The organism is Trebonia kvetii (assembly GCF_007827045.1).
GTDB classification, from domain to species: domain Bacteria; phylum Actinomycetota; class Actinomycetes; order Streptosporangiales; family Streptosporangiaceae; genus Trebonia; species Trebonia kvetii.
Window position 1 is genome coordinate 798,721 of record NZ_RPFW01000003.1, and the last position, 113,346, is coordinate 912,066.

The 113,346-nt window shown below is 69.9% G+C and carries 100 protein-coding genes (2 of these 100 cut by a window edge); 56 read left to right on the top strand and 44 right to left on the bottom strand.

Annotated elements, in window-relative coordinates; genetic code table 11:
* The 4 genes from EAS64_RS18525 to EAS64_RS18540 all read left to right on the top strand — a co-directional run.
* On the top strand, window positions 1-605 hold the 3' portion of the coding sequence (locus tag EAS64_RS18525) for a siderophore-interacting protein (RefSeq protein WP_222849401.1). The gene continues 214 nt to the left of window position 1, outside the view; the window shows 605 of its 819 coding nt (coding positions 215-819); its start codon lies off the left edge, out of view; it ends in the stop codon at window positions 603-605.
* A gap of 201 nt (window positions 606-806) precedes the next feature.
* Window positions 807-2,156, top strand: a complete 1,350-nt coding sequence (locus EAS64_RS18530; RefSeq protein ID WP_145854250.1) for an aminomethyltransferase family protein — start codon at window positions 807-809, stop codon at window positions 2,154-2,156.
* 118 nt (window positions 2,157-2,274) lie between these two features.
* On the top strand, window positions 2,275-3,102 hold the full coding sequence (locus EAS64_RS18535) for a methylenetetrahydrofolate reductase (RefSeq protein ID WP_222849402.1): 828 nt from the start codon (window positions 2,275-2,277) through the stop codon (window positions 3,100-3,102).
* Between the two features lie 228 nt (window positions 3,103-3,330).
* Window positions 3,331-3,774 carry a universal stress protein gene (locus EAS64_RS18540; RefSeq protein WP_145854254.1) on the top strand — a complete coding sequence of 148 codons (444 nt, stop codon included), beginning with the start codon at window positions 3,331-3,333 and terminating at the stop codon, window positions 3,772-3,774.
* Between the two features lie 6 nt (window positions 3,775-3,780).
* Here the strand turns inward: EAS64_RS18540 and EAS64_RS18545 are convergent, their stop codons facing one another.
* Window positions 3,781-4,896 carry a thaumatin family protein gene (locus EAS64_RS18545; protein WP_187365996.1) on the bottom strand — a complete coding sequence of 372 codons (1,116 nt, stop codon included), beginning with the start codon at window positions 4,894-4,896 and terminating at the stop codon, window positions 3,781-3,783.
* Between the two features lie 143 nt (window positions 4,897-5,039).
* Between EAS64_RS18545 and EAS64_RS18550 the strand changes: the two genes are divergently transcribed.
* Window positions 5,040-7,094 carry a sigma-70 family RNA polymerase sigma factor gene (locus EAS64_RS18550; RefSeq protein WP_145854258.1) on the top strand — a complete coding sequence of 685 codons (2,055 nt, stop codon included), beginning with the start codon at window positions 5,040-5,042 and terminating at the stop codon, window positions 7,092-7,094.
* A gap of 93 nt (window positions 7,095-7,187) precedes the next feature.
* Here EAS64_RS18550 and EAS64_RS18555 read toward each other — a convergent pair whose 3' ends face one another.
* Window positions 7,188-7,673 (bottom strand): SRPBCC family protein, encoded by a 486-nt coding sequence (locus EAS64_RS18555; protein ID WP_187365997.1) that lies wholly within the window; start codon window positions 7,671-7,673, stop codon window positions 7,188-7,190.
* 243 nt (window positions 7,674-7,916) lie between these two features.
* Between EAS64_RS18555 and EAS64_RS18560 the strand changes: the two genes are divergently transcribed.
* Window positions 7,917-8,363, top strand: a complete 447-nt coding sequence (locus EAS64_RS18560; protein WP_145854262.1) for a universal stress protein — start codon at window positions 7,917-7,919, stop codon at window positions 8,361-8,363.
* Window positions 8,364-8,403: 40 nt separating this feature from the next.
* On the opposite strand, the gene EAS64_RS18565 is transcribed toward EAS64_RS18560, so the two are convergent.
* A complete protein-coding gene (locus EAS64_RS18565; RefSeq protein ID WP_145854264.1) occupies window positions 8,404-9,633 on the bottom strand; it encodes a serine hydrolase domain-containing protein in 1,230 nt (409 codons plus the stop codon).
* A 101-nt stretch (window positions 9,634-9,734) separates the two neighbouring features.
* Between EAS64_RS18565 and EAS64_RS18570 the strand changes: the two genes are divergently transcribed.
* Complete coding sequence (locus EAS64_RS18570; RefSeq protein WP_145854266.1) at window positions 9,735-10,223, top strand: beta-class carbonic anhydrase; 489 nt, start codon at window positions 9,735-9,737, stop codon at window positions 10,221-10,223.
* 10 nt (window positions 10,224-10,233) lie between these two features.
* Window positions 10,234-10,704, top strand: a complete 471-nt coding sequence (locus tag EAS64_RS18575; protein ID WP_145854268.1) for a group II truncated hemoglobin — start codon at window positions 10,234-10,236, stop codon at window positions 10,702-10,704.
* Window positions 10,705-10,715: 11 nt separating this feature from the next.
* On the opposite strand, the gene EAS64_RS18580 is transcribed toward EAS64_RS18575, so the two are convergent.
* A complete protein-coding gene (locus EAS64_RS18580; protein WP_222849403.1) occupies window positions 10,716-11,543 on the bottom strand; it encodes an SAM-dependent methyltransferase in 828 nt (275 codons plus the stop codon).
* A gap of 130 nt (window positions 11,544-11,673) precedes the next feature.
* Here EAS64_RS18580 and EAS64_RS18585 point away from each other — a divergent pair, with 130 nt between their 5' ends.
* Complete coding sequence (locus EAS64_RS18585; protein WP_145854270.1) at window positions 11,674-12,294, top strand: DinB family protein; 621 nt, start codon at window positions 11,674-11,676, stop codon at window positions 12,292-12,294.
* Between the two features lie 26 nt (window positions 12,295-12,320).
* Here the strand turns inward: EAS64_RS18585 and EAS64_RS18590 are convergent, their stop codons facing one another.
* Both EAS64_RS18590 and EAS64_RS18595 read right to left on the bottom strand, forming a co-directional pair.
* Entirely contained in the window at window positions 12,321-13,247 is a 927-nt protein-coding gene (locus EAS64_RS18590; protein ID WP_145854272.1) for an NYN domain-containing protein, read from the bottom strand.
* Between the two features lie 10 nt (window positions 13,248-13,257).
* Complete coding sequence (locus EAS64_RS18595; RefSeq protein ID WP_145854274.1) at window positions 13,258-14,073, bottom strand: TetR/AcrR family transcriptional regulator; 816 nt, start codon at window positions 14,071-14,073, stop codon at window positions 13,258-13,260.
* A 137-nt stretch (window positions 14,074-14,210) separates the two neighbouring features.
* On the opposite strand from EAS64_RS18595, the gene EAS64_RS18600 reads away from it, so the two are divergent.
* The 8 genes from EAS64_RS18600 to EAS64_RS18635 all read left to right on the top strand — a co-directional run bounded on the left by EAS64_RS18600 (window position 14,211) and on the right by EAS64_RS18635 (window position 22,347).
* Window positions 14,211-15,023 (top strand): ABC transporter ATP-binding protein, encoded by an 813-nt coding sequence (locus tag EAS64_RS18600; protein WP_145854276.1) that lies wholly within the window; start codon window positions 14,211-14,213, stop codon window positions 15,021-15,023.
* Window positions 15,020-15,838, top strand: coding sequence for an ABC transporter permease (locus EAS64_RS18605; protein WP_145854278.1), 819 nt, complete (start codon window positions 15,020-15,022; stop codon window positions 15,836-15,838). The genes EAS64_RS18600 and EAS64_RS18605 overlap by 4 nt, the downstream gene beginning before the upstream one ends.
* Window positions 15,839-16,005: 167 nt before the next feature.
* Complete coding sequence (locus EAS64_RS18610) at window positions 16,006-16,791, top strand: ABC transporter ATP-binding protein (protein WP_222849404.1); 786 nt, start codon at window positions 16,006-16,008, stop codon at window positions 16,789-16,791.
* A 134-nt stretch (window positions 16,792-16,925) separates the two neighbouring features.
* A complete protein-coding gene (thrS, locus tag EAS64_RS18615) occupies window positions 16,926-18,905 on the top strand; it encodes a threonine--tRNA ligase (RefSeq protein ID WP_145854280.1) in 1,980 nt (659 codons plus the stop codon).
* Between the two features lie 82 nt (window positions 18,906-18,987).
* Window positions 18,988-19,665: a ribonuclease HII gene (gene rnhB, locus EAS64_RS18620; RefSeq protein WP_145854282.1), complete on the top strand. Its 678-nt coding sequence runs from the start codon at window positions 18,988-18,990 to the stop codon at window positions 19,663-19,665.
* A gap of 122 nt (window positions 19,666-19,787) precedes the next feature.
* Window positions 19,788-20,138, top strand: coding sequence for a PadR family transcriptional regulator (locus EAS64_RS18625; protein WP_145854284.1), 351 nt, complete (start codon window positions 19,788-19,790; stop codon window positions 20,136-20,138).
* Window positions 20,135-21,247 (top strand): hypothetical protein, encoded by a 1,113-nt coding sequence (locus tag EAS64_RS18630; protein ID WP_145854286.1) that lies wholly within the window; start codon window positions 20,135-20,137, stop codon window positions 21,245-21,247. Before EAS64_RS18625 ends, EAS64_RS18630 begins: the two co-directional genes overlap by 4 nt.
* A gap of 101 nt (window positions 21,248-21,348) precedes the next feature.
* The gene (locus tag EAS64_RS18635; RefSeq protein ID WP_145854288.1) at window positions 21,349-22,347 is read left to right on the top strand and encodes an alpha/beta hydrolase; all 999 of its coding nucleotides are present in this window, start codon (window positions 21,349-21,351) and stop codon (window positions 22,345-22,347) included.
* A gap of 239 nt (window positions 22,348-22,586) precedes the next feature.
* Here the strand turns inward: EAS64_RS18635 and EAS64_RS18640 are convergent, their stop codons facing one another.
* The 4 genes from EAS64_RS18640 to EAS64_RS18655 form a co-directional block, all read right to left on the bottom strand.
* Window positions 22,587-23,879, bottom strand: a complete 1,293-nt coding sequence (locus EAS64_RS18640) for an MFS transporter (RefSeq protein WP_145854289.1) — start codon at window positions 23,877-23,879, stop codon at window positions 22,587-22,589.
* A 47-nt stretch (window positions 23,880-23,926) separates the two neighbouring features.
* The gene (locus tag EAS64_RS18645) at window positions 23,927-24,445 is read right to left on the bottom strand and encodes a MarR family winged helix-turn-helix transcriptional regulator (RefSeq protein ID WP_145854291.1); all 519 of its coding nucleotides are present in this window, start codon (window positions 24,443-24,445) and stop codon (window positions 23,927-23,929) included.
* Between the two features lie 91 nt (window positions 24,446-24,536).
* Window positions 24,537-25,253 carry a class F sortase gene (locus tag EAS64_RS18650; protein WP_145854293.1) on the bottom strand — a complete coding sequence of 239 codons (717 nt, stop codon included), beginning with the start codon at window positions 25,251-25,253 and terminating at the stop codon, window positions 24,537-24,539.
* Window positions 25,254-25,645: 392 nt separating this feature from the next.
* Window positions 25,646-25,876 (bottom strand): hypothetical protein, encoded by a 231-nt coding sequence (locus tag EAS64_RS18655; protein ID WP_145854295.1) that lies wholly within the window; start codon window positions 25,874-25,876, stop codon window positions 25,646-25,648.
* Window positions 25,877-25,907: 31 nt separating this feature from the next.
* Here EAS64_RS18655 and EAS64_RS18660 point away from each other — a divergent pair, with 31 nt between their 5' ends.
* From EAS64_RS18660 to EAS64_RS18680, 5 genes are all read left to right on the top strand, one after another.
* Entirely contained in the window at window positions 25,908-26,123 is a 216-nt protein-coding gene (locus tag EAS64_RS18660) for a hypothetical protein (protein WP_145854297.1), read from the top strand.
* 325 nt (window positions 26,124-26,448) lie between these two features.
* Entirely contained in the window at window positions 26,449-26,730 is a 282-nt protein-coding gene (locus EAS64_RS18665; protein ID WP_145854299.1) for a metal-sensitive transcriptional regulator, read from the top strand.
* A gap of 16 nt (window positions 26,731-26,746) precedes the next feature.
* A complete protein-coding gene (locus EAS64_RS18670) occupies window positions 26,747-26,974 on the top strand; it encodes a heavy-metal-associated domain-containing protein (protein ID WP_145854302.1) in 228 nt (75 codons plus the stop codon).
* Window positions 26,971-29,313, top strand: coding sequence for a heavy metal translocating P-type ATPase (locus EAS64_RS18675; RefSeq protein ID WP_187365998.1), 2,343 nt, complete (start codon window positions 26,971-26,973; stop codon window positions 29,311-29,313). The genes EAS64_RS18670 and EAS64_RS18675 overlap by 4 nt, the downstream gene beginning before the upstream one ends.
* 137 nt (window positions 29,314-29,450) lie before the next feature.
* Window positions 29,451-30,026 carry a peptidoglycan-binding domain-containing protein gene (locus EAS64_RS18680; RefSeq protein WP_145854303.1) on the top strand — a complete coding sequence of 192 codons (576 nt, stop codon included), beginning with the start codon at window positions 29,451-29,453 and terminating at the stop codon, window positions 30,024-30,026.
* 98 nt (window positions 30,027-30,124) lie between these two features.
* Here the strand turns inward: EAS64_RS18680 and EAS64_RS18685 are convergent, their stop codons facing one another.
* The gene (locus tag EAS64_RS18685) at window positions 30,125-30,841 is read right to left on the bottom strand and encodes a phosphodiester glycosidase family protein (protein WP_145854305.1); all 717 of its coding nucleotides are present in this window, start codon (window positions 30,839-30,841) and stop codon (window positions 30,125-30,127) included.
* On the opposite strand from EAS64_RS18685, the gene EAS64_RS18690 reads away from it, so the two are divergent.
* Complete coding sequence (locus EAS64_RS18690) at window positions 30,825-31,118, top strand: hypothetical protein (protein ID WP_145854307.1); 294 nt, start codon at window positions 30,825-30,827, stop codon at window positions 31,116-31,118. The two genes, EAS64_RS18685 and EAS64_RS18690, sit on opposite strands and share 17 nt — an antisense overlap.
* Before the next feature lie 197 nt (window positions 31,119-31,315).
* A complete protein-coding gene (gene dprE1 / locus EAS64_RS18695) occupies window positions 31,316-32,749 on the top strand; it encodes an FAD-binding oxidoreductase (protein ID WP_145854309.1) in 1,434 nt (477 codons plus the stop codon).
* Between the two features lie 158 nt (window positions 32,750-32,907).
* Here dprE1 and EAS64_RS18700 read toward each other — a convergent pair whose 3' ends face one another.
* Together EAS64_RS18700 and EAS64_RS18705 are read right to left on the bottom strand one after the other, a co-directional pair.
* Window positions 32,908-34,959, bottom strand: a complete 2,052-nt coding sequence (locus EAS64_RS18700; protein ID WP_145854311.1) for a purple acid phosphatase family protein — start codon at window positions 34,957-34,959, stop codon at window positions 32,908-32,910.
* A gap of 208 nt (window positions 34,960-35,167) precedes the next feature.
* Window positions 35,168-35,371 (bottom strand): hypothetical protein, encoded by a 204-nt coding sequence (locus EAS64_RS18705; RefSeq protein ID WP_145854313.1) that lies wholly within the window; start codon window positions 35,369-35,371, stop codon window positions 35,168-35,170.
* A 525-nt stretch (window positions 35,372-35,896) separates the two neighbouring features.
* On the opposite strand from EAS64_RS18705, the gene EAS64_RS18710 reads away from it, so the two are divergent.
* Together EAS64_RS18710 and EAS64_RS18715 are read left to right on the top strand one after the other, a co-directional pair.
* Window positions 35,897-36,775 (top strand): helix-turn-helix domain-containing protein, encoded by an 879-nt coding sequence (locus tag EAS64_RS18710; RefSeq protein WP_145854315.1) that lies wholly within the window; start codon window positions 35,897-35,899, stop codon window positions 36,773-36,775.
* 183 nt (window positions 36,776-36,958) lie between these two features.
* Window positions 36,959-37,192 carry a DUF397 domain-containing protein gene (locus EAS64_RS18715; protein WP_145854892.1) on the top strand — a complete coding sequence of 78 codons (234 nt, stop codon included), beginning with the start codon at window positions 36,959-36,961 and terminating at the stop codon, window positions 37,190-37,192.
* Between the two features lie 56 nt (window positions 37,193-37,248).
* Here EAS64_RS18715 and EAS64_RS18720 read toward each other — a convergent pair whose 3' ends face one another.
* The 3 genes from EAS64_RS18720 to EAS64_RS18730 form a co-directional block, all read right to left on the bottom strand.
* Window positions 37,249-38,826: a long-chain-fatty-acid--CoA ligase gene (locus tag EAS64_RS18720; RefSeq protein WP_145854317.1), complete on the bottom strand. Its 1,578-nt coding sequence runs from the start codon at window positions 38,824-38,826 to the stop codon at window positions 37,249-37,251.
* Window positions 38,827-38,907: 81 nt separating this feature from the next.
* A complete protein-coding gene (locus EAS64_RS18725) occupies window positions 38,908-39,345 on the bottom strand; it encodes a MarR family winged helix-turn-helix transcriptional regulator (protein ID WP_145854319.1) in 438 nt (145 codons plus the stop codon).
* Window positions 39,346-39,389: 44 nt separating this feature from the next.
* The gene (locus EAS64_RS18730) at window positions 39,390-40,790 is read right to left on the bottom strand and encodes a hypothetical protein (RefSeq protein ID WP_222849405.1); all 1,401 of its coding nucleotides are present in this window, start codon (window positions 40,788-40,790) and stop codon (window positions 39,390-39,392) included.
* Between the two features lie 171 nt (window positions 40,791-40,961).
* Between EAS64_RS18730 and tyrS the strand changes: the two genes are divergently transcribed.
* Together tyrS and EAS64_RS18740 are read left to right on the top strand one after the other, a co-directional pair.
* Complete coding sequence (gene tyrS / locus EAS64_RS18735; RefSeq protein ID WP_145854321.1) at window positions 40,962-42,203, top strand: tyrosine--tRNA ligase; 1,242 nt, start codon at window positions 40,962-40,964, stop codon at window positions 42,201-42,203.
* A gap of 153 nt (window positions 42,204-42,356) precedes the next feature.
* Window positions 42,357-42,836, top strand: a complete 480-nt coding sequence (locus EAS64_RS18740; RefSeq protein WP_145854323.1) for a carboxymuconolactone decarboxylase family protein — start codon at window positions 42,357-42,359, stop codon at window positions 42,834-42,836.
* A gap of 92 nt (window positions 42,837-42,928) precedes the next feature.
* Here EAS64_RS18740 and EAS64_RS18745 read toward each other — a convergent pair whose 3' ends face one another.
* Window positions 42,929-43,588 carry a hypothetical protein gene (locus tag EAS64_RS18745; RefSeq protein ID WP_145854325.1) on the bottom strand — a complete coding sequence of 220 codons (660 nt, stop codon included), beginning with the start codon at window positions 43,586-43,588 and terminating at the stop codon, window positions 42,929-42,931.
* A gap of 16 nt (window positions 43,589-43,604) precedes the next feature.
* Here EAS64_RS18745 and EAS64_RS18750 point away from each other — a divergent pair, with 16 nt between their 5' ends.
* Entirely contained in the window at window positions 43,605-43,886 is a 282-nt protein-coding gene (locus tag EAS64_RS18750) for a hypothetical protein (protein ID WP_145854328.1), read from the top strand.
* Between the two features lie 37 nt (window positions 43,887-43,923).
* Here EAS64_RS18750 and EAS64_RS18755 read toward each other — a convergent pair whose 3' ends face one another.
* From EAS64_RS18755 to EAS64_RS18765, 3 genes are all read right to left on the bottom strand, one after another.
* A complete protein-coding gene (locus EAS64_RS18755; protein ID WP_145854330.1) occupies window positions 43,924-44,145 on the bottom strand; it encodes a protein kinase family protein in 222 nt (73 codons plus the stop codon).
* A gap of 189 nt (window positions 44,146-44,334) precedes the next feature.
* Window positions 44,335-45,141 carry a phosphotransferase gene (locus tag EAS64_RS18760; RefSeq protein WP_187365999.1) on the bottom strand — a complete coding sequence of 269 codons (807 nt, stop codon included), beginning with the start codon at window positions 45,139-45,141 and terminating at the stop codon, window positions 44,335-44,337.
* Window positions 45,134-46,093, bottom strand: coding sequence for a sugar-binding transcriptional regulator (locus EAS64_RS18765; protein ID WP_145854333.1), 960 nt, complete (start codon window positions 46,091-46,093; stop codon window positions 45,134-45,136). Before EAS64_RS18765 ends, EAS64_RS18760 begins: the two co-directional genes overlap by 8 nt.
* A 218-nt stretch (window positions 46,094-46,311) precedes the next feature.
* On the opposite strand from EAS64_RS18765, the gene EAS64_RS18770 reads away from it, so the two are divergent.
* The 6 genes from EAS64_RS18770 (at window position 46,312) to EAS64_RS18795 (ending at window position 53,002) form a co-directional block, all read left to right on the top strand.
* Window positions 46,312-47,736 (top strand): ABC transporter substrate-binding protein, encoded by a 1,425-nt coding sequence (locus EAS64_RS18770; RefSeq protein ID WP_145854336.1) that lies wholly within the window; start codon window positions 46,312-46,314, stop codon window positions 47,734-47,736.
* A 19-nt stretch (window positions 47,737-47,755) separates the two neighbouring features.
* The gene (locus tag EAS64_RS18775; protein WP_145854338.1) at window positions 47,756-48,694 is read left to right on the top strand and encodes a carbohydrate ABC transporter permease; all 939 of its coding nucleotides are present in this window, start codon (window positions 47,756-47,758) and stop codon (window positions 48,692-48,694) included.
* Window positions 48,691-49,566, top strand: a complete 876-nt coding sequence (locus EAS64_RS18780; RefSeq protein ID WP_145854340.1) for a carbohydrate ABC transporter permease — start codon at window positions 48,691-48,693, stop codon at window positions 49,564-49,566. The genes EAS64_RS18775 and EAS64_RS18780 overlap by 4 nt, the downstream gene beginning before the upstream one ends.
* 60 nt (window positions 49,567-49,626) lie before the next feature.
* Window positions 49,627-50,766 carry an ABC transporter ATP-binding protein gene (locus EAS64_RS18785; RefSeq protein ID WP_145854342.1) on the top strand — a complete coding sequence of 380 codons (1,140 nt, stop codon included), beginning with the start codon at window positions 49,627-49,629 and terminating at the stop codon, window positions 50,764-50,766.
* Window positions 50,767-50,970: 204 nt separating this feature from the next.
* On the top strand, window positions 50,971-51,963 hold the full coding sequence (locus tag EAS64_RS18790) for a zinc-dependent alcohol dehydrogenase family protein (RefSeq protein WP_145854344.1): 993 nt from the start codon (window positions 50,971-50,973) through the stop codon (window positions 51,961-51,963).
* Between the two features lie 34 nt (window positions 51,964-51,997).
* Complete coding sequence (locus EAS64_RS18795; protein ID WP_187366000.1) at window positions 51,998-53,002, top strand: carbohydrate kinase family protein; 1,005 nt, start codon at window positions 51,998-52,000, stop codon at window positions 53,000-53,002.
* Here the strand turns inward: EAS64_RS18795 and EAS64_RS18800 are convergent.
* Window positions 52,988-53,767 (bottom strand): M50 family metallopeptidase, encoded by a 780-nt coding sequence (locus tag EAS64_RS18800; protein WP_145854349.1) that lies wholly within the window; start codon window positions 53,765-53,767, stop codon window positions 52,988-52,990. The genes EAS64_RS18795 and EAS64_RS18800 overlap by 15 nt on opposite strands.
* A 300-nt stretch (window positions 53,768-54,067) precedes the next feature.
* Here EAS64_RS18800 and EAS64_RS18805 point away from each other — a divergent pair, with 300 nt between their 5' ends.
* On the top strand, window positions 54,068-54,712 hold the full coding sequence (locus EAS64_RS18805; RefSeq protein ID WP_187366001.1) for a L,D-transpeptidase: 645 nt from the start codon (window positions 54,068-54,070) through the stop codon (window positions 54,710-54,712).
* A 27-nt stretch (window positions 54,713-54,739) separates the two neighbouring features.
* On the opposite strand, the gene EAS64_RS18810 is transcribed toward EAS64_RS18805, so the two are convergent.
* Window positions 54,740-55,036, bottom strand: a complete 297-nt coding sequence (locus tag EAS64_RS18810) for a zinc ribbon domain-containing protein (RefSeq protein ID WP_145854353.1) — start codon at window positions 55,034-55,036, stop codon at window positions 54,740-54,742.
* 95 nt (window positions 55,037-55,131) lie between these two features.
* Window positions 55,132-57,366: a penicillin acylase family protein gene (locus EAS64_RS18815; RefSeq protein ID WP_145854356.1), complete on the bottom strand. Its 2,235-nt coding sequence runs from the start codon at window positions 57,364-57,366 to the stop codon at window positions 55,132-55,134.
* A 71-nt stretch (window positions 57,367-57,437) separates the two neighbouring features.
* Between EAS64_RS18815 and EAS64_RS18820 the strand changes: the two genes are divergently transcribed.
* The gene (locus EAS64_RS18820; RefSeq protein ID WP_145854358.1) at window positions 57,438-57,860 is read left to right on the top strand and encodes a TIGR03618 family F420-dependent PPOX class oxidoreductase; all 423 of its coding nucleotides are present in this window, start codon (window positions 57,438-57,440) and stop codon (window positions 57,858-57,860) included.
* A 45-nt stretch (window positions 57,861-57,905) separates the two neighbouring features.
* On the opposite strand, the gene cobS is transcribed toward EAS64_RS18820, so the two are convergent.
* From cobS to cobT, 3 genes are read right to left on the bottom strand one after another with little or no spacing between them, the layout of a single operon-like run.
* Window positions 57,906-58,691, bottom strand: coding sequence for an adenosylcobinamide-GDP ribazoletransferase (cobS, locus tag EAS64_RS18825; protein WP_145854360.1), 786 nt, complete (start codon window positions 58,689-58,691; stop codon window positions 57,906-57,908).
* Between the two features lie 7 nt (window positions 58,692-58,698).
* On the bottom strand, window positions 58,699-59,334 hold the full coding sequence (locus tag EAS64_RS18830; RefSeq protein ID WP_145854361.1) for a bifunctional adenosylcobinamide kinase/adenosylcobinamide-phosphate guanylyltransferase: 636 nt from the start codon (window positions 59,332-59,334) through the stop codon (window positions 58,699-58,701).
* Between the two features lie 7 nt (window positions 59,335-59,341).
* The gene (gene cobT / locus EAS64_RS18835) at window positions 59,342-60,406 is read right to left on the bottom strand and encodes a nicotinate-nucleotide--dimethylbenzimidazole phosphoribosyltransferase (RefSeq protein ID WP_145854363.1); all 1,065 of its coding nucleotides are present in this window, start codon (window positions 60,404-60,406) and stop codon (window positions 59,342-59,344) included.
* Window positions 60,407-60,591: 185 nt separating this feature from the next.
* Here cobT and EAS64_RS18840 point away from each other — a divergent pair, with 185 nt between their 5' ends.
* Complete coding sequence (locus EAS64_RS18840) at window positions 60,592-61,527, top strand: fructosamine kinase family protein (RefSeq protein ID WP_145854365.1); 936 nt, start codon at window positions 60,592-60,594, stop codon at window positions 61,525-61,527.
* A gap of 122 nt (window positions 61,528-61,649) precedes the next feature.
* Window positions 61,650-64,247: an ATP-dependent Clp protease ATP-binding subunit gene (locus EAS64_RS18845; RefSeq protein ID WP_145854367.1), complete on the top strand. Its 2,598-nt coding sequence runs from the start codon at window positions 61,650-61,652 to the stop codon at window positions 64,245-64,247.
* Window positions 64,248-64,337: 90 nt separating this feature from the next.
* On the opposite strand, the gene EAS64_RS18850 is transcribed toward EAS64_RS18845, so the two are convergent.
* The 4 genes from EAS64_RS18850 to EAS64_RS18865 all read right to left on the bottom strand — a co-directional run bounded on the left by EAS64_RS18850 (window position 64,338) and on the right by EAS64_RS18865 (window position 69,626).
* Window positions 64,338-66,044 carry a glycoside hydrolase family 13 protein gene (locus EAS64_RS18850; protein WP_145854369.1) on the bottom strand — a complete coding sequence of 569 codons (1,707 nt, stop codon included), beginning with the start codon at window positions 66,042-66,044 and terminating at the stop codon, window positions 64,338-64,340.
* 71 nt (window positions 66,045-66,115) lie between these two features.
* Window positions 66,116-67,075, bottom strand: a complete 960-nt coding sequence (locus EAS64_RS18855; RefSeq protein WP_145854371.1) for a carbohydrate ABC transporter permease — start codon at window positions 67,073-67,075, stop codon at window positions 66,116-66,118.
* Window positions 67,076-67,089: 14 nt separating this feature from the next.
* Entirely contained in the window at window positions 67,090-68,061 is a 972-nt protein-coding gene (locus EAS64_RS18860; protein WP_246115741.1) for a carbohydrate ABC transporter permease, read from the bottom strand.
* A gap of 152 nt (window positions 68,062-68,213) precedes the next feature.
* Window positions 68,214-69,626: an ABC transporter substrate-binding protein gene (locus EAS64_RS18865; protein ID WP_145854375.1), complete on the bottom strand. Its 1,413-nt coding sequence runs from the start codon at window positions 69,624-69,626 to the stop codon at window positions 68,214-68,216.
* Between the two features lie 333 nt (window positions 69,627-69,959).
* On the opposite strand from EAS64_RS18865, the gene EAS64_RS18870 reads away from it, so the two are divergent.
* Complete coding sequence (locus EAS64_RS18870) at window positions 69,960-70,973, top strand: LacI family DNA-binding transcriptional regulator (RefSeq protein ID WP_145854377.1); 1,014 nt, start codon at window positions 69,960-69,962, stop codon at window positions 70,971-70,973.
* A gap of 131 nt (window positions 70,974-71,104) precedes the next feature.
* Here EAS64_RS18870 and EAS64_RS18875 read toward each other — a convergent pair whose 3' ends face one another.
* Window positions 71,105-71,728 carry a class I SAM-dependent methyltransferase gene (locus tag EAS64_RS18875; RefSeq protein ID WP_145854380.1) on the bottom strand — a complete coding sequence of 208 codons (624 nt, stop codon included), beginning with the start codon at window positions 71,726-71,728 and terminating at the stop codon, window positions 71,105-71,107.
* Window positions 71,729-71,878: 150 nt separating this feature from the next.
* Here EAS64_RS18875 and EAS64_RS18880 point away from each other — a divergent pair, with 150 nt between their 5' ends.
* A complete protein-coding gene (locus EAS64_RS18880) occupies window positions 71,879-73,456 on the top strand; it encodes an HD domain-containing phosphohydrolase (RefSeq protein WP_145854382.1) in 1,578 nt (525 codons plus the stop codon).
* Between the two features lie 3 nt (window positions 73,457-73,459).
* On the opposite strand, the gene EAS64_RS18885 is transcribed toward EAS64_RS18880, so the two are convergent.
* The 6 genes from EAS64_RS18885 to EAS64_RS18910 form a co-directional block, all read right to left on the bottom strand.
* Window positions 73,460-74,608, bottom strand: coding sequence for a mandelate racemase/muconate lactonizing enzyme family protein (locus EAS64_RS18885; protein WP_222849406.1), 1,149 nt, complete (start codon window positions 74,606-74,608; stop codon window positions 73,460-73,462).
* Window positions 74,608-75,408, bottom strand: a complete 801-nt coding sequence (locus EAS64_RS18890) for a CmcJ/NvfI family oxidoreductase (protein ID WP_145854384.1) — start codon at window positions 75,406-75,408, stop codon at window positions 74,608-74,610. The genes EAS64_RS18885 and EAS64_RS18890 overlap by 1 nt, the downstream gene beginning before the upstream one ends.
* Window positions 75,409-75,423: 15 nt before the next feature.
* Entirely contained in the window at window positions 75,424-76,326 is a 903-nt protein-coding gene (locus EAS64_RS18895) for an SDR family NAD(P)-dependent oxidoreductase (RefSeq protein WP_145854386.1), read from the bottom strand.
* A 223-nt stretch (window positions 76,327-76,549) separates the two neighbouring features.
* The gene (locus EAS64_RS18900) at window positions 76,550-77,779 is read right to left on the bottom strand and encodes an ABC transporter ATP-binding protein (protein ID WP_145854388.1); all 1,230 of its coding nucleotides are present in this window, start codon (window positions 77,777-77,779) and stop codon (window positions 76,550-76,552) included.
* A 46-nt stretch (window positions 77,780-77,825) separates the two neighbouring features.
* On the bottom strand, window positions 77,826-80,243 hold the full coding sequence (locus EAS64_RS18905) for a glycoside hydrolase family 3 N-terminal domain-containing protein (RefSeq protein WP_145854390.1): 2,418 nt from the start codon (window positions 80,241-80,243) through the stop codon (window positions 77,826-77,828).
* Window positions 80,240-81,253, bottom strand: a complete 1,014-nt coding sequence (locus tag EAS64_RS18910) for a LacI family DNA-binding transcriptional regulator (RefSeq protein ID WP_246115742.1) — start codon at window positions 81,251-81,253, stop codon at window positions 80,240-80,242. The genes EAS64_RS18905 and EAS64_RS18910 overlap by 4 nt, the downstream gene beginning before the upstream one ends.
* 313 nt (window positions 81,254-81,566) lie before the next feature.
* Between EAS64_RS18910 and EAS64_RS18915 the strand changes: the two genes are divergently transcribed.
* From EAS64_RS18915 to xylA, 5 genes are all read left to right on the top strand, one after another.
* Entirely contained in the window at window positions 81,567-82,907 is a 1,341-nt protein-coding gene (locus EAS64_RS18915; protein ID WP_145854394.1) for an extracellular solute-binding protein, read from the top strand.
* Window positions 82,908-82,916: 9 nt separating this feature from the next.
* The gene (locus EAS64_RS18920; protein ID WP_145854396.1) at window positions 82,917-83,927 is read left to right on the top strand and encodes a carbohydrate ABC transporter permease; all 1,011 of its coding nucleotides are present in this window, start codon (window positions 82,917-82,919) and stop codon (window positions 83,925-83,927) included.
* The gene (locus EAS64_RS18925) at window positions 83,927-84,808 is read left to right on the top strand and encodes a carbohydrate ABC transporter permease (protein ID WP_145854398.1); all 882 of its coding nucleotides are present in this window, start codon (window positions 83,927-83,929) and stop codon (window positions 84,806-84,808) included. Before EAS64_RS18920 ends, EAS64_RS18925 begins: the two co-directional genes overlap by 1 nt.
* A 71-nt stretch (window positions 84,809-84,879) precedes the next feature.
* A complete protein-coding gene (gene arfA / locus EAS64_RS18930; protein WP_145854400.1) occupies window positions 84,880-86,388 on the top strand; it encodes an arabinosylfuranosidase ArfA in 1,509 nt (502 codons plus the stop codon).
* 94 nt (window positions 86,389-86,482) lie between these two features.
* Window positions 86,483-87,646, top strand: coding sequence for a xylose isomerase (gene xylA / locus EAS64_RS18935; RefSeq protein WP_145854402.1), 1,164 nt, complete (start codon window positions 86,483-86,485; stop codon window positions 87,644-87,646).
* 593 nt (window positions 87,647-88,239) lie between these two features.
* Here xylA and EAS64_RS18940 read toward each other — a convergent pair.
* Window positions 88,240-89,568, bottom strand: coding sequence for an MFS transporter (locus tag EAS64_RS18940; protein WP_145854404.1), 1,329 nt, complete (start codon window positions 89,566-89,568; stop codon window positions 88,240-88,242).
* Between the two features lie 135 nt (window positions 89,569-89,703).
* Window positions 89,704-91,125, bottom strand: coding sequence for a xylulokinase (gene xylB / locus EAS64_RS18945; protein WP_145854406.1), 1,422 nt, complete (start codon window positions 91,123-91,125; stop codon window positions 89,704-89,706).
* 200 nt (window positions 91,126-91,325) lie between these two features.
* Between xylB and mshC the strand changes: the two genes are divergently transcribed.
* The 4 genes from mshC to EAS64_RS18965 all read left to right on the top strand — a co-directional run bounded on the left by mshC (window position 91,326) and on the right by EAS64_RS18965 (window position 96,962).
* Window positions 91,326-92,624, top strand: coding sequence for a cysteine--1-D-myo-inosityl 2-amino-2-deoxy-alpha-D-glucopyranoside ligase (gene mshC, locus EAS64_RS18950; protein ID WP_145854408.1), 1,299 nt, complete (start codon window positions 91,326-91,328; stop codon window positions 92,622-92,624).
* A 141-nt stretch (window positions 92,625-92,765) separates the two neighbouring features.
* Window positions 92,766-94,067, top strand: a complete 1,302-nt coding sequence (locus tag EAS64_RS18955; RefSeq protein WP_145854410.1) for a DUF4192 domain-containing protein — start codon at window positions 92,766-92,768, stop codon at window positions 94,065-94,067.
* Between the two features lie 153 nt (window positions 94,068-94,220).
* Window positions 94,221-95,633: an FAD-binding oxidoreductase gene (locus EAS64_RS18960; RefSeq protein ID WP_246115743.1), complete on the top strand. Its 1,413-nt coding sequence runs from the start codon at window positions 94,221-94,223 to the stop codon at window positions 95,631-95,633.
* 39 nt (window positions 95,634-95,672) lie between these two features.
* On the top strand, window positions 95,673-96,962 hold the full coding sequence (locus EAS64_RS18965) for a class I SAM-dependent methyltransferase (RefSeq protein ID WP_145854414.1): 1,290 nt from the start codon (window positions 95,673-95,675) through the stop codon (window positions 96,960-96,962).
* 10 nt (window positions 96,963-96,972) lie between these two features.
* Here the strand turns inward: EAS64_RS18965 and EAS64_RS18970 are convergent, their stop codons facing one another.
* Both EAS64_RS18970 and EAS64_RS18975 read right to left on the bottom strand, forming a co-directional pair.
* Complete coding sequence (locus tag EAS64_RS18970; protein WP_145854416.1) at window positions 96,973-98,427, bottom strand: beta-ketoacyl [acyl carrier protein] synthase domain-containing protein; 1,455 nt, start codon at window positions 98,425-98,427, stop codon at window positions 96,973-96,975.
* 273 nt (window positions 98,428-98,700) lie between these two features.
* Window positions 98,701-99,141 carry a methylglyoxal synthase gene (locus EAS64_RS18975; protein WP_145854418.1) on the bottom strand — a complete coding sequence of 147 codons (441 nt, stop codon included), beginning with the start codon at window positions 99,139-99,141 and terminating at the stop codon, window positions 98,701-98,703.
* 337 nt (window positions 99,142-99,478) lie between these two features.
* Here EAS64_RS18975 and leuS point away from each other — a divergent pair, with 337 nt between their 5' ends.
* The gene (gene leuS, locus EAS64_RS18980; RefSeq protein WP_145854420.1) at window positions 99,479-101,986 is read left to right on the top strand and encodes a leucine--tRNA ligase; all 2,508 of its coding nucleotides are present in this window, start codon (window positions 99,479-99,481) and stop codon (window positions 101,984-101,986) included.
* A gap of 13 nt (window positions 101,987-101,999) precedes the next feature.
* On the opposite strand, the gene lexA is transcribed toward leuS, so the two are convergent.
* Window positions 102,000-102,806 carry a transcriptional repressor LexA gene (lexA, locus tag EAS64_RS18985; RefSeq protein ID WP_145854422.1) on the bottom strand — a complete coding sequence of 269 codons (807 nt, stop codon included), beginning with the start codon at window positions 102,804-102,806 and terminating at the stop codon, window positions 102,000-102,002.
* 278 nt (window positions 102,807-103,084) lie between these two features.
* Here lexA and EAS64_RS18990 point away from each other — a divergent pair, with 278 nt between their 5' ends.
* The 5 genes from EAS64_RS18990 (at window position 103,085) to EAS64_RS19010 (ending at window position 108,984) form a co-directional block, all read left to right on the top strand.
* Window positions 103,085-103,387: a LysM peptidoglycan-binding domain-containing protein gene (locus EAS64_RS18990; RefSeq protein WP_187366003.1), complete on the top strand. Its 303-nt coding sequence runs from the start codon at window positions 103,085-103,087 to the stop codon at window positions 103,385-103,387.
* A gap of 252 nt (window positions 103,388-103,639) precedes the next feature.
* Entirely contained in the window at window positions 103,640-104,086 is a 447-nt protein-coding gene (nrdR, locus tag EAS64_RS18995) for a transcriptional regulator NrdR (protein ID WP_145854426.1), read from the top strand.
* Window positions 104,087-104,251: 165 nt separating this feature from the next.
* Complete coding sequence (locus tag EAS64_RS19000) at window positions 104,252-107,185, top strand: vitamin B12-dependent ribonucleotide reductase (protein WP_145854428.1); 2,934 nt, start codon at window positions 104,252-104,254, stop codon at window positions 107,183-107,185.
* Window positions 107,186-107,418: 233 nt separating this feature from the next.
* Window positions 107,419-108,144 (top strand): hypothetical protein, encoded by a 726-nt coding sequence (locus tag EAS64_RS19005; RefSeq protein ID WP_145854430.1) that lies wholly within the window; start codon window positions 107,419-107,421, stop codon window positions 108,142-108,144.
* 111 nt (window positions 108,145-108,255) lie between these two features.
* Window positions 108,256-108,984 carry a hypothetical protein gene (locus EAS64_RS19010; protein ID WP_145854432.1) on the top strand — a complete coding sequence of 243 codons (729 nt, stop codon included), beginning with the start codon at window positions 108,256-108,258 and terminating at the stop codon, window positions 108,982-108,984.
* Window positions 108,985-109,206: 222 nt separating this feature from the next.
* On the opposite strand, the gene EAS64_RS19015 is transcribed toward EAS64_RS19010, so the two are convergent.
* Both EAS64_RS19015 and EAS64_RS19020 read right to left on the bottom strand, forming a co-directional pair.
* Window positions 109,207-112,005: a bifunctional YncE family protein/alkaline phosphatase family protein gene (locus tag EAS64_RS19015; protein ID WP_187366004.1), complete on the bottom strand. Its 2,799-nt coding sequence runs from the start codon at window positions 112,003-112,005 to the stop codon at window positions 109,207-109,209.
* Between the two features lie 7 nt (window positions 112,006-112,012).
* Window positions 112,013-113,346 carry the 3' portion of an ABC transporter permease gene (locus tag EAS64_RS19020; protein WP_145854436.1) on the bottom strand. 34 nt of this gene lie beyond the right edge of the window, so 1,334 of the gene's 1,368 nt are visible here — the last part of the coding sequence; the start codon falls outside the window, past its right edge; it ends in the stop codon at window positions 112,013-112,015.

The window sequence follows — 113,346 nt, forward strand, 5'->3', positions numbered from 1 at the left end:
AGACGCCGGACGGTCCCGTCTACCCCGACGGCCCGCCGCCGGTTGTCCGCACCTACACGCCGCGCCGCTACGACCCGCAGACCAGGATCCTGGAGATCCAGTTCCTGCTGCATGGGACCGGCCCGGCATCCGAGTGGGCGCAGCGCGCCAAGCCGGGCGACAAGCTCGCCGTGGGCGGCCCCGGCGGGAGGTTCTCGCTTGAGCCCGTCGCGGACCACTGGTGGCTCGCCGCCGACGAGTCCGCGATCCCCGCGGTCGGCACGCTGCTCGACGTCCTGCCGGAGACCGCGACGGTCGAGGTGCACATCGAGGTCGAGGGTCCTGACGACGAGATCGGCTTCGAGAGCCAGGCGAAGACCAGCATCACCTGGCACCACAGGAGCGGCGGCGGGGCGTTCGGCGCGGAGCTGGCGCGGGCCGCGCGCGAGGCGAGCATCCCGGACGGCGCGCGGGTCTGGGTGGCCTGCGAGGCGGCCGCGATGCGCGACATCCGGCGGTACTTCCTCGTCGGCCGTAAGGTGCCGCGCGATGCGCTCGTCACCCGCGGCTACTGGCGCACCGGCGAGCAGAACCACCCCGACCACGACTACGGCGAGGACGAATAGCCGACGCGTGCTGAGCGCCCGATGGCAAAGGGCGCCATCTTATCGGGCGCTCAGCACGCGGTTATCTTCCGGGGGGACGACCCCCCGTACCCCCGGGACAAGTGCCAACCCCCATGTTGCCTTCAAGGCATCCGGCCGGTTAAAGTCCGTGCTTATTCGATCTAGTAGATCGATCTATTAATTTCGCGGAGGAGACGGTCCATGGGCGCACCGAGCCTGCAAGACGGCATCGACAAGGCAGGTTCCCCGATCAGGCTGCTGTGGCGGCAGAACCCCGAGCCGTGGAACCCGGAGAACATCGAGCCCGAGTACGCGGGCTGGCGCGCCGAGCAGGCCGCCTGGCACACCGGCGTCTCGCTGTCCGACCTGTCGCACCACATGTTCGACACGTTCATCGAGGGCCCCGACGCCACCCGGCTGCTCAGCGAGGTCTCCGCGAACAACTACGAGAAGTTCGCGATCGGCCAGGCCAAGCAGTTCATCCCGGTGACCGCCAGGGGCAACATCGTCACCGACGGCATACTCGAGCGCACCGGCGAGCAGGCCTACACGCTCAGCGGCATCCCCGCCGCGCAGAACTGGGTCAAGTACCACGGCGAGACGGGCGGCTATGACGTCGCCTTCGTCACCGACCCGTCAAGCGCGTTCCGCGGCGGCGCGAACCCGGCGCTGTTCCGCTACCAGGTACAGGGCCCGCACGCCAAGGAGCTTGCCGAGACCGTCTTCGGCGGGCCGCTGCCGCCGTCGAAGTTCTTCCACTCGGTCCCCGTGGAGCTGAACGGCACGCGGTTCCGCGCGCTGCGGCACAACATGGCAGGCCAGGACGGCTACGAGTTCATCGGCCCCTGGGAGCACGCCGCCGCCGTTAAGGAGACGCTGCTCGGCGCGGGCGAGGCGTTCGGCATCGTGCACGTCGGCGCGCTCGCCTACGCGAGCGCGTCGGTGGAGAGCGGCTGGATCCCGTCGCCGGTGCCCGGCATCTACACCGACCCCGAGCTGGCCGGCTACCGCGCCTGGCTGCCGCTGTTCGGCATCGAAGGGCAGCGGCCGCTGAACGGCAGCTTCTTCTCCGCGGACATCGAGGACTACTACCTGTCGCCCTACGAGCTCGACTACGGCCGGTCGATCTCCTTCAACCACGACTTCATCGGCAGGGACGCGCTGCAGGCGGCCAAAGACACGGTCACGCGCACCAAGGTCACCGTCGTGCTCGACCCGGCCGACGTCGCCGCGGTGCTCGGCCCCGATCAATCCGGTACTGATCTCGGCTACTACCTCACCTACGCCAGGCACCGAATCGAGACGGGCGACGGCACGCTGGCCGGCGTCACGTACCAGACGGCCACCATCGACACCACCGGCACGATCCTTTCCCTGTCGATCGTGGACAAGGCGCACGCCGCACCGGGCACCGCGGTGACGGTCGTGTGGGGCGAGCACCCCGGGTCAGGCACCGCTCCCGATGCCGACCTCGGCTTCCCGCGCATCCGCGCGACGGTCGCTCCCGCGCCCTATGACGCGTACGCAGCCACGCAATACCGGCGCCACTAAACGGCATCTCATCGTTTGTTGTGTGGCCCAATGAATGGCCGGCGGGATTAAGTTTTCCCACGTGAAGCCATACCATGAAGTCACAAGGACAGTTTCAGATTGCGGGAATGGGCATCACGTGAGCACTGTGCTAAACGATTTCTCCATGGAGATGACCGGCAAGGACGTCGAGAAGGTGGAGAACGCCGCGGGCGTGATCCCGCGGGGCACAAGGATCAACGTCACCTTCCTGGAAAACGAGGACCTGACCATGCGGGTGAACGCCGCGGCGGCGGTCAAGCGCCTCGGCTTCACCCCGGTCCCGCACATCTCCGCCCGGCGGCTGAAGTCGCAGGAGATGCTCGAGGAGTTCCTCACCGCGCTGCGCGCCATCGACGCCACGGAGAGCGTGTTCAGCGTCGGCGGCGACCCGGCCGTCCCCATGGGCCCGTACGAGGACTCCCTCGCGGTGATCGAGTCGGGCGTGCTGCAGCAGTACGGCGTCACGGACATCTCGGTCGGCGGCTACCCGGACGGGCACCCGGACATCGCCTCCGAGGTGCTCTGGTCGGCGCTGGAGAAGAAGTCGGCCGCGCTGTCCCGGCTGCAGATTCCCGGCACCGTGATCACCCAGGTCGACTTCGACGTGGACCGGGTGCTTTCCTGGGTCGCCGAGGTCAGGGAGCACGGCGTCGAAATGCCGATCCGCGTCGGCGTGCCAGGCCCGGCCAGCGTCAAGCTGCTGCTCGGCTTCGCCTCACGGCTCGGCATCTCCACGTCCGCGACGATCGCCAAGAAGTACGGCCTGTCCGTCACCAACCTGCTCGGCAAGGCCGGCCCTGACCGGTTCATCCGCGACCTGGCGGCCGGCCTTGACCCGGGCAAGCACGGCACGGTCAAGCTGCACTTCTACACGTTCGGCGGCTTCAAGACGACCGCGGAATGGATCTCGAACTTCAGCCTCTGAACCCATCTCCATCACCCCGACGGATACGGCTGACTCGGGTCACCCCACCCGGCCCGTCCAGCCTGGCCGTCGCCCGTCCGTGGCTGACGGGACCTACGGCTCCGCGAGGCCTGTCCTTCGTCCCTGGAGACGGCGCGCTGCCCGGACGACGATAGGCGCCAGGGAGCCGAGAGGCCGGCGGTCAGGAAATCCGCACCGCCGGGGCGGCGCGGCACGCGGAGGAAAGCAATGGAGACGCAGCTGGCTCGGGGCGGACGGATTGTGGTGGGAGTCGACCGGTCGGACTCGGCCAAGGCCGCACTGGCCTGGGCGGTGCGTCAGGCCGGGCTGACCGGGGCCGAGGTCGACGCGGTGGCGGCCTGGCTGCCGCTGGTGCAGTTCGGCTGGGCGCCGCCGTACGACGGACCCGGCCCCAGGGAGGCCGCCGAGGCCGCGCTCGATGAGGCCATCGACGACGTGCGCCTCGAGGCGCTCGGCGTGGTGATCCGCCCGGTTGTCGTCAGGGAGAACGCGGCGCGCGCCCTCCTTGACGCGGCTAAGGACGCGGACCTGCTGGTGGTCGGCAGCAGGGGGCACAGCGGATTCACCGAGGCGCTGCTCGGCTCGGTCGGCCAGCACTGCGTGCACCACGCCCGCTGCCCCGTCGTGGTGGTGCGCACCCCGCACGACTGACGCGGCTCAGGACGTGAGGCCGAATGTGATCCGGTAGTCGCACACTCCCGAGCAGGTGAACACGCTCGTCGCGTCGTCGTCCACGTAGGAGTAGGCGTACGGCTCGGCCTTCTTGAACACGGCGGCATAGTCGACCGGCCACTTCGCCGGGTCGCAGGCGGCGCGCGATGACCACTGGCCGCGGCAGCAGTACTGGTCGCCGCCCAGCCTGGCGCACGCGGAGATGCAGGCGACCACCTTGCCGTCCGCCTTCACGTCGAGCACGCTCGGGCAGTCGACGGGCATGGTGCAGCCTGCGGCCACGCACCCGTTCTGGCTGATCTTGTCGACGGTCCCCTTGGATGACTTGGTGATGTTGATGTACATCGGCAGGTTGCTGCCGTCGACCATCGACACGTCGTAGAAGTCCATGCCCTGCCAGGCGTCGAAGTTGACCTCGGCGAGCGTCGCGGGGATCGTGCCCAAGCCCTTGCACTGGAACAGGCCGCCGCAGTCGCCGGTCTGGCAGTGCCCGGTGCCCGCGCTGCTGAACACGCAGCCGGTGCGGCCCCAGAACCGGGTGTTCAGGTTGTTCGGCGCGGTGATGGTGACGCTCTGGCCGGCGGGGAGCACCCAGCCGGTGGCGGACAGCGGCGAGGTCGCGCTCGGCGCCGCCGCGACCCAGATGGTCTGCGCCATGTGGTTGACGAACGTCACCAGGCGCTGGCCGGCGGCCCCCGAAGGGGGTGGCGCGGAGGCCGCCGGGTCTGTGGGGGAGGGCGCGGCCGAGGACGGCGCGGCTGTCGGCGTGCTGGCCGGCGCCGGCGAGTGCGTACCGCCGTGCTTCGCCGCGGAACCGCTCGCCGTGGCCTTGCCTTTCGCCGAGCTTTTCGCTGCCTTGCCCGCCTTGGCTGCGGCCGTCCGCGACGCGCCCGGCTGGGCGCCCATGGTGGCGGTCGCGGCACTCGCGGCGGTTCGCGGCGCGGCCAGGGTCGCCGCCGCACCGCCGCCGTTCCCCGAGCCAAGTGCCGCACAGCCCGCCGTAAGCACGAGCACGGCGAGCACCGCCCCCGCCCGCGCCGTGGCGGCGAGCGTGCCGCGCCGCCGTTCTCCGCACCCGCGTCCGCGATTCGCGCCGAACATCGTCCGCATCCTCCCTGACTGTGCTCACTCTCGTACCGGAGACGGCGGCAGCATCGGCGGATAACGGAAATCACCGGCGAACGTAAGAATTAGCCCCGGGATTTTCCGTTATGCGCGGGGTGGCGTGGTGTCTCCTAGGTGTGATGCGAACTCCACCGGCTGACGGCCCTGACCTCGCGACAGTCACCGCGGCACGCGACGGCCACCCGCGTGCGCTCGCCGCGCTCGCCGCCGCCTCGCTGCCGCTCGTATACAACATCGTCGGCCGGGCGATGAACGGCCATTCCGACACAGACGACGTGGTGCAGGAGACGATGCTGCGCGCGGTCCGCGGCGTCGGCGAGCTGCGCGACCCGGCGGCGTTCAGGTCCTGGCTGGTGGCGATCGCGATCCGGCAGGTACGCGACTCCTACCGGGACCGGCTGGCCCGGCCGCCTGCGGTGGAGTCCGACGTGCCGGTCCCCGACTTCACCGACCAGACCGTCGAGCGGCTTGGCCTGTCCGGCCAGCGCCTGGAGACCGCGGAGGCAACCCGCTGGCTCGACGATGAGGACCGGCCGGTGCTCGCCCTGTGGTGGCAGGAGGCGGCGGGGCAGCTGGCCCGCGCGGAGCTGGCCGCCGGGCTCGGCATCTCGCCCGCGCACGCCGCGGTCCGGGTGGCGCGGATGAAGGAGCGACTGCTCACCTCCCGCATGGTGGTGCATGCGCTGCGCCGGGTACCGCAGTGCGCCGCCGTCGCGGTGATCGTCGCGGGCTGGGACGGCGAGCCGAGCCCGCTCTGGCGCAAGCGGCTGGCCAGGCATGTCAGGGACTGCGCGTGGTGCCTGGCGGGCACCGCCGACATGATCCCCGCCGAGCGACTGCTCGGCGGCCTCCCGCTGCTCGCGGTCCCCGCGGGCCTCGCCGGGCGCGTCCTCGCGACGTCCGGCGGCCCCTGGACGCCCGGCCACCCGGCCCAGCCGGGCTATCCGGGGCACGCCGGCTACTCCGGCCAGCCTGGCCACGCTGGCGGACCCGGCTACCCGACGCCCGGCCAGCCGGCGTACGGGGTTTCGGCGCCGGGCACCGGTCAGGGCACACCAGGTCAGGGCGCGGCCGGACACGTGACCGGCGGCATCCGCGCGGCCAGGCACGCGCGGCATGTCAGGATGCTCTCCAAGGGCGCCCTGTCGGTGCAGCCGAAGCTGGTTGCGGTGTCCCTCGCGGTGGTGACCTGCGCGGCGGGCGGTACCTACGCCGTCGCCAAGACACACCACACGGCAGCACCCGCCGCGATGGCCACCGTCGCCGCATCGCCGCACGTGCTGCGCCCGGTGCCGCTCGTCACCCATTCCGCGCGCGTCATACCGTCGGCGACGCACTCGTCCAAGCCGCCGGCCCCGTCGAAGACCGCATCGCCGTCGCCTGCGCACTCGAAGACGTCACCGCCCGCGAGCACGCCGCCCGCGGTGACCCTGACCAGCCAGCGCAAAGGCGTAAGCACCTGGAACTTCACCGGGGCACAGCAAGCACTCGCCGAGTCCGGCGCCTCCTGGTACTACAACTGGGGCTCGGCGCCGAACGGCATCACCGCCCCATCCGGCGTGAGCTACGTGCCGATGATCTGGGGCGCCGCCAGCGTCACCGACGCCACCATGGCCCAGGTGCGCGACGAGGGGAAGATACTGCTCGGCTTCAACGAGCCGGACATGGCAGGCCAGGCCAACATGACGCCGGCCCAGGCACTGGCCCTGTGGCCCAAGCTGCAGGCGACGGGCATGACGCTCGGCAGCCCCGCGGTGGCGACCGGCGCCGCCACGGCTGGCGGCTGGCTCGACCAGTTCATGACCGGCGCGAAGCAGGACGGCTACCGGGTCGACTTCATCGCCGTGCACTGGTACGGCGGCGATTTCCGCACCGGCCCAGCGGTCCAGGAGCTGCAGAGCTACCTGCAGGCGATCTACGACCGCTACCACCTGCCGATCTGGCTCACCGAGTTCGCCCTGACCAGCTACAGCGGCGGTACCGCCAGCTTCCCCACCGAGGCACAACAGGCCGCCTTCCTCACCGCGGCGACCACCATGCTCGACGGCCTGCCCTACGTGCAGCGTTACGCCTGGTTCGCCCTGCCCACCTCATCCGGCAGCGGTACCACCGGCCTCTTCGACCCCGGCCCGTCCGCCACCCAGGTAGGCCGCGCCTTCGAATCCGCCCGCTAACCTCCCCGCAGCCACTTCGCCTGGCAGGATCCACGCGAGCCCCGCCGATCCTGCCACCCGAGGTTCGCGACCGGCCCGGGGAGCCGCGTCCGCTTACGCTGCGGCTCGGGATTCCGCGTAGGCCTTCAGCGCGGCCATGGTCCGCACGTTCTCCTTGTCGAAGCCCGCGGTGATCAGCGGCCGCAGCGGGCGGAACACGGCCGGCATCGCGACGTCGAGCACCAGCCACCTGGTCACGGTCGTGGCCCCGTCGGCCGCCTCGAGTGAGTAGTGGATGTGCACGTCAACGGTCGCCATCAACTGAGCGACGCGGATGGTGTGCTGGAAGTCCACCGACCCGGGCGGCTGGAATCCGGTGACCGTGCCCCACCAGTCCTTGCCGGGCTCGCCGGGCTTCCCGTCGTGGTAGCGGGTGCCCTGTTGCACCGGATACGGCTCGACGTCGGTCGTGTGCCCGTACGCGGCCGACCCTGGCAGCCAGTCAGCGTAGTTGGGCAGGTCGGAGAGCAGCCGGAAGAGCACGTCGGGCGGCGCCTCGACGGAGGTCGCGTAGAACCTGTGCCATTGAGACCGGGCCATGAGCAAAACGTAGCCGTCGCACCGCCCGGCGGCCATCTCCGTAAGTCTTCGTAAGTCCCCGCAAGTCACGGTAAGTCCCCGTAAATCGCGATAGGACCAAAGTCCGGGCCATCGGGCCAATCGGCTCTATTGAGGTGATCGTGGCCGGCGCGAGGATGGGAAGGACAGCAGGTGAGGGAGTTACTGGTGAGGCGGTTGAGCGCCCGGGTCCGGTAACCCAAGGACGTGATGCGGAGGACGAAGATGGCCGAAGTGCAGGGCGGGCGGATCGTGGTTGGCGTTGACGGTTCGGCCTCGTCGAAGGCGGCGCTCGCCTGGGCAGTCAGGCAGGCGGCGCTGACCGGCGCCGAGGTCGACGCGGTGTGCGCCTGGCAGATTCCCGCGGCCTACGGCTACGGGTATGCGATGACGCTCGCCATACCGGACTTGGAGAAGGCCGCGGCGAGCGAGCTCAGCCAGGCGATCGCCGCAGTTGCTGACGAGGTGCCAGACATCGAGATCCGGCCGCTCGTGGTGCAAGACAATCCGGCGCAGGCGCTGCTCGACTGCGCGAAGGGCGCGGGCCTGCTGGTGGTGGGCAACCGCGGCCATGGCGGGTTCACCGGGGCGCTGCTCGGCTCGGTCGGCCAGCACTGCGCGCAGCACGCGGAATGCCCGGTGGTGATCATCCGCGGCCCCAAGCCCGAATAAAGCGCGGCCTCAATCCCAGATTAAGCACGGCAGGGCGAGACTACCTGGCTATCGCGGCGTAGGCGGCGGACCAGAAGTCCCTGGCGACGGGGGGAGGCTCGGGCGACGTCATCATCCGCTGGGTGAGCAGGATGCCGGTGAGCCCGGTCGCGGGGTCGTTGCGCCACGCGGTGCCGCTGCCGCCCTCCCAGCCGTAGCCGCGCGGCATCCCGTCCGCTGCCGCGTCGGGCGCGACGCCGTCGGCGGGCACGGACATGGCTAGTCCCCAGCCGAGGTGCTCGCCGAAGAACCACGGCTGTTCCGCCCGGTCCCGCGCGGTCGCCCGGTCCCTGAGCATCAGCGCGACCGACGACGGTGACAGCAGCCCGCCGCCGTCCGCGGCCAGCATGGCTGCGAACGCCCCGATGTCGTCGATCGTGGAGACGAGGCCCGCGGCGCCGTCAGGCAGCGACGGCGGCACGGCGTACCAGCCGTCGGGACGGTCGATCAGCGTGAGCTCCGCCCCGTCCGCACCGCTGCCGCCGAAGTGCCTGGCGGCCTGGGACGGTGCGTACATGGTGGTGAACCGGCCCATCTTGCCCGAGGGCACCCAGAACGCCGTGTCCGTCATGCCGAGCGGCTCGAAGACGCGCTTGCTCAGCACCTCGGCGAACGGGGCCCCTGCAACCCGCTCGATGAGGATGCCGGTCAGGGTCGCGCCCGTGTTGTACCTGAAGCGCTCGCCCGGCTGGTCAAGCAGCGGCAGCGATCCGAACGCCGCGATCCACTGGTCGGGCGTGTGCCTGGTCGGCGGCCACGGCGGGCCGAGCGTCTTGAGCTCGAGCGCCTGCTCCGCCTCGAGGATGGGCAGCGGCTTCGGCGTGAAGATGCTGCCGAACCCGAGCCGGAACGAGAGCAGGTCCTCGACCGTGATCGCCCGCTCTGCGGGCACCGTGTCGGACAGTTCCGCGTCGTAGGACCGCAGCACCCGCGGCTCGCTCAGTTCTGGCAGCCAGGGTGCGACGGGATCGTCGAGCGCCATCGCGCCGTCCTGGATGAGCAGCATCGCCGCCACGCCGGTGACCGGCTTGGTCAGCGATGCGATGCGGAAGATCGCGTCGCGGCCGATGGGCGCGTCGTCCCCGAGCGACGGATGCCCGGCGGTGGTGATGTGGACCTGCCCGCCGCGCGCCACGAGTGCGACAAGACCGGGCACCGCGCCCGATGCCGTGTGCCGGGCGAGCGCGGCGTCGAGCGCCGCGAGGCCATCGTCGGTGAACCCGCCTGTCATGCGTACCCTCCCGCGTCGTTATGGTGCGGCATGGGTAAGACGATCCAGCGTCCCCATTCTCATCGGCGTGCGCCACGACCGTTCGCAGGAGGACATAACGCATGAGCGCCATCGACGACTACCTCGCCCGCAACGAGGAGTACGCGCAGGACCACGTCGGCGGGCAGCCGGTGCGGCCGGCGCAGCACGTGGCGGTGGTCGCCTGCATGGACTCGCGGATGCGCATCTTTCCCATGCTCGGCCTCACCGGCGGCGAAGCGCACGTGATCAGGAACGCCGGCGGTACGGTCACCGACGACGTGGTCCGTTCCCTGGCCATCAGCCAGCGGCTGCTCGGCACGACCGAGATCATGCTCATCCACCACACCGACTGCGGCATGCAGAAGACCACGGAGGATGACTTCAAGGGCGCGCTCGAGGCGGAGACCGGCATCAGGCCGCCGTGGGCCGTCGAGGCCTTCACCGACGCCGCCGCGGACGTCAGGCAGTCGATCGGCCGGCTGAAGGCGAGCCCGTTCATCCCGCACAAGGACGCGATCCGCGGCTTCGTCTTCGACGTGGATACGGGCAAGCTCAGCGAGGTGATCTAGGCTCGGCGATATGCGACAGAGCCTCTATGACTTCGCGGGCGGCGAGCGGGCGTTCGAGCCGTTCGCCGCGGCGCTGCATGAGCGGTGCCTAGCCGATCCGGAGCTGAACCACCCGTTCTCGCATCCGGGCCAGCATCCGCAGCACACCCAGCGGCTCGCCGCGTACCTGGCCGAGGCCTTCGGCGGCCCGGCCAGCTACTCGGCCGAGTGCGCTAACCAGAGCCACGTGGTGTGGCTGCACGCGGGCAACGGCGACATGTCCGACCTCGGCCGCCGGTTCGCGGACTGCTTCATGCTCGCGGCAGACGACGCCGGCTGGCCGGACGACCCGGAGTTCCGCGCCGCGATCCGCGCCTACATCGACTGGGCGGTTGACACCGTGGCGATGTCCCATCCCGATGACACCGACATTCCTTCCGGGCTGCCGCTGCCCCGCTGGTCCTGGGATGGCCTCGAGCGAGAAGCGCTGGACAAGGGCTAGCGCAGCGGCCGTCAGGGCTTGCGTGCGATGCCCGCGATGCCCTTGCCGCTGGCGATATTGGCCTGACCGGGCGGCAGCCAATCGGACAGCGGCGCGACGCCCGGCGCGATCAGTTCGAGCCCGTCGAAGAACCGGCTGATTTCCTCCCGGCTGCGCGGGCGCATCCGCTCGGCGCCCGACGCGTTGTACCGGCGGGTCTGCTCGGCCATCTCTTCCGGGTCGAGGTCGCTTGGCGCGTGCACGATGACCAGGTAGCTGCCGGAAGGCACCGCGTCAAGCAGCGTCCGCACGATACCGTACGGGTCGTCCTCGTCCGGGATGAAGTGCAGCACGGCGAGCAGCAAGATGGCGACCGGCTTGCTCAGGTCGAGCGTCTTGGCGGCCGTTTCCAGGATCGTGCGGGTGTCCCGGAGGTCCGCCTCGATGTAGTCGGTCCTGCCCTCGGGGGTGCTCGTCAGCAGCGCCCTGGCGTGGGCGAGCACCGACGGGTCGTAATCCGCGTAGACGATCCGGGACTCTGGCGCTACCCCCTGCGCCACCTCATGCGTGTTGTCGGCGGTGGGGAGCCCGGTGCCAATGTCGAGGAACTGCCTGATCCCGTACTCCGCGGCGAGGGTGTGCACGGCGGCGATGAGGAACTTCCGCACGGACCGGGCGACGAGCGGCAGCCCTGGCATCGCCTCCGCGATCCTGGACGCGGCGTCCCGGTCGGCGGCGAAGTGGTCCTTGCCGCCCACCCAGTAGTTCCACATCCGCGCCGGGCTCGGCACGCTCGGGTCGAACCCGCGCTGGCCGCCCGGCTGGTTGTCGTCCGCGATGTCCGGCACCCTCGAAGTCACTTCGCCCCTTTCTGCGTGACTTTCCGTCCATTCCTGTCCATCGTAGTAACAACCTCATCGTGCCGGAACCTGGACCCCAGCGGCGTTCCCACGTCCCGACGGCCTGACGGGCCTCGGGCATGATGGACCCATGGACATACCCCCGCGCCTCGCTCCGCTGCTTGAGCAGTACGACTGGGGCTGCCTGCGGCTGATCAACCGGATGACAGGGCCCGAGGTGGACAGCGGCAACGGATCGCCGGTCCCGGTGTCGCCGTTGACCACGGCGGAGTACCTGTGGGAGCCGGTCCCCGGCGCCTGGTCCGTCCGCCGTCACGCGGAAGGCCCGGGACCGCGGGCGACCTGGCTCGTCGGCGGTGGTGACTGGGGCAGGGACGGCTATCGCGACGCCGAGCCGTACCCGCCGCCGTTCACCACGATCGCCTGGCGGCTCAGCCACCTCAGCGAGATGCTCGCGCTGCGCGCCGACCACACCGCGGGCAGCCGGTCGCTGACCAAGGACGGCTACGTGACGAACGGGGACGCGGACGGCGCCGTCGCCGCCTTCGCCCAGGCTGTCGAGGCATGGCGCGACGCGCTGCTGAGCTGTGACGATGCCGCGCTCGACACCGTCGGGTACAGCAGCTACCCCTATGGCAGCGACGCCGGGGACATGTTCATCGACATCGTCTGGTGGGTCAACCAGGAGGTGCTGCACCACGGCGGTGAGATCGCCCTGCTGCGTGACCTCTACCGGACTCAGCAGCCCTAAGGTCTGCCCAGCCTGAGGCCGCACCGTCAGGAGACGACCTTCACGTTCGCCGGCTTCGCCGGGGTCTTCCGCCTCCCGGCTGACCCGGCCGCGCCGGTACCCCCGGCATCCCCGGCGTTCTTGGCCGCCGAAGCCTTCGCGGCCGGCGCCTTCGCCGCGGGCACCCGCACCGCGGGCGTCTTCGCGGCAGGCACCCGCCGCTTCTCGCGCGCGTAGACGATCGCCTGCTTGGCGCCGGCCGGGGCATGCCGCTCGAGAGTGAACAGCCCGGTGGCCTTGATCAGGTCGCTCAGCTTGGCGTAGCCGTAGCTGCGTGAGTCGAAGTCGGGGCGCCGGTTGGTGATGATGTTGCCGATGGCCGACAGCGGCGCGAGGCCGTCGTCGTCCGACGCCGCCTCGACGGCGCCACGCAGCAAGCCGGTGAGCTCGCTGTCCTGCTTCAGTTCGGCGGCCGTCATGGGCGTGCGCCTGGTCGGCTTGACCTCGGCGCCCGGGAGCTCCTCGTCCTCGTCGAACTGGAGGTTCTCGACGTAGATGAACTTGTCGCACGCGGCGACGAAGGACTTGGGCGTCTTGTGCTCACCGAATCCGTACACGATCTGGCCGGATTCGCGCAGCCGCTGGGCGAGCCTGGTGAAGTCGCTGTCGCTCGACACTATGCAGAATCCATCGAACCGCCCCGAGTACAGCAGGTCCATGGCGTCGATCACCATGGCCGCGTCGGTCGCGTTCTTGCCCTTGGTGTAGGCGAATTGCTGGATCGGGTGGATTGACTGCGCGAGCAGCTGGTCCTTCCAGCCGCGCAGGTTCGGTCCGGTCCAGTCGCCGTATGCGCGCTTGACGTGCGCGGTGCCGTACTTGGCGACCTCGGCGAGCAGTCCGGTGGTGATGGACGGCTGCGCGTTGTCCGCGTCGATGAGCACCGCGAGCCGTGCAGTGTTCTCCGTGGCCATGCGGCCAAAGCTAGCCGGCCCGCTCGATGAGCGCTTGGACCCCGTCGAGTATGGTCTCCACGCCCCACAGGAACTGCTCCCGCTCGGTCAGCTGCTCGTCAGGCGCCGGATCCCAGGCGATCCTGTACAGGTGCGGGTAGGTCTTCTCGTCGACGAGTTCCCGCAGCAGTGCCTCGAAGCTGTCCGGCGGCCCGCCAGCGGGCAGCTGACCAGCATCCGCGTCCGCCGAAGCCGCCGGAGCCGCGAAACCCGCCTCCATCGCCGCCTTCGCGGCGCGCATCGCGTCGGCGGCCATCCGCCCCTCGCTGAGCGTGTAGGAGCTGAGCAGGCCGATGATCCGGAGCTTGTCCAGATCGGAGAGGCCGGTCCCGTCCAGCGTGCCGAGTCCGCGCTCGACGAAGTGCAGTGAGTTCGGCGCCACCGGGGGAGCGGCCATCGGCATCTGGGTGATCCACGGATGGCGGTCGAGCATGTCCCGCTGGATGACCGCCCAGGCGCGCAGCTGGGTCCGCCAGTCGGGGCCCTCGATGACAAGCTCCTCCGCGCCGACCGCGCTCGCGTTCCACATCAGCTGGAGCAGTTCTTCCTTGCTCGCCACGTAGCGGTACAGCGACATCGTGGTGAAGCCGAGCTCGGCCGCCACCTTGGCCATGGAGACCGCCTCGAGCCCCTCGGCGTCGGCGAGCCTGACCGCGGCGTTGACGATCGCCTCCGCCGACAGCCCGGGCCGCGGCCCGCGCCTGCCGCGCTCGCGCCGCCCCCAGAGCAGGTCGAGCCCGGGGGGCAGTGGCCGTGGCGCGGCCTGCCCCGGTGTCTCCTCCGCCATCCGCGTCCTCCCTTCACGCTCGGCGATTCACGCTACGCCAAGATCAAAATCCTTTGCCCGAACGGGTCCAGCGTTCCCCCGCCCTCGCAGTCACCGGACTCCTTGACAAACTGTATATGACGCATACTATTCCATGTATGACGTACACAGTTAATGCGGTTCCAACACTGAACGCGGTCGGCATACGCAAGGCCTTCCGGTCCAAAACCGTCCTCGACGGGGTCGACCTGGCCGTCGCCGCAGGGCAGATCGTCGCCCTCCTCGGGCCGAACGGCGCCGGCAAGACCACGCTGATCCGCATACTCGCCACGCTGCTGCGCCCGGACGGCGGCAGCGCCACCGTCGCCGGTCATGACCTGCTCGCGGATCCGGTGGGCGTGCGCCGCGCGATCAGCCTCACCGGCCAGTACGCCGCTGTGGACAACATGCTGACCGGCGAGGAGAACCTGCGGATGATGGCCAGGCTGCGCCACCTGCCGCCGCGCGCGGCGCGGGACAGGGTGACCCAGCTGCTCGCCGCGTTCGACCTGGCCGACGCGCGCCGCCGCCTGGTCAAGACCTACTCGGGCGGCATGCGCCGCCGCCTCGACCTGGCAGCAAGCATGATCGTCCGGCCGGAGCTGCTGTTCCTCGACGAGCCGACCACCGGACTCGACCCGCGCAGCAGGGACCAGCTGTGGTCGGCCGTCAAGGGCCTGGCGGACGACGGCGTGACGGTGCTGCTCACCACCCAGTACCTCGCCGAGGCCGAGCAGCTCGCCGACCACATCGCCGTGCTGCACCAGGGCCGGATCGTGGCCGAGGGGACGGCGGGCCAGCTCAAGTCGGGCCTCGGGGTGGCGAGCCTGGACGAGGTCTTCCTCGCCCTGACCGCTTCCGACGACAGCTCAGCCAGCGACAGTGCCGCCGACCGCAATGTGACCGACTACGCCACGGGAGTGACCCGATGACCGCCGTCTACCAGCCCGCCAAGAGCCCCGCCTATTTCCTGTCCGATGCCCTGGTGATGGTCGGCCGCAGCCTGCGCCGCTCGGTGCGCGACCCGGAGGCCTTCATTACCGCGCTGGCGCTGCCGGTCACCCTGATGCTGCTGTTCGTCTACGTCTTCGGCGGCGCCTTCGAGGCCGGCGTCGGCTCGCACGGCGGCTACGTCAACTACGTGGTGCCTGGACTGATTGTGCTGTGCGCCGGCTTCGGCGCGGGCACCACGGCGGTCGCGGTCGCCACCGACATGAGCAGCGGCATCGTCGACCGGTTCCGGTCCATGCCGATCACCGCCTGGTCGGTGCTCGCCGGGCAGATCATGGCCAGCCTGGCGCGCAACCTGCTCGCCACCGCGCTGGTGATCGCCGTCGGCCTCGGCGTCGGCTGGCGCCCGGTGGCGAGCCCGCTCGACTGGCTGGGCGCGATCGCGATGATCGTGCTGTTCATCAGCGCCATGTCCTGGCTCGCGGCCTGCTTCGGCCTGGTGGTGGGCAGCCCGGAGGCGGCCAACGGCGCCACCTTCGCGCTGATGTTCATCCCCTATCTCAGCAGCGCCTTCGTCCCGGCGGGCACGATGGCCGCCGGGCTGCGGCCGATCGCCGCGAACCAGCCGTTCACGCCGGTCATCGAGACCATGCGCGGGCTGTGGATGGGGCACACCTCGACCGGTGCGGCACTCGGGCACGAGGCGCTGCTCGCCGTCATCTACTTCGGCGCCATCCTGGTGGCCGCCGCGTCACTCGCCAGCTGGCTCTTCAGGCACCGCACGGCGAGCCACTGACCGTATCCCGCTCGTGGAAATGCTTAACGCGATGCGCTCCGCGCGGTTCCGGGTACCGCGGAGCGCATCGTCATTCGGCGATCGGCGTCGGCCGCCGTTGACAGCCCCATACGTCACAGTTAGCGTCAATCGCGGCCTACCTGAGGGCACGCGTCGACGGGAGCGGCATGATGACGGACGACGGCAACGCGACGCAGCCGGGCGACGCGGCAGCAGCGGCGACTGCGCAACCGGTCCTCGAGCTCGACGGCCTGACCTCCGGCTACAACGGAGCGGCGGTGCTGCGCGACATCAGCCTTTCCGTGCGGCCAGGCGAGGTGGTCGCCCTGCTCGGTGCCAACGGCGCGGGCAAGACGAGCACGCTGATGACCATCTCCGGCATCGTCAAGCCGATGCGCGGCCGGGTGCTGTTCAACAGCGCCGACTTGAAGGGCACGTCGCCGGACGCGCGGGCCAGGCTCGGCGTGGCGCACGTCCCTGAGGGGCGTGGCGTCTTCTTCGGCCTCACGGTGGCGGAGCACTTCAGGCTCGCCTCCCGCGGCGAGACGCTCGACGCGGCGGCCGCCTACCGCTACTTCCCTGCGCTTGAACAGCTCAGCGGCCGCCGGGCCGGCCTGCTGTCCGGCGGCGAGCAGCAGATGCTCGCGCTCGGCAGGGCCCTCGCCAGGCGGCCGAAGCTGCTGATGATCGACGAGCTATCCCTCGGTCTCGCGCCGATCATCGTCGAGCGGCTGCTCCCGGTTGTGCGCGACTACGCCAAGGACAGCGGCTGCGGCGTGCTCCTCGTCGAGCAGCACGTTGAGCTGGCGCTGACCGTGGCCGACCGGGGCTTCGTGCTCTCGCACGGCGAGATCACCACCCACGGCGACGTCGCGGCGCTCAAGGCGAACCCGGAGCTCGTGCTCAGCAGCTACCTGGGTGAGCAGGCGGTCCAGGACGGGAACGGCAAGTAGACAAGGGGTAATTGCTTTCTGGGCGCGTACCGTCCACGGGTAGCATCGAGTCAGGTTCGCCAGCAGAACCTGGTCATCCGAACCCGGTCATCCGTGGTCCGTCATCCGATTCCGACGTAACGTGAGGCAGCGCCGTGTCCCAGATCAAGATCCAAGTGCTCGACCGCAACGCCCAGCGGAATGAGCGCGAGGTGACGACGGGGACTACCGCAGGCGACCTCTTCGACGGTGAGCGGGACGTGGTCGTCGCCCGGGTCAACGGTCAGCTCCGCGACCTCGCCTGGGTGCTCGGCGACGGTGACGCGGTGGAACCGGTCGCCGCCGACTCGCCCGACGGCCGCGCGGTGATCAGGCACTCGACCGCGCATGTCATGGCACAGGCGGTGCAGCAGGCGTTCCCCGAGGCGAAGCTCGGCATTGGCCCGCCGGTGGAGAACGGCTTCTATTACGACTTCCAGGTGGACCGCGCGTTCACACCCGAGGACCTGAAGTCGGTCGAGTCGCGGATGCGCGACATCGTCAAGCAGGGGCAGCGGTTCGTCCGTCGCGAGGTCACCGACGCCGAGGCCCGCCAGGAACTGGCGAACGAGCCGTTCAAGCTCGAGCTGATCGGCATCAAGGGCAGTACCGGCAGTGACGACGAGGCGTCGACCGAGGTCGGCGCGGGCGTGCTCACCATCTACGACAACGTGGACGCGAAGAGCGGCGAGCTGCGCTGGAAGGACCTGTGCCGCGGCCCGCACGTGCCCTCCACCAAGCACATCCCCGCGTTCAAGCTGATGCGCAACGCGGGCGCGTACTGGCGCGGCAGCGAGAAGAACCCGCAGTTGCAGCGGATCTACGGCACCGCATGGGAAACCAGGGCGGCGCAGGACGACTATCTCAAGATGCTCGAGGAGGCCGAGCGGCGCGATCACCGCAAGCTCGGCGCGGAGCTGGACCTGTTCTCCTTCCCCGAGGAGATCGGCTCGGGCCTGCCGGTGTTCCACCCCAAGGGCGGCATCATCCGCCGCGAGCTCGAGGAGTACTCGCGGCGGCGGCACGAGCAGACCGGTTACTCGTTCGTGAACAGCCCGCACATCACCAAGGGCCAGCTGTTCGAGACCTCGGGGCACCTGCCCTACTACGCGGACACCATGTACCCGCCGATGGAGCTTGAGGGCAGCGAGTACTACCTCAAGGCCATGAACTGCCCGATGCACAACCTGATCTTCCGTGCCCGCGGCCGGTCCTACCGCGAGCTGCCGCTGCGGCTGTTCGAGTTCGGCACCGTCTACCGCTACGAGAAGTCGGGCGTGGTGCACGGCCTCACCCGGGTTCGCGGGCTGACCCAGGACGACTCGCACATCTACTGCACCCGCGAGCAGATGAAGGACGAGCTGAAGTTCCTGCTCACCTTCGTGCTCGAACTGCTTCGCGACTACGGCCTCGACGACTTCTTCCTCGAGCTGTCCACCCGCGGCGACTCGGACAAGTTCATCGGGTCCGATGAGGAGTGGGCGTCGGCCACCGAGACGCTGCGTCAGGTCGGCGAGGAGTCCGGCCTCGACCTGGTGCCAGACCCGGGCGGCGCCGCGTTCTACGGGCCGAAGATCTCCGTCCAGGCGCGCGACGCGATCGGCAGGTCCTGGCAGCTGTCGACCATCCAGCTGGACTTCAACCAGCCCAAGCGGTTCGGCCTCGAGTACACCGCCGCCGACGGCACCCGCCAGGAACCGATCATGATCCACCGGGCCCTGTTCGGCTCGATCGAGCGGTTCATGGGCGTGCTCATCGAGCACTACGCGGGCGCCATGCCGCCGTGGCTGTCGCCGGTGCAGGCGGTGGGCATCCCGATCGGTGACAGCCACGTGCCGTACCTGAACGAGGTCGCCGCGCAGCTGAGCGCCAGGGGCATCCGCGTCGAGGTCGATGACAGCGGCGACCGGATGCAGAAGAAGATCCGCACCGCGCAGAAGCAGAAGGTCCCGTTCATGCTGCTGGCAGGCGACGACGACGTGGCGGCGAACGCCGTCTCGTTCCGGTACCGCTCCGGCGCGCAGAAGAACGGCGTACCCATCGCGGAGGCGATCGAGGAGATCGTGGCCGCGGTGCAAAGCCGGGCTCAGGTCTGATCTGTCCCGACCCATGCCGGGCCGGCGCGATCACGGCGATTCGCGCCGCGCCCTGGCATGCCGCGCGGCATCATGGGTGCTCATGGGAGAGCTGCCCGGCTACGAGATCGAGCGTGAGCTCGCCGCCGCGGGCGGCATCACGATCGCCGGCGTGGACGAGGTGGGCCGCGGCGCGTGGGCGGGTCCCGTCGCGGTCTGCGCCGCGGTCGCCCGTCCCGGCTTTCCCGAGCCTCCGGCAGGGCTGACCGACTCCAAGCGGCTGACGCAGCGCAGGCGCGAGGAACTGGCGGCGGTGCTGCCCGGCTGGCTCACCGCGCACGCGATCGGCGCGGCCAGCCACGAGGAGATCGACGCCCTCGGTATGACGGCGGCGCTGCGGCTGGCCGCCCGCCGAGCGCTCGGCGCGCTACCGCTGCGCCCGGACGTGGTGCTGCTCGACGGCAAGCACGACTACATCGGCCGGCCGTGGCGGGTGCGCACGGCGGTCAAGGCCGACCTGCGCTCGGTGTCCGTCGCCGCCGCGTCCGTCATCGCCAAGGTGCACAGGGACGGCCTGATGGCCGGCCTCGACGCGGACCACCCGGAGTTCGCCTTCGCCGACAACGCCGGCTATCCGGCCCCGGCGCACCAGCAGGCCCTGGCCGAGCTCGGCCCGACCCCGTACCACCGGCTCTCCTGGGCCTACCTCGACGACCTGCCGCAGTGGCGTCACCTGCGCATCCACCGCCCCGCCGTCGAGGGCCAGCTAACCCTCATCTGACGGCGGCACCCGGTGGCCGCCGTCGGCGGCCACCGCGCCTCCGGCTGATAGGCGCCCCCCAGGCCTGCGCCTCTTCGATGTATCGGCTAGCGATCTACCGAGAGGCGATATAGCCTGGCAGCATGGCTAACCGAGACACCGCCGACGACGCCGGCCTGGTCGGCTTCGGGCGCTATGCCGGACCTGCCACGCTGATCCTGTCCAGCCTGGCCGAGGGCGCGAAGCACGGGTACGCGCTGACCAAGGACGTCGAGGAATTCGCCGGGGTGCGGCTCGCGCCCGGCACGCTGTACGAAGCCCTCGCGCGGCTCGAGTCGCAGGGGATGATCGAGGCGCTCGAGGCGGAGGACCGGCGCCGGCCCTACCGGCTGACCGCGGCGGGTGCCGCGGCGCTCCGGGCACATCTGGCTGCGCAGCGCCGGGCCACCGAGACGGGGCTGCGCCGCCTCGCAGCCAACTGGGGGAGAGCGTGACCCCGGCCGACGACGGGACAGCCGTACCCGCCGGCGGCCCCGCCGATGCCGATGCCGCTGCCGAGGCAGTCTCCCGGCTGCGGGCGGCCCAGCTGCTGCTCTGGTACCCGCGCCCGTGGCGGGACCGGTACGGCGAGGAGTTCACCGAACTGCTCGTCAGCGACATCGCCGAACGGCCACGCTCGCTTGGCCGCACCCTCGACGTCGCCAAGGGCGGGCTGCTCGCTCGGCTCGCCGGTGCGGGCCTTACCGGTGCCGCCCCCGCCGTGCCCCCCGGCGACCCGGCCGCGGCCCGCGGCAGGCACGTGGCCGCGAGCCTCGGCACACTCGGCGCGGCGAGCGCGGTGTTCCTCATCGTGGGTGCCGCCCAGTGGTCGCAGCTGCTCATCGGCTGGGTATGGGTGGCCAGGCGGCAGCAGCCAGGGGCCGCCGTGCCGCTGCTTGCCGCCGACAGGAACGCCACCCTTGGCACCTCGGCGGCCATCATCGCGCTGCTCGCACTCGGCGTATTCGCCGCGCTGCCGGTCCTCGTCACGGTTGCCGCCCGGCTCGCTGGCCCGGGGACAGCGGCCCAGCGCATCCGGCTCGCCGTCCCCGCGGTTACCCTGGTCGCCGCGCTGACCGCGCTGGTCATCGGCGGCCGGTCGCTGGAGAACAACTGGATCGGCACCGGCGGCCTGCACAGCCCTGTCCCCGGCGGGCTCGCCGCGTTCATCTGGGCGGTCACCCTGTTCGTCAGTGCCTACTGGGCGCACCCGGGCGTGCTCTCCGCATTCCCCGGTGCGGAGCTCGCCTGGATGGAGCTGAGCCCGCTGCTGCTCGCCGTCGCGGTGGCCAGCGCGGTGATCCTGGTCAGGAGGACTGGCCTGTCGCCGCGCCTGGCCCGGTTCGAGGCCCGCCTCGGCCTGGCCTGCTGCATCGTCATGACCGCGTTCCTCGCGCTGTGCGCGGCCTGGCTCACCGCCGACGGCCCGCTGGCTGGCGGCACCGCCCTGTTCCATGCGGGCTGGGTCAATGTCGCGAGCACCGTAATCCTGAGCCTGACCCTGACCACCGCCGTGGCGGCGTCCCGCACCGCCCGCCGCACCCTAGCCAGTCCGCGTCGCTGAAGTTACCCGCGTCCATCCGATGACGGTGGCAGCCCCGCCCGCCTGGCTGCCACCTTCGCTATATCGGTTTCCGGTGTACCGGAATCCGATATAGTCCAGGCATGACGCAACAGCGGGGCGGGCGGCCGGGGTATGGCACCGAGCCCCAGGCCACGCCCGGGGCGCGACCCGGTCACCCCTCCCGCCGCCGGGTCCTCGGCTACGGCCTCGCCGGGATCGCGGCGCTCGCGGTGGCCGGCGCGGCGGGGTTCGAGCTCATCGAGCGCGGCGTCCTGCCCGGCAAGAGCGAACTCGACCAGCTCGACGGCGCCTGCGACGTCGCCGCCCCCGACCTCACCAGGTACGCGGAGCCGGGTCCGCAGTACGACGGCACCTTCCAGTCGGCCGCCAGGCGTACCAGAGTCGGCTACACGATCGCCTACCCGCCGGGACACGGGCCAGGCGACCGGCTGCCGCTCGTCATCGCGCTGCACGGCTTCGGCGGCAATCACAAGACCACGATCTCCGGCATGACACCCGCCCAGGCGCTGGCCCTGCGCGTGGCGGGACGGCCGCTCCCGCCGATGGCCATGGTCACCGTGGACGGCGGCGGCGGCTACTGGAACCCGCATCCGGGCGACAACCCGCAGGCCATGCTCACCGGCGAGCTGATACCGCTGTGCCAGCGAAAGAAGCTCGGCACGGGCAAGCGCCGGATCGGCGTGCTCGGCATCTCGATGGGCGGCTACGGCGCTCTGCTTGTCGCCGAGAAGCACCCGCAGCTGATCGCTGCCGCCGCGGCGATCTCCCCGGCGATCTGGACCAGCTACGCCCAGGCAAAGGCCGCGAACCCGGGCGCGTACGCCAGCGCGGCGGACTTCGCTGCCGACGATGCCGTCACGCACGCGGCAGCCCTGGCCAAAGTCCCGGTCCGCATCGCCTCCGGCTACGGCGACCCCTTCTACCCGGGTGTCCAGACCCTGGTCCGCGCCCTGCCGGAGAACCCGGGCGGCGTCCCGGCCCAGCTCTACTTCGGCAACGGCTGCCACACCGGCCCGTTCTTCACCGCCCAGGAACCCCCGTCTCTGGCCTTCCTGGCCCGCCACCTCACGACAGCCTGACGGCAACGCCTCACCCGTGAACAGGCCACGAAAAGACCACTCTGCTTAGCCGACCGCGCGACAAAAGCCGCGAATCGGACGCGGAAGTGGTCGCCAGTTAAGCAGAGCCGAAAAGGTGGTCGTCGGCTAAGCACAGTCGCGTGCCGATGCGGCGGCAGCCAGGGAACGCGCGTTCCCTGGCTGCCGTCAGTGTTTGCGGGGGCGACCGGGGTCAGCCGAACCCGTTCGGGCGGATGGTGTTAGTCGGCGTCGCCGGCCAGGGCCTCGGCCTTCTCGTCGGCCTCGAGCTCCCGCTCCGCCGCCACCTCGGCCGGTCCGGAGTGCAGGGCGGCCGAGGCGGCCTCGGCCTGCACCCGCTCGGCGTCGCCGAGGAGTTTGTGGCCGGTGGTCAGGATCCCGATGCCGAGCACGATGACGCCGGCGCCCAGGTAGAAGGGCACGTGGATGTTAATGTCGGCGACAAGGCGCCCGGCCACGTAGGGCGCGAGGCCGCCGCCGATGAACCGGACGAAGCTGTAGGCCGCCGACGCGACAGGCCGCTCGACAGGGGAGACGGTCATCACGGCCTGCGTGGTGACCGTGTTGTTCACGCCGCACACGACGCCGGACAGGATCACCAGGGTGATCAAGACCGGCGTGTTCAGCACCCAGATCGCGATGCCGAGCGAGATCAGCGCGAAGATCGACAAGTTCAGGTACATCGTGCGGGCGATGCCGAGCCGGGCCTGCAGCCATGAGGCGCCGAACACCGAGAACAGCGCGACGCAGATGCCCCAGCCGAAGAACACGAAGCCAAGCCTGATCGGCGACAGGTTCATCGGGAACGGCGCGTAGCCGAGGATGGTGAAGAAGCCCCAGTTGTAGCAGAGCGCGGTGAGGCCCATGGTGAGCAGGCCGCGGTGCCGCAGTGCCTTGAGCGGCGCGGTCAGGCTGGTCTTGACGGCCGGCACCGGGGTGGGCTCGACCAGGACCACGGTGGCGATGAGCGCGATCGCCATCAGCACGGACACGCCGTAGAACGGGCCGCGCCAGGAGATGTTGCCGAGCGTGCCGCCGAGCAGCGGGCCGATCGCGATGCCGAAGCCGAGCGCGGTCTCGTACAGCACGATCGCGCCGGCGAACCCGCCGCTCGCCGAGGCGACGATGACCGCGAGCGAGGTGGCGATGAACAGCGCGTTGCCGACACCCCAGCCGGCCCGGAAGCCGATGATGTCGCTGATCGAGCCGGACGACCCGGCGAGCGCCGCGAAGATCACGATGAGCACAAGGCCGGCGATGAGCGTCCGCTTCGCGCCGATCCTGCTCGACACCCAGTTGGTGATGAGCATCGCGACCGCCGTCACGACCAGGTACGACGTGAACAGCAGGGTGGTCTCGCTCGGTGAGGCGTTCAGCTGATTGGAGATCGCCGGCAGGATCGGGTCCACCAGGCCGATGCCCATGAAGGACACGACGCAGGCGAACGCGACCGCGAACACGGCCTTTGGCTGCTTGAATGGGCTCACTGCTGAGCCGTGACTTGCGCCACTCATGTGAAGCGGTACTCCTCGGGTACGGCGATTGCTGTGCATTGCGGTGATCAGCGGGCGACGGACACCGGCCCTGGTCCGGCGGACCCCGGCCCGGTCCCGACGGGGGCGGGCGGGTCGTCGGCGCGGGGGACGTTCGCGAGCGCGTCGAGCGCGGGCAGCGCACCGGCCAGCGCGGCCCGGTGGTCCGGGTCGAGCTGCGCGATGATGGCGGCCAGCCGTTCCGCCCGCACCGCCCGGCGGCGCGCCAGCGTGGCACGGCCGTCGTCGGTGATGACCACCAGCACGACCCGCCCGTCCTCCGGGCTCGGCTCCCTGCGCGCAAGCCCCGACTCCTCGAGCCTGCTGATCAGCTGGGTCATGGCCGGCTGGGTGACGCCCTCGCGGGCGGCGAGCACGGTCAGCCGCTGCGGGCCGAAGCGCTCGACGCTGGCCAGGGTCGCGGCCGCGGTCATCGACAGGCCGCTCGCCGGGCTCAGCGAGCGGTACAGCCCGACGATGCGCTCGAGGTTGACCGCGAGCGCCGCCGCGAGGGCGTCGCCGAGCTCGGCTCCCGGTGCACTATCCATAAGATATTTATATCACATGCTTATGCATCTGGTCAGCCGCCACCGCCCAGATCGATCCCGAACGGTTGCGCGACTCCGCCCCGCCCCCCGGCTACGACTGGTGCGCGACGGAGTCAAGCGAGGCGAAAACTACGACTGAGCTGAGGTAATGACCGGTTGCGGGGTCGAAGTCGCCGCCGCAGGTGATCAGCCGAAGGGCCGGGTATCCGGCCTGGCCGTAGACGATTTTCGCGGGGAATTCGTCCTTGGCGTATTCCCGCACGCCCGTCACGCGGAAGACAGCGGTAACCCCGTCGGCGAGCGTCACCTCGATGCGGTTGCCCGGCCGCAGCGCGCCGAGCCGGTAGAACACCGCTTGCCCGTGGTAGCTGTCCACGTGGCCTTCGATCACGGCCGTACCCGGCTGGCCGGGCGTCGCCGAGTACTTGTACCAGGCGGCCTCGTCGGCGCTCCTGACAAGCGAGGGCACCTGGATCGTGCCGTCGGGGTTGAGCCCGACGCGGAGCAGCCGGGAACGGACGCCGATCGCGGGGATCGCGACGGAAACCGGGAGCGACTGGCGCAGCGGCGGCGCCTTCGCGCCGCCCCGCCCGGTCGTACCGGCGGCAGCGGCCGCGGGCGCGGGGGCGTGCACCTGGGCGGCCAGGGCGACCACGATGGCAAGCGCGCCGCCGGCGATCAGGCTTATCCCGAGCAGTCCCGCCAGCCGGATCCTGGCCTGGCCGCGCGGCGCTTGCGGGGGAGCGAATTCGCTGTCCGGCCAGGACATGACCACGCGCAGCCCGGCGATCCGCGGCCAGCTTCCCAAAGGCGGGTGCCTTTCCGTTCTCTTCCGCAATGCGTGCTACTCGCGTAGCCTAATGTCGAAATGAAAAACACGCCATTGCCCGGCCAAGCCGTACACAGGCGTCGCTATATAGGGTCGTCTATGCGGCTGTCAGGGGCCGCGGGAAATGCACCGTCCGAGATGCTCCCGGTCCGGTGGAGAACCCGTGTGCTGAACCTTTTTCAAATCGGAGGAGGGTTCATGAAGATGCGCCTGACCATGCCGGACGCGCATACCAGATGGCTATTGGCGGGACGTTCCGCCGCGGGGGCGGTGCTCCTCGCGGTGACCGTCTCCGGGTGCATCGGCGGTAGCGGGTCAGCCACTCCGACCATTGTCACGCCGACGCCGCGGACGCCGGGATCGTCGGCCACTCACGCGGGCACGCGCACCCCGTCGCCGACCGGCCAGGGAGCCTCGAGCAAGGCTTCGGCCGGGTCGAGTGGCACATCGACCGCCACCGCCAAGACCTCCGCCCATGCCTCGGCGCCTGCGTCCGGCACGCCGGCGGCGTCGCACACGTCAACCGCGTCGGCGTCGCACGCCTCGTATGGGTCGCACACCTCGTCCGCGTCGCACCCGGCGACGCCCCACCCGACCAGCACCGCCGCGACGCACCCCGCGAACAGTCACACCGTGATCCCGTCGACCCGCCCGTTCCCAACCACGGCGCCGGAGACCGGCGGCGGCGGCACGGCCGGCCTTCAGGACGGGGTCCTGTTCGGTGCCGGCGGCGCCGCCATCCTGGCCGGCCTGGGCACACTGGCCTACCGCCGGCGCCTGCGCAGGCGCCTCGCGGCCGGACGTCCCGCGGCGGACAGGCAGCAAGACAGGGAACCGGCCGACCGCTAGCCGCAATGCCGTTAAGCCGGGATTCTCGTCTGTTTATTACCCGGCGAAGCCGCCTGCAAGATCAACTTTTCGAATCCCTTGCAGTTTCCGGTGTCATGATCCCGGGGAAAGCAAGGACATTTTCGATATTACTACCGCCGCCCCGCTATCCCGCGCATCACGCTTCGCCCATCCCGCATTCCGGCGCCGCCCCGCCCGGCCCCGCATTCCGGCCTCGCCCGGCCCACATTTCGGCCCCGCCCCCCCGGGCGCCGGCCCGCCACACCCAGAGGCCAATACCCTGCGGGGGTATGGTATGGTGACCGTGAGTGCCTGGAGGTGAGACGTGCACGGATACACGCCAGAGAAAGACCGCTACCTGACGCGGCTGCGCCGGATCGAGGGGCAGGTCCGCGGCCTGCAGAAGATGGTGGAGGACGACAAGTACTGCATCGACATCCTCACCCAGGTATCCGCTGTCACGAGCGCGCTGCAGTCCGTCGCGCTCGGGCTGCTCGAGGACCACCTGGGTCACTGCGTGGCGCAGGCGACAGCCGAGGGCGGCGACGTCGCCGCCGCGAAGGTCCGCGAGGCGTCCGAGGCGATCGCCCGCCTCGTGAAGTCCTGATCGCGGGGAGACGACGATGACATCGACCACTTATCAGGTCACGGGCATGACCTGCGAGCACTGCGTTCGCGCGGTCGCCGGCGAGATCGAGAGCCTGGACGGCGTCGCCGCCGTGACCGTGCGACTGGTTCCCGGCGGCACCTCGGACGTGACCGTGACCGCGGGCGCGCCGCTCGGCATCGACGCGGTCGCCGCCGCCCTCGACGAGGCCGGTGGCTACCGCCTGGCCGGCGCCGGGGCATGAGCAGCGCCGTCCTCCTCATCGGCGGGATGACCTGCGCCTCGTGCGCGACGCGGGTCGAGAGGAAGCTGAACAGGCTGGACGGCGTGACCGCGACCGTCAACCTGGTGACCGAGACCGCTTCGGTGAGCTTCCCCGAGACGCTCACCGCCGGCGACCTGATCGCCGTCGTGGAGAAGACCGGGTACACCGCGGCGCTCCCCGCGACGGCTGCGGTCGCATCCGTCACCGGGACGCGGAGCGAGCCCGCATCGGACGAATCCGCATCCGGCAAGTCCGCATCCGCCGAATCCGCGCCGGGCCAGGACGCGCCGGGCTGGGAAGCACTGGGCCGGGACGTGCCGGGCCGGTCCGCGCCGGCCGGCGCGGCGAACCGGATCCCGGCCGGCGGAACCGTCCAGCTGCGCCGCAGGCTGCTCGTCTCCGCCGCGCTTGCCATCCCGGTCGCCGTGCTCGCCATGGTCCCGGCGCTGCGATTCCCGGCCTGGCAATGGGTCTCGCTCGCCCTCACCCTCCCGGTCGCGACCTGGGGCGCCTGGCCGTTCCACCGGGCCGCGGCGGTAAACGCGCGGCACGGCGCGGCGACGATGGACACGCTCGTCTCGCTCGGGGTGACAGCAGCGACCTTGTGGTCGCTCTACGCCCTGTGCACCGGCGGCGCGGATAGCTATCTCGAGGTAGCCGCGGGGGTCACCACGCTGATCCTGCTCGGCCGGTACCTGGAGGCGCGGTCGCGGCGTGCCGCGGGAGCCGCGCTCACCGCCCTGCTCTACCTCGGCGCGAAGCAGGCGTCCGTGCTGAAGAACGGCCGCGAGGTCAGCGTTCCCGCCGCCGAACTCGCCGTCGGCGACCAGTTCGTGGTCCGGCCGGGGGAGAAGGTCGCCACCGACGGCGTCGTCGTCGAGGGGGTCTCCGCCGTGGACATCTCGCTGCTGACCGGCGAGCCCGTCCCCGTCGAGGTGGGCCGGGGCGACGCGGTGACCGGCGGCAGCGTTAACGCGAGCGGCCGGCTGCTGGTCAGGGCCACCCGGGTCGGCGCGGACACCCAGCTCGCGCAGCTCGCCAGGCTCGTCACCCAGGCACAGGCGGGCAAGGCGCCGGTGCAGCGGCTCGCCGACCGGATCTCCGCCGTCTTCGTCCCCGCCGTGCTCGCGCTCGCCGCCGCGACGGTCGCCGGCTGGCTCGCGGCGGGACAGCCGGCGGCGAGCGCGTTCAGCGCGGCGGTCGCCGTGCTGATCATCGCCTGCCCCTGCGCGATGGGACTAGCGACCCCGACCGCGATCCTGGTCGGCACCGGCCGCGGCGCGCAGCTCGGTATCGTGATCAAGGGACCCGAGGTCCTGGAGGACACCCGCAGGGCCGACACCATCGTGCTCGACAAGACCGGCACGGTCACCACCGGCGTGATGGCGCTGACCGCCGCGTATCCTGCCGCCGGCGTGACGGAGAGCGAACTGCTGTGCCTCGCCGCCGCCGTGGAATCCGGCTCCGAGCACCCGATCGCCGCGGCCATCACCGCGGGCGCCAGCACCAGGCTCGCCGCCGGGGCTCCGCTGGCGGCCAGCAATCACCTCCCAAGCGTCACCGGTTTCTCCGCGCACGCCGGCCTTGGCGTCCGCGCCATCGTGGACGGCCTCCCCGTACTCGCGGGCCGTGCGACCTGGCTGGCCACCAGCGACGAGCTCGCCGGCCATGCCGTACCGGAAATCCTGGCCGCGCACGCCGAGCGGGCTGAGGAAGCCGGCCAGACGCCCGTCTTCATCGCCTGGGACGGTCAGGTCCGCGGCGTCCTCGTGGTAGCCGACACCGTCAAGCCGGCCGCCGCGGAAACGATCGCCAGGCTCAAGAAGATGGGCCTCACCCCCGTCCTGCTCACCGGCGACAACGAGCGGGCGGCGAGGTCCGTGGCCCGCGCGACCGGGATCGAGCGGGTGATCGCCGGCGTGCTGCCGAGCGAGAAGGTCGACGAGATCAAGCGGCTGCAGGAGCAGGGCCGCACCGTCGCGATGGCCGGCGACGGTGTCAACGACGCCGCCGCGCTCGCCCAGGCCGACCTCGGCCTCGCGATGGGAACCGGGGCGGATGTCGCGATCGAGGCCAGCGACCTGACCCTGGTCAGCGGGGACCTGCGCGCTGTGCCCGACGCCATCGCGCTATCCCGCAGGACGCTCGGCACCATCAAGCGCAACCTCGCCTGGGCGTTCGGCTACAACGTGGCGGCCATACCGCTCGCCGCCTGCGGCCTGCTCAACCCGATGATCGCGGCCGCCGCGATGGCGTTCAGTTCGGTCTTCGTGGTGACAAGCAGCCTGCGGCTGCGTAGCTTCACCCCAACTGCGTAACTTCACCCCAACCTTTTCTTAACCTTCTGCGTCTCCAGTAGTGGCACTTGTGTGAACCAAGCGGCCCCGAGCTAACTACTTCTTAACCATTCTTCGTGTGCGGGAGACCCGGAAGGGATCCCGTGGAGGTGTCAACGATGATCACCAAGAAGACAATCGGCGCGGTCGTGCTGGCCACGGGAACAATCGCCGCCGGCATCGCGATCCCTGCGTCCACCGCGGCAGCGGCGCCGCGGGCGCCCATCGCGGCCGTGTCGGTCACGGCAGCCAAGCTCCAGCCGTGGCCGGTGCTCCGCCAGGGCAAGAACGCCGACTGGCCGCTCGTCACCGTCCGCTCGCTGCAGTACCTGCTCGTACAGCACGGGGCCAAGATCCCCGTCAGCGGCGTGTTCGGCGTCCGGACCAAGGCGGCCGTGATCAAGTTCCAGAAGGCGCACCACCTCACCGCCGACGGCGTGGTCGGCTCGAAGACCTGGAACGCCCTGATCGTCACCGTCAAGCTCGGCAGCAAGGGCCCCGCCGTCCGCGCGGTTCAGGACCAGGCCAACTTCCGCAACGGCAAGAACGGCCACTCGCTCAACGTGGACGGCATCTTCGGCAAGAAGACCGACACCTGGGTGCGCGGCTTCCAGAAGGCCGAGGGGTTCAAGGTGGACGGCGTGGTCGGCAAGAACACCTGGCAGGCCCTGGTCACCGAGTCCCTGTCCTTCTAAGTTCAAAACCAGGCGCACACCGAACGGGTGCGTGGCTCCGCCCGGCACGCCACGCACCCGCCTCGGCGCGGGGAGCCATGGTGCGCCCAGCCTCAGAACTAGCCGAGCACGGCGAAGAAGTCGCGGTCCCAGCCGGTCAGGAACTGGTCGGCCGGGCGCCACTGCCCTGGCACCTCGGCGCGCAGCGGGCCGCCCGGCCGGGACGCCACGTCGAGCTGCACCCAGTTCGGGTTGATGTCTAGTTCCATGCCGATTCGCGCGCCCATCCGCACCAGGGCGTCGGCCAGGTCGGCGGGGACGGTGGACTCAGACGCCACGTAGATCAGGTCGCCCGCGGCGTCCTGGCCGACCGCGCTGCGCGCGACGTACTCCAGGCCGCCGACGGTGCCGCCCCAGGCCCACCAGCCGGCGGCGGCCGCCGTGGGCCTGCCGTGCCAGACGAGCGGCCGGAGGTTCTGCCTGACGCTGTAGACCCGCTCGCCCTTGGCGGGCGCGCCGTAGCCCCAGTCGGCGATGTGCGCTCGGCCTGAACGGTCGATGATCAGGCTGGCGTATCCCTTGAGCAGCGGGCTGATCACCCTCCCCTCCTGCTCGTAACCGCCGGCCCCCGCGGCGAGCTTGAACCCGCCGTTGAAGGCCGCGAGCAGCCGGCGCCGCTCGCCGTGCCCGACCGCCGGGCCCGCCTTGACGCCCTTCTCCGTGGCCAGCGCCCCGGGATCGGTCGCGCCGTTGTGCAGCACGTAGGTCAGCGGCCCGCGGAAGACCGCCACCCTGATCTTCGAACCGTCCTTGGTCCGTATGGTGCTGACCCGCACGCTGCCCTTCGGCTTGGGCTTGGGTTTCCGGCTCGGCGAGGGCGACGGCGGCGCGGCCGAAGCCGTCCCTCCCGGCGACCCGATCGTGGCCGTGGCATTGCCGCTGCCCCTCGCTCTTGCCGTGCCCGTCGGACTCGCGGCGCTGGTCGCCGCGGCGGGCGTCGTGGCGGCTGCCGTGCCGGTGCCGGCCGTGCATCCGGAAGTCAGGCAGGCGGCCGCCAGGCCGGCCGCCACCACCCATGCGGGAGCGAGCATCGCGTCCACGCGGAATACGTGACGAAAGGGAATAACCGGGCGCACGCGAAGACTATAGGGGCCGCACATGACGGCCACGTGAAGCATTTCTCCGGCCGCCAGGCAGATAGTGGATCGTTAGGAGGTGCCGGATACTCCTAACGATCCACCATCACCGGATTTCCGCCCCGCCGGGCGACGCCACCGGCTCGCGGCGGTCAGCCCAGTAGGATTCGTCCCATGCCGAGCACTCCCACGTCCCCAGGGCAAGCGTCGCCCGACCCGGTGCCTGCCAGGCAGGTCAGGCTGACCGGCTGGGGCAGGATCGCGCCCACCACCGCGGAGCTCGCGGCCCCGGCGACCGACGCCGAGGCCGCTGCGCTGCTCCGCCGGGTCGCGCGGGACGCCGACCGGCCCGGTGGCCAGCCCGCGGTGATCGCCCGCGGCCTCGGCCGCAGCTACAACAACGCGGCGCAGTCCGCCGGCGGCCTGGTCATCTCCACCGGCCGGCTGAACGGCATCGTCAGCCTCGACCCCGCAACCGGCGTCGTGGTGGCCGAGGCCGGCGTATCCCTCGAGCAGCTCATGGTCGCCGGGCTGCCGCACGGCTGGTTCGTCCCCGTCTCGCCTGGCACCCGCCAGGTGACCGTCGGCGGCGCCATCGCGGCGGACGTGCACGGTAAGAATCATCACGTGGCAGGCTCGTTCGCCAGCCACGTCACCAGCTTCGACATCCTGTTTCCCAGTGCGGACCAGGACGAGCCGCACACGGTAACCCCGCAGGCGGACCCGGAGCTGTTCTGGGCGACTGCGGGCGGCTTGGGTCTCACCGGGTTCATCACCAGGGCCACGATCCAGCTCAAGCGGGTGGAGAGCTCGCTCGTCAAGGTGGTCACGGTCAAGACCAGGGACGTCGACGAGACGATGGCGGTGCTCGCCGAGCACGACAAGAAGTACGGCTACACCGTCGCCTGGTCGGACGACCTGGCGTCCGGCGGCAGCCTCGGCCGGTCGATCATCACCAGCGGCGACTTCGCCACGCTGGCCGACCTTGATGACAGGCAGCGCAGCGATCCGTTCCGCTTCGACCCGCGCGCCAGGATCGGCGCGCCAGGCTTCATCCCGCCCGGCCTGATGAACCGTCACTCGATCCGGCTGGCCAATGCCGTCTGGTACGCCAAGGCGCCGCGGCACAGGGAGCACGAGCTGCAGACGATCAGCCAGTTCTTCCACCCGCTTGACGGGATCAGGAACTGGAACCGCGTCTACGGCCCAGGCGGCTTCCGCCAGTACCAGTACGTACTGCCGTTCGGCGCCGAGGCAGCGGTCCGCCGCAGCTTCGAGATGGTCAGCGCGCACCGCGCGCCGAGCTTCGTGACCGTGCTGAAGCGGTTCGGCCAGGCCGACCCCGGCCTGCTGTCCTTCCCGGCCCCCGGCTGGACGCTCGCGCTCGACTTCCCCGCCCGCACGCCGGGCCTCGGCCCGCTGCTCGACGAGCTCGACAGGCTGGTGGTGGCCAACGGCGGCCGCGTCTACCTGGCCAAGGATTCCCGGGTGAGCGCCGCGAGGCTTGAGGAGATGTACCCGCGGCTGCCCGAGTTCCGCAAGCTCCGCGCCGAACTGGACCCGAAGGGCACCCTGGCCTCCGACCTGTCCCGCCGGCTGAACCTGTAAACAGCCGCCTGAAGCCATGACGGTGGAAGTCTGGGCACACCGGAGTGTGCCCAGACTTCCACCATGATCCCGCACCGGAGCCGCCCGACCGCCGGCGCCAAAGACAGTGGATACATCTCCACACCGGAGTGTGCAGAAATATCCACTGTCATCGCGAACTAGTGCTGGCCGTGGCCCGCGTGGCCGTTGCCCTTGCCGACCCTGCGGCCGAACACGAGCTGCTCCGTCGGCACGCTCGGCAGCGTGGTGGTGCCGTCGTGCGCGCTGCCCGCCAGGTTGCTCACCGCGGGGATGGCGAAGTACTGGAGGGTAATCGTCGTGTCTCCGCGCCCGTGGCCCGGGTCGACGTCGAAGATCGAGTACCCGTAGGCGTCGGTCGGGTTGATCGCCGCGGACCAGGGCGCGTCCTCGACTGAGTCGGCGCCGTCCTTCACGAAACCGGTCGCCTCCGCTCCGACGACCGCGTTCCGCTCAGTGATGACCTTGGCCTTCGGCAGGTCATCGGCGGTGTCGGTGCCGTAGGTGTTGCTCGGGCCGTTGGTGCCGCCGCCGCCGAGCACCAGGTACACGGTGCCCTCGCCGGTGTTCCACGCCGGCAGGCCGTTGAACTCGTACGGCTCGGTGTTGGCCACCGAGGGACGCCGGGTGTCTACGGCGGCGCCCGCGGTCTGCCCGGGGTTGGGCGCGACGACGGTGCCGTGCGCCCCGGCGTCGTAACCGCGGACCGGGTAGCTGCGCTCGTAGTCATGCTCGTGCCCGGACAGCACCAAGTCGACCTCGTACTTGTCGAACAGCGGCAGCCAGGCCTGGCGGATGCCGAGGTCGGAGCCGTTGCCCGGCACCGAGGTGGACATCGCGCACTGGTGCATGAACACGACGATCATGTCCACCGACGGGTCACGGCGCGCCTCGGCGAGCGTGCCCTCGAGCCACAGCGTCTGCAGGTTGGGCTTGCCCGAGGAGAAGTCGGGCACGAGCGCGTTGTCCTTCGCCTCGAGCTTCAGGTTGCCGGTGTAGAAGCGATTGTAGGCGGTGGTGCCGTTCGGGATCTGCGCGCCGGTCGCGGCGATGGTCTCCGGCGCCTGGTTCGCCGCGTTGATCACGTAGTTGGCGCCGCCGTCCTGGTAGATGACGTCGTCCGCGTCGAGCGAGATGAACTTCACGGTGCCGACCTGGAACGCGTAGAAGTTGCCGCGCAGCCGGTTGCCGTCCCAGTTGATCAGGCCGTTGTCGGGCAGCAGGAACCGGCTCAGGTAGTGGCCGTACCCGTACGGGCCGTTCCAGTAGTTGCCCGCCGCGCCCTGCGCGGCGACGCCGCCGGGCGCGCTGCCCTGGTGTCCGGAGAGGTTGTCGGTGCCGAACTCGACCTCGTGGTTGCCGAGCGCGGGCATCCACGGCCGGTTGGCCGCGCTGCGGCCGATGTTGTTGCCGAAGTCCCGCCACACGGCAGGCGCGTTGTTGACGTCCAGGTTGGCGTAGCACAGGTCGCCGTTGAGCAGGTGGAACAGCGGCGCGCCGTGGCCGTCGCCCGGCGACTCGATCGCAGTGACCGCGTACCAGGAGTTGTCGCACGACTCGTGCCAGATGTTGCCCGACGTGTTCAGGTCCCAGGAGGGGGTGGCCAGGTCGCCGTAGCTGGAGAAGCGGAACTTGGCCCGCCCGGCGGGCGCGGTCTCGAACGACGCGCCGGCGGTGGACGGCGTGGCCGCGCCGTCGCTGACCTGGTAGTAGTACCGCGTTCCCGGCTCGAGGCCGGTGAGCTGCACGTGGTAGGAGTACATGGTCTGCCCGTTGAGCCCGTCGGTGAAGCTCACCGCGGCGGCCTCGCGGTAACGCTTGGTCACGTCGAGCGGCGCGGGGTCGGGCAGCTTGACCAGGTGGCCGGGGTTGTGCGCCGAGATCGGGCGAGTCGAGAAGGCGAGCACGGGCGCCGGCTGCGCCACCGTGCCCGGTGCGTGCCAGGACACCGTGACATCGCGGGCGGGGTCGTTCCCCCAGGTCAGCAGCAGCTGCTCCGGCGCGGTGGTGGTCGGAAGCGGAAGAGTCGCGGTGGGCGGCCCGCTCGGCGCGCTGCCCGCGAGGGCGCGCGGCGCGCGGACGGCAGTCCCGCCGAGCGCGGCGACGGCGGTGACGCCGACGCTTCCGATGATGAACCGGCGTCGGGTAAAACCGGGTTTGCCGGCGTCTGAAGCCTGAATCGATTCGCTCATGGCGGCGACGCTAGGGAACGCAAATGAACACAACGTGGCCCGCACCGAACCGCCAGCCAGCCTTTCCCCAGCGGCCCGGGGAACACAAAAAGACGGGTGACGCGACGTGAAGCCGCGCACCCGTTCCGGATGAATTCTGATTTGTGATTCTCGGATGTCCCCTGCCGTCCCGGGGGGACTCAGGTCTGCGGGACGGCAAGGGCGTCGGCTAGTGGTGAAGGTGGAGGGCGGATATCAGGGAGGCGGCGGCCTCGATGCTGAGGAGCACGCCGAGGATGGCGAGGGCGATGAGCGCGATGATGAGCACCGCCAGCGCCGTGCGCCAGTAGCGGAAGAAGGCCCAGCCGCCGATGACGGACAGCACCGCCAGCGCGGCCAGGGCGTCGTGGGGGTTGCCAGAAGGGACAGGCATGCGAACCTCCGATGGGGTCGCCATGGATGGTGCACGCCGGATCGTCAGGGTTCCTGAGCAGGTCCTACTGCCTCCTTGTCCCAATGACCCAAACAGGCCAGATCGGCGGGACCTAGGGGTAGGCAGACGGTGAATCGCCAGGTAACGTAGCTATCTGTAACTGGGCTAGCTTCGGCGTCCGGCTTTAGGGAGAGGCGATGTTGACGCATCGCCTCTCTCTTCGTTTTGGTTGCACAGGCCGTGCGGGGCAGGGCCAAGCGACGGCGGATCACGCGCGCGGGTATTCGCGGGGCGGCCGATGGCCAATGTGATGGAGACCGGCTGGTCCTTCCGCCTCGTCTCCATGTCAGCTCCTCAACGTTCGGGAAGCCACTTGCTCGTTAGTCTGATTGTGAATGACGGTAAAAATTTCATCAATACTGACGACGTGACGCCCAGAAAAAATATTGACAAATTTCCTCGCTGACGGGCTGGCTCAAGTGGCACACTGTTACAGTGCGCAGCCCCAGTAACGTGTGAGGTCAGATGGCCCCTTCCGGCAGCCCGACAGTCAGGCGCAGGCGCCTGGCAGCCGAACTGCGCCGGCTGCGCGGCAACCGGACGGGAGGCGCGGTCGCCCGGACCGTCGGCTGGTCTGCCACAAAAATCAGCCGCGCGGAGTCGGGGCGCGAGAGCCTCCCTCCGGCGGAGATCGAGCGGCTGATCGATTACTACGGCGTTGCGGAACCGCTGCGCGGGCGACTGCTCGAACTAGCCGAGGATGCCACCGGGCGCGGCTGGTGGGAGGACTACGCGGACGCGCTTTCCCCGGAACACCTCGAGTTCGTCGGTCTGGAGGCAGAGGCGGAGTCGAGCTTGCAATGGCAGGCCGATCTCGTGCCCGGTTTGCTGCAGACCGAGGATTACGTCAGGAATTTGCAGGCCGCCTTCCGGGTTGTGGTGCCCACTACCCCGCCAGGCGTTGTCGAGCGCTTCGTGCAGGCCCGGATGCGCCGCCAGAGGCGACTGACGGATGAGCCGGTGCTCGGGCTCTCCGTTGTCCTCGACGAGTCCGTCATGCTTAGGAGGGTCGGCGACGAGCATGTTATGCGCGCCCAGTTGCTGCACCTCGCACAGGTAAGCGAGTTGCACAATGTCGACCTCCGGGTTCTGCCACTCGACCGTGAGGTCGCATTGCACACCGGCTCATTCGTAATTATGAGCTTTGGCCCCGGATTGGCCTCCGGGGCGGAGAGCCTCGGCGACGTGGTCAGCGCCGAGAGTCTCAACGACCAGTTGCACGTGGAGGGGGAAATCGACACATACCGATATAGGCTGTTTTTTCAGGCCCTTTCCGATGCCGCGCTGCCGCCCGGGAAATCTCGAGACCTGATCGTGACTATTAGTAAGCGAGTCTGGGCATGAACTCACCGCGTAGGGCCTAGGATTCTCTCGGTGCCATGTGACACCCCGCCTGGACCGTACTATCATGCCCGAGATCGTTTGAAGTGAACTCTCGGGGGCCTTGGCGTTGCCGCTTGGTGCCCGCTTGGTCGGCTGGGGCGGATCGCCGGCCGAATGGACACACAAGGCAGCCTAGGTGGTTTGATGCGAATTTCAGGTCTGAGGCGATCGAGGCCTTCGGATGAGGTCTACTCCGGGCCCTGGATCAAGAGTTCGTACAGCGGTTATAGCGGTGAATGCGTGGAAATTTCTGCCGGTGACATGATTCGCGTCCGGGACAGCAAGCACACGCGCGGTGCAATCCTGAGCTTCACGCAAGCAGAATGGAATGCGTTCGTGAGCGGTGTACGTAACGGGGAATTTGGCCGCAATTCCTAATCGGCACAGCTAAGTCGCGATAATTCGGGGGGACGGTAACCGTCCCCCCGAACGCATTACTGCCTGGAGATGTTCGCCGCGCCGCCGCGCAGCACGAACTTCTGGATCTTGCCGGTGGCGGTCTTCGGCAGTTCGACGACGAACGTGACACCGCGCGGCGCCTTGAAGTGCGCGAGCCGGCCGCGGACGAATTCGATCAGGTCGTCTTCTGTCGCGGTCTGGCCGGACAGCAGCACGACGAACGCGTGCGGTGTCTCTCCCCACCGTTCGCTCGGCAGCCCGACGACCGCGGCCTCGCCCACCGCGGGATGCCGCAGCAGGGTGCCCTCGACCTCGACGGAGGAGATGTTCTCGCCGCCGCTGATGATTACGTCCTTGATCCTGTCGCGGATCTCGACGTACCCGTCGGGGTGGACCACGGCCGCGTCGCCGCTGTGGAACCAGCCGTCGCCCATGGCCTTCTTGGTGGCCTCCGGGTCGTTGTAGTACCCCTCCATCACCACGTTGCCCCGGACGGTGATCTCGCCGAGGGTCTCGCCGTCCCACGGCACCTCAGCGCCGGATTCCGACACCACGAGCAGCTCGCCCGAGGTGATCAGCTCGACGCCCTGCCTGGCCTTGACCACGGCGAGGTCACCCAGCGGCAGCGCCGAGTGCTCGGGCAGCGGGTCGCACACGGTGATGAACGGCGCGGTCTCGGTGAGCCCGTACACGTGGGTGATCTCCCAGCCGAACTCCCCTTCTAGTCGCTCGATCGTGGCCGCCGCGGGCGGGGCGCCGGCGGTGGCGACGTGCACGCCGCGCGGCACGTCGCCGCGCACCGCGGCCGGGGCATTGGCCAGCGAGATAAGCACCGTCGGCGCGGCGCAAAGCCAGTTCACGCCCTCGCCCCTGATCAGCGCGAAGACCAGCGCCGGGTCAACCTTGCGCAGGCAGACGTGCGTGCCGGCCACCGCGGTCACCGTCCAGGTGAAGGTCCACCCGTTGGCGTGGAACATCGGCAGCGTCCACAGGTAGCGGTCGCCGACGCCCATCCGCAGGTGCAGCAGGGTGCCGATGGTGTTCATCGCGGCGTTCCGGTGCGTGATCATGACGCCCTTGGGCCGCGAGGTGGTGCCGCTGGTGTAGTTGATGGTCAGCAGGTCGCGCTCGCCGATCTCCGGCCTGGCGAAGGCCGGCCCCGTGACCTCGATGAGGCGCTCGTAGTCGAGCCACCCCTCGCGCCCCGCGCCGCCCTCGAACGCGATGAAATGCCGCACGGCAGGCATCTGGTCGCGTACCCCGTCGATCGCGTCCAGGTAATCGCTGTGCACGCAGAGCATCGTGGAACCCGAGTGGTTGACCATGTAGACGAAATCGTCGGCGGTCAGCCGGTAGTTCATCGGCACAAGGACGGCCCCGAGCTGCGGCACGGCGTAGAACGACTCAAGCTGCGCGTGGGTGTTCGGCGCGATCGTGGCGACCCGGTCGCCCTGCATCACACCCAGCGCCTGCATGGCTCCCGACCAGCGGTCACAGCGGTCGAAGAACTGCTCATAGGTGAGTCGCAGGTCGCCGTCGACGACGGCCTCGCGGTCACCGTGCAGGCGGCGGGTACGGCGGGCGAACTCAAGCGGAGACAGCGGTGTTTCCATACCTTCGCATCCTGCCAGCCTGCCGCGCTCCGCGACACCCCCGCCCCCGGCGAGCCGCGCGGCGTCGTGACGCGACCCCAGTCAGGCGCGGGACAGATTGGCGTGGCAGCTGACAAGGGCCGCGCGCAGCGCCACGACCTCGTCCGCTGACAGGCCGGCCAGCATGGCCCGCTCCAGGGCGGCGACCTCCGGGCGGCACCGGTCGAGCAGCGCCCGTCCCTCGGCGGTGAGCGAGACCACCAGCCGCCGCCTGTCCGCCCGGTCGCGGTGCCGTTCGATCAGCGCCCGTCCCTCTAGCGCAGTGATCATGTCGGCCATCGACTGCGCCGTGACGAATGAGCGCCTGGCGAGCTGGGCCGATGACATGTCGTCGTGCCGCTCGAGCACGGTCAGCGCCGTGTACTGCAGCGCGGTGAGCCCGACCGGGCGGACGATCTCGTCGAGCCGCGCCCTGGACGCGAGCTCGACCTGCTTGAACAGGTAGAGCAGCAGCGGCTGCGCGGACTCGGGACCTGGCATGAGCCGAGAGTACCGAGCCCGCGCTCCGCCTTGCCAGCGGCGGGTTACCGCGACCAGACCTGGCCGGTCAGCTCGCCCGGGTTGTAGTCGGCGAAGCGGGCCGCGCCGAGGTTGAGCGAGGTGGCCGCCTGCTGGAGGCTGGCCGTGGTCGCGACGTTGTCCCAGTGGCCGGCGGTCACCCGGTGCAGGACCGCCTGGACGCCCGCGACCAGCTCAGCCGGGCTGAAGTTGCAGTGGCCGAAGCTGGCGGTGTACGCCTGCCGCAGCAGGGAGCCGCTGCCCGCCCGGTCGACCAGGTGGCGGTAGTTGTTCTCGTTCTGCACGGGGACCAGGTTGTCGCCGATCGTGTGCAGGTCGAGTTCGGGCACCTCAAGCCGCCCGGTGGGGACCGAAGTCCGGTAGAGCGAGCGCAGCGCCGCCGGGTCCGCGCTTGTGGAGGTGTGCGCGGTCAGCGTCGCGAGGTCGGCGCCGAGGTTCAGCCCTGCCGCCCGGTACAGCGCCTCGACCTGGTGCTTGTACGGGGAGTTCCGCAGCACCCGCGCGAAGTCGGTGCCGGTGTCCCAGGTCGCTTGGCCGCCGTCGGCCTGCTCGATCGAGATCCTGCCGAGCTCGATGAAGTCCATGATGTTGAACCCGCCGCCGAACAGCACGTCGTACTCGGCGGCCTCCTGCGCCGCCGGGTCGCTGTCCGGTGCCGGGGTGGCCGAGGCCGGCTCCCACGGTGTCACGTTGAGGAACGCCATCGCGAGCGCGAGCCGTGCCTGGCCGGCCGCCGTCTGCTGCGCCGACGCGGCGTCGGCGGTCAGCGCGCCGGCGGTGCCGAGCGCGGTGGGCACGTCACCGAAGCCGACGAGCTGCGTAGCCGGATCGCCGAGGAGCTGCGCGATCGCGTACTCGCCGTCGATCTGGTACTCGTTCAGGTTGACGCCGCCGCCGACGATGCCGCAGGTGGTGAGCGCGCCGTCGATCTCGCCGCGGCCGTTCTGCGCCTCGAGCGCGCTGATCAGGCCGCCCATCGAGGTTCCGACCGCGAGCACGTGCGCAGGCCGGTGCGGCAGCACGCTCGACTCGACGGCCGCCAGGGTGCCGAACTGGTCGCTGACGGCGGTGTCGAGCGCCCATTCCGAGTTGTTCGGGTCATACGAGGAGCCGGCCAGCGCGTAGCCCCGGGCGAGCAGGGCGGCCTGCGTGTTCGCGTCCGGGGCGTCGGCCGCGGTGAGCGGGCCGAAGCCGTGGCTGTACAGCAGCAGGGTGCCGTTCCAGGCGGCGGGGTATTCGGCGATCCACACCGTTCCGTTGGCCAGCGTGCCGGTCACCTGGGTCCCCGGCGCCGCGGCAGGCGCGGCATGGGCGACACCGGGCGCGGTGAACGCGGCTCCCGCGACGGCGAGGGTGACCGCGGCCGTGGCGGTCAGCGTTTTTTTCGGGTGGAACCTCATTCGCATCGGGATGCCTCCTTGCATCGCAGAACTGAACGCAGCCCCCCTCGACTGTGAATCGTGTCACGCCATGCGGGAGATGTACAGGTTTCCTGATGATTACGTTTCGATGTCGGGCGTTGCCTGCGGGTCGTTTTATCAGCCAGACGACCGAGCGACATGTGGGATCATTGCCGCATGGACTTTCTCGCCGACCTTGAGACCAGGGGCCTCATCCAGGACAGCACCGACCGCGACGCGCTGCGCGCCCGGATTGAGGCTGGCCCGGTCGGCGTCTACTACGGCTGCGACCCGAGCGCCGACTCGCTTCAGGTGGGAAACCTGATCGGGCTGCTCGTGCTGCGCCGGTTCGCCGACGCCGGGCACAACGCGATCGCGCTGGCCGGCGGCGCGACCGGGATGATCGGCGACCCGGGCGGCAAGTCCAAGGAGCGCAACCTGCTTGACGGCCCGACCCTGAAGCAGAACACCAGGCGCATCGCGGACCAGCTCGACCGCATCTCCCGCGTCTCGCTTGTCAACAACCTGGACTGGACCGAGCCGGTCACGCTGCTCGAGTTCCTGCGCGACGTCGGCAAGCACGCGAGCGTCAACCAGATGATCGCCCGCGAGTCGGTCAAGGCCCGGCTGGAGAGCGAGAACGGCATCTCGTACACCGAGTTCAGCTACCAGCTCCTGCAGGCCAACGACTACCTGCACCTGAGCAGGAAGCACGACGTCGAGATCCAGATCGGCGGCTCCGACCAGTGGGGCAACCTGCTGGCGGGCGTTGACCTGATCCGGCGCGCCGACGGCAGGCACGTGCACGCGTTCACCTGGCCGCTGCTGCTCCGCTCCGACGGCAAGAAGTTCGGCAAGTCCGAGGAGGGCGCGGTCTGGCTGGCCGCCGACCGGACCTCCCCGTACCAGTTCTTCCAGTACTGGATGAACGTCGCGGACGCCGACATCGAGCGCTTCCTGCTGCAGCTCACGCTGCTGCCCGTGGCGGAGTGCCAAGCCGTCGCGGCCGAGCACGCGCAGGCGCCGCACCGGCGCGTGGGGCAGCGCCGCCTGGCACACGAGATCACCACGATCGTGCACGGCGCGGAGGCGACGCAGGCCGCGATCGAGGCGAGCGCGATCCTGTTCGGCGGCTCCCCGGCCGGCGCGTCCGCGCAGGCCCTTGAGTTCCTCGCGACCGAGGTCCCGACCTCCCCGTTCACCGCCGGGGCGACGCTCGCCGCCGCCCTCGCCGCCACCCCGCTCGCCAGCTCACTGTCCGACGCCCGCCGCACGATCGCCCAGGGCGCCGCCTCGGTCAACGGCGAGACGGCCCCGGAGGACCGCCCCCTCACCGAGGCCGACCTGCTCTACGGCCGCTGGGCCCTGCTCCGCAAGGGCAAGCGCAACTACCACCTGCTTGACGCCGCGACTAGCTGACCGTCCGCCCCGGTTTCGCACTCTGATCATCCCGAACGGTTGCCTGTTACACCTCGTTCCCCCCGCATTGGCCTGCGCCCCTGTTACATCGGGCGGGGCTGGCGCGTCATAGGGGTGTAACGGAAGACGACAGCCCGGTTAGGGGAAAACGCCGTGGACGGACCGCGCCTCGACTACAGCAGCAGCCATGTCCTGCAGAAGTTCGGCAAGCAGTTCAACGCGGCGGCGATGAGCCTGCAGGGGCAGACATCGCTGCCGATGACGACCCAGAACCTGGTGCTCATCCGGGTCAGCCAGATCAACGGCTGCTCGGTCTGCACCGACATGCACGTGAAAGACGCGGCGCACGCGGGGGAGACGCCGGTGCGGCTCGCCCTGGTCGCCGCCTGGCGGGACGCGAAGGTGTTCACCGAGCCCGAGCGGGCGGCACTCGAAGTCGCCGAGCAGGGCACCCGCATCGCCGACGCGGCGGGCGGGGTGACCGACGAGGCCTGGGTGAACGCGGCCAAGCACTACGACAGCGAGGAGCTGGCCGCGCTGACCTGCCTCATCGCCGTCATCAACACGTACAACCGCCTCAACGTCATCAGCAAGAACCAGGGCGGCGACTACCAGCCAGGCCAGTGGGGCTAGCGAAGGCCGACCGGGACCGGGAGAGTCCCGTAGGGCCGGCGCTGGTCGGCCTTTCGGGACTCACATCAAACGGGCAAGGACAGGGCTACCGCTTACATGCCGCCGGACATCGACGCTGACGGGGATGACATTCCGCCGCCGCCTGGGGTGGAGCCCGTCGGGCAGACCATCGAGGACCGCAGGTTGCCCTGCGGCACCGAGTTCATCCGGCCCATGTTCTGGCCGCACATCACGGTGCCGCGGAAGATGATCACGTGGTGGATCTGCGCCCACCAGTTGTAGAGGGCGCTCGTCGACCCGGTGCCCTGCGCCACGGCGAGCATGCCGCCGACGTCGGTGGTCCACACGAGGTACGGCTTGCCGCCGGACAGGAAGCAGGCCTGCCGGCCCATCGCCTGGACCTGGTTGAAGCTGGCGGCCTCCATCTGCTGGTAGGTGAACTGGGTCGGATGGAGTTCCAGGTGGTTCCAGCCGGTCTCCGCGTAGCTGCCGATCGTGTTGCCGCAGTGGGTGTTGGTGTTCGGCTGGTAACTTCCCGCCAGCGCGGTCACCTGGTTCACGTACTGCGTGTACAGCGTGCTGAGCGCCGGATAGGTGTAGAACCAGACCTTGGCCACGCCGGGCACGGGCGCGGTGCAGACGACGGCCGTCGCGCTCTGCGTCTGGCACTTGCCAGGCGGCAGGTCTCCCGCCGGGGTCGAGCAGAGGTTCGCCTGCTGCAGCACGCCGGCCAGCGACGTGGGCCCGCTCATGCCCATGTTCTTCGCCGTGAGGGCCACGCTTCCGGTGGGCGAGCAGTTGGCCGTGCGCGGCGACTCGTTCGCCGCGGCCGGCGCCGTGGTCATCGGCATGCTCGCGCTCGCCGACGGACTGGCCATGGCCGAGGACGTACCCATCGAGGACCGCCGCGGCCCCGGCCGCCAACCCCGCTCAATTATCGGACGACGATCATTTATCGTCAGGGCCACCGCCCGGCCGGCGGGCAGCCGCCCGCTCTGCCCGGGCAACTGCCGCAGGTCGGTCCCCGTGACGCAGCGCATCGCGATGTAGACAAGCCCGTCGCTCGACCCGATGTCGTGCACGGGAATCACGTTCGGGTGGTTCCCGTGGCGGCGAGCCTGGATTCGTCGAGGAACCTGGTGCGGAACGCGTCGTCGCGCGCGAGGGAGGGGTCCAGCACCTTCAGCGCGATCACGGTGCCGAGGTACGGGTCTTCTGCCAGGAACAGGGTGCTCACGTCGCCCTTGCCGGCCACCCAGACCAGGCGGTACCCGGCGAATTCGGTACCGGCAGGCGGCATCCCGGCCATCGGTCACCCTCCCCATGAAACGTGACGGACCGTCAGTAATGGGATGGAACAGGACGAACAATCACATACGGGTGGATACGGACGGCTACCGTAACATAACAACACTGCTGTCGCTACCGGGACGCCGGTTAACCCGGGGTATCAACGAGCGACGATGTTAACGGGCGACAGTGTTAGCGGGCGGCTGTGCTAACGGGCGGCGGTGAGCAGAGCGCGGCGGTGCCGTTCGCACCAGCGGCGGGCCCGCCAGGCCTCGGGCCCGACCGAGCGCCAGTGGTCGGCGAACCCGGCGTGCCCCGCGGCGGCCGCCTCGGTCACGATCGCGTACGTCCAGTCGTGGTTGGCGACGAGCGCCTCGGCGACCGACAGCCGCCCGGCCCTGGTGAGCCCGGACGCGGCGAGGAAGATGCGGAACCTCGCGAGCGCACGGCCGCGTCTGCTGTCGGTCACGTCGGCCTCGTCGAGCAATGGCACGAAGGACCGCGCGGCGGCGGCGAAATCCCAGGTGACGCTCCCCGGGCCGGCCAGGTCGAAGTCGATGAGCGCCGCCGCCCGCCCGTCGCGGAACACCACGTTGGCCGGGTGGACGTCGTTGTGGCTGACCAGGCCGGTGCGGTAACGGGCGGGAACGGGGCGCGGCCAGGCGTACCTGCCCGGGTCGAAGGAGGCGACCGCCCGGTGGTAGCGGCGCAGCAGGACGGCGACGCTGACCAGTGCGTCGTCGGTCAGCATGTCCGCGGCGAGCGGCGGGACCGCCGCCCGGCCCGCGATGTAGGTGAGCGTCTCGGTCACCGGGCCGGTGGCGAGGACGCGCGGTGCCCCGTCGAAGCCGGCCGCGGCCAGGTGACCGAGCAGCGCGTGGGTGGCGAGGCGGCACGGCGCCACGGGGCGGACCACGGTGTCGCCGATCCGCAGCACCCGGCCCCTGTTGGCCGTTCCGCCGAAAAGCGGCAGCCCGGCCGGAATCCCCGGTGCCGAGTCGCGCGGCTTAGGCACTCCCGTAGCTGAGCAGGCCTCGGGCGAGGCTGGTGTGCGTGACAAGGCCATGGACGAGCCCTCCCTTGATGGCGGACCAGACCGCGGGGCACTTGGCGGCGTCGAACGCGGCGGCGAGGACGAACGGGATCTTCGCGAGCAGCGGGGCCGGCGTGACGATCATCCTGTTGTCGAGCGGCGTCGCGAGCGGACGGCCGTCGGCGCCGATGAACACTCCGGCGATCTCGGCGTGCACGCCGAGCGCGGAGAGTTCCTTGCGCTCGGCGTCCGTGATGGCGTCGTAGATCGTGGAAAGTCCCGGCCCCCATGCCCCGATGGAGACCACCGCGATGGTGACGCTCGGGATGAGCGCGAACGCGTCGGCGATGTCGCCCTGGCGGCGGATGGCCACGGCCGTCTGCGGGTCGTCGACGAGCATCGGCGCGTAGAACACATGCGCGGGCCCGCCGCTAACCCTGGCCACGCCGCGCACCAGCTCAAGCAGGTCCCGGCCGGCCGGCGGCGGTACCGCGCCGGTGAGCTGCACGATCGGGCAGGGAGGGAGCTGGGTCAGCGTCGCGGTGAGCCCGCTCAGCGTCCGTGACCAGGTGAGGCCGAGCACGTCACCGGACTTGAGCAGGTCCATCAGCACCTCGCCCGCGGCCTCGCCGAGCCGCTGGCGAAGCGCCGCGGGGTCGTCCTCGGGAAAGTTGAATACGAACGCCTGGCGCAGGCCGAAGACGGAGCAGAGCTCGGCCGACAGGGCGGCATCGAGCAGCCCGCCTGGCAGGCCGATCTCGATGCGCACCAGCCCGCTTTCCCTGGCGGCATCGAGCAGCCGCGCCACCCGGAACCTGCTGATTCCGAGCTGATCGGCGATGTCCACCTTGGAGACGCCCTCCAGGTAGAACTGCCGCGCGACCCGCGCGGCAAGAACGACTTCGGACGGGCTGTCCGCCGACAAGCTGGCCATTTACGCCTCCGGCATGCGCTCATTTGAGCGCACATATCTCATATTTGCAGCTTTCCTTGACATTGCCTAGCGCGAAGTTCACTGTGATGACAAGCACATATGAGCGTCACGCGCTCAAATGAGCATACAGCAAACGCGAGTTCGCGGATTGGCGGCGCCGAGGAGGCCCCGAGGCAGCCTTAGCGCCGGAACGTCCTCACCGCTGTGGAGGTTCATTCATGAGTTCGTCCAGGTTCAGGAAGCCCCCGTTCAGTAAGCCCGAGTTCAGGAAGAACAGACTCGTGGCCGCCGCCTGCGTGGTCGCCGCGGTCACGGCCGTCGCCGCGTGCTCGAGCGGCGGCGGTTCGGGCAGCACCGGCAGCTCGGGCAGCAACAGCAACACCGGCACGGTGACGGTCGCGGTGGTGTCCAACCCGCTGATGACCGGCCAGATGATCCCGCTCACCCAGTCGGTGTTCGAGAAGCAGAACCCAGGCATCAAGGTCAAGTTCGTCACCTACACCGAGGGTGACCTGCGCGCGGCGATCGAGAAGGACGTCAGCACGCACAGCAACTCGTTCAACGTCGTCATGATCGGCCCGTACGACGCGCCGCTGTTCGCCAAGAACGGCTGGCTGGTCGACCTGACCAAGCAGTACGCCGCAAGCGACACGTCGTACGACGCCGCTGACCTGCTGCCGCCGATCGCCAAGTCGCTGTCCTACAAGGGCGACCTGTACGCCTCGCCGTTCTACGGCGAGTCCTCGATGCTCTTCTACAACAAGGCCCTGCTCCAGGCGGCGGGAGTCACCCTGCCGCTGCACCCGACCTGGACGCAGGTCCAGGCCGCGGCGGCGAAGGTAAACCAGCCGGGCAAGGTCTCTGGTATCTGCCTGCGCGGTCTTGCGGGCTGGGGCGACAACATGGCCGCCCTCGACACGGTGATCAACACGTTCGGCGGCCAGTGGTACGACATGAACTGGAAGGCGCAGCTTGACTCCCCCGCTGTCTCCCAGGCCGTGAACTTCTACGTGAACCTGGTCAAGCAGTACGGCGAGCCCGGCGCCTCCAACGACAGCTTCAACCAGCTGCTGACGCTGTACGGCCAGGGCAAGTGCGCGATGTGGTACGACGCCACCGTGGCGGCGACCTCGATCGCGTCCAACTACCCGTCGGTCTTCGCCCAGACAGGCTACTCCTTCGCGCCGGTCGAGAAGACTTCCTCCTCCGGCTGGCTGTGGTCCTGGGCGCTCGGCATCCCGCAGGGCGTCAACGACCAGGGCGCGGCGTGGAAGTGGATCTCCTGGGCCACCTCGAAGCAGTACGACACGCTGGTCGCGCAGAAGTACGGCTGGTCGGCGGTGCCGCCCGGCACCAGGACCTCGCTCTACAACAACCCGAGCTACCAGAAGGCGGCCAGCGCGTTCGCCGACATCACGCTGAAGTCGATTGACGGCACCGATCCCCAGCACCCCACGGTGAACCCGGTGCCCTACGTGGGCGTCCAGTTTGTCGATATCCCGCAGTTCGAGACGCTCGGACTGACGGTCGGCCAGCAGATCGCCGGCGCGATCGCCGGCACCGAGTCGGTGAGCCAGGCGTTGCAGGCCGCTCAGTCGGCCGCCTCGGCCTACACGCCGCAAGAACTGTCCGGCAGCAACTAGCAGGGGACAAGCCGAGAACATGGCCGTTCTTGAGGACGTCACCTCGCCTCCCGCGACCGGGCTCCGGCCGCGGGGGGTGAGCAGGCGCGAGCGGTGGCAGCGGCGCCTGCCGCTCCTTCCCGCGCTGATCTACACCATCGTCGTCACGCAGGTCCCGTTCCTGGTGACGCTCTGGTACAGCTTCCAGAGCTACTTCTGGAACGAGCCCGGCGGCGCGCACTGGACCGGGGTATCCAACTACAGGGAAGTCTTCACCGACCCGAACTTCCGCAGCGCCCTGCTGCGCTCGGTGACCATGACGGCGATCGCGGTGATCGTCGCGATGCTGCTCGGCATCGCGCTCGCGGTGCTGCTCGACAAGAAGTTCCTCGGCCGGGGGATCGTCAGGACGCTCATCATCACGCCCTTCCTGATCATGCCGGCCGCCGCGGCGCTGGTCTGGACGGGGCCGATGCTCGACCCGAACTTCGGCCTGCTCAACTGGCTGCTCGAGCCGTTCGGCGTGCATCACGTGGCCTGGCTGACCACCCACGCCTACGGGTCGGTGATCGTCGTCATGGTCTGGCAGTGGGCGCCGTTCATGACCCTCATCGTGCTCGCGGGACTCCAGGGCCAGCCGTCAGATGTCCTCGAGGCCGCCAAGGTCGACGGGGCGAACGCGTGGGCGACGTTCCGCGAGCTCACCCTGCCGCACCTGCGCCCGTACATCGAGCTCGGCATCCTGCTCGGCTCGATTTACCTGGTGACCACCTTCGACCAGGTGAAGCTGATGACCAACGGCGGCCCGGGCACCTCGACCACGACGCTGCCCTTCTACCTGTACCAGAAGGTGAACTTCGCCTTCGACATCGGCGGGGCGGCCGCGGCGGGCGTGGTGACCGTGGTGCTGACGATCATCGTCGCCAGCTTCGCGCTGCGCATGTTCGCCCGGGTCTTCCAGTTCGAGGAGGCGAAATGACCGCGATCCCGGCAGGCGAGGCGCCCCAGGCATTCGGCGAAAGGCGCGCCAGAAGGCGCGCGAGGGAGATCTCCGGCCAGGCGGGCTGGACGGTGCTCGGCTGGGCGGTCGGCATCGCCTTCTTCCTGCCCGTGCTGTGGATGGTGATCACGGCGTTCAAGCCGGAGTCGGCCGCGGAGACCTGGCCGCCCAAGTTCGCCTTCAGCCCCACCCTGACCGAGTTCCGGCTGGTCTTCAGCGGCATGGGGCCGTTCATCGAGCACAGCGCGATCGCCACGGCCGGCTCGACCGTCCTGGTGCTCGTCCTCGCGCTGCCCGCCGCGTACGCGCTGTCGATCCACCCGGTGAAGGGATGGCGCGACTCGCTGTTCTTCTTCATCTCCACCAAGATGCTGCCGGTCGTCGCGGCGATCGGCCCGCTCTACGTGATCGCGCTCAAGGCGCACCTGCTCGACAGCATCTGGCTGCTGATCATCCTGTACGCGGCGATGAACCTGCCGCTCGCGATCTGGATGATCCGCTCGTTCATGCTCGAGGTGCCGGGCGAAATGCTCGAGGCGGCCAGGCTCGACGGCGCCGGCCGGATCAGGGAGATCACCGAGGTGATCATGCCTGTGGTCACTCCCGGCCTGGTGTCAACCGCGCTGATCTGCGTGATCTTCGCCTGGAACGAGCTGTTCCTCGCGCTCAACCTGACGGTCACGAACGCGGCGACGATGCCCATGTTCCTGATCAGCTCCGTCCCGCAGGAAGGGCTCTACATCGCGCACCTGTCCGCGGCGGCGACGGTGGCCTCGGTCCCGGTGATCATCGTCGGCTGGATCGCGCAGCGCTCCCTGGTCCGCGGCCTGTCGATGGGAGCCATCAAGTGAAATTCAAAACCCAGATCCATCATCCCGAACGGGTGCGTGTTCCACGCGGAGGTCACAGCCATGGCCGGAGTTAGGTACGCGGGCGCGAGCCGTGTCTACGCCAAGGGCGCCGCGCCCGCCGTGGACGCGCTCGACCTGGACATCAAGGACGGCGAGTTCATGGTCCTCGTCGGGCCGTCTGGCTCGGGCAAGACCACGGCGCTGCGGATGCTGGCCGGCCTCGAGCCACTGGACGGCGGCAGGATCGAGATCGGCGGCCGGGACATCAGCGACGTGCAGCCGAAGGACCGCGACATCGCCATGGTGTTCCAGAACTACGCGCTCTACCCGAGCAAGACAGTCGCGGAGAACATGGGATTCGCGCTGAAGATGCAGCACGTGGCCAAGCCGGAACGCGACCGCCGGGTCCGGGAGGCGGCGCGCATCCTCGACTTGGACGACGCGCTGCTCGACCGCAAGCCGAAGCAGCTGTCCGGCGGGCAGCGGCAGCGGGTCGCCATGGGCCGGGCCATCGTCCGCGAGCCGAAGGTGTTCCTGATGGACGAGCCGCTGTCCAACCTGGACGCCAAGCTGCGGGTGCAGACCCGCAGCCAGATCGCCGAGCTGCAGCGCCGTCTGGGCATCACCACCGTCTACGTGACGCACGACCAGGTCGAGGCGATGACGATGGGACACCGGGTCGCCGTGCTCAGCGGCGGCCAGCTGCAGCAGTGTGCCTCGCCGCGCGAGCTCTATGACAACCCCGTCAACCAGTTCGTGGCAGGCTTCATCGGCTCCCCGGCGATGAACCTGCTGAAGGCCCCGCTGACGGAGGGCGGCGCGACCCTGGCGGGCGCGGTCATCCCTCTGTCGCCGGGGGTCAGGGCCGCGGCCGAACGGGACACGCTGTCCGAGCTTGTGCTCGGCGTCCGGCCGGAGCACCTGCACCTGGTGGCGGCCGCCGCCGCGCCGGCCTCTGGGGTGGGCACGGCGCAGACGGCGGCCGCGGCGGGCGCCGCGCTGCCCGGTGAGGTGCTGCTCGTCGAGGAGCTCGGCGCCGACGCCCTGCTGCACGTCAGGCTCGCCGAGGACGGCGGTTCCGTGGTGGCGCGGGCGGAGGGGCGCAAGTCCCCGGCCCCCGGCCAGCGGGTCGCCTTCCGCGTCCAGCCGGACGACGTGTTCGCCTTCCATCCGCAGACCGGCGCCCGGCTCGTTTGCTGAGCGCCCGATGGCAAAAGGCGCCATCGTATCGGGCGCCCAGCAAACGACCATCTCCCGGGGGACGACCCCCCGTACCCCCGGGTTGCGCGCCCGATGGCAGAAACCGCCATCGTATCGGGCGCGCAACCCGGCCACCTCCCGGGGGGACGACCCCCGTACCCCCCGAGGCGAAGATCGCGTCGTGAAACACTTCATGGAGGACTCATGCGGGCCATCGTGCTCGACAAGCCCGGCAGCTTCCGGGTGGCGCAGGTGCCGGATCCCGTGCCTGGACCAGGCCAGATCGTCGTCAGGGTGGATGCCTGCGGGATCTGCGGCACGGACCTGCACATCATGGACGGCGAGTTCCCGCCGACCCCGTACCCGATAACGCCGGGGCACGAGTTCGCCGGCACGGTCGCGGCCGTCGCGGGCGACGTGCGGATGGACCTGCCCGTGGGCGCCCGCGTGGCGGTCGACCCGTCGCTGTACTGCGGCTACTGCCGCCGGTGCCGGTCAGGCAGGGACAACCTGTGCGAGAACTGGGCGGCCATCGGCGACACCGTCGACGGCGCGTTCGCCGAGTATGTCGCAGTCCCCGCCGCCAACGCGCACCGGCTGCCCGACGGCTTCGACGGCCAGCTCGCCGCGATGATCGAGCCGCTCGCCTGCGCCGTGCACGGACTGCGCCGCCTCGGGCCGATCTTCGGCGATTCGGTGGTGCTGACCGGCGCCGGCACGATGGGCCTGCTGCTGCTGCAGCTGCTCGTGCACGCAGGCGCCGGACCGGTCACGGTCGTGGACCGGGTGGACGGCAGGCTCGCGGTGGCCCGCAAGCTGGGTGCCGCGCAGACCGCTAGCGGCCTGGGCGACCTGGACGGCGAACGTTTCGAGGTGGCGGTCGACGCGACCGGCGTCCCCTCGGTGGTGGACGGCGTGGCCGCGCTGCTCGACAGGGGCGGCAGGCTCCTCATCTTCGGCGTTACCCCGGCCGAGGCGACAATGAGCCTGTCGCCGTTCCGCGTCTACAACGACGAGATCACCGTCACCGGCTCGATGGCGATCCTGCGCAGCTTCGCCCCGGCGGTCGAGCTGATCGGCAGCGGCGTGATCGACCCGCGCCCGCTGCTTTCCGAACCGCTGCCGCTCGAGGAGTTCGGGGAGGCACTGCACCGGGTACGCACGGGCCAGGGCATTAAGTGGCATATCAGACCCTGAAGGCGGGCGGCACGCGACGGTGACAATGATCGCGGTGGCGGGCGAAGTACTGATCGACCTGGTGACAGGGCCCGATGGCCGGTTCGACGCCCGCAGGGGCGGCGGGCCTTACAACGCCGCACGGTCGCTGGCCAGGCTCGGCGTCCCCGCCACCTTCATCGGCCGCACGGGCGACGACGCGTTCGGCCGCCTGCTCCGCGACCAGCTCGCGGCCGATGGCGTCGTGCTCGGCGTGGCCGAGCCGTCGGAGCGGCCGACCACCCTGGCCGTGGTCACCCTCGATGAGACGGGCAGCGCCGGGTACGCCTTCTATCTTGAGTCGGCGGCGGCCGACGTCGATGAGGACGCCATGCGCAAGGCGCTCCCGCCGGAGCTGACCGCCATGCACGTCGGTGCCCTCGGCCTGATCATGGAGCCGATGGGCGCGGCCATCGAGAGCCTCGTGCTGTCCGGCCTGCCCGGCGACCCGCTGCTTTTCCTCGATCCCAACTGCCGTCCGGCCGCCGTGCCCGGCTACGGCGCCTACCGCGCCCGGGTCGGCGCGATCGCCCGCCGGGCCGACATCGTGAAGGCGAGCACGGAAGACCTCGGCTATCTCTACCCGGGCGTGCCGCCGCAGAACGCGGCGCGTGCGCTGCTCGCGGAGGGCACGTCGCTGGTGCTCGTCACCGACGGCCCGCGCCCGGCCCGCGCGTTCACCGCCGGTGAGGTGCTCAGCGAGCAGGTGCCCGCCGTGATCGTGGCGGACACCATCGGCGCGGGCGACGCCTTCGGCGGTGCCTTCCTCGCCTGGTGGACCACGCACGGCCTGGGCCGGGACGAGCTGCACCGGATCGACCTGGTCCGCCCCGCGCTGCGCGCCGCGACGGCGGCGGCGGCCCTGACCTGTACCAGGCCGGGCGCCGACCCGCCCGCGCTAGCCGAGCTCAGGGCACGCAACTGGTGGCCGCTCCTGCCGTTATTGTCGGCTCACTCTGTTTCCCCGCTCGCCTCCGCAGGGGCGCGCGCTTTGGCTCGCGGGAGGTTACCTGCCGCTTAGAGGACGTGCCGGGAGCAGGTGCGCGGGCCAGGGAACGAGCAGCCGCGCGCCGAGGATCAGCGCTCCGGTGGCGACCAGCGCGAACAGGAAGACCCACAGCCCGCCGGGCACGCCGGTCAGCCAGGCGAGCTGGTCGGCGTCGGAGGCCGCCGCCGGGGCATGTCCCGATGCCAGGCGCTGTCCCTGTGGCCAGCGCTTCGCCTGCCGTCGCGTCCTGGCCAGCTCGGCGACCGGCCGCACCCCGCCGAACAGCAGGAACCAGGCAACCCCGTACCCGAACGCACCGCGCAGCGCCGGCGCCGCCAGCCAGATCACCGCGAACAGCGCCCCGCCGGTCGCGAGCACGGCGAGCGCCCCGTACCAGTTGCGCACCATGAGCAGCGTGGCCGCGAGCATGACGAGCAGCAGCGAAAGCAGCAGCGTCACCCGGTGCGTGGCGATCAGCGCCGCCGCTCCCGCACCGAGCAGCGGCGGGGTCAGGTACCCGGCGAGCGCGGTGAGCACGATGCCGGGGCCGCGGCCCCGGCCGCGGGAGCGTGTCTCGCCCGAGGTGTCCGCGTGCAGCCGGATTCCCTCGAGCCGCCGCCCGGACAGCAGCGATACGACCGCGTGCCCGCTCTCGTGCGCGATGGTGATCGCGATGCGCGTCAGCCGCCACAGCCGCGGGCTGACCACGATCAGCAGCGCGACAGCGGCGCTCACGGCGACCGCCCAGCCAGGCGGAGCGTCCTGCACTCCGGTCACCCAATCCCAGAACACCGCCACATAGCCAGGTTATGCATTAGCCGGAAATGTTCGGGTAGGGATTGCGCCCGATGTTCATCTATGCAACGGATCGCAGTCATAACGACACGCCGTGTTCCCCGATGTGCTATTGCGGAGCGCTCATTCATGATAACCCTTGGTAATTAAGCATGGATATTCGGTCATACGCGGGTGGAGGCGGAGGGCATGAACGGCGGGGGCAGACACGCGATGGGCGCGGCTGGCCAGCCTCCTGCGCGGGGACGGACGGCGCCGGCCGGCCGGATGCCCGCCTCGTCCCCGGGACGGCCGGGTTCCGTCATGCCTGCGCGTGAGGCCAATTCCGTGCTGCGCCTCGGTATCACCGGGATTCTCGCGTGCGCAGTGGCCCTGGCCGGGGTCGTCTGCGCCGTAGTGGCGGAAAAGCAGGTCTCACCGGGTCCGGCGCGCCTGGCCTCGGGGTCGACCGTGTCCCCCGCGCCGACATCGACCATGAACGCGAACGCGGTGCCCGCGCTCACTGGCGGAGGGCCAGGCGGCTGGCTGCTCGGCGGAATCGGCGCGGCCTCGCGGCGGGCGAACGCGCCCCAGATGCTCGCCGCCTCCGACAAGCGGGAATGTCCGGCCGCCGCGGTCGCGTGCGTGGATCTGACCAGGCACATCACCTGGCTTCAGTCCGGTGGCAAGGTGAGTTTCGGCCCGGTGCGGATGGAGCCGGGCAAGCCAGGAGGCGGGCACGAGACTCCGCGCGGCACCTTCCACGTCGCCTGGAAGGCCGGGCCGACGTACATGAGCACGACGTACCACGAGCCGATGCCGTGGGCGACCTTCTTCGCCGCGGGCGGCATCGCGTTCCACGGCGGCAGCCTGACCAAGTGGTCGCACGGCTGCGTCCACCTGACCACGCCGAACGCCCACTACTACAACGAGCACCTCCCCATCGGCTCCGAGGTAGTCGTCTTCTAACCGTTGCGGTTGAGTGTTCGGGGGCGCTCACGCCGCAGCCGCCTGTTGCCGGGCAGCGGTCCCGGGCTTGCCCCCGTGCGGGGTGCCGGGTTCCGGGTTCGGCGGGTCGTGCCGCGCTCGGCGCGGTCTTACCGTCCCTCCCCCGGCGTTTCGCCTCTCCGCCCCACTGGCGGCGAGGCACAGCAGATTCCGGGCGGCGTTCACGTCCCGGTCCATGACCAGGCCGCACGCGTCGCACCGGTAAATACGCTCGGCCAGGGCCAGCTTGGCTTTCACCGTGCCGCAGCCCGAGCATTTCTTCGTGGACGGATACCACCGACCCAAAGGTCAGCGCAACCGGCCCGTCACGAACCCGCACCATGCGGATCGCGTGAGGCGGAGCCACGCACCCGTTCGGGATAAGAAGGGAAGGTTCCGCGTCACTCCGGCTCCGGTGCGGCCATCGGGATCCGCTCGTGGGCTGCCCAGAGCTCGAACTGGTCACCGTAGTGCGCGCTGTCCGGGTCCCCCGACGCGCCGCCGGGGATGACGAAGCTGGCGGAGCCGGGGTCGGCGAGGTCCACCACCTGCCGGTACACTGACAGGCTCGTCACCGTGAACGGGCTGCCCGTCTGCCAGGCGTACCCGGCGGCCTGGATCGTGTCCGCGTCGCCGCCCATCGCGGCGCTATGCGGCGAGGCGTCTGGCGACAGCTCGACGGGGACGCCCGCGCCAGACAGCGGATGCAGCCGGACCGCCCGGTGCTGGTCGCCCCACCGCCACTGCGCGGGGTCCGGTCCGCCGGCCTCGACCGCGGCCGCCCACCCGGCGGCGAGCGCCGCGGGCAGCACGGAAAGCACCCGCTCCCGGCTCGCGGCGTTGTCCGTGCCCGGCGGCACCGGGCCGCCGAGCAGCTGCCAGGTGTCGTTGCCGAGCCAGCGCTTGATCATGGACAGCGTCGGCGAGAGCCTGCCAGAGGCCAGCCAGGCCCAGGTCTTCGCGCCGAGCAGCGGCCGGTACAGTGCCTCGGCGAGCGCGCGCAGGAAGCACGCGTAGAGCAGTGCCGCCGCCGAGTCGCCCGCCAGGTTCCCGTGGAAGCCGGACAGCAGGCTGCGCGCCGCCTCCGCGTTCTCGTTCTCGAACGGACTCAGCCCAGCGAGCAGCGTTCCCCAGCCGCGCGCCTTGAGCGAGACCGTGTCCGCCTGCATTCCGGCAAGCTCGGCGACGGTGGGCGCCCCTGACTCCGCGAGCACCGCCTCCGCGAGCAGCGAGCGGAGCCGCTCCGCCCGCCACGGCTGGGAGAACGTGTAGGAGATGTACGGCCGGTCGGCGTCGGTGATCGCGTTGTTGGCCGTCATCACGAACCCGGCTTCTGGATCCACCGTCTGCGGCAGCTCTGCGAACGGCACCGTCCCGGTCCACTCGCAGGCGTCCGACCAGCCGGGCACCGGCAGCCGCCGTGCCGCGTCCGACGACCGCACCGGCAGCTCGCCACGGCACTGGTAGGCGATGTGTCCCTCCGTGTCGGCGCAGACCAGGTTGTTGACCGGGTCGACCCAGCCGTCCTGCGCGCCGGCCATCTCAGCCGCGGTGCGCGCGGTGAGCATGGGCAGCAGGCACTCGAAGCCGCGGTTGGGCCGGTGGGTTCCCGTCCACTTGAGCGCGAGCGCGAGGCCGTCCTCCGGGTGCCCGTGCACCACGGGCCCGTGCCTGGTGGCCCATACCGGAACGGTGACCGCGGAGCGGCCGCGCACGGCTATCCGCTCGTGCCTGACCTCGGCCTCTCGCCAGCCGTCCGGCGTGCGGTACCTGGTGCCGTCGAACCGCTCCAGGTACAGGTCCTGCGTGTCGGCGTCCCCGTGGGTGATCGCCCACGCGACGGACCCGTTGAACCCGAAGTGCGGGAACCCGGGAAGGCCGGGGAACGCGGCCCCGGTGACGTCGAACTCCGGGCAGCTCACCCGGCTCTGCCAGTACACGTTCGGCGTGTCGAGTGCCCGGTGCGAGTCGTTGCAGATCACGGCGCCGCCGTGGGCGGTGCGCCGGCCGCTGACCGCCCACGCGTTGGAGCCAGGCTCGACCTCGGCGAGGAAGCCGAGGTGTCCCTCAATGTCGGTCAGCGCCTCGTCGAGCAGGTCGGGCACGGCGGCCGTCAGCCGGCCGCCCGGGGGCACGGACACCGGCATTCCTGCGACCGGCCGTGACTCGAGCCGCTCGAACGTGCCCGCGCCTGCCCGCTCGAGCAGCACCGCGTTGGCCAGCTTGTGCTGCCACTGTCCCATCAGCACGTGCCGCACGAGGAACGCCGCGACGGAATGCCACGCCCGCCACGGCTCGACCGGGTACCGCCCGGGCAGCGGCGCCGCCCCGTCCTCGATGGCCAGGTTCACCCCGCCTGCGTAGGCCTCGAACATGGACCGTACCTGCGGTGACATCACGGCGACGTCGAGCTGCGCCGCCGCGGCGAGCCCGAGCCGCCGGGCAAGCACGTCCGCGCCGAGCGCCGGGTACCCGGCGATCTCCGCCCAGCGCCCGCACGCCCGCCGCCGGTCGTAGTCCATCTGGAACAGGCGGTCCTGCGCGCAGGCGTACCCCATGCCTGCCCATGCGTCCGCAGCCGACCCCCCGCGCACCCACGGCACCCCGTACTCGTCACGCGTGATCGCAAAGTCCACGCCTCTAGTATCCCGAACCCCGCGCCTCCGCCCCCCCGCCTTTTCGTGAGCCCGCCCCTAGAGTGACTTTCATGGCATACTCCGCGGCCCTCGAAGCGTTCCTGGCCGAACCCCGCAACGTGATGGTCGCCGGCATCCGCAAGGATGGCCGGCCGCACCTGTCCCCCAACTGGTTCTTCTGGGACGGCGAACGGTTCTACGTCTCCACCACCCGCAAGCGCGTCAAGTACGCCATCTTCCGCCGCGATCCCCGGGCCGAGCTGGTCGTCGACGATGCCACCGGCTATCGCTATGTCCGGGTCCCCGCCACCACCGAGATCCGTGAGGACGTCGGGGCCAACGTCTCCCTGTTTCGCGCCATCAGGGAGAAGCACGGCCGCGCCACCCCGCCGGACGACCAGCTCGCCGCCGATCTCCTCGCCGACGACCGCGTCCTGCTCGTCTTCACCCCGACCGCACCCTCGTCCTCCTGGACCTCCGTCGGCCTCACCTGACCGCCTGACCGGCTCATGCCTCGCCGGTCACCTTCGTCCCGCACCCTAGTCGGCGAGGGCGGCGACGACGAGCACCGTTGTGGCGCTGACCTGGAGGATCGCGCCGAAGACATCCCCGGTCATCCCGCCGAGCCGCCGCTCCGCAATGCGCTGCAGCAGCCGTCCCGCGGCCAGGCCGGCCACTGTGGCGGCGAGCCCGCGCGCCGCGAGCGCCGGACCGCCGGCCGTCACGCAGGCCGCGGCGACCGTGACCACCAGCACGCCGGCCGTGAACGCGCGGTCGGCTCCTGTGGTCCGGCCGGCGACGAGGGCGCCGAACCCGCCTGGCCGCGCTGCGGGGGAGGACGTGGCCGCCACGACCGAGACGCGCCCGGTGACCTCGGCGAGCACGAGCGCCGCGGCGGCGAGCGGCGCCCGCGGCACCGCGGCGAGCGCGGTCACCTGGACGAGCAGCGTCAGTACCAGCGCGGCCACGCCCATCGGGCCGATGTCGGAGCGGCGCATGATCGCCAGCGCGTCCGCGGCCGGACGTCGGCTGCCAAGCCCGTCGGCGGTGTCGGCGAGCCCGTCGAGGTGCAGGCCGCCGGTCGCCGCCGCGATCGCCGCGACCGCGAGCGCTGCCTCGAGCAGGCGCTTTGCGCTGGATTCCCCGCCCAGTCCGGTGCCGAGCAGCACGCAGGCGCCGATCCCGCCGACCAGCAGGCCCACCCAGGGCAGCCACATGATCGAGCGTGCCGCCGTCTCGTCGTCGAGCTCACCGTCGACCCCGGCGGGAATGGCGGTGAAGAGGCTGAGCGCCACCCGCCACGCGGGTGGCCGGCGCCCGGTCACCGGCCTGCTACCGCAGCCGCCGGGCGATCCCGGCGGTGCACAGCCAGACCTGCTCGCACTCGGCGGCGACCTGCGCGTTAAGCCGGCCGAGTTCGTCGCGGTAGCGGACACCCGAGGCGGTGGGGGGCACCACGCCCAAGCCAACCTCGTTGCTTACCGCGACCATCAGCCGCGTGGTGGACCGCCAGGCGTCGAGCAGCCCGTCCACCCGGCCGGAGAGTTCCTTGTCCGCCCCTTCGACCCCAGCCCACAGGCCGGACTCGTCCATCACGCCGGCCAGCCAGGTGGAGAGACAGTCGATGAGCACGGGAACCCGCTGCCGCGCGGCGGACAGGTCCCGCCCGGTGAGCACGGCCTCGAGGTCGAGCGTCTCCAGCGTCGTCCAGTGCGCTGGCCGGCGCTCGCGGTGCAGTCGTACCCGCTCGGCCCAGTCGGGATCGCCGTCGTCCGCTCGTGGACCGCAGGCGATGTAGTCCACCTGGTCGCGGTTGCCGAGCAGTCGCTCCGCCGTCACCGATTTCCCGGACCGCGCGCCGCCGAGTACCAGCACACGGAATGGCCGGCCGCGCCGCGGCCTGCCGGGCAGCGGCAGCGCGCCCGGCGCCGCGAGGGGACCGGGATCGCGGCCGCGGATCAGCCGCATCAGGCCATCAGGCCTTTTCGCCGGAGACGCCGGCGCTGTCGAAGGTCGCCATGTCGCGCAGCACGCGGGCGGCGGTGGCAACCACCGGCAGCGCGAGGACCGCGCCGGACCCCTCGCCGAGGCGCAGTCCCAGGTCGATCAGGGGCTCGAGGCCGAGCGCGTCGAGCGCCCGCCGCGCACCAGGCTCGGTGGACAGGTGACCAGCGAACAGGAAGCCGGTGACCGACGGCGCGAAGGCCATGGCGGCGAGCGCCGCCGAGCACGCGATCACCCCGTCGAGCAGCACCGGGACCCGCTCCGCGGCGCCGCCGAGCATGAGGCCGACGAGCGCGGCGTGCTCGAGGCCGCCGACGCGGGCGAGCACCTCGAGCGGGTCGGCCGGGTCGGGGGAGTGCAGCGCGAGCGCGCGCCGGATCACGTCCACCTTGAGTGCGAGGGTCGGGTCGTCGATGCCGGTGCCGCGCCCGGTTACCGCGGCCGGGTCGGCGCCGGTGAACACCGCGATGAGCGCCGCCGACGCGGTGGTGTTGGCGATGCCCATGTCCCCGGTGATCAGGCACCGGTGCCCGTTCGCCACTAGGCCGCGGGCGATCTCGATTCCCGTCTCGATGGCGCGGAGCGCCTCCTGCGCACTCATCGCGGGCCCGGTCGTCATGTCGGCGGTCCCCGCCCTGACCTTCCGCGACAGCAGCCCGGCGGCGGCCGGCAGGGGAGTGGCGACCCCGATGTCCACGACCCGGACGTCGGCACCCGCCTGAGCGGCGATCGCGTTCACGGCCGCGCCGCCTGCCAGGAAGTTGGCCACCATCTGCGCGGTGACCTCTTGCGGCCACGGCGACACGCCCTGGGCGTGCACCCCGTGGTCGGCGGCGAACACCGCGACCACAGCGGGCAGCGGCAACGGCGGCGGGCACTGCCCGGCGATCCCCGCGAGCCGGACCGACACGTCCTCGAGCCGCCCGAGCGACCCTCGCGGCTTGGTCAGCGAGTCCTGCCGCAGCCGCGCGGCGCGGATCGCGTCCTCGTCGAGCCCGCCGATCACCGCCACCGTTTCGTCAAGCAACCCGGCCATGCCAGCGCACCTTCCCCGTGCATCGAATCCCCGAGCATTGAATTCCCGTACATCTAAGTTCGCAGTGTTGCGGGCCCGTTGCATTCAAAAACGCGAATCAGCAGACCACGCGCCCGCCAGCTTGAGAAGCCGCGAGTTTGGCTACCGTACTGATCAGGCGAGCCGTGCCAGGATATGGGGTGGTCATGTCCAGTCTGTCGCAACGGATCGGCGAAGCGCTCGGTATCCCGTTCGCCCGGCTTCGGGAGGCGGGCGGCCAGCACGGCGTCCGCCACCTCACCGGGACGCTGGCCGACGGACGCGACGTCTTCGTCAAGGCCGGGGCCAGCCCGGACGGCGAGTCCGCCGCGGCCTTCGCGGCCGAGGCCAACGGGCTGCGCTGGCTTGCCGGGGCGGACGGCGGCCCGCCGGTGCCGCAAGTCATCGGAGTGTCCGCGGAATTCCTGGTCATCGAGCTGATCGGGCCGCAGGAGAACCCGCCGCCCGGCGCTGCCCGCCGGTTCGGCGCGGACCTAGCGCGGCTGCACGCGGCGGGCGCGCCTGCCTTCGGTGCCCCCTGGCCCGGGTACATCGCGTCCCTCCCCCTAGACAACACGCCGCTTGACAGTACGCCGCTTGACAGTACGCCGCCTGACAGCGCGCGAGCCAACCGCGAAGAACCGGACTGGGCCGCCTGGTACGCGGAGCGGCGCCTCCTGCCGTACCTCAGGCGGGCGCGCGACCAGCGCGCGCTCCCTGCCGCCGAGGCCAGGCAGGTAGAAGCCGTCATCGCGAGGATCGGCGAGCTTGCCGGACCACCGGAAAAGCCCAGCCGCATCCACGGCGACCTGTGGTCGGGCAACGTCCTGTGGTCGGCCGGGCGTGGCTGGCCGATCGACCCGGCCGCGCACGGCGGCCACCGGGAGACCGACCTGGCGATGCTCGCCCTGTTCGGCGCACCGGACCTGGCGGAGATCCTGCGCGGCTACACCGAGACGGTCCCGCTGGCGGAAGGCTGGCGCGCACGCGTGCCGCTGCACCAGCTTCACCCGCTCCTGGTGCACGTCTGTCTCTTCGGCCTTGGTTACGCTCCGCAGTTGAATTCGGCCGCGCGGGCCGCCCTCGCCGGTCGGCAAGGCTGACACCCCGCCTGAGCTGACCTTCGTTTGCACAGCTAGCAGGCCGGGTAGTGCCGCGGTGCCGGGCGCTTGCCCGATAGGCGAGCGCTACTGAGAGTAGTGAATGCCATTCAGGGGAGCTCCGCATGACTTACGACCCCTTCGGGTCCGGTGACTTTGGTACCAGTCCCTTCGAGGAGATCTTCGCTCGCATGTTCGGCCATCCCGCGCCGCGGCCTGTGCAGCGGATCGACATCACCCAGCTGCTCACCGAGCAGGCCCGCGAGCTGATGCGGGACGCTGCGACGCAGGCGGCGCTGTGGGGCGACCCTGATCTGGACACCGATCACCTGCTCTGGGCAGCGACCCGGCAGGAGCCGGTGCGCCGCCTGCTGAGCGCGGCGGGAGCCGACCCGGACGCCATGGCCTCGGCGATCGAGTCCAGGTCGCGGCACGGCCAGCCCCGCGACGAGCCGCCGAGCATGACGCCGGCCGCCAAGCGGGCGCTGCTCGACGCGCGGCAGATCTCCCGCGCCTTCGGCTCGTCCTACATCGGCCCCGAGCACTTGCTGTTCGCGCTCGCCGTCAACCCCGACTCGGCCGCCGACCGGGTGCTCAGGGACTTCCACGTCAGCCCGGAGGCGTTGCGGGACGCGGCTCTGGGCGAAGGCCCCGGCGGCCGCGGCGGCCGTGGCGACGGCGCAGGCCGCCGGCCGTCAGGCACGCCGACCGTGGACCAGTTCGGCGTCGACATCACGGCGCTGGCCAGGGAGGACAGGATCGACCCGGTGGTGGGCCGTGGTCAGGAGATCGAGCAGACGATTGAGGTGCTGTCGCGGCGGACCAAGAACAACCCGGTGCTCATCGGCGAGCCTGGGGTGGGCAAGACGGCCATCGTCGAGGGCATCGCGCAACGGATCGTCGACGGGGACGTGCCAGACACGCTGCGCGACAAGCGCCTGGTTCAGATCGAGCTCGGCGGCCTTGTGGCCGGCACCAGGTATCGCGGCGACTTCGAGGAACGGCTGAAGAAGGTCATCGACGAGATCCGCGCGCATAGCGACGAGCTGATCGTCTTCATCGACGAACTCCACACGGTCGTCGGCGCGGGCGGCGGCGCCGAGGGCGCGATGGACGCGGCGAACATGCTCAAGCCCGCCCTGGCCCGTGGTGAGCTGCACATCATCGGCGCCACCACGATCAGTGAGTACCGCAAGAACATCGAGAAGGACGCGGCGCTCGAGCGGCGGTTCCAGCCGATCCTGGTCCCCGAGCCGAGCGTCAGCGACACCATCGAGATCCTGCGCGGCCTGCGCGACCGCTACGAGGCGCACCATCAGGTCCGCATCACCGACGAGGCGCTCGTCGCCGCGGCGGAGCTTTCCAGCCGCTACATCACCGACCGGTTCCTGCCGGACAAGGCGATCGACCTGATCGACCAGGCGGGCGCGCGGGTGCGGCTGCGGACCAAGACGCCGCCGCGGGATCGCCGCGAGGCCGAGCGCCGCCTCGGGGAGCTGCACAGGGAGAAGGACGAGGCGGTGGGCGCCGAGGACTACGCCAGGGCCGCCGAGCTGCGCGACCAGATCGCCGGACTGAGCCAGCAGGCCGGCGCCCCAGGCAGCGAAACGGGCGAAGCGGGCGAGAAGGCGATCCCCGAGGTCGGGCCGTCTGACATCGCGGAGATCGTCTCCCGGTCGACAGGCATCCCCGTCACCCAGCTCACCCAGGAGGAAAGGGACCGGCTGCTCCAGCTGGAGCAGCAACTGCACCAGCGGGTGATCGGCCAGGACGACGCGGTGGCCGCCATCGCGGAGGCGGTACGCCGCTCCCGGGCGGGGCTTGCCGACCCGCACCGGCCCATCGGCAGCTTCCTGTTTCTGGGGCCGACCGGCGTGGGGAAGACCGAGCTGGCCAGGGCGCTCGCCGAGGCCCTGTTCGGCAGCGAGGGCCGGATGATCCGCATCGACATGAGCGAGTTCCAGGAACGGCACACCGTGAGCCGGCTGACCGGCGCGCCGCCCGGATACGTCGGCTATGAGGAGGCGGGCCAGCTCACCGAGGCGGTCCGCCGCACCCCGTACGCCGTCCTGCTGCTCGACGAGATCGAGAAGGCGCACCAGGATGTGTTCAACATCCTGCTCCAGGTCCTTGACGACGGGCGGCTCACCGACGGGCAGGGCCGCACGGTGGACTTCAAGAACACCGTGGTGATCATGACGAGCAACCTCGGTTCTGACCTGATCGGCCGGCGCAGGCTGGGCTTCGAGGGCGGCGCGGTGGGCGGCGCGGTGGGCGGCGAAGCCCAAGAGCGCATCATGGGCCTGCTGCGCGAGTCGTTCCGCCCCGAGTTCCTCAACCGCATCGACGAGATCATCATCTTCCGCCAGCTCGACGAGACGCAGCTGCGCCAGATCACCAGCCTGCTGCTCGAGGAGACCACCCGCCGCCTGCACGCCCAGGCCATCACGATCGAGTTCACCGCCGATGCGGTCGGCTGGCTGGCCCGGCGCGGCTTCCAGCCCGAGTTCGGCGCCCGTCCGCTGCGCAGGACCATTCAGCGGGAGGTCGGCAACCGTCTGTCCTCGATGCTGCTCGACGGGCGACTGCTCCCCGGGCAGCACGTGACCGTGACCCAGGACGGCGACGCGCTCGCATTCAAGATCAACGAGCGTGACCCGGCTCAGGTCCCGGCACAGCCGACGGCCGACCACGATCAGCAGGCATCCGCCGACCGCGGCTGACCAGCGGCCCACCAGCGGCCCATAAAGCGCCTGACCCGGTCGCGGGCCGGCCTCGCCGCAGGCCGGCCCGCGACCGGGAGAGCTAACAGATCACGCCACCCGCACCCAGGCCGTCGTGTCCGTGGGCAGCCGCCCGTCCTCGGTCAGCGGCCCGCTCGCCAGCAGCACGGCAGCCCCGGGCGGCAGCGCCGCAGGCTCACCGGACAGGTTCGCCACGCACCGCACCCCCTCGCCACGCGAGAAGTCGAGCACGCCGGGCGCCGACGGGCACCACGACATCGACTCGCCAAGCGAAGACAGCGAAGACCGCCGCAGCCGCAGCGCGTCCCGGTACAGGGCAAGCATCGAGTCGCCGCTAACCGACTCCGCGGAAACGGTCAGGTCCCGCCACTCCTTGGGCTGCGGCAGCCACGGCTGCACCGCGCCGTCGGGAGAATCGGGGGAGAACCCGAACGGCGGTTCGGTGCCTGACCACGGCAGCGGCACCCGGCTGCCGTCCCTGCCCGGGTCGGCGCCGCCTGTCCGTGCCCAGATCGGATCCTGGCGCAGCTCGTCGGGGATGTCCTGCACCTCCCAGAGACCGAGCTCCTCGCCCTGGTAGATGTACACCGAGCCGGGCAGCGCCATGGTCAGCAGCGCCGCCGCCCTGGCGCGCCGGGTGCCGAGCGTCAGGTCGACGGGGAAACCGTGAAAGTACGGCCGCCGGTCAAGGCTGAACGCCGTGTCGGCCCGCCCGTACCTGGACACCACCCGGTCCACGTCGTGGTTGGACAGCACCCAGGTGGCAGGCACGCCGAGCGGCGCGTTGAGCGCGAGCGTCTGGTCGATGACCCGCCGCAACGCTGCAGCGTCCCACGGGCAGTCCAGGTACGGGAAGTTGAAAACCGTGTTCAGCTCGCCGGGACCCACGTAGCGGGCGAGCCGCGAAGCGTCGGGCAGCCAGACCTCGCCGATCAGCATCCGCCCGGGGAACTTGTCGGCGACCGCTCGCCAGGCCTGGTAGACCTCGTGCACCTCGTCCCTGTCCGTGTACGGATGCGAAGGCCCAGGCGGTGCGTCAGCAGCGACGTCGGGCAGCAGCGGATCCTTGCAGAGCAGCGCCGCCGAGTCGATCCTGATGCCGTCCACACCGCGGGAGAACCAGAAGCGCAGCACGTCTTCGAATTCCTGGCGGACGTCAGCCGAGGACCAGTTGTAGTCGGGCTGCTCCGGCGCGAACAGGTGCAGGTACCACTCGCCGGGTGTGCCATCGGGTGAAGTCACCCGGCTCCACGCGGGCCCGCCGAAGATCGACTGCCAGTCGTTCGGCGGCAGCGAGCCGTCCGCGCCGCGGCCCGGCCGGAACCAGAACCTGGACCGCTCGGCGGAGCCAGGTCCGGCGGCGAGCGCGGCGGTGAACCAGGGATGCCGGTCGGAGCCGTGGTTCGGCACGATGTCCACGATGATCCGGATGCCGAGTGCGTGTGCCTCGCCGATCAGCGCGTCCGCCTCGTCGAGTGTGCCGAACACCGGGTCTATGGACCGGTAGTCGGAGATGTCGTAGCCCGCGTCGGCCATCGGCGACGGGTACCAGGGGTTGAACCAGATCGCGTCGATGCCGAGCGATCCCAGGTAGGGCAGCTTGGCACGGACGCCAGCCAGGTCACCGATGCCGTCGCCGTCGCCGTCGGCGAAGCTGCGCACGTAAAGCTGGTAGATCGCGGCGCCACGCCACCAGGAATCGCTGGACTCGGCGGTCCGGCTTGATGCCTGCTCGTGCACGGTGAAACCTGCTTTCTGCTGGGTGGCGGACGCCATGCGGGCAGCGAGGGCTGACCACACGGCGTGCCTTGCCTTGTGTGGTGTCATTAAATGCGAAAGGGGGCGGTCTAGCCTCTAATGCCGCCCGCCGTCAGGCCGGCCATGATGTTGCGCTGGAAGATCAGGAAGAACACGATCGTGGGGATGGCCGCCATCGCGGACGCCGCGATGATCAGATTCTGCGGCGTGCCGAACGTGGCCTGCCAGATCCCGACGTTCAGCGTCTCCCTGGTGGGGGAGTACCCGTACTCGACGAGCAGCGGCCACAGGAAGTCCTTCCACACCGCGACCAGGCTGAAGATCGAGACAACCCCGATGATCGGCCGCGAGATGGGCAGCACGATCCGCCACAGGATCATCAGCCGGGACGCGCCATCGACCGACGCGGCGTCGATGTAGTCGCTTGGTATGGAGTCGAAGAACCGCTTGAGCAGGAAGATGTTGAACGCGTTCGCCACCGAGGGCAGCCAGATGGCCTCGGGTGACCCGATCAGGTTCCAGTGCGTGAACGGGAGGCTGGCGATGGTCACGTACTGCGGCACGACGAGCACCGCGACCGGGATCATCAGCGTTGCGAGCATCATGAACAGCACCACGTTGCCGAGCACCGGCCGCAGCTTGGACAGCGAGTACGCGGCGGCGACGTCGAAGACGAGCTGGAAGGCCAGCGCGCCGAACGCGTAGTAGACCGTGTTCCACAGCATCCCGGCGACGTCGAGCCGGTTCCACGCGTCCACGTAGCTGCTCGGCTGCGGGCTGTGCGGATACAGCGTCGGCGGCGTCGCGATCGCCTCCTGTGTCGACTTGAGCCCGTCGGTGAACAGGAAGTACAGCGGGCCGATGAAGACCAGCGTGAAGATGACGATCACCAGGGTCAGCACGGTGCGGTAGATGATCTTGCCGCGCCGCGTGTTGCGCTGCACGTCGGAGATGAGCGTCCGCGTTGACGCTCCCGGCGTGGTGCGCCGCGCGCGGCCCCCGCGCCGGCCGATGCGCGTCCTGGTGGCCGCGGTGGCGAGTACGGTCATCGAGGTCCCCCTTCCTAGCCGCGCTCGCGGGTGGCCCACAGGAACCCGCCGGAGAACACGGCGAGCACCAGCATGAGGATCACGCCGAGTGCCGAGGCGCTGTTGTAGTTGCTCGCGCCGCTCATCGCGAACGCGTACTGGTAGATGAGCATCACGACTGACATGGTGTTGTTGTCGACACCGCCGCCGCCGTTGGTCAGCACGAACGACTCGATGAACATCTGCATGGTCGCGACGACCTGGATCATCAGCAGCGTGATCAGGATCAGCCTGGTCTGCGGGATGGTCACGTGCCTGATCCGGCGCAGGATGCCCGCCCCCTCGAGCTCGGCCGCCTCGTACAGCTCGCCGGGGATGTTCTGCAGCGCGGCGAGGTAGATGAGCGTGGCGGCGCCCATGTTCATCCAGGTCGAGGCGATCACGACGGCGATCATCGCGGTGCTGAAGAACCCGTCGCCCGGCTGCAGCACCCACTGCGACTCGGGCAGGTGCAGGGTGCGCAGGATGTCGTCGAACAGCCCGTACTGCGGGTTGTAGAAGTAGGCGAAAAGCAGCAGCGCCGAGGCGGGCGGCAGCATCACCGGCAGGTAGACGAGCACCCGCAAGTAGCCGCGCGCGTGCCGCAGCTCGTTGAGCACGATCGCCACGATGAAGGGCACCGCGAACCCGATGACCAGGGCCAGGATCGTGAATTCGAGGGTGTTCCGCCAGGCCTTCCAGAACGTCGGGTCGTGGATGATCCGGATGTAGTTCGAGAAGCCGGCGAAGGTGTTGCCGCCGCCGTACACCGGCTTCTGGAAGCTCATGATGACTTCGCGGACGATCGGGTACCAGGAGAAGAAGGTGAAGCAGAGCACCGCGCCGATCAGGAAGCCCCAGGCGGCGGAGTTGCGCTTGGCCTTGGCCAGCAGCCGCCCGCGGGCGGGCGGCGCAGGCGCCGCGAGCCGTGCGAGCCGCGGTGCGCGGCGGGTTGCGACGTCTGCCATGAGCATCTCCAGTCCGGGGTTGGCGGGTGGGGTGTGGAGGGTGGAGGGCGGCGGTCAGAGCCGGGCGCGAGGCGGGTGGCGGAGGTCGCCGCCCGCCCCGCGCACGATACGGGGTTTCTAATCGGCATTCAGAACGGTTGCGGCCTACTCCGCTAGCCCGCGTTCTGCAGGAGGGTGTTGACGTTGGAGGTGGCGGTCTTGAGCAGCGTCGGGATGTCGGCGTTCTGCTCGGTGAGCACCGCGAGCATCACCGGGTCAAGCGTCTTGTAGACGGCCTGCGCGTCGGTCGGCTCGCCGTCGCCGTTCTCCTGTGCCTTGATGAACGGCTGGTAGTAGGCGGTGTTGATGGTCGCGGACGCGGCCCGGAGCGAGTTGATCTTGTCGCCGGTGGGCCCGACGAACAGCTCGGGCTCGGGGAAGCCGACGGGGAAGCCGTCCGCCTTCTGCCGGGTGAAGTTGAACTGGCCGGTGCCCGGCGTCAGGTTCTCGAAGTCGATCCACTTGATGCCGGCCTCGATCTGCGCCGGGGTGTCGTGCTTCGCGAACACGAAGTCGTTGCCGCCGGACAGCGAGCCGGCCGCGGTGCCCGTCAGGCTGGGCAGCGGGCCCATCCCGATGTCGCTCAGGTTGCCCTTGTCCGTCGGGACGATCACGTTGTAGATGTCGTCGGGCGCGGCGATGTACATGCCGAGCTTGCCGGCGCCGAACTGCTGCTGCAGCGCGCCCCAGGCGAGACCCTGGCTGGCGCTCATCGCGTTGTCCTTGAACCGCAGGTTGTGCAGTGCCTGCAGGATCTGCTGGGCGTCCGCGGTGTTGAAGCTCGCGGTGGCGGGCGCGGTGTTGGTGTTGACCATGCTGCCGCCCACGGCGTCGATGTAGGAGGAGAAGTGCCAGCCGCCGTTGTTGCCGGCGCTGTACTCACCCCAGCCCTCGATGCCGTTGCCGAGCTTGGCGATCGCGGTCGCGTCCGTCTCGACCTCGGCCCAGGTGGTCGGCGGGTTGTCGGGGTTGAGTCCCGCCTGCTGGAAGAGCTTCCTGTTGTAGATGAGCCCCTGCGTGTAGTTGGAGGTCGGCAGGCCGTACAGCGTCTTGCCCGCCGTGACCGCCTTCATCGAGCTCGGCGCGATGTCGGCCAGGTTCGGTACCGTCTTGGAATTCACGTACGGGGTGATGTCCGCCGCCTGGCCGGCCAGGAGCACCTGCGGCAGGTCGGTGAAGTACGTGTAGAAGATGTCCGGCTCGGTCCCGCCGCGCAGCATCGAGGTGAAGCTGGCGGTCTGCTCGCACGGGTAGTTGTAGATGCTGTTAATGGTGATGTTGGGGTTGGCCTTCTCGAAGATCCCTACATCCTCGAGCCATTCCTTGTGCTGCACGGGCTGCTGCGCCTGGGGGGGCGCGCAGTCGATGCTGATGGTGACCTTCTGGCCGGACGCGCCTGTCGTCCCGCCGGGGGTGGCCGTGTTGCTCGAGCCGCTTGAGCAGGCCGCCGCGGTCAGAACAAGTCCCGCCGCAGCGGCCACCGCGATAGCCCGCGGGCGCCGCAGTCGGTCGTAGATGCTGCTCATCGCTCCATCCCTTTCTATGGGGCTGAATGTGGGCGATGGGCACACCCGCCCTGCTTCGCGCCTGTCGCGCTAGCAGCCGGGCCGGGCACCGTCGCCGTTAGGGGTGAACATACATAGCCAGACATCTGTCGGCAAGATCTCGATCATCCGCTGCAAAGAAACAACATTCATATGCAGGTCTTGGACTCTTCTCCGGTGAACGCTCACATCGGCCACATAGCCCGTTATCCTGCGGCTTTTGCCCTGCAAGTCAGCGGAGCACTCGCCGTCAGAGGGTGAAAATATCTCTCTGATAACGCAAATTCTTGCGTTGATATGACGTACACTTGCTGCATGACGCGTACTCCCGCCCGGCGTCTTGCCGAGGTTGCGAAGAAGGTTGGGGTTAGTGAGGCCACCGTGAGCAGAGTGCTCAACGGAAAGGCCGGGGTGTCAGACAGCACCAGGGAAGCGGTGCTCACCGCCCTCGACGTGCTCGGCTACGAGCGGCCGAGCAAGCTGCGCGGCCAGCGCGCCCGGCTGATCGGCCTCGTCCTGCCCGAGCTGCAGAACCCGATCTTCCCCGCGCTCGCCGAGGTCATCGGTGGCGCGCTTGCCCAGCGCGGCTTTACCCCGGTGCTCTGCACCCGCACCGCGGGCGGGCTGTCCGAGGCCGATTACGTGGACATGCTGCTCGAGCAGCACGCGTCTGGCGTGGTGTTCGCCGGCGGCCACTACGCCGAGGTCGCGGCGCCGCACGAGCACTACCGCCTGCTGCGCGGCAGAGGCGTGCCCGTCGTGCTGATCAACGCGGCGATCGACCTGGACTTCCCGTGCGTGGCCACCGACGACGCCTCGGCCGCCGTGCAGGCCTTCACACACCTGTCCGCGCTCGGGCACGAGCGGATCGGCCTGGTGCTCGGCCCCGAGGATCACATGCCGTCGCGGCGTAAGCTCGCCGCGTTCACCGAGGCCGCGGCGGGCGCGGGCCTCGGCGCCGCACCCGTCGAGCACGCGCTGTTCTCGCTCGAGGGCGGCCAGGCGGCCACCACCCGGATGCTCCGCCAGGGTGTCACCGGCATCATCTGCGGCAGCGACGTGCTTGCGCTCGGCGCGATCCGCGCGGTGCGCCGGGCGGGCCTGACCGTCCCCGGCGACGTCTCCGTGGTCGGCTACGACGATTCCGCCTGGCTGAACGCCACCGACCCACCGCTGACCACGGTCCGCCAGCCGATCGAGTCGATGGGCAAGGCCGCCGTGGCGCTGCTCGTCAACCAGATGGAGACCGTGATCGCGCACGCCGAGGAGCTACTGTTCGAGCCCGAACTGGTCGTCCGCGGCTCAACCGGCCCCGCCAAGACCCCCTGACGCTCCCGCCCGTCACTGCTGCCCCCGACACCCATGAGTTCCGGCATGATTCTGGCTCTGGGTGCCCGGGGGCCAATAGAGCGGGCTCTGGGTGCCCCAAGGCCAGAATCCTCCGGGCGCGGCCCCCGCGCTCAGGCCGGCGCCTTCGCGGTGCCGATGATGGCCGGGCGGACGAACGGCGGCGCCTTCGGCAGCGCGGTGTTCTCCACCTCGGTGACGGTGAAGCCGGCCTGCCTGATCGTGTCCAGGGTGGCCCGGTTGCAGTCGCACCGGACGACGAGCCTGTTGAGCCAGTTCAGCCGGTCTTGCTGGCGTGCCCGCTTGGCATCGCCTGAGCGGACGTGCTCAAGGAACAGCAGCGTTCCGCCCGGCCGCAGCACCCGGCGCAGCTCGCGCAGCGCCCGCGGCTGGTCGTCGACACCGCACAGCACGAGCGTCGACACTGCCACGTCGAAGGTGCCGCTCTCGAATGGCAGGTCCTCGGCAGGCGCGCGGAGCACCGTGGCGTCCGAGCCGAGCTCGCGAACCCGTCGTTCCAGCTTGCGGACCATCGGCTGCACCGGCTCGGTCACCGTGAGGGACTTGACCTCTGGGCCGTACCAGGGCAGGTTCGCCCCGGTGCCGGCGCCGATCTCGACCACCTGGCCGGCCGCGTCGGCCAGCAGCCGCTTGCGCATGGCGCGCAGCCCCGCCTCCTCGGCCCGTGCGATCTGCCGGTCATAGGTGATGGCGAAAAGGCTGTCTCGCAACGACATGGCTGCATCACTTCGTTTCGTTCCCGCGCGCTCCCTGACGGAGCGTTTCCATGTACTGACCGTACGGGCGCGCGGGCCTGCGCCGCATGGGGCCGATGCCTCATCTTCGCGGGCTACTTGCGTCGCGACCTCGGGCGTTATCCTGGTGCGATGGAGGAAGCCGGACGCCAGCGGGTCCGGCTGGCCGAGCTTGTCGCGTCACTGTCCCTCGGCATTGACCTCGGCTTCGGCCAGCCGATGGAGCACGTGCTGCGCCAGTGCCTGATCGCCCTGCGTCTCGCCGATCGCGGAGCGCTCGGCGAGGAGGACCGGGCGGCCGTCTACTACACCGCGCTGCTCGTTAACGTCGGCTGTCACGCCGACGCCCATGAGCAGGCGAAATGGTTCGGCGATGACATCACGCTCAAGTCGGGCAAGTACGACCACGAGATGCGCAGCATGCGCGGGGCGCTCTCGACCCTGCGGCTGATCGGCTCGGGCAACTCGCCGCTGTACCGGTTCCGGGTGGGGCTTGAGTTCGCGGTCTCCGGGCACCGCGAACTCGACGGGATGATCGCGCAGCATGCCCGGCTGGCCAAGACCCTGGCCGAGCAGCTCGGCCTGCCGCCGGGCGTCCGCGACGCGGTCGGCTCGGCGTACGAGCAGTGGGACGGGCGGGGCTGGCCGGGCGAACTGCGGGCCGAGGCGGTCCCGGTCGCGGCCCGGATCGCTCAGCTCTCCGAGTTCATGGAGGTGGCGCACCGGGTGCGCGGGGTTGACGCCGCGCGGAGCCTGGCCCAGGCGAGGTCCGGCAGGCAGTTCGATCCGGAACTGGCGGACTTGCTTTGCAAGTCGGCGAACGAGATCTTCGACGCCCTCGACACGGTCTCCACCTGGCAGGCGGTGATCGCCGCCGAGCCGGCGCTGACCGTGGGACTCAGCCCGGCGGAGCTCGACGCCGCGCTGACCGCGATCGCGAACTTCGTCGACCTGAAGTCGCCATTCATGCTCGGTCACTCCCTCGCGGTGGCGGAGCTTGCCGAGGACGCCGGGCGCAGGCTCGGCCTGCCCGCCGAGAAGACAGCCCTGCTGTACCGGGCAGGCCTCGTCCATGGCTATGGCCGGCTCGGCGTGTCGAACTCGATCCTGGACAAGCCGGGGCCGCTGAGCGCCGGCGAGTGGGAGCGGGTCAGGATGGCGCCCTACCTGACCGAGCGGATGCTGCGGCAGTCGGCCGCGCTCGCGCCGCTCGGCGAGATCGCGGTGCAGCTGCGGGAGCGGCTTGACGGCAGCGGCTACCCGCGAGGACTCTCCGGCGGCGCGATCTCCCGGCTGGCCCGGGTGCTCGGCGCGGCGGAGGCGTATCAAGCCATGCGCGAGCCACGGCCGTACCGTCCCGCGCGGACGGCCGCGGCCGCGGCCGCGGAGCTGCAGGCTGAGGTCCGCGCCGGCCGCCTCGATGGTGATGCGGTTGGCGCCGTCCTCGAGGCGGCCGGCCACCGGGTGGCGCGCCGCCGGACCGCGGTGGCGGGCCTCACCGCCCGCGAGATCGAGGTGCTCGTCCTGCTGGCCCGCGGCGCCGCCAACAAGCAGATCGCCACCGAGCTGGTGATCACGCCCAAGACGGCCCGCAACCACGTGGAGCACATCTACGCCAAGATCGGCGCCTCGAGCCGGGCGTCCGCCGCGATGTTCGCGATGCAGCACGGCCTGCTCCCCGAGGACGAGATCGCCCTCCCGGTCCAGTAACCGTCAGTGCCAGGCGGGGCCGTCGGTGAGCGGGTGGGCGCGCAGGTAGTCCTCGTCCACCTCCACGCCGAGGCCGGGGCCGTCGAGGGGTGTCACCGTGCCGGATGCGGACAGCCTGTACGACGCCGAGCAGGCGACGGTGCGCAGCGGGTTGTCCGTCGAGCCGTCGGCCTCGAAGTACCAGCCGTTCTCGATGGCCGCCAGGAAGTGCACGCTCGCGGCGAAGTTCAGCCCGGTGTGGCAGCCGTGCGTGCAGACGGGAAGGCCAGCTCCTGACGCGAGCGCGGCGATGCGCAGCGCCTCGGTGATCCCGCCGCACCGGGACAGGTCGGGCTGCACGATGGACACCGCGCCCGCGTCGAGCAGCCGGTGGAACTCGTACCTGGTGTAGCAGTTCTCGCCGGCCGCCAGCGGCAGCACGTCGGCCGTGATGGACCCGGCGGAGCGCCATGACCGGTCCTGGTAGGGCGGGAACGGCTCCTCGAGCCAGCCCGCCCCGGTCTCGGCGAGCACCGGCAGCATGGCGCGGACGTCGGAGACCGAGTAGCGGCAGTTCGCATCGGCCAGCAGCCCGACGTCGGAGCCGAGCGCGGCACGCAGCGCACGGGCCCGTTCGGCATCCGATTCGAGCGTGTCGCCGAGCCGCAGCTTGACGGCGCGGTAACCGGCGGCGACCTGGCTGAGCGCCTCGTCGGCGACCGCGGCAGGCGCGGCGTAGCCGAGCGCGAAGCCGCCGGCGTAGGCGGGCACCTCCCTGGCGGACCCGCCGAGCAGCCGGTAAAGGGGGACGCCGAGCGCCTTGCCCGCCAGGTCCCACAGGGCCATGTCGATGCCGCTCATCGCGCACACGCAGGCGGCGCAGGTGCCGTGGTTGGCGAGCACCCGGCGCTCGAAGACGTCCCAGACAGCCGTGGTCGCGGCGGCGTCCATGCCGGTGAGCAGGTCGCGCAGGGTCGTGTTGACGGTCGCGGCGACGGCGAGCGGAGCCCGGCCGTTGTACGACTCGCCGTATCCGGTCAGTCCGCCGACGGTGGTGACTTTGACGATCACCGTGTCTCGCTTGGTGACCGAGCCGAGGCCCTGGGTGACGGCCTGGCGCAGCGGGAAGGAGACGGGCAGCGCCTCGATTGACGCGATGGTCAGGTCTTTCATCAGTCCGCAAAGAAGGCGAACACGCGCACCTCGATGGACGCGCGGGGCGGCGCGGACGGCGGGCAGGAGTCACTGACGAACGCGCTGTGCGGCACCTGCTCGGCGTGACCAGGCGCGGAGTCGAACGACCTGAAGACGTACGCCTCGTCGCGCGTCATGTCGGGGCAGTACCACCAGCGGTGCGCCTGGTTGTGGTAGTACGCGATGTTTTCCCAGGTGAGGAGGTCGCCCATGGCCGTTTTCATGGTGATCTCGCAGTACTGCTTGTCCGGCGGCGCGACGCTGCGGACGTCGCAGAGCGCGAGCGGCACGTCCTGCGGCGGCCCGGAGAACGTACGCCACACGTTGAGCACGCAGAACCGGGACAGCATCCGGGCAGCCGCCTCGGCCTGCGGGAGGTTGCGCTCCAGCATGGCGACCGCGGCGGCGGCGCTGAAGTCGGCGTGCGCGAAGTCGCCGGTGAACGTGGTCCCCGCGGGCCGCGGGCCCGCCCGGCCGCTGACCCGGATCACCGGGCTGTTGAGCAGCGCGGTCGCGGCGCAGCCGGTGAGCGCGCGGACCAGGTCGCGTGCCTCGGCGACGTACCGGCCGGCCACCTCGCCTGGGTCGTAGAAGTCGCCGACCGCGGTGGGCGCGGTCACCAGCGTGAAGCCCTCCCGGTCGAGGGTGAACCCGCCGCCCGCGGCGCGCATGTTCCCGACGGTGACCGGCCGGCTCGTCAGCGGCAGCGCGGTGAAGTCGGGGCGGGCGTCCGGCGCGGGGCGCCGCGGCGGGTCGTAGTAGGCGATCGTTGCCTGCACGGCGGTTGCCTCCCCTCAGCCGGCACCCGGTCCTGTGCCAGTGCCCGCGTCGACGCCTGCGTCCAGGCCCGCGTCGAAGCCCGCCTCGGCGGCCTGCTCGCGGAACGCCGCGGCGATCGCCGCGTGCCGCTCGGCGACCATCGGGTACCAGTCGGGGTGGGTGAGCGCGTACAGGTCGCCGCGCTTGATCGCGCGGACCACCACGGAGCCGGCCTCGTCGGGGTAGATCCACCGGTACCTGGGGTTGTCCTCGAGTTCGATGTCCACGTCCTTGAACCCGGCGTCCGGCAGGTCGGCGGGCCGGTTGCGGGACGACGTGCCGATGCTGGTGCGCACGGTGCCCGGGCAGAGCACGGACGCGCCGACCCGTGAGCCGTCCGCGGCGAGTTCGGCCGCGAGCACCTCGGTCAGCCCGACGACCCCGTACTTCGCGGCGGCATACGCCCCGAGGCGGGGCCCCGCGACCAGGCCGGCCATCGAGGCGGTGTTCACGATGTGGCCGCCCTCGCGGTTGGCCTTGAGTATGGGCAGGAACGCGTGTACGCCGTGGATGACACCCCACAGGTTGACGCCGAGCATCCAGCGCCAGTCGTCGAGCGTCAGGTCGGCGACCGGGGCGAGCGGCCCGATGCCCGCGTTGTTGCAGACGACGTGCACGGTGCCGAACGCCTCGACGGCGGCGCGGGCCAGGTCGGCGACGCTCTGCGCGTCGCTCACATCGGTCAGCACGCCAAGCGCACCGATCTCCGCGGCTGTCGCCTCCATGGCGTCCCGCTGGATGTCGGCGATGATCACCCGGGCGCCCTCGGCGGCGAGCCGGGTGGCGATGCCCTTGCCGATCCCCGAGGCGCCGCCGGTCACCACGGCGACCTTCCCGTCCAGGTCGGGCAGCCCGCTCACCGCGCCGCCCGCTGGCACGTAGCCGCCTGCTCGCTCGTGGCAGCCCGCCGGTAGGTAAGCGTGCCCGTGCTCATGCGCATTTCCGCCATGGCAGCTCCTTCGCGGCCGGCCGGTTCGTCTCTCACCCCGAGACTTGCCGATCACCCCGCGGCACGCAATGCCCCCGTGAACGCAGAAAGTGGACGCTTGGGCACACCATAATGTGCCCAAGCGTCCACTGTGCGCTCAGAACAGAGCTACGTCACGCGCCGGCGCCCGCCGACACGCCCGCGGACAGCGGGTGGCCGATGGATTCGCCGGAGGCGGGGTCGAAGAAGTGCAGCCGGGACGTGTCGATGGCGAGCTCGAGCGGGGCGCCGGGGCGGACCGCGGAGCGGGAGGAGACCCGGGCGGTCCACAGCGACTTGCCGCCGACGAGGGCGGCGACGGTCTCGTCTTCCTCGTCGTGCCCGCCGGCCGCCGAGGTGATCGAGTGGTGCTCGACCGGGGGCGCGTCGATGGTGAAGATGGCGTGGATCTCGGTGCCGAGCCCCTCGGTGACGCCGGCGGTGACGCCGATGCGGGGCCAGCCGGCCTCGGCGAACGCGCCGTCCTCGAAGTCCGACGGGCGGATGCCGAGGATGACCTTCTTGCCGAAGAACTCATCCAGGCCGGGCTTGCCGGCCACCACCGCGGCCGGGACGGGGAGCTTGAACCCGGCGAACGCGACGGCGGGGCCGTCGTCGCGGACCAGGTCGGCGGTGACGAAGTTCATCGCCGGGGAGCCGATGAACCCGGCGACGAACAGGTTGACCGGGGCGTCGAACAGCTCCTGCGGGGTGTCGGCCTGCTGCAGCTTGCCGTCGCGCAGGACGCAGACCCGGTCGCCGAGGGTCATCGCCTCGACCTGGTCGTGCGTCACGTACACCGTCGTCGTGCCGAGCCGCTCGTGCAGCTGGTTGAGGGCGGCGCGCATCGAGACGCGGAGCTTGGCGTCCAGGTTGGACAGCGGCTCGTCCATCAGGAACGCGGCGGGCTCGCGGACGATCGCGCGGCCCATGGCGACGCGCTGCCGCTGGCCGCCGGACAGGGCGGCGGGCTTGCGGCCCAGGTACGGCTCCAGGCCGAGCATCGCGGCGGCCTCCCCGACGCGGCGCTTGATCTCGGTCTTGGGGGTGTGGCGCAGCTTCAGCCCGAACGCGAGGTTGTCCGCGACGGTCATGTGCGGGTACAGGGCGTAGTTCTGGAACACCATCGCGATGTCCCGGTCCTTCGGCGGCAGGTCGTTCACCACCCGCTCCCCGATCGAGATCGTCCCCCCGGTGATTTCCTCAAGCCCCGCGATAGACCGCAGCGCGGTCGACTTCCCGCACCCGGAAGGACCGACGAGCACCATGAACTCGCCCTCCCTCACCTCCAGGTTCAAGTCGTCGAGTGCCTTGACGCCGCCGCCGTAGATCTTCTCTACGTGGTCGAGCGCGATTCGTGCCATTCGGAAACCTCCATGTCCGATCCCTGTCCGTGGGTTGAGCGCCATCCTAATCGGTAAGTTTCTTTACAGATACCGGTGTGTCGAGCACCCTATCAATACCCACGGTACGTAGCGGGCCAGTCAGTATGAACGATCCCGTAAGCGGCGAATCGTTAGAAGCGCCGCCAAGGGTCACCGCGATAGTGCCGGGCTCGACGATCCGAGTCAAGCCCTCCCCGGTAAATGAGGTCCGGTCTGCATGCAGCCGGAACGTGATCCTGGCCTTCTCGCCGGGCGAGAGTTCGGCCCGCGCGAACCCGGCAAGCCAGCGCACCGGCCGCACCACGGAGGCGACAGGGTCACTCAGGTAGAGCTGCACCACCTCGGTTCCGGTGCGGGAACCGCTGTTCCGCACGGTGCACGAGATGTCCAGGGCGCCGTCGGTGGAGACGTGGTCCGCCGACAGTTCAAAGTCGCCGTACTCGAAGGTGGTGTACGAGAGGCCGTGCCCGAACGCGTAAAGGGGGGTGGGGTCAACCGAGCTGCCGGTGTGCCACGCGGCGTTCCGTGACCGCAGGTAGGTGCCCGGCTGCGATCCGGGATCACGGGGAATCTCCACGGGCAGCCGCCCGCTCGGCGTCACCCGCCCGGTAAGCACGCCTGCGATCGCCGGCCCGCCCTCCTCGCCGGGGAAGAACGCCTGCACGATCCCGGCGAGCCGCTCGGCCACGCCGCCGAGCGCGTACGGCCGGCCGGTGACGAGCACCGCGACGACCGGCAGGCCGGTGTCGGCGAGCGCGTGCAGCAGCTCCTCCTGGGCGCCCGGCAGCTTCAGGTCGGTGGTGTCGCACCCCTCGCCGCTGGTCCCGTGTCCGAACAGGCCGGCTTCGTCCCCGACCACAGCCACGATCAGATCAGCGGAACGGGTTGAGCTGACTGCCGCGGCGAAACCCGACTCATCGTGCGTGCGGACGTCGCAGCCGCGCTCGTGCCCCGTTATCTCGACACCCTCCGCGCGCAGCCCGCCGAGCAGGGTCTGCACCGCGACGCCCGCCTCGCCGCCCAACCCGTCGGCCCGCAGGTGCCCGAGGTGCCGTGGCATGGAATAGCAGCCGAAGAACGCGAGCGGGTTGTCAGCGAGCGGCCCGACGACCGCGACCCGCGCAGTGGCGGCGAGCGGCAGCGTGCCCGGGTCGTTCTTGACCAGGATCACGGACTCCTCGGCGAGCCGCCGCGCGATGTCCCGCTGCTCGGGCGGGTCGAAGTCAGGCGTCGCCGGTGTCTCTCCCTGCTCCTGTCCTGGGATGGGGGTCCAGCCGGGGTCGAGCAGGCCGAGGTCGAGCTTCTGCCGCAGCACCCGGGCCGCCGCGCGGTCGATGATCTGCTGCGGCACCTGGCCGGCCAGCGCCAGGTCGAGCAGCGGCTCGCCGAAGCAGCGGGTGCCAGGCAGTTCCACGTCGAGGCCGGCGCGCAGGGCGAGCACTGCGGCGTGGCCCGGGTCGGCGGCGACCGCGTGCTGGATCTCGAGAAAGGAGACCGCGTAGTAATCGGAGACGACGAGCCCGGTGAAGCCGAGCTTGTCCCGCAGCAGTGTGGTGAGCAGCCGGCGGTCGGCGCTGACCGGGACGCCGTCGATCTCGATGTAGGTCGGCATCACCGAGCGGGCGCCGCCCTGCCTGATGGCCATCTCGAAGGGGACGAGCATGACATCGGCGAGCTCGCGCGGTCCCATGGAGACCGGCGCCATGTTCCGCCCGGCCCGCGACGCCGTGTAGGCGGCGAAGTGCTTGAGCGTGGCCTGCACGCCGGACCGCTGCAGCCCGCGCACGTACTCCGTGCCGATGGCGCCGACCAGGTACGGGTCCTCGCCGATCGTCTCCTCGGTGCGGCCCCAGCGGTAGTCGCGGGTGACGTCGAGCACCGGGGCGAGGCCCTGGTGCACGCCCACCGCGTGCATCGTCGCGCCGAACGCGGCGGCCATCTCCCCGACGAGCGCCGGATCGAACGTGGCGCCCCAGGCAAGCGGGGTCGGGTAGATGGTCGCGCCCCAGGCGGCGAAGCCAGTCAGGCACTCCTCGTGCGCCACCGCGGGGATGCCGAGCCGGTTGGTGGCGACCACCCGGGCCTGCAGCGTCGCCATGGCGCTCATCCCGGCGGACGCCGGCACAGGCCGGGTACCGAAGACACGGGTCAGCTGGCCGAGCCCGTTCTTGACCAGGTCTTCGAACGGCGGCTGCTCGTGGTTGAAAAACTGGTCCTGCATCGGCGCGACCCCGTCGCCGTCACCGGAGGCGCCAACCCAGATGCTGCCGAGCTGGGCGATCTTCTCCTCGAGGGTCATCCGGCGGAGCAGGTCCTCGACTCGCTCATCGGCCGGCCGGTCCGGATCGCGCCAGGCTTCGCCCTGTCCGGTGCCTTCCGGCAGCACAGGGCTTTCCTCTTGCGCGGGGACCGGCTGGCCGGCGAGGTCGTTGGGCGTGCTCATGGCACTTCCTTCCGAGGTGGGGAGGTCGAGTCACGGATATGAAGTTCGGTGGACAGCTCGACCCGGTTGGTGCGCAGCGGCCCGCCGTCGATCAGGTCGCCGAGCATTTGCGCCGCGGTGCGGCCCATCTCCGTGAGCGGCTGGCGGACGGTGGTCAGCGGCGGTGAGGCCCAGCGGCTGACGGGCAGCTCGTCGAAGCCGATGATCGACAGGTCGTCGGGAATGCGCAGGCCGTGCCGCCGTGCGGCCTGGTAGACGCCGAACGCCTGCTGGTCGCTGCCCGCGAAGATCGCCGTCGGCCGGTCCGGCAGGTCGAGCAGCTCCATGGCGTGCGCGAAGCCGCCCTCGTGCTGGAAGTCGCCGTACCTGACGAGCAGCGAGTCCACCGCGATGCCGGCGCGTTCCAGTGCCGAGCGGTAGCCGTCAAGCCTGGCGAGGCTGCACAGCATGTCCATCGGCCCGGTGATGGCCGCGATCCGCCGGTGGCCGAGCGACAGCAGGTGCTCGGTGGCGGCCAGGCCGCCCGCCCAGTTCGTCGCGCCGACCGAGGGGATGTCGGGCGGCGGGGTGTTCGCCGGGTCGATGACGACGAGGGGGATGCCCGCACCCTTGAGCTGGCCCAGCTGCGAGCCGGTGAGCGTGCTCGTGACCAGGATGACTCCGTCGGAGTGGTGGCTGGCGATCGCCGACGTCCAGCTCGCCGGGCGGGCGTCGCCGTGCCGCACCGAGGACACCGCGATCGCGGTGGAATGCTCGGCGCCCCACTCCTCGACGCCGCGCAGGATCTCGACCGCCCACGGGCTGTCCAGGCCGTTGAACACCAGGTCGATCAGCCCGGAGCGGCGCTGGGCGCGCTGCCCGGTTCGCGGGTACTTGTGCTGGTCGAGCAACTGCTCCACCCGGGCACGGGTAGATGGAGCAACATCGGGCCGTCCATTCACAACCTTCGATACGGTGGGCAGCGACACGCCTGCCTCAACGGCGATCGCGGCGAGCGTGGTCTTCCGCACAACTACACCTTTCGATTCAAGCTCGAAATTTTCGAAACGTTTGAACGATCGCAGAACCGCGCTGTTCTTGGTGCATCGTACGGCAATCGATGCGACATGAAAACGTTCGTAACGGTACGGAAATGAGGGGTTGACCGCCATGGTCCTCGAAATTACGATGGCGGCACGTCGAAAGTGTTCGAAAACTTTCGAAAGTGGCTTTGCCCCATCCCAGGAGACGACCATGCGTAGCAGCCGGGCAGTTGCCGCCGCTCCCGCGGAGCGTCTTCGGACTAGTCGTGGTACCCAAGTTTTCGCTCAAGGAGTTTCTACGATGATGAAGAAAACCCCCGCTGCGGCAGTCGCCGCACTCGGTCTCGGCGTCGTCCTGGCCGCCGCTGCCTGCTCCAGCGGCGGCAGCGGCAGCACCGGCGGCGGCACCAGTAGCAGCACCGGCGGCGCCAGCAGCAGCACCACCGGCAGCGGCAACTCCAACCCAGTCAGCCTGACCTTCTGGAACAACGCCACCCCCGGTCCCGGCCTCACGTACTACCAGAACGCCGTCAGGCAGTTCGAGGCCGCTCACCCGAACGTGACGATCAAGATGCAGAACATCCAGAACGAGGACTACGACGGCAAGCTGCAGACCGCGCTGAACTCGAACACCGCGCCGGACATCTTCTTCCAGCGCGGCGGCGGCAAGATGCAGGCCATGGTCAACGCGAACCAGCTCCAGACGCTGAACCTCAGCGCCACGGACAAGACCAACCTCGGGGGCGCGGGGAACGTCGACAGCATCAACAGCACGGTCTACGGCATCCCGCTCGACGCGAACCCCGAGGGCGTCTACTACAGCCAGGACCTCTTCACCAAGGCGAAGATCACCTCGACGCCGACCACCATCCCCGAGCTCGAGGCCGACATCGCCAAGCTGAAGGCCGCCGGCATCACGCCGGTCGTGGTCGGCGGCAAGGACGGGTGGCCGGCTGCCCACTGGTACTACAACTTCGCCCTGCGCGAGTGCAGCCAGGCCACGATGAACACGGCAGGCCAAAGCCTCAAGTTCACCGACTCCTGCTGGACCAAGGCAGGCAACGACCTGCAGTCGTTCCTGAAGGTCAACCCGTTCCAGCCGGGTTTCCTTACGACCGCGGCGCAGGTGGGCGCGGGCTCCTCGGCCGGCCTGCTCGCCAACCACAAGGCAGCCATGGAGCTGATGGGCGCCTGGGAACCTGGCACGGTCGCCAGCCTCACCCCCAACCAGAAGCCGCTGCCTGACCTCAGGTGGTTCCCCTTCCCGTCGGTGCCAGGCGGCGCGGGCGACCCGAGCGCGATGATGGGCGGCTTCGACGGCTTCTCGCTGTCCAAGAACGCTCCGGCCGAGGCCTGGCAGTTCCTTGAGTTCCTGCTGACCACGCCGCAGCAGGAGGCCTACGCCAAGGCATTCGTCACCATCCCCGTCAACCCGGCCGCGCAGGGGGTCGTGACCGACCCGTCCGCCGTCGAGGTGAAGAACTCGCTTAACAAGGCCGGCTACACGATGCAGTTCCTCGACACGCAGTACGGCCAGAACGTCGGCAACGCGCTCAACGCCGCCGTGGTGAACCTGCTCGCGGGCAAGGGCACCCCCGCTGACATCGTCAGCTCCACAAGCGAAGCAGCGGCGAAGGGCTGACAAGCAACAATGAGTGACACCCTGCGCACTACGGCCGTTGGCCGTATCCGCCGGGGCGCACTAAACGTCGGGGACGCGGCGCACGCCGCGTCCCCGACGCCGCGTTCGCGCAAGCGCGGCAAAGGGCGCCAGCGGCTGGAAATCGCGCTTCTCACCAGCCCCGCGATCATCGTGTTCGTGGGCCTTGTCATCTTCCCCGTCGGGCTCGCTGCCTACTACGGCTTCTACCGGTGGCAGGGCTACGGCGCGCCCACCGACTGGGTCGGCTTCCATAACTACCAGGTGATCCTCACCGACCCCGCCTTCCAGCGAGTGCTCGAGCACAACGGCCTCATCGTCATCCTGTCCCTTGTCATCCAGGGGCCGGTAGCGATCCTGCTCGCGCTGCTGCTGAACCAGAAGATCCGCGGTAGGTCGCTCATCCGCGTACTGATCTTCGTCCCCTACGTGGTCTCCGAGGTCATCGTCGGCACCGGCTTCAGCCTGATGCTCCAGCCCACCGGCGCGGTCAACGACGTGCTGCGCAGCATCGGCCTCGGCTCTCTCGCCACCGACTGGCTCGCCAACCCCAGCATCGCGCTGTGGAGTCTGATGGGCATCCTGACGTGGAAGTACATCGGCTTCGCCGTCATCTTGATGCTCGCAGGCCTGCAGTCGATCCCCGATGAGCTGTCCGAGGCCGCGCGCATCGACGGCGCCTCCTACTGGCAGGTCCAGCGCCACATCATGGTGCCGCTGCTCGGCCCGACCATCCGCATCTGGGCGTTCCTGTCGATGATCGGCGCACTGCAGTTGTTCGACCTGGTGTACATCATCTGGGGTCAGTACATCTCCGACACGGCAGGCACCTCCACCATGGCGACGTACATGGCGCTGAACGGCCGCCTCGCCGGAAACTTCGGTTACGGCAACGCGGTCGCCGTGGTCATGTTCATCATCTCGCTCATCCTCGCGCTGTTCTACCAGCGCTTCATCCTGCGCCGCGACCTGCGCGGCGCCATCACCCAGGGAGCTAGCTAATGAGCGTGGCGGTCCCCGGCGCACCGTTCCTCCGGGTCCGGCCCGCCAAGCGCGGCGACAAGCCGCAGAAGTGGGGAAACCCGGGCGTCTACTTCGTCGCCCTGCTGCTCATCGGGGTCAGCATCGGGCCCGTCGTGTACATCGTGCTCGGCGGCTTCCGCACCAACTCGCAGATCACGGTAAGCCCGGCCGGCCTGCCGCACCCCTGGGTCTTCAGCAACTACAGCGGCATCCTCAAGTCGGGGATCTTCTGGGGCGAATTCAAGAACTCGACCATCGTGGCGGTCGTGACCACGGCAGGCGTCGTCGTGCTCGGCGTCATGGCGAGCTTCGCGCTCGCCCGCTACGAGTTCAAGCTCAAGGGCGCGCTGTACGCGCTGTTCGCCTCGGGCCTGATGTTCCCGCTGGTGGTCGCGATCACCCCGCTGTTCATCATCGTCAAGGACCTTGGTCTCGTCGACCACCTGATGGGCATCGCCATCCCGCAGATCGCCTTCGGGCTGCCGACGACGGTCATCATCCTGACGCCGTTCCTGCGGGCGATCCCCAAGGAGATCGAGGAGGCCGCGGCCATCGACGGCTCGAGCCGCATCGGGTTCTTCTTCCGCATGGCCATCCCGCTCGCGCTGCCCGGCGTGGTCACCGTCGCCATCCTCGCCTTCATCGCGAGCTGGAACAACTACATCCTGCCGCTGTACGTGCTGAATTCGCAGTCGAACTACACGCTGCCGCTCGGCGTGCAGCAGTTCTCCTCGCAGTACTCGTCGGACACGGCGCGGGTCCTCGCGTTCACCTCGCTGTCGATGATGCCCGCGCTGATCTTCTTCGGCTTCTTCCAGCGCCGCATCGTCGGCGGCCTGACTGGCGCGGTGAAGGGCTAGACGCACGCGCACGGCGGGCGGCGGCGCGACAGCGCCCCGTCCGCCTGCTTTTGCCGGAAAGGACCGCCGCATTGCCCCGCGCTCACATCGAGCTCGACAAGAGCGCCGTCATCGCGCCCGTCCAGCGCCGCACCTTCGGCGCGTTTGTCGAGCACCTTGGCCGGTGCGTCTACACCGGGCTCTACGAGCCCGGGCACCCGTCCGCGAACTCCGGCGGCTTCCGCATGGACGTCGTCGAGCTCGTCCGGGAGCTCGGCGCCGCGACCATCCGCTACCCGGGAGGCAACTTCGTCTCCGGCTTCCGGTGGGAGGACTCGGTCGGCCCGCGGGAGGCGCGCCCGGTGCGCCGCGACCTCGCGTGGCACTCGCTCGAGTCGAACCAGGTCGGCCTCGACGAGTTCGCCAGGTGGCTGAGACTGACCGGTTCCGAGCTGATGCTCGCGGTGAACCTCGGCACCCGCGGCATCCTGCCCGCCCTCGACCTGCTCGAGTACGCCAACCACCCCTCAGGGACCGCGCTGTCGGACCTGCGCATTGCGAACGGCACGCCGCAGCCGCACAACGTGCGCATGTGGTGCCTGGGCAATGAGATGGACGGCCCGTGGCAGGAAGGCTTCATGACCGCCGACGACTACGGAAAGCTCGCCGCCCGCACCGCCGCCGCAATGAAGATGGCCGACAAGGACCTCGAGCTAGTGGTCTGCGGCTCCTCCGGCTCGGGCATGCCGACCTTCGGCGACTGGGAGCGCACCGTGCTTGAGCACAGCTACGAGCACGTCGACTACGTGTCGTGCCACGCGTACTACCAGGAGTTCGACGGCGATCTCGGCTCCTTCCTCGCCTCGGCGCTCGACATGGACTACTTCATCGACACCGTCGTCGTGACGGCCGACCACGTCGGCCACAAAAAGCGATCGAAGAAGAAGATGCAGCTTTCGTTCGATGAATGGAATGTCTGGTATCTCAAAGAGCACCAGGAGCGGCAGGAGACCGCCGAGGCCAGCGCAGAATGGTGCTACGCGCCGCGCCTGCTCGAGGACGTCTATTCGGTCGCGGATGCCGTGGTCGTCGGCAACCTGCTGATGACACTGCTCAAGCACAGCGACCGGGTCACCTCGGCGTCGCTCGCCCAGCTGGTCAACGTGATCGCGCCGATCATGACCGAGCCAGGCGGGCCGGCCTGGCGGCAGACGACCTTCTTCCCGTTCTCGATCACCAGCAGGCTCGCGTCCGGCGAGGTAATCCGCCCGGTGATCGAGGCGCCGGCTTACCACACGGCGCGCCACGGCGAGGCACCCGTCATCGACGCAGTCGCGACCGCCGACGACGGCCGTGCCGCGGTGTTCCTCGTCAACCGCGACCTCAGGGAGACCGCGCAGGTCACGATCGACGTGCGCAGCCTTGGCTCCACCCGGATCACCGAGGCGGTCACACTGGCCGACGCCGACGTCTACGCGAAGAACACGCTCGCCGAACCGGACCGCGTAACCCCGGCCACGAACGCGAGCGCGGCCCTCGCCAACGGCGTGCTCACCATCGAGCTGCCGCCTGTCTCGTGGACGGCGGCCGCGCTGAGCTGACAAGCCCACCGGGAACACTGTTACCGGGGCAAGGGCCTAGTCGGATGGACAAGCCATTCACTACGGTCAGAGGTATCGGAGGGAAAGGTAGATCATGACATCAGACGTGTATGTGCCGACTCGCGAAGACAAGTTCTCGTTCGGCATCTGGACCGTGGGATGGCAGGGGGTCGACGTGTTCGGCGGCGCGGTGCGCCCGCTGATGGCGGCCGACCGGGCGGTACGCAAGCTCGCCGAGCTCGGCGCCTACGGGGTGAACTTCCACGACAACGACGTGTTCGACTTCGACGCGACGAACGCGGAGCGGGACGAGCGGATCGCCGCGTTCCGCAAGGCGCTGGACGAGACGGGCCTCGTGGTGACCACGGCCACCACCAACCTGTTCGGCCACCCCATCTTCAAGGACGGGGCGTTCACCGCGAACGAGCGCGAGATCCGCCGCTTCGCGCTCGCCAAGGTGATGCGCAACCTGGACCTCGCCGCCGAGCTCGGCGCGAAGACCTACGTCTTCTGGGGCGGCCGCGAGGGCGCCGAGTCCGGTGCCGCCAAGGACATCAGGGCCGCGCTCGACCGGTACGCCGAGGGGCTGAACCTGCTGTCTGAGTACGTCATCGACCAGGGCTACGACATCCGCTTCGCGATCGAGCCGAAGCCGAACGAGCCGCGCGGCGACATCCTGCTGCCGACGCTCGGCCACGCGATCGCGTTCATCAACGAGCTGGCGCACCCGGAGATCGTCGGCGTCAACCCCGAGGTCGGCCACGAAGAGATGGCCGGGATCAACTACGCCCACGGCATCGCCCAGGCGATGTGGCACGGCAAGCTGTTCCACATCGACCTGAACGGCCAGAACGGACCCCGCTACGACCAGGACCTGCGCTTCGGCGCGGGCAACGCGCGCGGCGCGTTCTGGGTGGTGGACACGCTGCTGGCCGGCGGCTACTCGGGCCCGGTGCACTTCGACTACAAGCCGCCGCGCACCGAGGACGACGAGGGCGTGTGGGCCTCTGCCGCCGCCTGCATGCGCAACTACCTGATCCTGCGCGAGAAGGCCAAGGCGTTCCGCACCGACCCCGAGGTGCAGGCGGCCCTGGCGGCCTCAAGGACGGCCGAGCTGTCCGAGCCGACGCTGGTGCCGGGGGAGACGTGGCGCGACGTGCGCGACGCTTCTGTTGATGTGGCGGCTCTTGGTTCTCGCGGCATGGGCTACGAGCACCTGGACCAGCTCGCGCTCGAGCACCTGTACGGCGTGCGTTGACCGTTTCCTAGAACTGGGCATGGCTGGGCCTGGCGGGGAAGATTTCTCGCGGCGCTCCTTCGGAAGGCCGCGAGGAAATCTCCCCGCCAGCCCCGCTCCCGCGCTTATCAATAACCCATTGCCCAAGGTCATCTATGGTGCGGGCTGCCGCATGGCGATCACCAATCCCCGGGAGCGGACCGGGCGGGAAGCGGCGCGACTCCGCGGCCTAATGATCACCTAAGCCACCGACCTCAGCCCGCGACCACAGCGCCCTGGCAATTCCGATGGCAAGCCGGCTGCGCAGCAGCCGGCGCGGCAGTTGCTTTGTACCGCCCAGCCCACGGATACGTTGAGCGGGATGCTGGCCGCACTTCCACCAGGCACTGAGGCCCCGCCGTTCCCAATCGTCGCAGGCGCCTCGCCGGGGTAGGGATGATCACGGAACATTTGATCCTGGCGGAACTTTGCTTCGGCTACCGCACCCCACGCGAACAGCTCGCTAAGCTACTCGAAAACCAAAGCGTTGCGACGACCCCCTGAAACTGCCCCCCAAATCGGGGAGGAAAGTTCCGCTGTAATCCGAAGTTCCGTGATCAAGTCTGATTGCGTCGTCAGGGTGCGGTGGTTGGGGTGGCCGGGGCTGACGAGTCGGGACTGGTGGTGACCCGGGCGAAGACGGCGGCGCCGGCCACGGCTAGCAGGCCTGCGAAAGCGAACAGGCCGCGATAACCGCCGACGTAGGAGACGACGAGGCCGGCCACCGGGGCGCCGATGACCGCGGGGATGGCGGAAGCGATGTTGATGATGCCCAGGTCGCGGCCGGCGTTTGCCGGGTCGGGTAGCACCACGATGGACAGCGCCTGGCTGACGGACTGGAACGCGCCGTAGCCGGCGCCGAGGGCGAACGCGCAGACAATCACCAGGCCCCACGCGGTGCCGAAGGCGAGCACGAACCCGGTCAGTGCCATCAGCGCCGACGCGAGCACCGCGTACCTGCGGTAGCCGCCCGGCGAGCGGTCGGCGATCCGCCCGACGGTCACCGTGGCGACGATGACCGCCAGCGTCGCGATCAGCACCAGGATCAGCTGGCCCTGGCTCGGGTTGCCGTAATGGACCACGTCCTGCAGGTAGTAGTAGAGGTAGAGCAGCGCGATGGTCTCCGCGAGCATGACGAGGAACTTGCCAGCCCAGACCTTGCCGAACCCCTGCCCGGCCGACAGCAGCGCGGCCATTCCCGCTGAGAATCCGGCGCGCGGGCGGTCCGGGTCGGCGGGATAGCTGACCCTGGGCAGCGCGTACAGGACGTACACCAGCGGCGCGAGGCAGACGACATACATGACGGTGACCGCGGTCATCCCGCCGCGGGTGCCGGGGAACGCGAGCACGACCATCGCGAAGCCGGCGATGAGCCCGACCGCCTGCGCGACAGAGATCAGCCCCCAGACGAACCCCCAGGACCGCCGGTCGACATGGTCAACGACGATCGCGGACATCGGCGAGTAGGCGATGTTGATGGTGGCCTGGCACAGCGTCCACCACACGGCGATGGCGACGAGCGAATGCGACAGGCCGAGCAGCTCGAGCGACAGGCCGCCGGCGATCAGGCCGATGAGCACGGTGACCGACCGGTTGTCCACCGCGACCCAGCGGTCGGAGAAGTGGCCGGCCACCGGGTTGACGATCAGCGCGGCCAGCGCGCCGATCCCGGTCACCACCCCGAGCCCGAGCGCCTTGCCCGACGAACCGGTCGCCGCCTCGACCATCCGCGGCAGCACGTTCTGGATGGGCGCGATAAGCGCCACGTTGCTGCCGAAGTACGACAGCATCAGCGTCGCGACGAACGCGCGATTCAGCCGCGGCGCGGCCGGCGCGGCCGTCGGTGCGGCTTTCTCCAGTGCGGCCACCTGGTCCTCGATCGCGTGGCAAGAGTGCGGCAGCACGTTACCACCAGCGAGTAACCGGCGGGCAACGAGTGCTCGCCGCCGGCGCCGCCGCCCCGGCCCCGGTCAGCGTGCCCAGGTCAGCAAGCCCCGGTCAGCAAGCCCCGGTCAGCAAGCCCCGGCCAGCCACCCCGGTCAGGTCGGCACCTGCCAGGCGGCCGCGTCGTCGCGCAGCGCTCCGTAAACCTCGCGGACCTGCGGCGTCGCCGCCGCCTCGTAGGCCTCCGCCGGGGCGGCGGCCCAGTCCGGCGGCGAGCCGAGCCCGGACAGCGCCCAGGCCGCCTGCCGAGCCGCGCCGAGTGCCACGTACTCGGCCGCGGCCGGCACCGCCACCGGCAGCCCGAAGATGGCGGGCGCGATCCTGCGCACCGCCTCCGACTTCGCCGCCCCGCCGGTGAGCAGCACCCGGCGCGGGCTGATCCCGCACTGGCGCAGGTAGTCGATGGCGTCGGCGAGCGAGCAGAGCACCGCCTCGACCGCCGCGCGGGCCAGGTTCTCCGGCGTCGCGTTGGCCGTGGTGAGCCCGCGCAGCACCCCGTTGGCGGCCGGACGGTTCGGCGTCCGCTCGCCGTCCAGGTAGGGCAGGAGCACGATGCCGCCCGCGCCAGGCTCCGCCTTCAGCGCCAGATCGGAAAGCCCGGCCGGGTCAACCCCGAGCATCCGGGCGGTGACGTCGAGCACCCGGGCGGCGTTCAGCGTGGCGGCGAGCGGCAGGAACCGCCCGGTGGCGTCGGCGAATCCGGCGATAAGCCCGGTCGGGTCGGCGGACGGCCGCTCGGTGACCGCGTAGGCGGTGCCTGAGGTGCCGATGGAAACCGCGACGTCTCCCTCGAGCAGTCCCATGCCGAGCGCCGCGCCCATGTTGTCCCCGGTGCCCGCGGAAAGCGCGGCGCCCCAGGGGGTGTGCCCCACAACCTCCGCGGGCGCGGCGACCCGCGGCAGCTCGATGCGATGGCCGAGGGCCCGGGTCGCGTAGTCAGGCAGCCAGTCGCCGCTCGCGGGGGAGAAGTACCCGGTGCCCGACGCGTCACCGCGGTCGGTGGCCGGCTCGGCCGACGGGTCGCCGCCGGCGGACCGCGGCCCGCCGCCCGCGAGCCGCCAGGTGAGCCAGTCGTGCGGCAGCAGCACCCGGTGCACCCGCACGGCGTGCTCCGGCTCATTTTCCGCCAGCCAGCGCAGTTTCGTGACGGTGAACGACATCGTCGGCACGGACCCGGTCCGCGCCGCCCACTCCTGCGCGCCGCCGAATTCGGTGACCAGCGCGGCGGCCTGTGGCGCCGACTTCACGTCGTTCCACAGCATCGCGGGGCGCACCACCGCGCCCGCGTCGTCGAGCGTGACCATGCCATGCTGCTGCGCCGCGACCCCCACCGCGTCCGCCCGTTCGAGCAGGTCGCGGCCTGCCGCCGACAGCGCCTCCCACCAGCGATCCGGATGGCACTCGGTCCCGTCCGGGTGCGGCGCGCTCGCCTGGGCGACCACCGTCCCGTCCTCGGCGCGTACGAGAACTACCTTGACCGACTGCGTGGAGGAATCGATCCCTGCGACCAGCTTCATGACGGTGACGGTAACAAAGCGACCGGTCAGGCGTCATCACCACCCGTTCGGAAAAATGATCGAAAGATTTCGACCGAACGGGTTCGTGGCCGAGTCTGGCACTTTCCGGATATTGAGTGACCGGTGTGCGGCGGGGTGCGTGGTGCTGCTGGGGCACTATATCGACGATCATCGGACAAGTGCGCTGTAACCTGGCAGCTATGGATGCATGGCGTGGCGCTGAGGTCCCGGATCTGCCGGGCAGCGGGACAGAGGTTCGGCTGCACGACACCGCGTCAGGAAGGCTCGCCGTCGCCGCCGACGGGCACCGCGCCACGCTGTACGCCTGCGGTATCACCCCGTATGACGCGACTCACATGGGGCACGCGGCGACCTTCACCGCCTGGGACCTGCTGGTGCGGGCCTGGCTTGACGCCGGGCACGAGGTCGTCTACGTGCAGAACATCACCGACGTGGACGACCCGCTGCTGGAGCGGGCCGACAGAGACGACGAGGACTGGCGCGAGCTCGCGCTGCGCGAGACCGACCGGTTCCGCGGCGACATGGAGGCGCTGCGCAACCTGCCGCCCGCGCACTACATCGGGGCGGTGGAGGCGATCCCGGTCATCGACGCCTTCGCCGAGCGGCTCGCTGCCCGCGGCGCGCTTTACGACCTGGACGGCGACGTCTACTTCGCCAGGTCCGCCGACCCGGAGTTCGGCGCGCTGTCCGGGCCAGGTTCCGCGTCAGGGCTTTCCGTGGCCGCGATGACCGAGCTGTCCGCCGAGCGCGGCGGCGACCCGGCCCGTCCCGGCAAGAAGGACCCGCTCGACCCGCTGGTGTGGCGGTCGGAACGGCCGGGAGAGCCGGCCTGGAACTCGCGCTTCGGCCCCGGCAGGCCCGGCTGGCACGTGGAGTGCGCCGCGATCGCCGCCGAGTACCTCGGCTCCTCGTTCGACGTCCAGGCGGGCGGCAGCGACCTGGTCTTCCCGCACCACGAGATGTCTGCGTCGCACGCGCGGGTCGCCTGCGCGCCCGTCGACGGCGGTCCGGCCTTCGCCCGCGTCTACGCGCACTCTGGCATGGTCTCCTACCTGGGCGCCAAGATGTCCAAGTCGCTCGGCAACCTGGTCTTCGTCTCCAGGCTGCGTGCCGAGGGCACCGACCCGATGGCGATCAGGCTCGCGCTGCTCGCGCACCACTACCGCAGCGACTGGGAGTGGACGGACGAGGTGCTCGACGAGGCGCAGCGCCGGCTCGGCCGCTGGCGGGCGGCCGTCGCGCACACGGCACCGTCCGGGACCGGCGATTCCGGGACCGGCGGGCCGGGCGCCGTGCCCGCAGCGGACGCGGTGCTCGCCACGGTCCGCGAGCGGCTCGCCGACGACCTGGACGCCCCGGCGGCCGTCGCGGCGATCGACGCCTGGGCCGGCGCGGTCCTCGACGGGCCAGGCGTCCCGGCGCCGGACGCGGAACTGATCCGCGCCACGGCCGACGCCCTGCTCGGCGTCGCCCTGTAGCCGCGCCGCAGGGTACCCGCCAACCCCTCCGCCTTCAACCCTTTCCGCGCCACCAGCCAGCCCCTGTGGATATCACCCGACTTATCCACAGGCGTCTCCCTCCCCGTCCCCTCCCCCGCCACCCCCGGGAACCCTGGGTTCATGACACCCAACCTCCCCGTGGGCGCCACGGCCCCGCAGCAGGCCGGGGGCCAGGCCCCCGCCAGTCCCAGGCAGCAGGCAAGCTCTCGCCGGACGGCCGGTTACCGCCGCGCCGCCCGCGGCGCCGGCGCCGCGCCCGACACCAGCACCCCCGGGCTGCGGGTGCGCATCGGATCACCTGAGTCAGTCCTCGCGGTCATCCCCGGCCTGCTCGGGTTCGATCCCCGGCACAGCTTCGTCGTCATCGGTGCCGAGCTGGCACGCCGCGAAGTCCGCGTCACCCTCCGCTATGACCTGCCAGATCCCGGCGAGCCGCGGCTTGCCGCCGTCCTCGCCGAGCAGGCGGTCGCCCTGCTCTCCGCGCAGGGCGTCAGCACCGCGGTCGCGGTCGGCTACGGCGCCGACGGCACCGTCTCGCCTGTCGCCGCCGCGTTCCTCGATCGCGCGGCCGCGGCGGGGATCACCGTCGCTGAGCTGCTCCGGACGGAGGGCTCGCGCTACTGGTCCTACGTCTGCGCTGAGCCCGCGTGCTGCCCGCCGGAGGGGACGCCGTTCGACGGCGCGGGTCACCCAGCGGCGCGGGCGCTGCGCGCCACGGGCAGCCGGGTGCTCCCGAGCAGGGAGGACCTCGCGGCCACCGTCGCCGCGGCGGGCGGACAGCCAGGTAGGGCGATGCGCCGGGCGACAAGGCAGGCGCTTTCGAACATCTCCCGCTGCGCGGCCCGGATGAGCCACGCCGGGGAGCCGGTTTCCACGCGTCGCCTCACCAATGTCCTCGGCCAGCTCGCGGTCCGCGAGGCCATCCGCCGCTACCGGGAGGGAGAGCCGATCGACCCCGAGGACGCGGCCTGGCTCACGGTGGCGCTGCGCCAGGTGCGGGTCCGCGATGACGCCTGGGCACGCATGGACACCGAGCACAGGGACGCACACCAGCGGCTGTGGACCGACCTGACCCGGCTCGCCCGGCCCGGGTACGTGGCGGCGCCGGCCTCGCTGCTTGCCTTCGTCGCCTGGCAATCGGGCGACGGTGCGCTCGCCAACGTCGCGCTCGATCGTGCGCTCGCCGACAACCCGCGCTACAGCATGGCCCTGCTGCTGCGCGAGGCGCTCGACGCCGGCGCGCCGCCCGCGATGGCGCGGCTTCCGATGACGCCTGAGGAAGTCGCCGCCGCCTACGACGCTGCGGAAGCGGCCGAGGACGCGGAGTTGACCGTCGGCCGCGCGGTGGCCGCAGAACGGTCCGCGGCGCGCCGCCCGGGCGGCGCACCGCCCGTCCTCGCAGGTGAGGCAGGGCGAAAGTAACTGCGTGGCACCCGATACACTGCCTGAGCCGTTTGCCGGCCGGGCGGCGGAGCTTGCCCCGTTTGTGCTCCTGTGCGCATCCTAATCAGGGTGACCGTCAGGAACGCGGTCCCGGCAGGGTGACGCTGCCCCAGCGCGATGGAGGAGGAGTACGTGACCGGCATCTCAGGTCTGCCGTCGGCCAAGCAGGCGGCGCACGATGCCGCCGTGACTCGGCTGCGGGACGCGTACGCCGCGGTCCCCGCGGGCGTCCCGGTCCGGCTGGCCAAGCCGACATCCAACCTGTTCCGTTACACCCGCGACGCCGCCAAGCCCGGCCAGCCGGGCAGCGAGCGGGCCATCCTCGACGTGTCCGCGTTTTCCAGGGTGATCCACGTCGACCCCGCCGCGCGGACCGCCGTCGTCGGCGGCATGACCACTTACGAGGCTCTCTGCGACGCCACGCTGCCGCACCGGCTGATGCCGCTTGTGGTCCCCCAGCTCAAGACGATCACCCTGGGCGGTGCCGTCACCGGCCTCGGCATCGAGTCGTCCTCGCTGTGGAATGGCCTGCCGCACGAGTCGGTGACGGAAATGGAGATCCTCACCGGCGACGGCCGGGTGGTCGTCGCCACCAAGGACAACGAGCACAGCGAACTCTACTTCGGCTTCCCCAACTCCTACGGGACCCTCGGCTACTCGCTCGCCCTGAAGATCGAGCTGATGCCGGTCCAGCCGTACGTGCACCTGCGGCACTTCAGGTTCACCGACCCGCGTTCCTGTATGGACGCCATCGCGCAGATCGCGGCGAACGGCGAATACGAAGGGCACAAGGCGGACTTCCTCGACGGTGTCGCCTTCAGCACTAGCGAGTTGTACCTGACCGTCGGCGCGTTCAGCGACAAGGCGCCGTGGCTGAGCGACTACACGGGCCAGCAGGTCTACTACCGGTCGCTGCAGGCGAACCGCGAGGACTTCCTCACCATCGAGGACTACATCTGGCGCTGGGACACCGACTGGTTCTGGTGCTCGCACGCGTTCGGCGTGCAGAACCCGAAGCTGCGCCGCTTCTGGCCGCGCAAGTACCGCCGCTCTGACGTCTACCGCAAGCTCGTGGCGTACGACCAGAAGCACGGCCTGACGGCCGTGCTCGCGGAGAAGCGGCACCACCCGCCGCGCGAGATGGTCGTCCAGGACGTCGAGATTCCGGTGGACCGCGGCGGCGAGTTCCTCGGGTTTTTCGAGAACAATGTGAAAATGTCCCCGGTGTGGATGTGCCCGCTGCGGCTGCGCGGCGACCACGCGTGGACGCTGTACCCGATGCAGCCGGGCGACGTGTACGTCAACTTCGGCTTCTGGGGGACCGCGCCGCTCCCTGCTGGGCAGCGCGACGGTTATTACAACCGAATGGTGGAAGAGGAAGTTAGCGCGCTCGACGGGCACAAGTCGCTGTACTCCTCTGCCTTCTACTCCGAGGAAGAATTCCGCCGCAGGTACAACGGTTCGGCGTACGACAAGCTCAAGGCCGAGTATGACGGCGCTGGCAGGCTGCTCGGCCTGTACGACAAGTGCGTGCGCGGCCGCTGAAGCGACCGCCCACCATGCAGCTCAAGAAAGGAACGGCATATGGCACTGGCTGAGGTGTTCGAGGCGATCATGGGCCCGGGCGCGCCGGTGGAATTCCATGCTTACGACGGGTCGAGCGCGGGCGCCGCAGGCTCACCAGTCAAGCTCACCGTCCGGTCGCCGATCGCCGTCTCGTACTTGGCGCAGGCGCCCGGCGCGCTCGGCCTGGCCCGTGCCTACGTCTCCGGCCACCTGGACGTGGACGGTGATATGTTCGCCGCGCTTTCCCTGCTGTCCAAGGCCCAGGAGTCGAACATCAGCTGGGCCGACAGGCTGAAGCTGCTGCGCGACCTCGGCGGGCCGAAGGCGCTCTTCCCGCGGATAGCGCCGCCGCCGCAGGAGGTGCAGTCAGCCCGCCGACGGCTCACCATCGGCGCGATGCACTCCAAGAGGCGCGACGCGAACTCCATCTCGCATCACTACGACGTCTCCAACCGCTTCTACGAGTGGGTGCTCGGCCCGACGATGGCCTACACCTGCGCCTGCTACCCGACCGCGGACGCCACACTTGAGCAGGCGCAGGAGTACAAGTTCGATCTGGTCGCAAGGAAGATCGGGCTCAAGCCCGGCATGCGACTGCTTGACGTCGGCTGCGGCTGGGGCGGCATGGTCATGCACGCGGCCCGCGAGTACGGCGTCAAGGCGATCGGTGTCACCCTGTCGGAGCAGCAGGCCCTGTGGGCGCAGCAGGCCATTAAGAAGGCCGGGCTCGAGGACCTCGCCGAGGTTCGCTTCCAGGACTACCGCGACGTGCCGGAGACCGATTTCGACGCGATCAGCTCCATCGGGATCACCGAGCACATCGGCAAGGCGAACGTCCCGGGCTACTTCGCCTTCCTCAACGGCAAGCTCAAGGTCGGCGGCCGGATGCTCAACCACTGCATCACCCGGCCCGACAACACCGGCCCCTCCATCTACAAGGAGGGGTTCATCAACCGCTACGTCTTCCCCGATGGGGAACTCGAGGGCCCGGGCTGGCTCGCCGGCGAGATGAACGACCACGGCTTCGAGATCCGCCACGAGGAAAACCTCCGCGAGCATTACTCCAAGACGCTCGCCGCCTGGTGCGCCAACCTCGACTCGCACTGGGACGAGGCGGTCGAGGAGGTCGGCCAGGGCACGGCCCGCGTGTGGCGGCTCTACATGGCGGGCTCGCAGCTCGGCTTCGACCGCAACGTGGTCCAGCTGCACCAGATTCTCGGCGTCAAGCTGCACGCGGACGGCAGCTCGGGCATGCCGCTGCGCCCCGACTGGGAGCCGGCGGTGGAGCGGGCCAAGACCTCGGCGTAAGCGATCCCGCTCAGCCGGACCCGGACGCTGGGCTCGCTCCGGCGGCCGCCGCGGGCAGCACGACTGGCTTGCGGCGGCGGCCGGGCCGGCGGGCCGGGTCGCGGTCGCGGCGCAGCACCACGTGTACCGCACCGGACCTCGGTGCGTCCGGGTGCGGTGCGGTGCCGAGTGTGTTGACGGCCGCGAACTGGACCGGGGTCTGCGGCCACTGCTCTGGACACTCAAGGAAACGGAACGGCACCGCGTCGCCGCGCAGCAGCGGGTTCGGGCGAACGCAGCCCGTGGACGGGGGTATGACGTCGGCGGTCATCGCGAAGGCGACCTTGAGCAGGGCGGCGACGCCTGCCGCGGCCCTGGTGTCGCCGATGTTGGCCGAGACGGAGCCGAGGGCGCAGCGGTAGCCGCTGCCCGGCGCGCGCGAGCCGAGCACCTCAAGCAGCGCGGTGAGTTCGGCCTGGTCGTCGGCCGCGGTGGCCGCGCCGTGGCCCTCAACGAACTGGATATCCGCCGGGTCGACGCCCGCGCGCAGGTATGCCGCGGGGAGCTCCGCTCGTGGCGATGCGGTCGCGCTCGCCGCGTGCCAGCCGACGATCTCGGCGTAGCAGGGCACCTCCGCGACCCGGGCGTCCGCGGCTCGGACCAGCGCGACGAAACCGCATCCCTCGCCGGGGAGCGTGCCTGTCGGGCTGGCGTCGTACACCCGTACCTGTTCCACGGCTGGCCCGGCGCCTGGACGCTCGCCCCAGACGCCGACGCCCGTTGCTACGCCGCCAGCGAGCACCAGATCGAACTCACCGGAATTGAGCGCGTCACACGCCGCGGTGACGGCACGCAGCGAGCAGTTGAACCCGTCCGGTCCCGCTACGTCCGCCTCCGCCCCGTCCCGCCCTGCCGCCTTCAGTGTCGTGCCGCGCAGGGCCATGCCGGGTGACTTCGTGCCGTTTACCGCGGCGGCTGGATGCCTGCGGCCCATCAGGCCGATGGTCCCGAAGATCAGGTCGTGGACACTCGTTCCGGCGGACTTCAGCCCCCCGTCGTGGCCGCCGAGGGCATCACGCCGGCTTCCCGGCAAGCCGGCGCCAGGGCCGCCCGCGAGCAGCCCGAGCTGGCCGCGCACCCAGTCGCGGACATCCGCCGTGCCCGGCTCGGGTATGTCGGCGATGAATACGCCGATCCGCTCCGGGGCCACGTCACGGCCCGCGCCGGGAACGTCGGCAAGGGCGTCCGCGGCGGTTTCCGCGGCGAGGGCATGCCGGGCGGTGATGCCGCGGGGCAGCTCATCGACGCGTTCCGGCGTGCCGGATTCGTCATCGAGCAGCGCCGCCCGGTCACGGAACATCCGCCGTCCGGCGACCGTGAGCTCAAAGAACGAGGACGGGTCGGATGCGCCGGGAAACCGCAGCGCAGCGCCGACGATCGCGACGGCATGCCCGGTGCCGGGTCCTGCTTCGCCCGGAACGTGCATTTATCCCCCGAACAGAAATAGCGTTCATGCGATGCGAATTATCCGCTCGCCAATAAGGACTACTGCCCCTTGCGCCAACCATGCGCTGATCGGAAATCCCGCTGATCAGGGGTTCAGCGCGAGCAGCCATCACTGTATTAACACAGGGTGAGCATGGTCAAGAGCACGTCCGTAACGTAGGCATTTGCCGCGAATTCTGATGAATGCGGGGCGCGAAGATCATTAATCGGAATCGCGATTAGCGGCGATTTCCGGCGGTATTGCGCCCGGCCGCTAGCCGAGGCTGCCGACAAGCGGTTCGTGGGCCAGGCCGCCCGTCCGGCCGAGCAGTGGCGAGGTGATGAGGTAATCGGCACTGTTGCGGTTGCAGGCGATCGGGATGTTCCACACCACCGCGATGCGGACCAGGGCCTTGACGTCGGAGTCGTGCGGCTGCGGGCTCATCGGGTCCCAGAAGAAGATGAGCATGTCCAGACGGCCGGAGGCGATGAGCGCGCCGATCTGCTGGTCGCCGCCGAGCGGTCCGCTCTGGAAGCAGGTGACAGGAAGGTCGAGGCTCTCCCCGAGCAGCCTGCCCGTCGTCCCCGTCGCATACAGGATGTGATCGGCGAGAATGTCCCGGTTATATTCGGCCCACTCGAGCAGGTCGCCTTTCCTGTGGTCATGGGCGACCAAGGCGATGCGCTTCGGTTCGGGTGAGGTCGTGTCGGTCATGCCCTCAGGGTGACACCCGAATGTTGCAGGACTGCCACGCCGGCGTTATCGGATCGTGTACGTAGCGTGGTGATACCGCCTGCGACGCGACCGGGGCGGATGCGGTAACCTTAGGCATGCGTCCTGTCCGGCTGCTCCTTAGCTAGCCGCGCCGGCATTAGAGGCAGTCCGGTATCAAGGCCGGAATGACTGCCGTCGGCGCGGCCGCTCCTCGTGTGCTCGGGGGGCGGTTTTTGCTTTTGAGCAAGCACTTCTTGCTGGCGAACACGTGCTGGGGCAGGCAGCGCGTCGCCAGCGCGAGGATTCCCAGCCGGACCGATCGATGGGTGAGGACACGATGACTGCGGCCGAGAGAGCCGACGAGGCGAAAGCGTACGATCCGCGCGACTTCCAGGACAAGTGGCAGGCGCGCTGGGCGGAGACCGAACCGTTCCGCGCCAGCGACGATCCCGATGACCCGCGTGAGCGGTTCTACCTGGTCGACATGTTCCCGTACCCGTCGGGCGACCTCCACATGGGGCACGCCGAGGCGTATGCGATCGGCGACGCGATGGCCAGGTACTGGTTCCTGCGCGGAAAGAACGTGCTGCACCCGATCGGGTGGGACGCGTTCGGCCTGCCCGCGGAGAACGCGGCGATCAGGAACGGCACCCATCCGTCCGACTGGACCTACAAGAACATCGAGACGCAGGCGGCGTCGTTCCGCCGGTACGCGACCTCCTTCGACTGGTCGCGGCGCCTGGCGACCTGCGATCCCGAGTACTACCGGTGGAACCAGTGGCTGTTCCTGCGCTTCTACGAGCGCGGGCTGGCCTACCGCAAAGGCGGTTACGTCAACTGGTGCCCCAAGGACCAGACCGTGCTGGCCAACGAGCAGGTGGTCAACGGCCGGTGCGAGCGGTGCGGCACCGAGGTCGTCCGCCGGGTGCTGACCCAGTGGTACTTCAAGATCACCGAGTACGCCGACCGGCTGCTGGCGGACGCCGCTGAGCTGGAGGGCAACTGGCCGGACCGCGTGCTGACCATGCAGCGGAACTGGATCGGCCGCTCCACCGGGGCGGAGGTCGACTTCGCCGTCGAGGGCCGGGACGAGCCGGTTACCGTCTACACGACACGCCCGGACACGCTGTTCGGCGCCACGTTCATGGTGGTGGCCGCGGACTCGGCGCTGGCGTCCGAGCTGTGCGCCGAGGGCCAGCGGGCCGAGTTCGAGGCGTACCTGGCACAGGTGCGCAAGCTGACCGACATCGAGCGCCAGTCGACCGACCGGGAGAAGACCGGCGTCTTCCTGGGCGTGCACGCAATCAACCCGGTGAACGGCGAGCTGATCCCGATGTGGGCGGCGGACTACGTGCTGCCCGACTACGGCACCGGCGCGATCATGGCGGTTCCCGCGCACGACCAGCGTGACCTGGACTTCGCGCGCAAGTTCGGCCTGCCCGTGCGGGTCGTCGTGGCCACGGACCAGGCGGACCCGGCGGTCAGCGGGACCGCGACGCCCGGCGACGGGACTCTGGTGAACTCCGGGCCGCTGGACGGCCTGGGCAAGAAGGCGGCCATCGCCAGGATCATCGAGGTCCTGGACGACAAGGGCCTGGGCAAGGCCGCGGTGAACTACCGGCTGCGCGACTGGCTGCTGTCCAGGCAGCGCTTCTGGGGCACGCCGATCCCGATCATCCACTGCCCGTCCTGCGGCGAGGTGCCGGTTCCCGAGGACCAGCTGCCGGTCGAGCTGCCCTACCTGCGCGGCGCGGACCTGGCGCCCAAGGGCGTCTCACCGCTGGCCGCGGCCTCCGACTGGGTGAACGTGGAGTGCCCCAAGTGCGGTGGCGCCGCCCGCCGGGACACCGACACCATGGACACGTTCGTCGACTCGTCGTGGTACCAGTTCAGGTACTGCTCGCCCCGTTACGACGGCGGGCCGTTCCGCAGTGAGGACGTCAACCAGTGGGCGCCGGTCGACCTGTACGTCGGCGGTGTCGAGCACGCGATCCTGCACCTGCTGTACGCACGGTTTTTTACCAAGGTGCTGCAGGACCTGGGGCTGATCGACTTCGGCGAGCCGTTTGTCAGGCTGATCAACCAGGGCCAGGTGATCAACCAGGGCAAGGCGATGTCCAAGTCGCTCGGCAACGGCGTCAACCTGGGCGAGCAGATCGACCGCTTCGGAGTCGATGCCATCAGGCTGACGATGATCTTCGCCTCGCCGCCGCAGGACGACATCGACTGGGCGGACGTGAACCCGGATGCGATGGTCAAGTTCCTGGGACGGGTCTGGCGGATCGCCGCGGACGTCGCCGCGGCGGGACCGGGGAACCGCGACTTCGCGGCGGGCGACGCAGGCCTGCGCCGCGTCACGCACAAGATGGTCGACGAGGTCACCCGTCAGGTGGAGAACTATCACCTGAACGTGGCGGTGGCGCGGCTGATGGAGCTGGTCAGCGCGACCCGCAAGGCGATCGACTCAGGTCCGGGCGCTGCCGATCCGGCGGTGCGCGAAGCCGCGGAGGCGCTGGCCGTCTCGCTGTCGCTGTTCGCCCCGTACACGGCCGAAGAGTGCTGGGAGGCGCTAGGCGGTCCCGTCGGACCGTCGGGCATTCCTTCGGTGGCCAGGGCAGCCTGGCCGGCCGCGGACCCGGCTCTCCTGGTTCAGGAGACGGTCACCTGCGTGGTTCAGGTGAACGGCAAGGTCCGCGACCGGCTGGAGGTGTCTCCGGACATCACCGAGGCCGAGCTGCATGACCTGGCGATGGCCGCAACCGGGGTGACGCGCGCACTGGCCGGCCAAGAGGTCAAGCGGGTCGTTGTCCGCCCGCCGAAGCTGGTGAACATCGTCGCCGCCTGACCCGCACGCGCGGTCATACGCGGCGCAGGACGGCGACTACTTTTCCGAGGATGGAGGCGTCGTCGCCGAGGATCGGCGTGAACGCCGGGTTGTGCGGGATCAGCCACACGTGACCGTCGCTCTGCTTGAGCGTCTTCACGGTGGCCTCGCCGTCGATCATGGCCGCGACGATCTCGCCGTTCTCCGCGTCCTCCTGCTGGCGGATGACCACCCAGTCGCCGTCCGCGATGGCCGCGTTGATCATCGAATCGCCTGCGACCTTGAGCATGAACAGGCTGCCCTCGCCGACGAGCTGCCTGGGCAGCGGGAAGATGTCCTCGACCATCTGTTCGGCCGTGACGGGCACGCCGGCCGCGATCCGGCCGACGAGCGGCACGTAGGTGGCTTCCTGCGACGCGATGTCCATGCCGATGGCGGACAGCTCGGCGTCGGAGACGCCGTTCGCGGCCTGCTCGGGACGGACGGCGGGGTGACCGGGCAGCCGGACCTCAACCGTGCGCGGACGGCCGACGTCGCGGTGCAGGTAGCCCTTCCGCTGCAGCGTCGAGAGCTGGTACGAAACGCTTGACGTGCTGGTCAGGCCCACGGCCTCGCCGATCTCGCGCATCGACGGCGGGTAGCCGCGCTTCTGCACCGAGTCCCTGATCACTTGCAGGACCTTGCGCTGCCGCCAGGTGAGAACGTGGTCGGGATCCGGCTTGTCCGGCGTCTCTGGAATCACCACGGGGACGCTTCCCTTCGGCTTGCGGCCGGGCCTGCCCTTCGGGCGGATCGGTACGTCCGCAATTTCGGGACCGCCGCCGCCTGCGGTGTCATCCATCGGATGAACCTCCGATTTCTAGGTCGTCGCTTACGGATACGAGCCTAGCCCTACTTTCTGAATTCACCAAACATCTGTTCGACGTGTCTCTTGATTGACGGACCCTCGAGGTACAAAGATGGCAAGCGGCGTGTTCGATCGAACTGTATGTCGATCGAACGGGTGTACTATCGAATGAACGTTTGGTGATGGAGGCGGACATGGTGGCGATGGTGAGCGATGGATCAATCGCGACGCTGCGGCATCAGCGTGAAGCGGGGGCGGGGAGAGCGGTTCGAATGGCGCCGCTCCGGCTCACCCGGCGCGGCCGCGTCGTCGCGACCGGGGTATCGGCCCTGGCCATCGGCGTGTTGTCGGTGACGCTTGCGACAGCGGCGCAGGCCACGCACGACAAGCCGGGCTCTGTGGACAAGTACCTGGCCAAGGTGACCATCTCCGCGGGGGAAAGCCTGTGGTCGGTGGCTGAGGCCTACGATCCCAACGCGGACACCCGGGTGGTCATCCAGCAGATCCAGCAGCTCAACTCGCTGACCGGGTATCAGGTGCGGCCCGGTGAGGTGCTCTGGGTGCCCCGCGGCTGACCCGCCGCGCCGTCCGCCCGGGCCTTCGGGTCATGCAATCGGCCCGCCTGGACGCGACACGCCGGCGTGTGCTCCGAAGGCCTGGCCGCCTGCCTGGGTTTTTGGCTTCGATGGCCGTCTCGGCTTGCCTAGCGGTGCGCTCTGGACTACCGTTGACCACAACATCTAGTAGTTACACCGATGTTGTTCTTCAAGGTGTTGTGGATATTCACAATCGGTATGAACCGGCACGGAGCGGTGGGAGGTGATCGCGTGTACTGTCCGTTCTGCCGCCATCCGGACAGCCGGGTTATCGACAGCCGGGTTGCCGAGGATGGCACCGCGATACGCCGGCGGCGCTCCTGCCCCGAATGCGGGCGGCGGTTCACCACGCAGGAGTCGGTCATCTTGATGGTGGCCAAGCGAAGTGGGGTGACCGAGCCGTTCACCCGGGACAAGATCATTCGCGGGGTGCAGCGGGCCTGCCAGGGCAGGCCGGTCGATGAGGACCAGCTCGCTATGCTCGCCCAGCGGGTCGAGGAGACGATCAGGGCGCGCGGACTGGCGGAGGTCCCCTCGCACGAGGTGGGTCTCGCCATTCTTGGGCCGCTGCGCGACCTTGACGAGGTCGCCTACCTCAGGTTCGCCTCGGTGTACCGCGGCTTCGAGTCGCTCGATGACTTCGAGAAGGCGATATCCGAGCTGCGCAACCGGCATTAGCCGGCGGGAGCAGCGCAGGGATGAGCCGCGGTGACCGTGACGGTTGCGGCGGCGGGCCGCCCAAGGCAGGCGGTGCAAGGCAAGCCCGCACTAGGCGGGCCACCCAAGGGACGGTGCTGAGCAGGGGATCCGGCGTGGATCCATGAGCAAGGGGGAAAGGGAGTTATGACGGAAACGGTCAGCGGACCCACGGCGCGCAAGGGCAAGCGCGGCAAGGGCCTGAAGATCCGGCGCATCAACACGACGGCGGGCGTGCACCCCTACGACCAGGTGACCTGGGAGCGCCGCGATGTCGTGATGACCAACTGGCGTGACGGCTCGGTCAATTTCGAGCAGTACGGCGTGGAATTCCCCGAATTCTGGTCGGTCAACGCGGGCAACATCGTGACCACCAAGTACTTCCGCGGCGCGGTGGGCACGCCGCAGCGCGAGTGGTCGCTCAAGCAGCTCGTCGACCGCGTGACGAATATGTACACGCAGACGGGCAGGAGCAACGGCTATTTCGCCACCGACGCCGACGCGGAGATCTTCGACCACGAGCTCAAGTACGCGCTGATCCACCAGATCTTCAGCTTTAACTCCCCCGTCTGGTTCAACGTGGGCACCGCGGCAAGCCAGCAGGTCAGCGCCTGCTTCATCCTCGCCGTTGATGACACGATCGAGTCCATTCTCGACTGGTACAAGGAAGAGGGACTGATCTTCCGCGGCGGCTCGGGGGCGGGCGTCAACCTGAGCAGGATCCGCTCGAGCAAGGAGCTGCTCAGCTCGGGCGGCACCGCGAGCGGCCCGGTGAGCTTCATGCGCGGCGCCGACGCCAGCGCGGGCACCATCAAGTCGGGCGGCGCCACGCGAAGGGCGGCCAAGATGGTCGTGCTCGACGTGGACCACCCGGACATCGCGGACTTCATCGAGACCAAGGCCAAGGAAGAGAACAAGATCCGCGCCCTGCGCGACGCCGGGTTCGACATGGACCTCGGCGGCGCGGACATCATCAGCGTGCAGTACCAGAACGCCAACAACTCGGTCCGGGTCAGCGACGAGTTCATGAATGCGGTCGAGGACGGCAAGGAGTTCGGCCTCAACGCGCGGCTCACCGGCGAGACCATCGAGAAGGTCGACGCCAAGGGGCTGTTCCGCAAGATCGCCGAGGCCGCGTGGGAGTGCGCGGACCCGGGCCTGCAGTACGACGACACGATCAACAACTGGCACACCAACCCGGAAACGGGCCGCATCACCGCGAGCAACCCGTGCTCCGAGTACCTCTCGCTCGACAACTCGAGCTGCAACCTCGCCAGCCTCAACCTGATGAAGTTCCTGAAGGCCGACGAGACCTTCGACGCGGCGCACTTCGCGAAGATGTGCGAGCTGATCATCATCGCGATGGACATCTCCATCACCTTCGGCGAGTTCCCGACGGAGAAGATCCGCGACGTCACGAAGGCCTACCGCCAGCTCGGCATCGGCTACGCGAACCTGGGCGCGCTGCTGATGGCGACCGGCCACGCCTACGACTCCGAGGGCGGCCGCGCCATCGCCGCCGCGATCACCAGCCTGATGACCGCGAGCGCGTACAAGACCTCGGCCGAGATGGCCGCCGTGGTCGGCCCGTACGACGGCTACGCGAAGAACGCGACCGCGCACAACCGCGTCATGCGCATGCACGCCGACGCCAGCGACACGGCGAAACCGGCCGCGAGCTTCGACAAGGCCATCCTCGACCTGGCGAACAAGACCTGGCAGGAGTGCCTCACCCTCGGCGAGGCCAGCGGCTACCGCAACGCCCAGGCCAGCCTGCTCGCGCCGACCGGCACCATCGGCTTCATGATGGACTGCGACACCACGGGCATCGAGCCGGACCTGGCGCTTGTCAAGTTCAAGAAGCTGGTCGGCGGCGGCTCCATGCAGATCGTCAACCAGACGGTGCCGCGTGCGCTGAAGAACCTCGGCTACCAGGCCGAGCAGGTCGAGGCGATCACCGAGTACATCGCCGTGCATGGCCACGTGGTGGACGCACCCGGCCTCAAGCCGGCGCATTACGAGGTGTTCGACTGCGCGATGGGCGAGCGGTCGATCCCCCCGATGGGCCACGTGCGGATGATGGCCGCGGTGCAGCCGTTCCTTTCCGGCTCCATCTCCAAGACCGTGAACATGCCGGAGAACGCCACGGTCGAGGACGTGGAGCAGATCTATTTCGAGGGCTGGCGGCTCGGCCTCAAGGCGCTGGCGATCTACCGCGACAACTGCAAGGTCGGCCAGCCGCTCTCCGTCTCCAAGAGGAAGAGCGAGCCGGAAACACAGGAAGCCGCACCCGTTCCGGCTGTCGCAAGTCAAGCGCCGCAGGACGCGCACCGGCCGGTCAGGCGACGCCTGCCCAAGACCCGTTCCGCGACCGTGACCAGGTTCGATGTGGCCGGTGCCGAGGGTTACATGACTGCCTCCACCTACCCGGACGACGGCGTGGGCGAGGTCTTCCTCAAGCTCGGCAAGCAGGGCTCGACGCTCGCGGGCGTGATGGACGCGTTCTCGATGGCGATCTCCGTCGGCCTCCAGTACGGCATCCCGCTTGAGTCCTACGTCGCCAAGTTCACCAACATGCGGTTCGAGCCGGCCGGCATGACCGACGACCCGGACATCCGCATCGCGACATCGGTGATGGACTACATCTTCCGCCGCCTCGCGCTCGACCACCTGCCGTTCGACCAGCGCGCCGAGCTCGGCATCAAGTCCGCCGCCGAGCGCGCCGCCGAACTGGCAGGCCAGGACCCCGCGTCGCTTGGCGGGGAGCTCGACCCGGTGGAGCTGGCCCAGTCCGCCGCGGTAGAGAACACCGCCACCACCGAACGGGTTCAGCAGTCTCGCTCCGCACCGCAGTCTCTCGCCACCCCGGCGGCCCCGGCGGCGGCAACCGCGGAACCGCAGGCAACACCGGCGGCAGGCTCCGCCCGGCTGAGCGGCCCGCACTCCACCGCCGAGCTGATCGAGTTCCAGCAGGGCCGGACCGCGGACGCGCCGCTGTGCCTCACCTGCGGCACGAAAATGCGCCCCGCGGGCAGCTGCTACGTCTGCGAAGGGTGCGGTTCCACCAGCGGCTGCAGTTAGTTCCAGGCACCGTTCATGGGTATTTTCCCAGTTCAGGTGGGATGTGGCTAGTCGGGCTGCATCCCACCTGAGTGCTATCTGGACACGCTTTGCGGACATCCCGCGGCGCCGTTCAGTTGCGGTGACGTCCGGCGCTGCGTGACGGGCCGATGGCCCCTTGCGCCCCGCCGTGAACGGGCGAGGGTAGAGGTGAGTGCCTGGCCGCGCTCAGCCCCTAATTCCTGGAGGCAGCCATGACGACAGCGTCTCCGCGCCCGACTAGTGGTGCGGGCCTGTTCGCGCCGGCGCCGACAGACCCGCCATCAGGCCAGCAGCCCGGCAGTGGCCTGCCGGGCCGCCTCAGGCAGCTTGCCTGGGCCTCTGTGCCGGTGTGGTCGTTTTCCGTGCTCTCATTCGCGCCGTTCCTGCGGATCGCGCTTGCCCGGCGCCGCCCGCGCGACTGGGCGGTGGCCGCCGGGTACCTAGCGGCTGTCATCGTCACGATGATCCTGATGTCCGTCGCCGGCCCGGACGACGCGATATCCGCGGTGGCCGGCATCCTGGCCATCGTGGTGGCAGGCGTGGCGGCCGTGCACGCGTTCGTCGCGTTCCGGCCCGGGGGCCCGGCTGCCGGCGGCATGCGCGCCAGCGAGCTGGCGCTCGTCACGGCCCGGGCCCGGCTGCGCAGCAGGCAGCAGGCGCGCGAGCTTGCCGACAGCAATCCGGCGCTCGCCCGCGAGCTGGGAATCGGCAGGCCGGACATCCCGCACGAGTACGACGATGGCGGGCTGGTCGACGTCAACCACGTGCCCGGCAGTGTGCTGGCCTCCAGCCTGGGGATGACAGCCGCCGAGTCCGCATCGGTCATCAGCGTGCGGCAGGAGCTTGGCAGGCTCGCCGGCCCGGAGGAGCTCACGGCATGCACAGACCTAGCCCCTGACCGCGTCGATGCCCTGGCTGACCTGATGCTGTTCGGCTGAGCCTGGCAGACCCGGTCTGAGCAGCAGACGCGGGCTTGCCAGGTGAGTGACAGATCACGGCTGCACTGCGGCGGTGCTCCTGGCAGATGCTCCGATCCAAGAGGTGATGAGATGAACCGCTCGATGATCCGCGTGTGGGCTGGCGCGGCGCTGCTGATGCTCACCGTGGCCGCCTGCGGCGGCGCGCAGAGCAGCAGCGGGACAGGCGGCACCGTGCCCCGGGCCACCACCAGCACCCCGGCCGCTAATGGCGTGGCGGCAATGCGAGCGGACCAGGCGACCCGGGCGGCTCTTGCCGCGCTCAACTCGGTCCGCAGCGTCCGCATGGCGGGGACGTTCCCCGCAAACGGGCGCAGCGAGCGCTTCGACATGCGCTTCGCGGGCAATTCGGCCGCCATCGGTAACTTCACCCTCAATGGCGCTGTGGTTCAAACGGTCACCTGGGACAGTGTCATGTACCTTAAGGCCGACCAGGACGGCTGGGCCGCCATGGGCAATTCACCCAGCACAGCAGGCATGATGGCCGGGCGGTGGTTCAAAGTCGGCGCGGCCCAAGCGCCCGGGACAACCCCGCTGTCGCTCGCTTTCTTCACCGCGGAGCTGGCGGCGCACGCGACCATGACGCGGGCCACACTGACCACCGGGACGCTGTCGGGCCGCCAGGTAGCGGTCATCGCTTACCCGGACGGCTCGAAGCTCTATGTCGCCGCCACCGGCCCGGAGTACCCGCTCCGGTTCGACGTCACGGGGGACACCGGAGGCCGCCGTGACTTCAGTGGTTACGGAGCCGCGCTGCATATCGTGGCTCCCAGCGGCGCGACCGACATCAGCCACGGCTAGGCACCCAATGCTTACCCTTCTTCGTAATGGCGCAGCCAATCGCGACTAGGGGCCTGACCGACCCGTTCGCCAACACCGCCGGATATGCGGTAGCAGCTGGCAAAGTGCGATAGATAGCGCACGGCCAGGGCCGTGACCTGGCCGTGCGGCAACGGCGCAACAGGAACAGGCCCCGCCCGGGCTTGATCGCCTGGACGGGGCCTCTCCTGCGGCTAACTCTTGTCAGCCCTCGTTGTCGGACGAGGCGAGGTAGACGCCGGGAACCTTGCTGGGTGCGTAGATCTTGGTGTCACCCGGGTACGGCTTGGTGAAATTGGAAGTGACGTACCAGTCGTAGCGGTTCATCTGCTCCGGGTTGGCGTAGTCGGGAGTGGCGTTGGTGCCGCCGGTCGTGTGCTGCTTCTTCAGCCAAGCGGCCCACTGCGCCGCGATGGTCCGCATGGCGGCCGGGATCACCGGCTTGCCCAGTGCATCGGCCTTCAGTACGGCGGCGCGGTTGTGCTGCGCCGCCTTGATCGCCGCTGTGCTGGTCGACGGTCCGCCCAGCAGCGGGCCAGGCACGTTGGGGCCACAGGTCGGCATGGTGGAAAGGCCCGCGGTCAGCGAGGTCTGGTTGTTCACCGCGGTGTACGGGGTGTAGTCCGGCGTGCTGGTGAACACGCCGTACATCGGGGTCGCCGCGGAGTCCTTCTGGTTCATCGGGCGCATCCCGAGGATGTTCTCGATGGTCCGGATCATGTTGACCTGGGTGTAGTAGGCGTTGTCGACGACGCCGTGCGCGGCCCAGGGGCTGATGATCTGGACCGGGGCGCGGTGGCCGTCGACGTGGTCCACGCCGGCCTGCGAGTCATCCTCGACCACGAAGATCGCCGACTGGGGCCAGTACTTGCTGTGCGAGATGGTCTCCACGATCTTGCCGAGGGCGAGGTCGTTGTCGGCGACCTGGGCGGCCGGGCTGGGCGGGCCGCCGGTGTGGTCGCTTGAGAGCCAGAACATGTTGAGGTTGGACGGGCCGTTCTTGTCGAACTCCTGCTTCCAGATCTCGTACCGGTAGATGTCCGGCACGCTGGTGTCGAACTTGGGGAAGAGGGAGTCGGACACGTTGTTCAGCGACGGGATCGGCGACGTCGAGGTCAGCGGGTAGGCCGTCGAGGAACCGGTCGAGTCCATGGTCAGCGCGTCGCAGTACAGGTTCTGCCAGGACGCGGCGGCCGGCTTAGTGAGGAACTGCTGGAACTCGCCGTAGTCGCGGACGCTCTTGCTCGCCGACTCGACGCCGCTCCACAGCGTGCCGGACGCCTGGTGGCCCAGGGCGTCGTCCTCGGTGTCGTAGGACCGGTCGTACTGGCCGGCTAGCGACTGGGTGTAGTCGGGGTTGTCGGCCTGCATGAGCCAGTTGTGGCCCTCGGCCGAGTTGGTGCCCGCGTCGTAGAAGTTGTCGTAGAGGCCGAACTGCGTTGCGAGCGCGTGGTTGTTCGGGGTGACCGTCGCGCCGTACTGGGTGAAGGCGGGGTCGCCGTTACCCTGCGGCATGTCGCCGAACTGCTGGTCGTAGGTCCGGTTCTCCTTGACGACAAGGAAGACGTACTTGATCGTCGACGGGGCGCCGATCCGGGTGGGGACTGGTACCGGCTTGACGTTCCTGGAGTCCATGGTCGCGTACTTGACCGAGCCGCCGGTCCAGCCGTTGTCCTGGAAGACCTGGTCGGTCATGTGCCGGATGGCGCCGTCGCTCGGCATCGTGAAGTAGGTGAGCGAGGACGTGGTGTCGTGAGTGCCGTGCGCCGCCGTGGTGGAGCGGCGCGCGTCGATGCCGCGCATGTTGGTGACCACGATCTGCCCGCCGGTGCTGGCGAGTTCCACCGGGAAGTAGTCAGTCGGGATCAGGCCGATGTAGTTGACGGCTTCCCGCGGGCTGTTCCAGCCGCGCGGGTCGTCGAACCGGTAGGCCGCGATCGCGTTCGCCCCGCCGAGGGAGACGAGCAGGTGGTCGCCGGTCACGGTGATCGCGTCCGGTTCGTAGCCCACCCTGGCCTCGGGCCACGGCTGGGTGCCGATCGTCTGGACGACATGGTTGGTCCTGGCGTCGATGACGGACACCGTGTCGCTGTTGGTGTTCGCCACGAACACCGCGCCGTTGGCGTAGGCCAGCGCCGTCGGGTGCAGGCCGACCGCGACGCTCGCCGGGGTGGCCGACGGGTTCGACAGGTCGATGACGCTCACCGCACCAGTGGTGCTGGACCCGGTGAGGTGGCTCGCGGGAACCTGGGTGCCGTAGGAGTTGAGCGTGCTGTCAGCGGAGGTCGCCGTGCGGCCGCCCTCGTCGGACACGTACAGCTTGCTGCCGACGAGCAGCAGGTCACGCGGGGCGTTGCCGACGTTCCAGGTCTGCGTGACCGCGCCGGTCGACGCGTCCATCGCGACGACCGTGTTCTGGCCGTTGACCGCCGCGTACACGGTCGAGCCGTCAGCGGAGAACACCGCCTTGCCGACGAGCGGCAGTGCGCTGTTGACCGTGGGGAGGGTGACGGCGACCGGGCTGCCGACGGAGCCGTCGGCGGCCACGGCGTACTTGGCGTAGCCGGTGTTGGTGCCCATCCACAGCGAGGATCCGTCGGGGGAGTAGGTGGGGCTCTCCTGGCCGACGCCGCTGCCGAAGCGGACGTACTGCTGGATGGCCATCGTGGACAGGTTGACGATGACCATGTCGTAGGGGCCGTCAGCCAGCGTGGCCGCCATGTGGGTGCCGTCCGGGCTGATCACGGAGCCCATGATCTTGCCGTTCGGGATCTCGAGGCGGGTCCCGTAGGGGTTGATGATCTGGTTGTCCGATACGACCATGCCCTGGGAGACCGTAGTGCCAACCTGGCCATCGCCGAAGATGGCGGAGGACGCGTAGGCGATGCCGGTCCCGGTGAGGAGCAGCAGCGCCGCGGCCGAGGAGGCCATGACAACCCGCGTCTTGCGTCCGGCGGGGAGCCTGAGCTTCCCGACGGCTCGCCGTTTGCGTTTTACCTGCACGAGAGGGTTATCCCTTCGTCGAAGTGGCAAGCAGGTCGACATTGCCGTCGAACTGCCATAGCGGGTTCGGTGCGTTGCCATAGGCCGCGTGCACCAGGAAGTAGCCATTCACTTCCTTTGGGCCGTCGCCGTCGGCGACGAACCGCCCGTTCGGGTTGACGTCGAGCTGGTAGATCGCCTGCCCCGTGGCGTCGCTGACGTCGGGAACATGCCACGAGACTGTGCAGCGCCAGTCGTTTCCCGGCCCTTCAGGGGAGATCAGGCCGCCGCCCCTGTCGCACACGGCCGTCACGTCAAGCTGTGACTTGCTGATGGCCTGGTGGTAGATCTCGCCGATCTGCACCGGGTAGAGGTTGGCGAACTCCGTCGCGAGCGCCGACTGGACCTTCTGCTCATCGATCCCCGAGCCCGTCGCACCCGGCGCCGCCAGCGCCAGCGCCGCCGCCGAGACCGCGAACAGGCCCGCGAGCGGCAGTACCCCCAGGGTGATCGCGCGCCCGCTGGCGCCGTCATGGCCGCTGTAGGTGAACTCGCGCCGCATGAAGATCAGGTAGGCCGCCACGGTCGCGGTCGCCGCCCAGGCCAGGCTCACCGCCACGCCGATCAGCACCATGCCGGGCTGTTCCGGCGTGTCGAACAGGCCGTTCCACGACAGGAACACGTAGCCGGGCAGCGCCAGGCGGAGCGCGGCGTCCATCGGCAGGTCCTGAACTAGCTGCATGCCGAGCGCGACGACGGCGGGGATCAGCAGGCCCATGGGGGAGCGGCCAAGTGCGACGGAGCCGAGCAGCCCGATCGCGGCGAGCGCCAGCGTCGGCGCCAGCGCGCACAGCCAGACGAGAGCGATGCGGACCGCCGCGTCGCCCGATGTCAGCTGCAGGCCGTCCATGCCGGTCAGCGGCCGGAGGCCGGACGCCGCGATCCCGCCGACCGTGGCCGAGACCGCGAGACCTGGGAAGCCGATCACGATGACGGTGAGGCTGGCCAGCGCCTTGGCCGCGAAGATCCGCCGCGGCGAGCGGACCGCCACGAGCAGGTGCCGCCAGGTTCCGAGCCGGTCCTCGCTGGAGAACACGTCGCCCGCGATGATCGACGTCACCAGCGGGAGCAGCCAGTTGCCCGCGAAGCTGAGCGCCGCGAGGGGCGCGGCAAGCCCCGTGGCGTGCAGCCAGCGTCCGTACAAAGTGTCGGCAGGCAGCGTCTGCTCGCCTGAGATGGCGTAGACGCCCACCGCGGGCACGATCCAGCAGGCGGCGATCAACAGCCGGATCCGCCATTGGGATAGCAGCTTGACCAGCTCGAAGCGGTAGACGTTGGCCACCGGTACGGGCCGGGAGCCTG

What these genes read in the sequence shown, in the direction of transcription:
- EAS64_RS19000 (WP_145854428.1), top strand. Translation starts at nt 104,252, where the DNA reads ATGACGGAAACGGTCAGCGGACCCACGGCGCGCAAGGGCAAGCGCGGC.
- EAS64_RS18915 (WP_145854394.1), top strand. Translation starts at nt 81,567, where the DNA reads ATGATGAAGAAAACCCCCGCTGCGGCAGTCGCCGCACTCGGTCTCGGC.
- EAS64_RS18805 (WP_187366001.1), top strand. Translation starts at nt 54,068, where the DNA reads ATGCCTGCGCGTGAGGCCAATTCCGTGCTGCGCCTCGGTATCACCGGG.
- EAS64_RS18870 (WP_145854377.1), top strand. Translation starts at nt 69,960, where the DNA reads ATGACGCGTACTCCCGCCCGGCGTCTTGCCGAGGTTGCGAAGAAGGTT.
- EAS64_RS18955 (WP_145854410.1), top strand. Translation starts at nt 92,766, where the DNA reads ATGACACCCAACCTCCCCGTGGGCGCCACGGCCCCGCAGCAGGCCGGG.
- EAS64_RS18725 (WP_145854319.1), bottom strand. Translation starts at nt 39,345, where the DNA reads ATGCCAGGTCCCGAGTCCGCGCAGCCGCTGCTGCTCTACCTGTTCAAG.
- EAS64_RS18715 (WP_145854892.1), top strand. Translation starts at nt 36,959, where the DNA reads ATGCGAATTTCAGGTCTGAGGCGATCGAGGCCTTCGGATGAGGTCTAC.
- cobT (WP_145854363.1), bottom strand. Translation starts at nt 60,406, where the DNA reads ATGGCCGGGTTGCTTGACGAAACGGTGGCGGTGATCGGCGGGCTCGAC.
- EAS64_RS18975 (WP_145854418.1), bottom strand. Translation starts at nt 99,141, where the DNA reads ATGACCGACACGACCTCACCCGAACCGAAGCGCATCGCCTTGGTCGCC.
- EAS64_RS18555 (WP_187365997.1), bottom strand. Translation starts at nt 7,673, where the DNA reads ATGGCCCGGTCTCAATGGCACAGGTTCTACGCGACCTCCGTCGAGGCG.
- EAS64_RS18575 (WP_145854268.1), top strand. Translation starts at nt 10,234, where the DNA reads ATGCGACAGAGCCTCTATGACTTCGCGGGCGGCGAGCGGGCGTTCGAG.
- lexA (WP_145854422.1), bottom strand. Translation starts at nt 102,806, where the DNA reads ATGGATGACACCGCAGGCGGCGGCGGTCCCGAAATTGCGGACGTACCG.
- EAS64_RS18840 (WP_145854365.1), top strand. Translation starts at nt 60,592, where the DNA reads ATGTCCAGTCTGTCGCAACGGATCGGCGAAGCGCTCGGTATCCCGTTC.
- EAS64_RS18670 (WP_145854302.1), top strand. Translation starts at nt 26,747, where the DNA reads ATGACATCGACCACTTATCAGGTCACGGGCATGACCTGCGAGCACTGC.
- EAS64_RS18710 (WP_145854315.1), top strand. Translation starts at nt 35,897, where the DNA reads ATGGCCCCTTCCGGCAGCCCGACAGTCAGGCGCAGGCGCCTGGCAGCC.
- leuS (WP_145854420.1), top strand. Translation starts at nt 99,479, where the DNA reads ATGACTGCGGCCGAGAGAGCCGACGAGGCGAAAGCGTACGATCCGCGC.
- EAS64_RS18705 (WP_145854313.1), bottom strand. Translation starts at nt 35,371, where the DNA reads ATGCCTGTCCCTTCTGGCAACCCCCACGACGCCCTGGCCGCGCTGGCG.
- EAS64_RS18990 (WP_187366003.1), top strand. Translation starts at nt 103,085, where the DNA reads ATGGCGCCGCTCCGGCTCACCCGGCGCGGCCGCGTCGTCGCGACCGGG.
- EAS64_RS18625 (WP_145854284.1), top strand. Translation starts at nt 19,788, where the DNA reads ATGGCTAACCGAGACACCGCCGACGACGCCGGCCTGGTCGGCTTCGGG.
- EAS64_RS18900 (WP_145854388.1), bottom strand. Translation starts at nt 77,779, where the DNA reads ATGGCACGAATCGCGCTCGACCACGTAGAGAAGATCTACGGCGGCGGC.
- EAS64_RS18880 (WP_145854382.1), top strand. Translation starts at nt 71,879, where the DNA reads ATGGAGGAAGCCGGACGCCAGCGGGTCCGGCTGGCCGAGCTTGTCGCG.
- EAS64_RS18565 (WP_145854264.1), bottom strand. Translation starts at nt 9,633, where the DNA reads ATGACAGGCGGGTTCACCGACGATGGCCTCGCGGCGCTCGACGCCGCG.
- EAS64_RS18560 (WP_145854262.1), top strand. Translation starts at nt 7,917, where the DNA reads ATGGCCGAAGTGCAGGGCGGGCGGATCGTGGTTGGCGTTGACGGTTCG.
- EAS64_RS18720 (WP_145854317.1), bottom strand. Translation starts at nt 38,826, where the DNA reads ATGGAAACACCGCTGTCTCCGCTTGAGTTCGCCCGCCGTACCCGCCGC.
- EAS64_RS18680 (WP_145854303.1), top strand. Translation starts at nt 29,451, where the DNA reads ATGATCACCAAGAAGACAATCGGCGCGGTCGTGCTGGCCACGGGAACA.
- EAS64_RS18595 (WP_145854274.1), bottom strand. Translation starts at nt 14,073, where the DNA reads ATGGCGGAGGAGACACCGGGGCAGGCCGCGCCACGGCCACTGCCCCCC.
- EAS64_RS18875 (WP_145854380.1), bottom strand. Translation starts at nt 71,728, where the DNA reads ATGTCGTTGCGAGACAGCCTTTTCGCCATCACCTATGACCGGCAGATC.
- EAS64_RS18645 (WP_145854291.1), bottom strand. Translation starts at nt 24,445, where the DNA reads ATGGATAGTGCACCGGGAGCCGAGCTCGGCGACGCCCTCGCGGCGGCG.
- EAS64_RS18730 (WP_222849405.1), bottom strand. Translation starts at nt 40,790, where the DNA reads ATGCGAATGAGGTTCCACCCGAAAAAAACGCTGACCGCCACGGCCGCG.
- rnhB (WP_145854282.1), top strand. Translation starts at nt 18,988, where the DNA reads ATGGGAGAGCTGCCCGGCTACGAGATCGAGCGTGAGCTCGCCGCCGCG.
- dprE1 (WP_145854309.1), top strand. Translation starts at nt 31,316, where the DNA reads ATGCCGAGCACTCCCACGTCCCCAGGGCAAGCGTCGCCCGACCCGGTG.
- EAS64_RS18765 (WP_145854333.1), bottom strand. Translation starts at nt 46,093, where the DNA reads ATGGCCAGCTTGTCGGCGGACAGCCCGTCCGAAGTCGTTCTTGCCGCG.
- tyrS (WP_145854321.1), top strand. Translation starts at nt 40,962, where the DNA reads ATGGACTTTCTCGCCGACCTTGAGACCAGGGGCCTCATCCAGGACAGC.
- EAS64_RS18690 (WP_145854307.1), top strand. Translation starts at nt 30,825, where the DNA reads ATGGTGCTGACCCGCACGCTGCCCTTCGGCTTGGGCTTGGGTTTCCGG.
- EAS64_RS19010 (WP_145854432.1), top strand. Translation starts at nt 108,256, where the DNA reads ATGAACCGCTCGATGATCCGCGTGTGGGCTGGCGCGGCGCTGCTGATG.
- EAS64_RS18780 (WP_145854340.1), top strand. Translation starts at nt 48,691, where the DNA reads ATGACCGCGATCCCGGCAGGCGAGGCGCCCCAGGCATTCGGCGAAAGG.
- xylA (WP_145854402.1), top strand. Translation starts at nt 86,483, where the DNA reads ATGACATCAGACGTGTATGTGCCGACTCGCGAAGACAAGTTCTCGTTC.
- EAS64_RS18885 (WP_222849406.1), bottom strand. Translation starts at nt 74,608, where the DNA reads ATGAAAGACCTGACCATCGCGTCAATCGAGGCGCTGCCCGTCTCCTTC.
- EAS64_RS18830 (WP_145854361.1), bottom strand. Translation starts at nt 59,334, where the DNA reads ATGCGGCTGATCCGCGGCCGCGATCCCGGTCCCCTCGCGGCGCCGGGC.
- EAS64_RS18845 (WP_145854367.1), top strand. Translation starts at nt 61,650, where the DNA reads ATGACTTACGACCCCTTCGGGTCCGGTGACTTTGGTACCAGTCCCTTC.
- EAS64_RS18745 (WP_145854325.1), bottom strand. Translation starts at nt 43,588, where the DNA reads ATGAGCGGGCCCACGTCGCTGGCCGGCGTGCTGCAGCAGGCGAACCTC.
- EAS64_RS19005 (WP_145854430.1), top strand. Translation starts at nt 107,419, where the DNA reads ATGACGACAGCGTCTCCGCGCCCGACTAGTGGTGCGGGCCTGTTCGCG.
- EAS64_RS18635 (WP_145854288.1), top strand. Translation starts at nt 21,349, where the DNA reads ATGACGCAACAGCGGGGCGGGCGGCCGGGGTATGGCACCGAGCCCCAG.
- EAS64_RS18855 (WP_145854371.1), bottom strand. Translation starts at nt 67,075, where the DNA reads ATGACCGTACTCGCCACCGCGGCCACCAGGACGCGCATCGGCCGGCGC.
- EAS64_RS18785 (WP_145854342.1), top strand. Translation starts at nt 49,627, where the DNA reads ATGGCCGGAGTTAGGTACGCGGGCGCGAGCCGTGTCTACGCCAAGGGC.
- EAS64_RS18820 (WP_145854358.1), top strand. Translation starts at nt 57,438, where the DNA reads ATGGCATACTCCGCGGCCCTCGAAGCGTTCCTGGCCGAACCCCGCAAC.
- EAS64_RS18790 (WP_145854344.1), top strand. Translation starts at nt 50,971, where the DNA reads ATGCGGGCCATCGTGCTCGACAAGCCCGGCAGCTTCCGGGTGGCGCAG.
- EAS64_RS18585 (WP_145854270.1), top strand. Translation starts at nt 11,674, where the DNA reads ATGGACATACCCCCGCGCCTCGCTCCGCTGCTTGAGCAGTACGACTGG.
- EAS64_RS18865 (WP_145854375.1), bottom strand. Translation starts at nt 69,626, where the DNA reads ATGAGCAGCATCTACGACCGACTGCGGCGCCCGCGGGCTATCGCGGTG.
- EAS64_RS18905 (WP_145854390.1), bottom strand. Translation starts at nt 80,243, where the DNA reads ATGAGCACGCCCAACGACCTCGCCGGCCAGCCGGTCCCCGCGCAAGAG.
- EAS64_RS18610 (WP_222849404.1), top strand. Translation starts at nt 16,006, where the DNA reads ATGATGACGGACGACGGCAACGCGACGCAGCCGGGCGACGCGGCAGCA.
- EAS64_RS18600 (WP_145854276.1), top strand. Translation starts at nt 14,211, where the DNA reads ATGACGTACACAGTTAATGCGGTTCCAACACTGAACGCGGTCGGCATA.
- EAS64_RS18970 (WP_145854416.1), bottom strand. Translation starts at nt 98,427, where the DNA reads ATGCACGTTCCGGGCGAAGCAGGACCCGGCACCGGGCATGCCGTCGCG.
- EAS64_RS18550 (WP_145854258.1), top strand. Translation starts at nt 5,040, where the DNA reads ATGCGAACTCCACCGGCTGACGGCCCTGACCTCGCGACAGTCACCGCG.
- EAS64_RS18675 (WP_187365998.1), top strand. Translation starts at nt 26,971, where the DNA reads ATGAGCAGCGCCGTCCTCCTCATCGGCGGGATGACCTGCGCCTCGTGC.
- EAS64_RS18605 (WP_145854278.1), top strand. Translation starts at nt 15,020, where the DNA reads ATGACCGCCGTCTACCAGCCCGCCAAGAGCCCCGCCTATTTCCTGTCC.
- EAS64_RS18755 (WP_145854330.1), bottom strand. Translation starts at nt 44,145, where the DNA reads ATGGCCGGGATGCCGCCTGCCGGTACCGAATTCGCCGGGTACCGCCTG.
- EAS64_RS18925 (WP_145854398.1), top strand. Translation starts at nt 83,927, where the DNA reads ATGAGCGTGGCGGTCCCCGGCGCACCGTTCCTCCGGGTCCGGCCCGCC.
- EAS64_RS18540 (WP_145854254.1), top strand. Translation starts at nt 3,331, where the DNA reads ATGGAGACGCAGCTGGCTCGGGGCGGACGGATTGTGGTGGGAGTCGAC.
- EAS64_RS18640 (WP_145854289.1), bottom strand. Translation starts at nt 23,879, where the DNA reads ATGAGTGGCGCAAGTCACGGCTCAGCAGTGAGCCCATTCAAGCAGCCA.
- EAS64_RS18545 (WP_187365996.1), bottom strand. Translation starts at nt 4,896, where the DNA reads ATGTTCGGCGCGAATCGCGGACGCGGGTGCGGAGAACGGCGGCGCGGC.
- EAS64_RS18850 (WP_145854369.1), bottom strand. Translation starts at nt 66,044, where the DNA reads ATGGCGTCCGCCACCCAGCAGAAAGCAGGTTTCACCGTGCACGAGCAG.
- EAS64_RS18700 (WP_145854311.1), bottom strand. Translation starts at nt 34,959, where the DNA reads ATGAGCGAATCGATTCAGGCTTCAGACGCCGGCAAACCCGGTTTTACC.
- EAS64_RS18860 (WP_246115741.1), bottom strand. Translation starts at nt 68,061, where the DNA reads ATGGCAGACGTCGCAACCCGCCGCGCACCGCGGCTCGCACGGCTCGCG.
- EAS64_RS18920 (WP_145854396.1), top strand. Translation starts at nt 82,917, where the DNA reads ATGAGTGACACCCTGCGCACTACGGCCGTTGGCCGTATCCGCCGGGGC.
- EAS64_RS18590 (WP_145854272.1), bottom strand. Translation starts at nt 13,247, where the DNA reads ATGGCCACGGAGAACACTGCACGGCTCGCGGTGCTCATCGACGCGGAC.
- EAS64_RS18530 (WP_145854250.1), top strand. Translation starts at nt 807, where the DNA reads ATGGGCGCACCGAGCCTGCAAGACGGCATCGACAAGGCAGGTTCCCCG.
- mshC (WP_145854408.1), top strand. Translation starts at nt 91,326, where the DNA reads ATGGATGCATGGCGTGGCGCTGAGGTCCCGGATCTGCCGGGCAGCGGG.
- EAS64_RS18770 (WP_145854336.1), top strand. Translation starts at nt 46,312, where the DNA reads ATGAGTTCGTCCAGGTTCAGGAAGCCCCCGTTCAGTAAGCCCGAGTTC.
- EAS64_RS18775 (WP_145854338.1), top strand. Translation starts at nt 47,756, where the DNA reads ATGGCCGTTCTTGAGGACGTCACCTCGCCTCCCGCGACCGGGCTCCGG.
- EAS64_RS18570 (WP_145854266.1), top strand. Translation starts at nt 9,735, where the DNA reads ATGAGCGCCATCGACGACTACCTCGCCCGCAACGAGGAGTACGCGCAG.
- xylB (WP_145854406.1), bottom strand. Translation starts at nt 91,125, where the DNA reads ATGAAGCTGGTCGCAGGGATCGATTCCTCCACGCAGTCGGTCAAGGTA.
- EAS64_RS18965 (WP_145854414.1), top strand. Translation starts at nt 95,673, where the DNA reads ATGGCACTGGCTGAGGTGTTCGAGGCGATCATGGGCCCGGGCGCGCCG.